At 72.9% G+C, this 87089-nt stretch carries 74 protein-coding genes, 1 pseudogene and 2 riboswitches (1 of these 77 cut by a window edge); of the genes and pseudogenes, 54 read left to right on the forward strand and 21 right to left on the reverse strand.

The genetic code is table 11. From position 1 onward, the window contains the following. The 4 genes from QSK26_RS35590 to alc form a co-directional block, all read left to right on the forward strand. Positions 1-581: the end of an 8-oxoguanine deaminase gene (locus tag QSK26_RS35590; protein WP_285779738.1), read on the forward strand. 781 nt of this gene lie to the left of the window's left edge; only the last 581 of its 1362 coding nucleotides appear in the window; its start codon lies beyond the left edge, outside the window; the stop codon is at positions 579-581. A 197-nt stretch (positions 582-778) separates the two neighbouring features. Beyond that, positions 779-2047, forward strand: coding sequence for a glycerate kinase (locus QSK26_RS35595; RefSeq protein ID WP_285779739.1), 1269 nt, complete (start codon positions 779-781; stop codon positions 2045-2047). A 15-nt stretch (positions 2048-2062) separates the two neighbouring features. Next, positions 2063-3358: an allantoinase AllB gene (allB, locus tag QSK26_RS35600; RefSeq protein ID WP_285779740.1), complete on the forward strand. Its 1296-nt coding sequence runs from the start codon at positions 2063-2065 to the stop codon at positions 3356-3358. Beyond that, positions 3355-4323 (forward strand): allantoicase, encoded by a 969-nt coding sequence (gene alc / locus QSK26_RS35605; RefSeq protein ID WP_285779741.1) that lies wholly within the window; start codon positions 3355-3357, stop codon positions 4321-4323. Before allB ends, alc begins: the two co-directional genes overlap by 4 nt. A gap of 76 nt (positions 4324-4399) precedes the next feature. Here alc and pknB read toward each other — a convergent pair whose 3' ends face one another. The 4 genes from pknB to QSK26_RS35625 form a co-directional block, all read right to left on the reverse strand. Continuing rightward, positions 4400-6355: a Stk1 family PASTA domain-containing Ser/Thr kinase gene (gene pknB / locus QSK26_RS35610; protein ID WP_285779742.1), complete on the reverse strand. Its 1956-nt coding sequence runs from the start codon at positions 6353-6355 to the stop codon at positions 4400-4402. 87 nt (positions 6356-6442) lie between these two features. Further along, positions 6443-7213, reverse strand: coding sequence for a thiazole synthase (locus QSK26_RS35615; protein ID WP_502888786.1), 771 nt, complete (start codon positions 7211-7213; stop codon positions 6443-6445). Beyond that, positions 7210-7413 carry a sulfur carrier protein ThiS gene (gene thiS / locus QSK26_RS35620; protein ID WP_502888787.1) on the reverse strand — a complete coding sequence of 68 codons (204 nt, stop codon included), beginning with the start codon at positions 7411-7413 and terminating at the stop codon, positions 7210-7212. Before thiS ends, QSK26_RS35615 begins: the two co-directional genes overlap by 4 nt. Beyond that, the gene (locus QSK26_RS35625) at positions 7410-8726 is read right to left on the reverse strand and encodes an FAD-dependent oxidoreductase (RefSeq protein ID WP_285779744.1); all 1317 of its coding nucleotides are present in this window, start codon (positions 8724-8726) and stop codon (positions 7410-7412) included. Before QSK26_RS35625 ends, thiS begins: the two co-directional genes overlap by 4 nt. Further along, positions 8718-8833: riboswitch (TPP riboswitch) on the reverse strand. Its footprint overlaps the gene before it by 9 nt. 129 nt (positions 8834-8962) lie before the next feature. On the opposite strand from QSK26_RS35625, the gene QSK26_RS35630 reads away from it, so the two are divergent. Genes QSK26_RS35630 through thiE form a run of 3 tightly spaced genes read left to right on the forward strand, consistent with a single transcriptional unit; the run spans position 8963 to position 11208 of the window. Further along, on the forward strand, positions 8963-10150 hold the full coding sequence (locus QSK26_RS35630; protein ID WP_285779745.1) for an NAD(P)/FAD-dependent oxidoreductase: 1188 nt from the start codon (positions 8963-8965) through the stop codon (positions 10148-10150). Between the two features lie 52 nt (positions 10151-10202). After that, positions 10203-10577, forward strand: a complete 375-nt coding sequence (locus QSK26_RS35635) for an Rv2175c family DNA-binding protein (RefSeq protein ID WP_285779746.1) — start codon at positions 10203-10205, stop codon at positions 10575-10577. Next, positions 10567-11208, forward strand: a complete 642-nt coding sequence (gene thiE / locus QSK26_RS35640) for a thiamine phosphate synthase (RefSeq protein ID WP_285779747.1) — start codon at positions 10567-10569, stop codon at positions 11206-11208. Before QSK26_RS35635 ends, thiE begins: the two co-directional genes overlap by 11 nt. Positions 11209-11295: 87 nt before the next feature. On the opposite strand, the gene QSK26_RS35645 is transcribed toward thiE, so the two are convergent. Continuing rightward, on the reverse strand, positions 11296-12363 hold the full coding sequence (locus QSK26_RS35645) for a polyprenyl synthetase family protein (RefSeq protein WP_285779748.1): 1068 nt from the start codon (positions 12361-12363) through the stop codon (positions 11296-11298). A gap of 188 nt (positions 12364-12551) precedes the next feature. On the opposite strand from QSK26_RS35645, the gene metF reads away from it, so the two are divergent. Beyond that, positions 12552-13472: a methylenetetrahydrofolate reductase [NAD(P)H] gene (metF, locus tag QSK26_RS35650; protein ID WP_285779749.1), complete on the forward strand. Its 921-nt coding sequence runs from the start codon at positions 12552-12554 to the stop codon at positions 13470-13472. A 37-nt stretch (positions 13473-13509) separates the two neighbouring features. Here the strand turns inward: metF and QSK26_RS35655 are convergent, their stop codons facing one another. Next, on the reverse strand, positions 13510-14097 hold the full coding sequence (locus QSK26_RS35655) for a GNAT family N-acetyltransferase (RefSeq protein WP_285779750.1): 588 nt from the start codon (positions 14095-14097) through the stop codon (positions 13510-13512). Between the two features lie 43 nt (positions 14098-14140). Beyond that, positions 14141-14617, reverse strand: a complete 477-nt coding sequence (locus tag QSK26_RS35660; RefSeq protein WP_285779751.1) for a YbaK/EbsC family protein — start codon at positions 14615-14617, stop codon at positions 14141-14143. A gap of 127 nt (positions 14618-14744) precedes the next feature. Between QSK26_RS35660 and QSK26_RS35665 the strand changes: the two genes are divergently transcribed. Next, positions 14745-15620, forward strand: coding sequence for a L,D-transpeptidase family protein (locus QSK26_RS35665; RefSeq protein WP_285779752.1), 876 nt, complete (start codon positions 14745-14747; stop codon positions 15618-15620). A 278-nt stretch (positions 15621-15898) separates the two neighbouring features. Next, positions 15899-16345 (forward strand): SAV_6107 family HEPN domain-containing protein, encoded by a 447-nt coding sequence (locus QSK26_RS35670; RefSeq protein WP_285779753.1) that lies wholly within the window; start codon positions 15899-15901, stop codon positions 16343-16345. A gap of 164 nt (positions 16346-16509) precedes the next feature. On the opposite strand, the gene QSK26_RS35675 is transcribed toward QSK26_RS35670, so the two are convergent. The 3 genes from QSK26_RS35675 to QSK26_RS35685 all read right to left on the reverse strand — a co-directional run bounded on the left by QSK26_RS35675 (position 16510) and on the right by QSK26_RS35685 (position 20119). Then, positions 16510-17574 carry a PP2C family protein-serine/threonine phosphatase gene (locus QSK26_RS35675; RefSeq protein WP_285779754.1) on the reverse strand — a complete coding sequence of 355 codons (1065 nt, stop codon included), beginning with the start codon at positions 17572-17574 and terminating at the stop codon, positions 16510-16512. Positions 17575-17932: 358 nt separating this feature from the next. Further along, on the reverse strand, positions 17933-18427 hold the full coding sequence (bldD, locus tag QSK26_RS35680; RefSeq protein ID WP_285779755.1) for a transcriptional regulator BldD: 495 nt from the start codon (positions 18425-18427) through the stop codon (positions 17933-17935). A 447-nt stretch (positions 18428-18874) separates the two neighbouring features. Beyond that, entirely contained in the window at positions 18875-20119 is a 1245-nt protein-coding gene (locus QSK26_RS35685; RefSeq protein ID WP_285779756.1) for an arginine deiminase, read from the reverse strand. A 174-nt stretch (positions 20120-20293) separates the two neighbouring features. Between QSK26_RS35685 and pyrR the strand changes: the two genes are divergently transcribed. The 18 genes from pyrR (at position 20294) to QSK26_RS35775 (ending at position 46278) form a co-directional block, all read left to right on the forward strand. Then, entirely contained in the window at positions 20294-20851 is a 558-nt protein-coding gene (gene pyrR / locus QSK26_RS35690) for a bifunctional pyr operon transcriptional regulator/uracil phosphoribosyltransferase PyrR (RefSeq protein WP_285779757.1), read from the forward strand. Beyond that, positions 20848-21765: an aspartate carbamoyltransferase catalytic subunit gene (locus tag QSK26_RS35695; protein WP_285779758.1), complete on the forward strand. Its 918-nt coding sequence runs from the start codon at positions 20848-20850 to the stop codon at positions 21763-21765. The genes pyrR and QSK26_RS35695 overlap by 4 nt, the downstream gene beginning before the upstream one ends. Continuing rightward, positions 21762-23063, forward strand: coding sequence for a dihydroorotase (locus QSK26_RS35700; RefSeq protein WP_285779759.1), 1302 nt, complete (start codon positions 21762-21764; stop codon positions 23061-23063). Before QSK26_RS35695 ends, QSK26_RS35700 begins: the two co-directional genes overlap by 4 nt. Beyond that, positions 23060-24196 carry a glutamine-hydrolyzing carbamoyl-phosphate synthase small subunit gene (carA, locus tag QSK26_RS35705; RefSeq protein WP_285779760.1) on the forward strand — a complete coding sequence of 379 codons (1137 nt, stop codon included), beginning with the start codon at positions 23060-23062 and terminating at the stop codon, positions 24194-24196. The genes QSK26_RS35700 and carA overlap by 4 nt, the downstream gene beginning before the upstream one ends. Then, positions 24189-27482 carry a carbamoyl-phosphate synthase large subunit gene (gene carB / locus QSK26_RS35710; RefSeq protein ID WP_285779761.1) on the forward strand — a complete coding sequence of 1098 codons (3294 nt, stop codon included), beginning with the start codon at positions 24189-24191 and terminating at the stop codon, positions 27480-27482. Before carA ends, carB begins: the two co-directional genes overlap by 8 nt. A gap of 19 nt (positions 27483-27501) precedes the next feature. Further along, positions 27502-28386, forward strand: coding sequence for a dihydroorotate dehydrogenase electron transfer subunit (locus QSK26_RS35715; protein ID WP_285779762.1), 885 nt, complete (start codon positions 27502-27504; stop codon positions 28384-28386). Beyond that, positions 28376-29377 (forward strand): dihydroorotate dehydrogenase, encoded by a 1002-nt coding sequence (locus QSK26_RS35720; RefSeq protein ID WP_285779763.1) that lies wholly within the window; start codon positions 28376-28378, stop codon positions 29375-29377. The genes QSK26_RS35715 and QSK26_RS35720 overlap by 11 nt, the downstream gene beginning before the upstream one ends. Continuing rightward, positions 29374-30075, forward strand: coding sequence for an orotidine-5'-phosphate decarboxylase (pyrF, locus tag QSK26_RS35725; RefSeq protein ID WP_285779764.1), 702 nt, complete (start codon positions 29374-29376; stop codon positions 30073-30075). The genes QSK26_RS35720 and pyrF overlap by 4 nt, the downstream gene beginning before the upstream one ends. 172 nt (positions 30076-30247) lie before the next feature. Further along, on the forward strand, positions 30248-30571 hold the full coding sequence (gene mihF / locus QSK26_RS35730) for an integration host factor, actinobacterial type (RefSeq protein WP_185048524.1): 324 nt from the start codon (positions 30248-30250) through the stop codon (positions 30569-30571). A 122-nt stretch (positions 30572-30693) separates the two neighbouring features. Further along, the gene (gmk, locus tag QSK26_RS35735) at positions 30694-31305 is read left to right on the forward strand and encodes a guanylate kinase (protein WP_285779765.1); all 612 of its coding nucleotides are present in this window, start codon (positions 30694-30696) and stop codon (positions 31303-31305) included. A gap of 23 nt (positions 31306-31328) precedes the next feature. Beyond that, positions 31329-31592: a DNA-directed RNA polymerase subunit omega gene (rpoZ, locus tag QSK26_RS35740; RefSeq protein WP_285779766.1), complete on the forward strand. Its 264-nt coding sequence runs from the start codon at positions 31329-31331 to the stop codon at positions 31590-31592. Between the two features lie 4 nt (positions 31593-31596). After that, positions 31597-32793: a bifunctional phosphopantothenoylcysteine decarboxylase/phosphopantothenate--cysteine ligase CoaBC gene (gene coaBC / locus QSK26_RS35745; RefSeq protein WP_285779809.1), complete on the forward strand. Its 1197-nt coding sequence runs from the start codon at positions 31597-31599 to the stop codon at positions 32791-32793. Between the two features lie 364 nt (positions 32794-33157). After that, positions 33158-34351, forward strand: coding sequence for a methionine adenosyltransferase (metK, locus tag QSK26_RS35750; protein ID WP_285779767.1), 1194 nt, complete (start codon positions 33158-33160; stop codon positions 34349-34351). 166 nt (positions 34352-34517) lie between these two features. After that, entirely contained in the window at positions 34518-36827 is a 2310-nt protein-coding gene (locus tag QSK26_RS35755) for an ATP-binding protein (protein ID WP_285779768.1), read from the forward strand. Positions 36828-37115: 288 nt separating this feature from the next. Beyond that, positions 37116-38987, forward strand: coding sequence for a LuxR C-terminal-related transcriptional regulator (locus QSK26_RS35760; RefSeq protein ID WP_285779769.1), 1872 nt, complete (start codon positions 37116-37118; stop codon positions 38985-38987). 977 nt (positions 38988-39964) lie between these two features. Then, positions 39965-43051: a primosomal protein N' gene (locus QSK26_RS35765; protein ID WP_285779810.1), complete on the forward strand. Its 3087-nt coding sequence runs from the start codon at positions 39965-39967 to the stop codon at positions 43049-43051. A gap of 81 nt (positions 43052-43132) precedes the next feature. Next, a complete protein-coding gene (locus tag QSK26_RS35770; protein ID WP_285779770.1) occupies positions 43133-44803 on the forward strand; it encodes a hypothetical protein in 1671 nt (556 codons plus the stop codon). Between the two features lie 38 nt (positions 44804-44841). Further along, positions 44842-46278, forward strand: coding sequence for a hypothetical protein (locus QSK26_RS35775; RefSeq protein WP_285779771.1), 1437 nt, complete (start codon positions 44842-44844; stop codon positions 46276-46278). Positions 46279-46330: 52 nt separating this feature from the next. On the opposite strand, the gene QSK26_RS35780 is transcribed toward QSK26_RS35775, so the two are convergent. Next, the gene (locus QSK26_RS35780; RefSeq protein ID WP_285779772.1) at positions 46331-49018 is read right to left on the reverse strand and encodes a serine/threonine-protein kinase; all 2688 of its coding nucleotides are present in this window, start codon (positions 49016-49018) and stop codon (positions 46331-46333) included. A 180-nt stretch (positions 49019-49198) separates the two neighbouring features. Here QSK26_RS35780 and def point away from each other — a divergent pair, with 180 nt between their 5' ends. The 3 genes from def to QSK26_RS35795 are packed head-to-tail and all read left to right on the forward strand — an operon-like array spanning position 49199 to position 52124. Then, positions 49199-49747, forward strand: coding sequence for a peptide deformylase (gene def / locus QSK26_RS35785; RefSeq protein WP_285779773.1), 549 nt, complete (start codon positions 49199-49201; stop codon positions 49745-49747). A gap of 18 nt (positions 49748-49765) precedes the next feature. Next, entirely contained in the window at positions 49766-50695 is a 930-nt protein-coding gene (gene fmt / locus QSK26_RS35790; RefSeq protein ID WP_285779774.1) for a methionyl-tRNA formyltransferase, read from the forward strand. Positions 50696-50729: 34 nt separating this feature from the next. Beyond that, entirely contained in the window at positions 50730-52124 is a 1395-nt protein-coding gene (locus QSK26_RS35795; RefSeq protein WP_285779775.1) for an RsmB/NOP family class I SAM-dependent RNA methyltransferase, read from the forward strand. Between the two features lie 123 nt (positions 52125-52247). On the opposite strand, the gene QSK26_RS35800 is transcribed toward QSK26_RS35795, so the two are convergent. Continuing rightward, positions 52248-52841 carry a chorismate mutase gene (locus QSK26_RS35800; RefSeq protein WP_285779776.1) on the reverse strand — a complete coding sequence of 198 codons (594 nt, stop codon included), beginning with the start codon at positions 52839-52841 and terminating at the stop codon, positions 52248-52250. A 674-nt stretch (positions 52842-53515) separates the two neighbouring features. Here QSK26_RS35800 and QSK26_RS35805 point away from each other — a divergent pair. Together QSK26_RS35805 and rpe are read left to right on the forward strand one after the other, a co-directional pair. After that, positions 53516-54679: a phosphatase PAP2 family protein gene (locus QSK26_RS35805; protein WP_285779777.1), complete on the forward strand. Its 1164-nt coding sequence runs from the start codon at positions 53516-53518 to the stop codon at positions 54677-54679. A gap of 284 nt (positions 54680-54963) precedes the next feature. Continuing rightward, positions 54964-55626, forward strand: a complete 663-nt coding sequence (rpe, locus tag QSK26_RS35810; protein ID WP_285779778.1) for a ribulose-phosphate 3-epimerase — start codon at positions 54964-54966, stop codon at positions 55624-55626. 167 nt (positions 55627-55793) lie between these two features. On the opposite strand, the gene QSK26_RS35815 is transcribed toward rpe, so the two are convergent. The 5 genes from QSK26_RS35815 to QSK26_RS35835 form a co-directional block, all read right to left on the reverse strand. Next, a complete protein-coding gene (locus QSK26_RS35815; protein WP_285779779.1) occupies positions 55794-56828 on the reverse strand; it encodes an ABC transporter ATP-binding protein in 1035 nt (344 codons plus the stop codon). Continuing rightward, positions 56825-57847 carry an ABC transporter ATP-binding protein gene (locus QSK26_RS35820; RefSeq protein WP_285779780.1) on the reverse strand — a complete coding sequence of 341 codons (1023 nt, stop codon included), beginning with the start codon at positions 57845-57847 and terminating at the stop codon, positions 56825-56827. Before QSK26_RS35820 ends, QSK26_RS35815 begins: the two co-directional genes overlap by 4 nt. Before the next feature lie 10 nt (positions 57848-57857). After that, positions 57858-58835, reverse strand: a complete 978-nt coding sequence (locus tag QSK26_RS35825) for an ABC transporter permease (protein WP_285779781.1) — start codon at positions 58833-58835, stop codon at positions 57858-57860. A 160-nt stretch (positions 58836-58995) separates the two neighbouring features. Beyond that, positions 58996-60783, reverse strand: coding sequence for an ABC transporter substrate-binding protein (locus QSK26_RS35830; protein ID WP_285779782.1), 1788 nt, complete (start codon positions 60781-60783; stop codon positions 58996-58998). Between the two features lie 11 nt (positions 60784-60794). Then, positions 60795-61802: an ABC transporter permease gene (locus QSK26_RS35835; protein WP_285779783.1), complete on the reverse strand. Its 1008-nt coding sequence runs from the start codon at positions 61800-61802 to the stop codon at positions 60795-60797. Between the two features lie 354 nt (positions 61803-62156). On the opposite strand from QSK26_RS35835, the gene QSK26_RS35840 reads away from it, so the two are divergent. From QSK26_RS35840 to QSK26_RS35880, 9 genes are all read left to right on the forward strand, one after another. After that, positions 62157-63005, forward strand: a complete 849-nt coding sequence (locus tag QSK26_RS35840) for an oxygenase MpaB family protein (protein WP_285779784.1) — start codon at positions 62157-62159, stop codon at positions 63003-63005. Positions 63006-63124: 119 nt separating this feature from the next. Continuing rightward, a riboswitch (FMN riboswitch) is annotated at positions 63125-63255 on the forward strand. Between the two features lie 176 nt (positions 63256-63431). Next, positions 63432-64040: a riboflavin synthase gene (locus tag QSK26_RS35845; RefSeq protein WP_285779785.1), complete on the forward strand. Its 609-nt coding sequence runs from the start codon at positions 63432-63434 to the stop codon at positions 64038-64040. A gap of 20 nt (positions 64041-64060) precedes the next feature. Beyond that, a complete protein-coding gene (locus tag QSK26_RS35850; protein WP_285779786.1) occupies positions 64061-65281 on the forward strand; it encodes a bifunctional 3,4-dihydroxy-2-butanone-4-phosphate synthase/GTP cyclohydrolase II in 1221 nt (406 codons plus the stop codon). Then, positions 65278-65745 (forward strand): 6,7-dimethyl-8-ribityllumazine synthase, encoded by a 468-nt coding sequence (ribH, locus tag QSK26_RS35855; protein ID WP_285779787.1) that lies wholly within the window; start codon positions 65278-65280, stop codon positions 65743-65745. The genes QSK26_RS35850 and ribH overlap by 4 nt, the downstream gene beginning before the upstream one ends. Positions 65746-65875: 130 nt before the next feature. Then, positions 65876-66331: a PH domain-containing protein gene (locus QSK26_RS35860; protein ID WP_285779788.1), complete on the forward strand. Its 456-nt coding sequence runs from the start codon at positions 65876-65878 to the stop codon at positions 66329-66331. A gap of 47 nt (positions 66332-66378) precedes the next feature. Then, the gene (locus tag QSK26_RS35865) at positions 66379-67287 is read left to right on the forward strand and encodes an AAA family ATPase (RefSeq protein ID WP_285779789.1); all 909 of its coding nucleotides are present in this window, start codon (positions 66379-66381) and stop codon (positions 67285-67287) included. Further along, complete coding sequence (locus QSK26_RS35870; RefSeq protein ID WP_285779790.1) at positions 67280-68482, forward strand: vWA domain-containing protein; 1203 nt, start codon at positions 67280-67282, stop codon at positions 68480-68482. The genes QSK26_RS35865 and QSK26_RS35870 overlap by 8 nt, the downstream gene beginning before the upstream one ends. Beyond that, the gene (locus tag QSK26_RS35875; RefSeq protein WP_285779791.1) at positions 68475-69572 is read left to right on the forward strand and encodes an XdhC family protein; all 1098 of its coding nucleotides are present in this window, start codon (positions 68475-68477) and stop codon (positions 69570-69572) included. Before QSK26_RS35870 ends, QSK26_RS35875 begins: the two co-directional genes overlap by 8 nt. A 55-nt stretch (positions 69573-69627) precedes the next feature. Beyond that, positions 69628-70218, forward strand: coding sequence for a nucleotidyltransferase family protein (locus QSK26_RS35880; RefSeq protein WP_285779792.1), 591 nt, complete (start codon positions 69628-69630; stop codon positions 70216-70218). A gap of 115 nt (positions 70219-70333) precedes the next feature. Here QSK26_RS35880 and QSK26_RS35885 read toward each other — a convergent pair whose 3' ends face one another. Beyond that, complete coding sequence (locus QSK26_RS35885) at positions 70334-71227, reverse strand: endonuclease/exonuclease/phosphatase family protein (RefSeq protein ID WP_285779793.1); 894 nt, start codon at positions 71225-71227, stop codon at positions 70334-70336. 162 nt (positions 71228-71389) lie between these two features. Here QSK26_RS35885 and QSK26_RS35890 point away from each other — a divergent pair, with 162 nt between their 5' ends. From QSK26_RS35890 to QSK26_RS35925, 8 genes are all read left to right on the forward strand, one after another. Further along, positions 71390-72430 (forward strand): LLM class F420-dependent oxidoreductase, encoded by a 1041-nt coding sequence (locus QSK26_RS35890; RefSeq protein WP_285779794.1) that lies wholly within the window; start codon positions 71390-71392, stop codon positions 72428-72430. Between the two features lie 126 nt (positions 72431-72556). Further along, positions 72557-73828, forward strand: coding sequence for an endonuclease/exonuclease/phosphatase family protein (locus QSK26_RS35895; protein WP_285779795.1), 1272 nt, complete (start codon positions 72557-72559; stop codon positions 73826-73828). Positions 73829-73902: 74 nt separating this feature from the next. Continuing rightward, positions 73903-74973 (forward strand): M24 family metallopeptidase, encoded by a 1071-nt coding sequence (locus QSK26_RS35900; protein WP_285779796.1) that lies wholly within the window; start codon positions 73903-73905, stop codon positions 74971-74973. Positions 74974-75008: 35 nt separating this feature from the next. Next, entirely contained in the window at positions 75009-75569 is a 561-nt protein-coding gene (gene efp, locus QSK26_RS35905; RefSeq protein ID WP_285779797.1) for an elongation factor P, read from the forward strand. Continuing rightward, complete coding sequence (gene nusB, locus QSK26_RS35910) at positions 75569-75979, forward strand: transcription antitermination factor NusB (protein ID WP_285779798.1); 411 nt, start codon at positions 75569-75571, stop codon at positions 75977-75979. Before efp ends, nusB begins: the two co-directional genes overlap by 1 nt. Positions 75980-76175: 196 nt before the next feature. Next, the gene (locus QSK26_RS35915; RefSeq protein ID WP_285779799.1) at positions 76176-76937 is read left to right on the forward strand and encodes a methyltransferase domain-containing protein; all 762 of its coding nucleotides are present in this window, start codon (positions 76176-76178) and stop codon (positions 76935-76937) included. 26 nt (positions 76938-76963) lie between these two features. Further along, complete coding sequence (gene dinB / locus QSK26_RS35920; RefSeq protein ID WP_285779800.1) at positions 76964-78202, forward strand: DNA polymerase IV; 1239 nt, start codon at positions 76964-76966, stop codon at positions 78200-78202. A 147-nt stretch (positions 78203-78349) separates the two neighbouring features. Then, entirely contained in the window at positions 78350-78751 is a 402-nt protein-coding gene (locus QSK26_RS35925) for an SCO2097 family morphological protein (protein ID WP_285779801.1), read from the forward strand. Positions 78752-78931: 180 nt separating this feature from the next. Here the strand turns inward: QSK26_RS35925 and QSK26_RS35930 are convergent, their stop codons facing one another. From QSK26_RS35930 to QSK26_RS35940, 3 genes are read right to left on the reverse strand one after another with little or no spacing between them, the layout of a single operon-like run. Next, positions 78932-81361, reverse strand: a complete 2430-nt coding sequence (locus QSK26_RS35930) for a transglutaminase TgpA family protein (protein WP_285779802.1) — start codon at positions 81359-81361, stop codon at positions 78932-78934. Further along, positions 81358-82641 carry a DUF58 domain-containing protein gene (locus tag QSK26_RS35935; protein ID WP_285779803.1) on the reverse strand — a complete coding sequence of 428 codons (1284 nt, stop codon included), beginning with the start codon at positions 82639-82641 and terminating at the stop codon, positions 81358-81360. Before QSK26_RS35935 ends, QSK26_RS35930 begins: the two co-directional genes overlap by 4 nt. Further along, positions 82638-83642 (reverse strand): AAA family ATPase, encoded by a 1005-nt coding sequence (locus QSK26_RS35940; RefSeq protein ID WP_285779804.1) that lies wholly within the window; start codon positions 83640-83642, stop codon positions 82638-82640. Before QSK26_RS35940 ends, QSK26_RS35935 begins: the two co-directional genes overlap by 4 nt. Before the next feature lie 442 nt (positions 83643-84084). Here QSK26_RS35940 and mraZ point away from each other — a divergent pair, with 442 nt between their 5' ends. From mraZ to QSK26_RS35960, 4 genes and pseudogenes are all read left to right on the forward strand, one after another. Next, entirely contained in the window at positions 84085-84516 is a 432-nt protein-coding gene (mraZ, locus tag QSK26_RS35945) for a division/cell wall cluster transcriptional repressor MraZ (protein ID WP_285779805.1), read from the forward strand. Positions 84517-84749: 233 nt separating this feature from the next. Next, positions 84750-85748 carry a 16S rRNA (cytosine(1402)-N(4))-methyltransferase RsmH gene (rsmH, locus tag QSK26_RS35950; protein ID WP_285779811.1) on the forward strand — a complete coding sequence of 333 codons (999 nt, stop codon included), beginning with the start codon at positions 84750-84752 and terminating at the stop codon, positions 85746-85748. Positions 85749-86526: 778 nt separating this feature from the next. After that, on the forward strand, positions 86527-86793 hold the full coding sequence (locus tag QSK26_RS35955) for a hypothetical protein (protein WP_285779806.1): 267 nt from the start codon (positions 86527-86529) through the stop codon (positions 86791-86793). Next, positions 86790-87089: pseudogene (locus QSK26_RS35960) on the forward strand (hypothetical protein); the annotation flags it as partial. The gene QSK26_RS35955 and the pseudogene QSK26_RS35960, both read left to right, overlap by 4 nt.

The following is an 87089-nucleotide window of genomic DNA, read 5'->3' on the forward strand; positions in this document are numbered from 1 at the left end:
GCGACGACGTGTGGCTGGCCCACTGCGTGCACCTGCACGACGAGGACATCGCCCGCTTCGCCGCCAGCCGTACCGGCACCGCCCACTGCCCCTCCTCCAACGCCCGGCTGGGCGCGGGCGTCGCCCGGGTGTCGGAACTGCACCGCGCGGGCGCGCCGGTCGGCCTCGGCGTGGACGGCGCGGCCTCCGCCGAGCTGACCCCGCTGGCCGGCGAGGTCAGGATGGCCATGCTCATGCAGCGCGCGCGGTACGGCCCGGCCGCGCTGACCGCCCGCGAGGCCCTCGCCATGGCGACCATCGGCGGCGCCGCCTGCCTGGGCCGCGAGGCCGAGATCGGCTCGCTGGAGGCCGGCAAGCTCGCCGACGTCGCGGTCTGGCGGCTCGACGGCTTCCACGCCGCGATCGACGACCCGGTCGTCGCCTTCGCCTACGGCCAGACGCCGCCGCTCGCCCTGCTGCTCACCGGCGGGAACACCGTGGTCGCCGGCGGCGAGCTGCGCACCGTCCCGCACGACACCGCCGCCCGCGCGGGCGCCGAGGCCCACCGCCGCCTGACGGCCCTCGCCGCCGATGACCTGTGACGCGATGCCCTGTGACGCGATGTCCTGTGACTCCCCGCTCTGTGACGAGCCTCGCGCCGGGTGAACCGGCGGGCGCGTGCCGGGTGGGCGGGGGGCGGATGTGATGATGGAGGACCGGTTCCGCGGGTGCCGGTACGCACGCCCGGCCGCGCCGGGTGGCGCCGTGCGCCCGCCCACTGTCCTCCAGGGAGCAGGATTTGTCTGAGACGTCGGGTCACATCATCATCGCCCCGGACAAGTTCAAGGGGTCGTTGAGCGCCTTGGAGGTGGCCGAACGGGTGGCCGCCGGGCTCGGCGCCGCCGTACGCACGATCCGCCTCCCGGTCGCCGACGGCGGCGACGGCACCGTGGACGCGGTGGTGGCCTGCGGGTTCTCCCGGGTCGAGGTGGAGGTCACCGGGCCGGTCGGGGAGCCGGTCAAGGCCGCGTACGCCTGGCACCCGGGGTGGGAGGGCCAGGACGCGCCGATCCCGACGGCGGTGGTGGAACTCGCCGAGGCGTCGGGGCTGCGCCGGCTCCCCGCCGCGCACTCCGCCACGGCCCCCGCCGCGCGGGACGCCGTCGCTCCCTCCCGCGAGGGCGCCGCCGCCCCCGCACACGAAGGAGTCGCGCTGGCCCCGCTCACCGCCACCAGCCGCGGCACCGGCGACCTCGTCGCGGACGCCGTACGGCGGGGCGCCAGGCGTGTCGTCCTCGGCCTCGGCGGCAGCGCGTGCACCGACGGCGGCACCGGCATGATGGCGGCCCTCGGCGTGCGGTTCCTCGACGCGGACGGCGTCGAACTGCCCCCGGGCGGCGGCGGCCTGAGCGCGCTCGCCACGATCGACACCTCCGGCCTGATCGACGTCACCGGCGTCGAGTTCGTCGTCGCGAGCGACGTCGACAACCCGCTGCTCGGCCCGCACGGCGCCGCCGCCGTCTACGGCCCGCAGAAGGGCGCCACCCCGCAGGACGTACGGGTCCTCGAAGCCGGCCTCGCCCGGCTGGCCGCGGTCGCCGCGCACACCCACGGCGTGCTGGGCGCCGCCGAGCACGACGGCGTGGTCCGCCAGATGGGCGTGGCCGGGCACCCGGGCGCGGGCGCCGCCGGCGGCGTCGGCTTCGCCGCGCTGGCCTTCCTCGCGGCCGAGGTGCGGCCCGGCATCGAGTATCTGCTCGACCTGCTCGGCTTCGCCGCCCACCTGCCCGGCGCGCGACTGGTGGTCACCGGAGAGGGCGCGCTGGACGAGCAGACCCTGCGCGGCAAGGCCCCCGCGGGCGTCGCCGCCGCGGCCGCCGCGGCCGGCGTCCCCGTGGTCGCCGTCTGCGGCCGGCGCGCACTCGGCGACGACGCGCTGCACGCCGCCGGCATCCGCGCCGCCTACGCCCTGACCGACCTCGAACCCGACCCCGCCCGCTGCATCGCCCAGGCGGGCCCCCTTCTCCAGCGGCTCGCCGCCGAGAAGCTCGCCGCCTGGCTCACCTGAGAACGAGGAGCGCCCATGACACCCGGTCCCGACCTCGTGCTGCGTTCCCGGCGGGCGGTGCTGCCCGGCGGCGAACGCCCGGCGGCGGTGGCCGTGCGCGACGGGAAGATCACCGAGGTGACCGGGTACGACGACCCGCCGGCCGGTGGGGAACGCGTGGAACTCGGCGACGTGGCGCTCCTCCCCGGCCTCGTGGACACGCACGTGCACGTCAACGAGCCCGGCAGGACCCACTGGGAGGGGTTCGCCACGGCGACCAGGGCCGCCGCCGCGGGCGGGATCACCACGCTCGTCGACATGCCGCTCAACTCGCTGCCGCCGACCGTGGACCCCGGCGCCCTGGCGGCCAAGCGGGCGGCGGCGGCCGGGCAGTGCCACGTCGACGTGGCCTTCTGGGGCGGCGCGGTGCCGGGCAACCTCGGCCGGCTCCGCGCGCTGCACGAGGCGGGGGTGCGCGGGTTCAAGTGCTTCCTCTCGCCCTCGGGGGTGCCGGAGTTCCCGCCGCTCGGCGGCGACGGGCTGCGCGCGGCGCTGGCCGAGGCGGCGGCCTTCGACGGCCTGGTGATCGTGCACGCCGAGGACCCCGCGCTGCTAGCCGAGCCGCTCGGCCCGACGTACCCCGAGTTCCTGGCCTCACGGCCGGGCGAGGCCGAGCGCCGCGCCGTCGAGACCGTCGTCGAGGCGGCGCGCGGCACCGGAGCCCGCGCGCACATCCTGCACGTGTCCGCCGCGTCCTGCCTGGAGCCGCTCGCCGCCGCCAGGAGGGACGGGGTGCGGATCACCGCGGAGACCTGCCCGCACTACCTCACCCTCACCGCCGAGGAGGTGCGCGGCCCGGAGTTCAAGTGCTGCCCGCCGATCAGGGAGGGCGGCAACCGGGACGCGCTGTGGCGGGGGCTGGCCGACGGCGTGCTGTCCTGCGTGGTCTCCGACCACTCCCCGTCCACCGCCGACCTCAAGGTCCCCGACTTCGCCGCGGCCTGGGGCGGCGTCTCCTCGCTGCAACTCGGCCTGCCCGCCGTGTGGACCGAGGCCGCCCGGCGCGGGCACGGCCTCGGCGACGTCGTGCGCTGGATGGCCGAGCGCCCGGCGGCGCTCGCCGGGCTCACCGGGAAGGGCGCCATCGCCCCCGGCAACGACGCCGACCTGGTCGCCTTCGACCCGGACGCGGAGTTCACCGTCCGCGCCGCCGACCTGCACCACCGCAACCCGATCACCCCCTATCACGGCCGCACGCTGACCGGCGTGGTCCACACCACCTGGCTGCGCGGTGAGGTCGCGGGGGACCGGCCCCTGGGAGCGCTCCTGTGACCGACTTCACCCGGCTGCCCGACCTGGCCCTGCGCTCGCACGGCGGCGCGGTCGTCGCGGCCAACGACGAGTCCTTCGCCGAGCGGGAGAACCTCATCCGCCCCGGCCGCCCCGAGTTCCGCCCGCACACCTTCGGCGCCAAGGGGCAGGTGTACGACGGCTGGGAGACCCGCCGCCGCCGCGAACCCGGCCACGACTGGGCGATCGTCCGGCTGGGCCTGCCGGGCGTCGTGCGCGGCGTCGTCGTGGACACCGCGTGGTTCAAGGGCAACTATCCGCCGCACGCCTCGGTGGAGGCGTGCGAGGCCGGCGGCCACCCCGGCCCCGCGGAGCTGCTGCGCGCCGGGTGGACGCCGATCGTGCCCAGGTCGCCGCTCAAGGGAGACGCCGAGCACGCCTTCGAGGTCCACGACGGACGCCGGTACACCCACGTACGGCTCAACATCTTCCCCGACGGCGGGGTGGCCAGGCTGCGCGTGCACGGCGAGGTGCTGCCCGACCTCACCCTCTGGGAGGGCCTGACCATCGACCTGGCCGCCCTGGAGAACGGCGCCCTGGTGACCGCGTGCTCCGACGAGTTCTACTCCTCGCCGAACAACGTCATCGCCCCCGGCCTCGCCCGCCACCAGGCGGAGGGCTGGGAGACCGCCAGGCGGCGCGACGGCGGCAACGACTGGCTGGTCGTACGCCTGGCCTGCCCCGGCGTCATCCGGGTGGCCGAGCTGGACACCGCCAACCTGATCTTCAACGCCCCCGCCGCGGCCACGCTGTCCGGGATCGACGCCCGCACGGCCTCGCCGCAGGACCCGGGCGCGTGGTTCGGGCTGCTGCCGCGCACCGCGCTCCGGCCCGACACCCGGCACCGCTTCCGCCTCGACGGCGAACGCCCGGTCACCCACGTGCGCCTGGACATCCACCCCGACGGCGGCCTGGCCCGGCTGCGCCTGCACGGCCTGCCGGACTGAACGCGGCCGGACCGAACGGGGCCGGACCGAACGGGGCCGGACCGAACGGGGCCGGACCGACGGCGGGCCGCCGCGGTCAGTGCCAGATCGTGATCTGCGTGCCGGGGGGAGCCTGGCTGGTGGGCGGCGGCTGCTGGCCCCTGACCCGCTCGCCGCCCCGGCCCATCAGCTTGCGGGTCTTCACCTGGAACCCGGCGTTCTGCAACTCCTGCTGCGCGTCCCTGACGTTCTTGAACATCACGTTGGGGACGACGTGGAAGGTGTCCTCGTTGGCGTTCTCACCGTTGTTCTGCCACGGCCAGTGCCACTCGCCGGGCGGCGGCGCGCACGCCGACAGGGTGAGGTTGACCACCGCGCCCTTGTCCACCTCGGCCTTGGCCTTGGGATCCTGCGCGATCACCGTGCACGGCTGGGCGTCGTCGGCCTGCTCGGTCACCTGCACGTTGAAGCCCTGCTCCTGGAGGAACGGCAGCGCCTGGTCGCGGGCCAGGCCCATCACGTCCGGCATCAGCAGACCGGCGCTCAGCACCAGGTCGACCTTGCTGCCCACCTTGACGTTGTCCCCCGCCGGCGGGCTCGTGCGCAGCACCAGCCCGCGCTGCACCGTGTTGTTGGCCACCCGGGTGACCTCGTCCACCTTCAGGCCGAGCTCACCGAGCCGCTCCTTGGCGCCGTTGTCGGTCAGGCCCTCCAGGTTGGGCACGGTGACCGTCTTAGGGCCGAGCGACGGGACGATCGTGAGCTTGGACCCGTACTCCACCTCGGAGCCGGAGGCCGGATCGGTGCGCAGCACGTTGTCCTTGGGCACCTTGTCGTCGTTGACGGCCTCGCCGATCACGACCACGAAGCCGCGCCCCTCGGCCTGCGCCTTGGCCACCGTGAGGTTCTTGCCGGCCAGCTCGGGGATCTTCTCGTACCGCGTCTGGGAGAAGAACCACGCGGTCACGCCCACGGCCACGGCCATCACCGCCGCCAGCGCCACCAGGAAGTGGACGGCCCGCGGCCCGCGCCGCCGGCGGCCGTGCCCGGGGGCGTCGCCGATCGGCGTGGCGATCGGGGTGCCGGTCGGACCGGCCGGCACCCCGGTGGGGACGTCGGCGCGCGGCTGGATGAGGGTGTGCCCCGGGGAGGGGAAGTCGTAGGCGGGCGGCACCGGGGAGACCGTGGTGGGCGGCATGCTGTCCCTGGGCAGCATCCGGTGCGCCTCCACGGCCGCGACCAGCAGCGCCGTCGCGTCGGCCGGCCGGGTGTCAGGCTCGCGCCCGGTGGCCGAGGCCACCAGCGTGTCCAGCAGCGGCGGCGACCCTGGCAGCAGCGACGAGGGCGCCGGCACCGTGTCGTGCACGTGCTTGTAGGCGATCGCCATCGGGCTCTGGCCCTCGTACGGCTGGCGCCCGGTGACCAGCTCGAACAGCATGACGCCCGCGGCGTAGACGTCGCTGCGGGCGTCGGCGCTGCCCGCGGTCACCTGCTCGGGCGACATGTAGCCGATCGTGCCGATCATGACCCCGGTACGGGTCTGGTTGCTCGCCTCCACGGCGCGGGCCAGCCCGAAGTCCACGACCTTGATCCGGCCGTCGTCGGCGATCAGCACGTTCTCAGGCTTCACGTCACGGTGCACCATGCCGGTCTGGTGGGCGGCGCCCAGCGCGGCGAGCACCGGGATCAGCGTCTCCAGCGCCTCGCGCGGGGCGAGCCTGCCCCGCTCGCGCAGAACGTCGCGCAACGTCCGGCCGGGGACGTACTCCATCGACAGATAGACGATGTCGCCGTCGGTGCCCTGGTCGAAGACCTGCACGACGTTGGGGTGAGAGAGGCTCGCCACCGACTTGGCCTCGCCGATGAACCGGCGCACGAAGGCCGGGTCCTCGGCGAGGGACTGGTGCATGATCTTCAGGGCGACCGTGCGGTCGAGCCGGATGTCAAGGGCGAGGTAAACCGTCGCCATGCCGCCCCTGGCTATCCGGGACTCGACGCGATAGCGCCCGTCGAGAAGTCGCCCGACGAGAGGGTCCGCAACCGTCGTGTCCACCCGCCTGATTTTAGGGGCGATTTGCCACCGACAAGGCCGACACGTCCTAACCGATGCCGACCCGTTCTCCTCGAAACGGTAAAGGAGCTACGGGGTAAGGGGCGAGGACGCCTCGGCGTACCGTCTGCGCGGGATGCGCCCGGCCTGTCTGGCCTGCCGTCCCGCCTCGACCGCCGACCGCATCGCCGCGGCCATCAGGTCCGGCCGCTGCGCCCGGGTCACGGCGCTGGCCAGCAGCACCGCGTCGCAGCCCAGCTCCATCGCCAGCGCGGCGTCGCTCGCCGTGCCGATGCCCGCGTCGAGGATCACCGGGACCTGGGCGGCCTCGACGATGAGCTCGATGTTGTGCGGGTTGCGGATGCCGAGGCCGGAGCCGATCGGGGCGCCCAGCGGCATCACGGCCGCGCACCCCGCCTGCTCCAGCCGCCTGGCCAGCGCCGGGTCGTCACCGATGTAGGGCAGCACGACGAACCCGTCGGCGACCAGCCGCTCGGCCGCGTCGAAGGTCTCGATCGGGTCGGGCAGCAGGGTGCGCTCGTCGGAGATCACCTCCAGCTTGACCCAGTCGGTCCCCAGCGCCTCCCTGGCCAGCCGCGCGGTCAGCACCGCCTCGCCCGCGGTGTAGCAGCCCGCGGTGTTCGGCAGCACCTGTATGTTCCGCGCCCGCAGCACGTCGAGCACCGACCCGCGCTGAGCCGGGTCGAGCCTGCGCATGGCGACCGTGGTCAGCTCGGTGCCGGACGCGGCGAGCGCCTGGTCCAGCACCTCCAGCGACGGGGCGCCGCCGGTCCCCATGATGAGCCGGGACGCGAACTTCTGACCCGCGATCACCAAGGCGTCTTCCGTCATCGTGCTCATCCTCCCTGAACCGCCGTCAGCACCTCGACCCGGTCGCGCTCGGTCAGCCGCGTGGAGTCCCACGAGCCCCGGGTCACGACCTCCTCGTTGACGGCCACCGCCACACCGGTGGTCGCCGTCGTCAGCCTCGCCACGGCCTGCGCCACGGTGGTCCCGTCGGGCAGGTCGTACGGCGTGCCGTTGATGATCACGTTCATCATGCGATGTCCTCGAAGCGAGTGGGGGAGCAGGCCGGGGGGATCTCCGGGCCGTCGCCGGCCAGCGTGCCCGCGACCAGCTCGGCGGTGAGCGGGGCGAGCAGCACGCCGCCCCGGTGGTGGCCGGTGGCCAGGTGCAGTCCGGGAAGCGCGGTGGGGCCGATCAGCGGCAGGTTGTCGGGGGTGCCCGGGCGCAGGCCCGCCACCACGTCGGCCACCTCCAGCTCGGTGACGCCGGGGACCAGCTCCCGCGCGTCGCGCAGCAGCTCCCACACCGCGCCCGCGGTGACCCGGTCGTCGAACCCGAGCTCCTCCTGCGTCGCGCCGACGACGAGCTCGCCGTCGCGGCGCGGCACCAGGTAGACCGACGACCCGTGCACGCTGCCCCGCACGCACCGGCCGAGCAACGGCTCGGCGGAGCGCAGCCGCATGATCTGGCCCTTGACCGGCCGCACCGGCGGCACGAGCTCGGGCGGCACCCCGGCCAGCACGCCGGCCCACGCCCCCAGGGCCACCACGACCCGCCGTGCCCGCACCACCCTCTCCGCAGTCCCGGGACCCGCCGGGAGGCCGCCAGCGTCGCCGTGAGGGCCGCCCAGGGCCGTTTCCGCCGCCGCCCACGGGTCTCCCGTACCGCCGGTCAGGCCGGCGGGGGTCCGCCGCAGCCCGGAGCCGGGTCCCGCGGAGGAGGACGGCGGCGCCAGCCGTACGCCGCGGACCTCGCCGCCGGTCACGTCGAGGCCGGTGACGCGCTCGCGCAGCAGCGGGACGCCGCGGGCGGCGAGCGCGGCGAGCAGGGCCGCGGTGACCCGGCGCGGGTCCACCCACGAGTCGCCGCCGGCGAGCAGGCCGCCGCGCACGGACGGCGCGAGCATCGGCTCCAGCCGGCGCGCCTCGCGGCCGGTGAGCCGCTCCACCGGAAGCCCCAGCTTGTCCATGAAGGCGGCCAGCTCGCCCAGCGCCGCCATGTCGTCGGCGCCGAAGGCCACGTCCAGGGTGCCCTCGCCGCGCAGGTCCACGTCCCGCCCGGCCGCCTCCTCCAGCTCGGCCGCGAACGCCGGCCACCTGGCCAGCGACGCGAGCCCCAGCCGCAGCAGCGGCTCCTCGGTGTAGGAGACCTCGCTCACCGGCGCGAGCATGCCGGCCGCCGCGTGCGAGGCGCCCGACCCCGGCGCCGGATCGGCGACGGCCACGTCCAGGCCGCGCAGCGAGGCCCGCCACGCGACGCTCAGCCCGATGATCCCGCCGCCCACGATGACGGCGTCGAATGCCCGGGCGCCCGGCCCCTCGGCCGGAACACCCTGCGAGATGCCCATTCCCGCGCTCCCTTCGCCGGCATGATCCGGATCAGGTCCTGGTACGGTCGAGGGCCGTGACAGCCCTCCTCTCAGCCCGGTTCGTCCGGACTCCCGTGCGTGTACGCCTTTAACCATAAGGGTCGCCGGAAGGGGCTTCGCACAGGGTTCCGCGCCCAATGTGCACATGAATTAGCGTGTTCGTTATGAAGACGCCATTGGCGCTCCCTTGTCCTGTCGACTTAGAGTCGTGAGATGTGAATCATGTCGTGGTGGTGGGAGCCGGCCTCGCCGGCGTGCGCAGCGTAGAGGCTCTTCGAGCCCACGGCTTCGACGGCGAGATCACCCTGGTGGGCGAGGAGCCGCATCGCCCCTATGACCGGCCACCCCTGTCCAAGGCGGTGCTGACCGGCGAGACCGACTCGACCTACGTCGACTCCGACCTCGACGCCATGGAGGTCCAGCGGCGCCTGGGCGTGGTGGCCAAGGGGCTGCGCGAGGGCGTCCTGGAGACCACCGAGGGCGAGATCCCGTACGACGGGCTGGTCATCGCCACCGGCGCCGCGCCGGTGAGGCTGCGCGGCGACGGCAGGCAGCACGTGCTGCGCACCATCGACGACGCCCTGGAGCTGCGCGGGAGACTCGTGCCCGGCGCCCACGTCGCCGTGGTCGGCGCAGGCTGGATCGGCGCGGAGGTCGCCACCGCCGCGCGCAAGGCGGGCTGCGAGGTGACGGTCGTCGAGGCCGACGAGACCCCGCTCGGCATGGCCCTCGGCCACGCCATCGGCGCCTACACCGTTCCCTGGTACGAACAGGCCGGCGTCCGCCTCCTGCTGTCCAGGCTGGTCGCCTCCGTCGACCAGGGCGGCCTGACGCTCGCCGACGGCGACTTCGTCGAGGCCGACGTCGTCGTCACCGGCGTCGGCGTGCGCCCCGCCGTCGGCTGGCTGGCCGGCTCCGGCGTCCGGCTCGACAACGGCGTCGTCACCGACGAGCACCTGCGCACCTCGATGCCCGGCGTCGTCGCGGTGGGCGACTGCGCCGCCTGGTGGTCGCGCAGGTACGGCAGGCGGCTGCGGGTCGAGCACTGGGACACCGCGCTCGGCGCCCCCGACGTCGCCGCCGCCACCCTCCTCGGCGAGGACGCGGTCTACGACCCGGTGCCCTACTTCTGGTCCGAGCAGTTCGGGCGCATGGTGCAGTACGCCGGGTACCACACCGGCTACCACGCGGGAGCGCGCTGCGTGCTGCGCGGCGACCCCACCGGTGACAAACGGTGGTCGGCCTGCTGGCTCACCGGCGACGACCGGCTCACCGCCATCCTCACCGTCGACTGGCCGCGTGACCTGGTGCAGGGGCGGCGAATGGTCGAGCGCGGTCAAAGGCTCGATGTGGAACGTCTGAAGGACCCTGCGATAACGTTGCGCGACAGTTCGGCGGCCTGATCCGGGCCTTGAGGGTGTTTGGTGAGTGGCCAGGCGTGGTAGTGGTGGATTCGTGACGCTTTCTGTTGCACAGATCGACCGGCAGACCGACGAGCTCGTGGGCGAGTGGCTCACATTGTCGGAGGTGGCCCGCAGACTCGGCATGAGCACCGGGCGGGCCAAGCAGCTGCTGAAGGACCGCAGACTCATCGGGGTTCGCCGCGAGGGCGGGGAGCCGCAGGTGCCCGCCGCCTTCCTCGGCGCGGACGACGTGCTCAAGGGGCTTCCCGGCACGCTGACCGTGCTCGGCGACGCCGGATACGACGACGCCGAGGCGTTGCGCTGGCTGTTCACGCCGGACGACTCGCTGCCCGGCGCGCCGGTCCACGCGATCGCCGCGGGCCGGCACACCGAGGTCAAGCGCCGGGCGCAGGCCCTTGCGTTCTGACCGCCTGGAAGACGCCCGGCTCTACCTCTGCACCGACGGCCGCCGCGACCGCGGAGACCTGCCCGAGTTCCTCGACGCCGTGCTCGCGGGCGGCGTGGACATCGTGCAGCTCCGGGAGAAGGGGCTGGAGGCGAGCGAGGAGATCGCCCTGCTTGAGGTGTTCCGGGCGGCCTGCGACCGGCACGGCGCCCTCCTGGCCGTCAACGACCGGGCCGACGTGGCCTACGCCGCCGGGCCGGACGTGCTGCACCTCGGCCAGGACGACCTGCCGGTGCCGGTGGCCCGCGCCATCCTCGGTCCCGACGTGCTCATCGGCCGCTCCACGCACTCCGCCCAGGAGGCGACGGCGGCGGCCGGCGAGGACGGCGTCGACTACTTCTGCTGCGGCCCCGTCTGGCCCACGCCGACCAAGCCGGGCCGCCACGCGCCCGGCCCCGAGCTGCTGAAGCACGCGGCGGCCCTGGACACCGACCGGCCGTGGTTCGGTATCGGCGGCATCGACCTCGCCAACCTCGACGAGGTCCTGTCCTACGGCGTGCGCCGCGTCGTCGTGGTCCGGGCCATCACCGACGCGCCCGACCCGCACGCGGCCGCCGCCGAGTTCGCCCGGCGCCTCGCCGCGGCCGGCTGACCGCAGCCGGTCGACCGGAGCCGGTTGACCGCGGCCGGTTGACCGCGGCCGCCGCCGCTCGCGGCGGCGGGGTCAGGCGTGGCGGGGTCAGGTGCGGCGGGTGGTGGCGGCGACGGCGAGGGTGGTCAGAGCGGTGCGGGCCTCGGGGATGACCGGGGCCCGGTCCAGGGCGGCGAGGGCGTCCTCCAGGTAGCGCTTGATCAGCTCCTCGCAGGCGGTCAGGGCGCCGCTCTCCTCGATGATCGCGCGCAGCCGGGCCACTCCGGCGGCGTCGAGCGCCGGGTCGCCGAGCAGCTCCCGCACCACGCCGGCCTGGGCGGGCGTGGCGGCGGCGAGGGTGCGGGCGATCAGCATGGTGCGCTTGCCCTCGCGCAGGTCGTCCCCGGCGGGCTTGCCGGTCTCCGCGGGATCGCCGAAGACGCCGAGCACGTCGTCGCGGAGCTGGAAGGCGATCCCGACCGACTGCCCGTAGTCCACGCACAGCGGATCCGCCCACGGCGCCTCGCCCTGGCCGGCCAGGCTGAGACCGAGGCGCAGCGGCTGCTCGACGGAGTACTTGCCGCTCTTGTAGAGCGCGACCCGCAGCGCGCTGTCGAAGGTGTTCTCCCCGTGGGCCTGTTCGAGCAGGTCGAGGTACTGGCCGCACATGAGCTCGGCGCGCATGTGGTCGTGCAGCGGCTGGGCGGCGGCCAGCGCCCCGGCGGGCAGCCCGCAGGTCCGCCACATCTCCCCGGACCACAGCAGCAGCAGGTTCCCGAGCAGGATCGCCGCGCCCTCGCCGAACTGGCCCGCGGAACCGTGCCACCCCGCCCGCTCGTGCAGCGCCTGGAACCGGCGGTGCGCCGCGGGCATGCCCCGGCGCAGGTCGCTCTTGTCCATCACGTCGTCGTGCACCAGGGCGCTGGCCTGGAGCAGCTCCAGCGACGCCGCCGCGGTGAACACCGCCGGGTCGTCCCCGCCGCCGGCCGCCCGCCAGCCCCAGTAGCAGAACGCCGGCCGCAGCCGCTTCCCGCCGGCCAGCAGCTCCTCGGCGGCCTCGATCAGCGCCACCAGGTCGGGGTCGCTCCGGAGCGGCAGTTGCCGGTCCAGGAAGGCGCGTAGGGCGAGGTCCACCTCGGCGCGCAGGACGTCCATGGGCGTGGCGGCGGCGGTCATCGGATCTCCCGGAGCGTGGCGGTCCCCGCCGTCGGGGCGGGGACGGGTGCGAGTTCCCCTCCCACGGGAGAGGAGCACGTCAAGTACTGAGGTTAACGGGGGCAAGGTCGGCAAGGTCCGGTCATGCCGGCGTCCAAGAGCAAAATGACGCTTAGCGTTTCTCCCCGGCTGCCCGTACGCTTTCAGACATGGCTTTGGGTCGTCCGTCCGTCCTCCCCGACCGGGTCCCCACCATTCGCGAGTTGCTCGCGGCCGGTGGGCGATCATTCTCCTTCGAGTTCTTCCCGCCCAAGACGGAGGCGGGAGAGCGGCAGCTCTGGCGCGCGATCCGGGAGCTGGAGGCGCTGCGCCCCACGTTCGTCTCGGTGACGTACGGCGCGGGCGGCGGCTCCAGGGACCGCACGGTCGACATCGTCGAGCGGGTCGCCCACCAGACCACGCTGACCCCGGTGGCCCACTTCACCGCGGTCGACCACTCCATCCGCGAGCTGCGCCACCTGGTCGGCAGGTTCGCCGGCGCCGGCGTGCGCAACATCCTCGCCGTGCGCGGAGACCCGCCCGGCGACCCGACGGGGGAGTGGGTCAGGCACCCCGAGGGCGTGCTCTACGCCGAGGAGCTCGTCCGGCTGATCAAGCAGTCGGGCGACTTCTGCGTGGGTGTGGCCGCCTTCCCCTACAAGCATCCGCGGTCGCCGTCGGTGGAGTCGGACACCGACCACTTCGTACGCAAGTGCCGTTCCGGCGCCGACTACGCGATCACCCAGATGTTCTTCCAGGCGGACGACTATCTGCGGCTGCGGGACCGGGTGGCGGCCAAGGGGTGTGACACGCCGATCATCCCCGGCATCATGCCGGTGACGCAGATGAGCACGATCGCCCGCTCCGAGCAGCTGTCCGGCGCGCCGTTCCCCGCGGAGGTGGCCGAGCGCTTCGAGGCCGTCAAGGACGACCCGGCGGCGGTGCGGGAGCTCGGCATCGAGCACGCGGCGGACCTGTGCCGGCGGCTGCTCGACGAGGGCGCGCCCGGCATCCACTTCATCACCTTCAACAAGTCCAGCGCGACCCGTGAGGTCTTCATGCGCCTCCAGCCGGTCACGGCCGACGCCTGAGGCCCGGAGCCGCCGAGGGGCGGCGCGGCGGGCGGGGTCAGCCCTGCCTGTCCGCCCGCAGCCCCTGCGGCGGCACCCGCCTGACCAGGGGCAGCGGGGCGCCCGCGATCGCGTAGCGCTCGTAGCCGCCGGGGAAGACATACTGCGTCAGCAGGTCGGTGAAACCCAGGCTGTGGTAGAGGTGGCGGGCCGCGGTGGGCTGGTCGTGGGTGGACAGCACGGCGGTGCGCTCGGGCCGGCCCTCGGTCAGGGCGTGCAGCATGGCCCGCCCGACGCCCCTGCCCTGATGGTCGGGGTGCACGTGCACCTCGGCCACCTCCAGCACGTCGCCCATCCACACCCGGGCCGCCGCCTCGCCGCCCTGCAGCGCCAGGGACCGGTAGACGACGTCGTGCCACCACTGGCCGGGCGCGCCGTGGAACCCGTAGGCGAAGCCGGCCAGCCTACCGCCCGCCTGCTCGGCGAGCACGCAGCTGAACGCGGGGTAGCTCGCGTGGTTGCGCATGATGGCCGCGCGCCCCGGCACCTGGTCGGCCGGCGGCCGCATGGCGGCGGTGTAGACGTCGAGCGCCGCGTCCAGGACGGCACTGAACTCGGCCGGTCCGATGCGGCGCAATCCGATCACGCGAAGCACACTAGCAGGGCGTTCCCCGCCGGACGGCGCTGCCTCACGCCACCTCGGCGGGCACGCCGCCGGTGATCCGCACCAGCTCGTCGAAGGTCGTCGGGAACACCGTGTGCGGGTGCCCGCCCGCCGCCCAGACCACCTCGTGCTTGGCGAGCCAGGTGTCGACGAGGGTGCGCACCGGGGCGGGATGCCCGACCGGGGCGACGCCGCCGATCGGCTGCCCGGTGGCCGCGCGGACGAACTCCGGGGTCGCCCGCCTGACCTTCGTCGCGCCCGCCGTCCCCGCGACGAGCACGGTGTCCACCCGGTGCGCGCCGCTGGTGAGCACGAGGAGCGGCTCGCCGTCGGCGTCGAAGATCAGGCTGTTCGCGATGGCGCCCACCTCGCAGCCGAGCTGGGCCGCCGCCGCGGCCGCGGTGGGGGCGGACTCGGGCAGCACGACGATCTCGCCCGCGGCTCCGAGGGAGCGCAGTGCCGCCGCGACGTTGACGGCGTTCTGAGGCAACTTTTCTGGCACTCCGACACTCTAAACAAGTTGACCCTTTGCGGCGATTGATTACAGATCGGTGACCCCTATGGGCGGTATGTGATCAGTGCGCTATGGTCCCTTGCTCCGATCTTGAGGTGAAAGGGGTGGATGTGACATGAGGATGGGGCGGCACCTCGGACTCGCCGCGATCGCGTCGGCGGCGGCCGTACTGCTCTCCTCCGGCGCCGCGCAGGCCCAGGCGCGCGCCTTACCCGCGGCCCTGACGGCCCCGGCTCCGGCGACCGCGGTTTCGGCGCTTCCGGCCTCGGCGGCGTCGGTTTCGGTGGCGTCGGTTTCGGTGGCGTCAGGCGCCGGTGTGCGCCGGGCTCCGGAGGCGCCGCCGTTCGCGGCGCCGGACAGGACGCTGCGGACCGGGGCGAGCGGGACGGCCGTCAAGCGGCTCCAGGCCCGCCTGAAGGAGCTGGGCTACCACCCGGGCTCCGTGGACGGCAGGTACGGCGGCGCGACACTGGCGGCCGTGTGGGCCTTCCAGAAGGTGAACGGCGTCAAGCCCACCGGCACGGTGTCCGGACGGACCTGGCGGGCCCTGGAGGAGCCGCGGGCGCCCAGGGTGCTGGTGCCCAAGGGCAGGCCGGACCGCGTCGAGGTGGACCTGACCAAGCAGATCATGGTGCTCTACTCCGCCGGCGAGGCGCGGCTGATCAGCCACATCTCCTCGGGGAGCGGCGTCCCCTACTGCGAGACCGCCACGTGGGAGGGCAGGACGCAGCGGTTCTGCGGCGACGCCCGCACCCCGACGGGCAACTACAAGACGACCTGGCGCAGGGACGGCTGGCACGTCTCCTATCTCGGGCGGCTGTACAACCCGATCTTCTTCAACGGCGGGATCGCCTTCCACGGCGCGCTCTCCGTGCCGCTCGCCCCCGCCTCGCACGGCTGCGTGCGGCTGCCGATGCACATCGCCGAGATGCTGCCGGACCTGCTCGGCACCGGCGTGCCCGTGCACGTCAGAGGGAAATTCGCGCGCTGAGGCGGTGCCGGCGGGCCTGGATCGAACCTGTGTTCGGTGATTGCTTGACAGTGCGGTCGATCGAATTTATGTTCGATGGTGGAACGGGACTCGCGGTCCGTTCCAGGGCGGTGGGCGCGCGTCCTCGTCGTCGGCGGAGACGAGTGGGCGCCGCCCGGCCGGGCGGGGAGAGGGGAAGCTCCTCGTCCGGCCGCCCGGAAAGATTGTCGGTGGCTTCTGCGAAGGTGGATCTCACCGGCGGTTTCGCCGGGGCCGCCACGAGCGAGGGAGGCTGCAGCATGACCCCAGGGCTCAGCGATCTGAGCGGACCACGACTATCGCCCGCCGCGCGGGCACACCTGGCCGAGGCGCGCGACCACCTGACCCAGGCGGCCGCGGCACGCACCCCGGCCACGCGTTACGTCTCGGCGCACATGGCGGCCCTGCGCGCCGCCGCCGCGGTCCTCGCCGCGCGTCCCCGCCCGATGGACGGCAGGAGGCGGCGGCTGCGCAGCGCGTGGGAGCTGCTTCCCGAGGCGGAGCCGCGCCTCGCCGAGTGGGCGGCCTACTTCGCGGTCAGCGCCGCCAAGCGCGCGGCGGCGGAGGCGGGCATGGTGCGCGCGGTCGGCGTGCGCGACGCCGAGGAGCTGATGGCCGAGGCGGAGACCTTCGTGGCCACCGTGGAGTCCATCCTCGGCGTCCCCGGCCAGCCCGGCCTCCCGGTCACGGTCCCGATGGCCGGCTGACCCTCCCGCCCGCCGCTTCAGGCGACGGGCTCCACAGTGACCGAGATCACGCCGATCGGGGTCACGGCGGCCACGGTCCTGGTGGCCGAGGTCACGGCGATCGGGGTCAGGGTGGCCGGGGGCACGCCGATCCGGGGTTACGGCGGCGGTTACGGCGGCCGGGGTCACAGGGCCTCGGGGAGACTGCCCGCGGGTTCCAGGGCGGGGGCCTCCGCGCGGCGGAGCAGCAGCATGGCCGCGTCGTCGCTGAGCGGCTTGCCCGAGTGCCGCAGCAGGTCGGCGCGCAGGGCGTCGAGGGCGGCCTGCGGGTCGGGGCCCGACAGCAGGTGCACCCGGTCGATCAGCGGGTAGAACGCGCCGCCGTGGTCGCGGCATTCGACGATGCCGTCGGTGTAGAAGAGGATCTGGTCCCCGGCGGTGAAACGCACCACCTGCGCCTTCGGCATCTCCGGCTTCAGCCAGGTGAGCCCGAGGGGCGGCGCCTCCTGCAGCGGGTCGGCGAACTCCGTGGTCCCGTCGCCGCGCAGCACCAGCGGCGCCGGATGGCCGCAGTTGAGGATCGCGATCTGCTCCTCGCCGACGACCTCGGCCAGGATCGCGGTGACGAACTGCTCGCCGGTGAGCCTGCGGGCCAGCGCGGTCTCCAGCCGCGCCGCCACCCGCTCCAGCACCGGCTCGTCATAGGCCGCCTCGCGGAACGCGCCGAGCACGATGGCCGCCGTCTCGACCGCCTCCAGCCCCTTGCCCTGGACGTCGCCGACGATGATCCGGACGCCGCCCCCGGGATGGGTCACCACCTCGTACAGGTCGCCGCCGATGCGCGCCTCCGCGACCGCGGAGGTGTAGGAGACGGCGACGCCGAGGCCGGGGCCGGCCCTGCGCGGAACCGGCCGCAGCAGCACCCGCTGGGCCGCCTCGGCGACCGAGCGCACGTCGGCGAGCTGCCGCTCGTGCCGCATCCTGGCCGCGCTGGCGACGAGACTGGCCAGGGTCACGCCCGCGATGGCGCCGAGCGCCACCTGGAGGCGGAACTGCCCGGTGTCGTTGTAGACGCCGAGCGACAGGCACAGGGCCGTGGCGACGACGCCGACCAGCCCGGTGCGGCGCACGTCGCAGGCCACGCTGGCGAAGGCGGGACCGAGGGCCAGCAGCGGGAGCAGGCCGACGCCCTTACCCGCCCGCCAGTCGCCGATCGCCACCAGGGCCATCACGGCGAAGGGCAGGAGCACGAGCAGAGACCGCGCTGTGGTGCGCTTGGCGCGATGCGCGGCCTGACCGGGGCCACGACGGCCGTTCCCCTGTGCCCGACTGGATGCCCTCGCCATACCCACCGATTCTCTTGTCGCCCCACGTTTAGTCGTTATTACCACATGCGGAGTGGGCGGCAGCAGGTCTGTTACCGAGGGTTTATGTCGGTTCACGCGTCCTGGGGCGCCGAGGCGGCGGCGAACCCGGGACGCGTCGTTCCTCTGGTCTCCCGCCCGGGAGCCCTCGGTGCCCGTGCGGGGACGCACGGTGCACCGGGGGCCTGCGGCGGGGTGTCATGAGGTCCCGGCGGGCGGCGGGCCGGGACGGCCGGTCACAAGGTCAGAAGGACTCGACGGCCCGGCGGGCCTCGGCGTCGAGCACACCCCAGTTGATGAGCTCTTCGGTCAGCTCGCTGGGCGACTTGTCATAGATCACCGCCAGGGAGCGCAGGTCCTCCTGGCGGATCGACAACACCTTGCCGTTGTAGTCGCCACGCTGGCTCTGGATGGTGGCGGCGTAGCGGGCGAGCGCGCCGGCCTTCTCCTTCGGCAACTGGGCAAGACGCTCAAGGTCGATCACGAGCTTCGGTGTCGGGCCGAGCGGGCTCGGGGCCGCGCCTCCGGGCAGCAACTCCGAGACCGGTACACCGTAGAAGTCGGCGAGCTCGGCGAGCTTCTGCACGGTGACGGCGCGGTCACCCCGCTCATACGACCCCACGACCACGGCCTTCCAGCGGCCGCGCGACTTCTCCTCGACTCCATGCAGGGACAGCCCCTGCTGGGTGCGAATGGCGCGGAGTCTTCCACCCAGCGACTTGGCATACTCAGACGGCATCCTGTGGCCCCCCGGCTCTCTATGTGCTGCTCTCACTAAATTGTGCTCCCTCGCGGCATATGCGCTGACCACCGGGGGTGGGCGCCTGGGGTCGGCACCATCGGTGACCATGCGCCGGGATTACCCCAGAACGCCACGAGGACTGGTTACGCACAGTGACGGTAAAGCTGTGGACGCCGAAGGTCAAGCTGATTGGAAAAAAGATGCCGAATCCGGTCCGGTCGAGTACGCCTCAATAGTCCCTCATGTCCCCTCCGGAACCATGGCTTCGGCAAAATCCGCCGGTGGGATCCGGAGAAGTTCGGCAGAGACCGCCCGCGGACGGTCTCGCTGATGCCGGACCGTAATGGGTGTGCGCCCGGGGCGTGACGAGACCGGGGCTGGACCGTGACGTACCGAGCGGCACCGCCGGACGCGCTAAGATGATCACGTTCGCCCGGGACGCGGTCAGGCGCCGTCGCGTTCCAGCGGGCAGCTCATGCAGCGCGGGCCGCCCCGGCCCCTGCCCAGCTCGCTGCCGCGGATCGTGATCACCTCGACGCCGCGGGCGCTGAGATGGTCGTTGGTGGTGGTGTTGCGCTCGTAGGCCACGACCACGCCGGGGGCCAGGGCCAGTACGTTGCAGCCGTCGTCCCACTGCTCGCGCTCGGCGGCGTGCGAGCTCTGGTCGGGGGTGAGCACCTCGATGTCGTCCAGGCCGATCGCCCGCCCGATGGCCCGGTGCATGTCCTCCGGGGCGTGGTCGGTGACCTTGAGCTCCTTGTCGTTGTCGCCCGGCTCGATCGTGTGGCCCGACAGCATGCCCAGCCCGGCGTACTTGGTGAACCGGCCGACGTCCACCATCGTCATGACCGTGTCCAGGTGCATGAAGGCGCGGGCCTTCGGCATGTTCAGGGCGACGATCCGGTCCACCGAGCCGGCCCGGAACAGGTTGCGCGCGATCAGCTCGACCGCCTGCGGCCGGGTCCGCTCGCTCAGCCCGATCAGGACCGCGCGCGGCCCGATCACCAGCACGTCGCCGCCCTCCAGCGTGGCCGGGCCGAGCGCGCTGCCCGGGCTCCAGACGTGGAAGCCGCCCTCGGCCGGGGCGTCGTAGCCGGCGGCGAACAGCGGGTGCCAGCGGTAGATCGCCTCCATGTTGACGGTCTCGTTCTTGCGCGCCTTCTTGCGCATGGAGTTGATCGCGACCCCGTCGCGGATCCAGCAGGAGTTGTCCCGGGTGAACACGTGGTTGGGCAGCGGCTGGAGGATGAAGTCGTCCGGGGCCAGGCTGTGGAAGGCGATGCTCTTGGGGGCCCGGCCGCGCTCGGCGATCTCCCGCTTGGTGATCCCGCCGGTCAGGTGGGCGCCCAGGACGGCCGAGCTCATCGCGTCGAGCGTGTTGCGGATCGCGTCGGTCGCCAGCGGGCCGAACCACCGCTCGTCCACGATCCTGTCCAGGATGTGCTTGCGCGCCTCGGGGATGTCGAGCGTCTCGCGCAGCAGGTCGCCGAACTCGTGCACCGTGACGCCCCGGGCGCGCAGCAGCCGCTGCCACTCCTCGTGCTCCTCGATCGCCCGCTGCACCCACAGCACGTCGTCGAAGAGCAGGCTGTCCTTGTTGGTGGGCGTCAGCCGCCGCAGCGCCAGGTCGGGCTTGTGCACCAGCACCTGGTGCAGCCGGCCGACCTCTGAGTCCACATGGAATGTCATTTACCCCCCTATGGGCGAAATCTGACAGTTCCCCGGCTGGTCAGCGGCCAAACGCCGCGAGCATCGCGCGAGGTCGGGGGGCTCCCGGCCGTCTGACAGGCCCCTGGTACTGTGAAGTCACCCAGACACCCTTTAAGACCCGTCCAGTGAGGCGGGAAAGGCGGTGATTTTTTCATGTCTGATGCCCGAAACGCCGTGCGCGCGGTCCTCGAAGGCCCCGACATCAACCGGGCGCTGACCCGCATCGCGCACGAGATCATCGAGCGTACCAAGGGAGCGGGCAACATCGTGCTGCTCGGCATCCCCACCCGCGGCGCGACCCTGGCGGTGCGGCTCGGCGAGCGCATCGCGCAGTTCGAGGGGGTCAAGGTCCCCGTCGGCTCGCTCGACATCACCATGTACCGCGACGACCTGCGGCTGCGGCCCGCGCGCCCGCTCGGCCGCACCGAACTGCCCGCCGACGGCGTCGACGACAGGACCGTCGTCCTGGTGGACGACGTGCTCTTCTCCGGCCGCACGGTGCGCGCCGCGCTCGACGCGCTGAACGACGTCGGCCGGCCCAAGGCGGTCCAGCTCGCCACACTCGTCGACCGCGGCCACCGCGAGCTGCCCATCCGCGCAGACTACGTGGGCAAGAACCTGCCGACCGCCAAGAGCGAGCAGGTCAAGGTCTTCCTGGAGGAGATCGACGGGCGCGAGGCGGTCGTGCTCATCAAGGGAGAAGAGAAGTGAAGCGCCACCTGATCTCGGCGGGCGATCTCACCAGGCAGGACGCGCTGCTGATCCTGGACACCGCGGACGAGCTGGCCAGGGTGTCGGACCGGTCGATCAAGAAGCTGCCGACCCTGCGCGGCCGTACGGTGGTCAACCTGTTCTTCGAGGACTCCACCCGGACCAGGATCTCGTTCGAGGCGGCGGCCAAGCGGCTGTCCGCGGACGTGATCAACTTCTCGGCCAAGGGGTCCAGCGTCTCCAAGGGGGAGAGCCTCAAGGACACCGCGCTCACCCTGCAGGCGATGGGCGCCGACGCGGTGGTCATCAGGCACAGCGCCTCAGGGGCGCCGCACCGCCTGGCCACCTGGGTGGACGGCAGCGTCGTCAACGCCGGGGACGGCACCCACGAGCACCCCACCCAGGCCCTGCTCGACGCCTTCACCATGCGCAGGCGCCTCGGCGCGCTGGACGGCCGCAGGATCACCATCGTCGGCGACGTGCTGCACAGCCGGGTCGCCCGCTCCAACGTCCTGCTGCTGAACACCCTGGGCGCGCAGGTCACCCTGGTCGCGCCGCCGACCCTGCTGCCCGTCACGGTGGACTCCTGGCCGTGCGAGGTCTCCTACGACCTCGACGCCGTGCTGCCCAAGTCCGACGTGATCATGATGCTGCGGGTGCAGACCGAGCGGATGAACGCCTCCTACTTCCCCAGCGCCAGGGAGTACAGCCGCCGCTACGGCCTGGACCGCGACCGGCTGGCCAAGATGGCCGACGACGCGATCGTCATGCACCCGGGGCCGATGAACCGCGGCGTGGAGATCGCCGCGGAGGTCGCCGACTCCGCCCGCTCCACGATCGTGGAGCAGGTCGCCAACGGCGTCACCATTCGCATGGCCGTCCTTTATCTGCTTCTCGGGGGAGAGACCCAGTGACCGACTTCATCGTCAGGAACGCCCGGATCCTCGGCGGCGAGCCCGCCGACATCGCGATCAGCGGCGGCCTGATAGCCGAGGTGGGCCGCGGCCTGACCGCCGGCGGCGCTTCGGAGTTCGACGCCGACGGGCTGGTCGCGCTGCCCGGCCTGGTGGACCTGCACACCCACCTGCGCGAGCCGGGCAGGGAGGACGCCGAGACCGTCGCCTCGGGCACCCGCGCCGCCGCGCTCGGCGGGTTCACCGCGGTGCACGCCATGGCCAACACCTCCCCGGTCGCCGACACCGCGGGCGTGGTCGAGCAGGTCTGGCGGCTGGGCCAGGAGGCCGGGCACTGCGAGGTGCGCCCGGTCGGCGCGGTCACCGCGGGTCTGAACGGCGAGCGCCTGGCCGAGCTGGGCGCGATGGCCGACTCGGCCGCCGGGGTCCGGGTCTTCTCCGACGACGGCAAGTGCGTCTCCGACGCGGTGGTCATGCGCAGGGCGCTGGAGTACGTGAAGGCGTTCGACGGGGTGATCGCCCAGCACGCGCAGGAGCCCCGGCTCACCGAGGGCGCGCAGATGAACGAGGGCGCGGTCTCCGGTCGTCTCGGCCTGGTCGGCTGGCCCGCGGTCGCCGAGGAGGCGATCATCGCCCGCGACTGCCTGCTCGCCGCGCACGTCGGCTCCCGGCTGCACATCTGCCACGTCTCCACGGCCGGCTCGGTCGAGATCCTGCGCTGGGCGAAGTCCAAGGGCTGGAACATCACCGCCGAGGTCACGCCGCACCACCTGCTGCTCACCGACGACCTCGTGGAGGACTCGCCGGTCGGCTCCTACAACCCGATCTACAAGGTGAACCCGCCGCTGCGCACCCGCGAGGACGTGGAGGCGCTGCGCGCCGCGCTGGCCGACGGCACGATCGACTGCGTCGCCACCGACCACGCCCCGCACCCGGTGGAGGACAAGGAGACCGAGTGGGGCGCCGCCGCCATGGGCATGATCGGCCTGGAGACGGCGCTCGCGGTGGTGCACGAGGCCATGGTGGAGACCGGCCTGCTCGACTGGGCGGGCGTCGCCGACCGGATGTCCTACCGCCCGGCCAGGATCGGCCGGGTGCGCGGCCAGGGCCTGCCGCCGACCGCCGGGTCGCCGGCCAACCTGACTTTCTACGACCCCTCCGTCCGTGACGAGGTCGATCCCGGAGGATTCGCCTCCAAGAGCCGCAACACCCCCTACGAGGGCCGAACCCTGCCCGGCCGCGTGGTGGCGACGTTCCTGCGTGGCAGGCCGACCGTCCTGGAAGGGAAACTCGCGTGACCACAGACGTCACCACAGGAAGGGCCGTCCTCGTCCTGGAGGACGGGCGCGCCTTCCACGGCGTGCCGTACGGCGCGCGCGGCGAGACCTTCGGCGAGATGGTCTTCAACACCGGTATGACCGGCTACCAGGAGACCCTCACCGATCCCTCCTACCACCGCCAGATCGTGGCGATGACGGCCCCGCACATCGGCAACACCGGGGTCAACGACGAGGACCCGGAGTCCGCCAGGGTCTGGGTCGCCGGCTACGTCGTGCGCGAGCCGTCCCGGGTGTCCTCCAACTGGCGGGCCACCACGAGTCTCGCCGACTACCTCGCCGCCCAGGGCGTCGTGGGCATCGCCATGCCCGGCACCCGGGCGCTCACCCGGCACCTGCGCGAGCGCGGCGCGATGCGCGCGGGGATCTTCTCCGGCGACGCGCTCGCGTCCGAGGAGGAGCTGCTGGAGCGGGTGCGCCGCTCGCCCGGCATGGTCGGCGCCGACCTGTCGGCCGAGGTGTCCACCCCCGAGCCCTACGTCGTGCCGGCCAAGGGGGAGCGGCGGTTCACCGTGGCCGCCGTGGACCTCGGCATCAAGGCCATGACGCCGCAGCGGCTGTCCGAGCGCGGCTGCGAGGTGCACGTGCTGCCCGCGTGGTCGACCGCCGAGGAGATCCTCGCGCTCGGCCCCGACGGCGTGTTCTTCTCCAACGGCCCCGGCGACCCGGCCACCGCCGACCTCCCGGTGAAGGCGCTGCAGGGGGTGCTCGCCGCCGGCAAGCCGTTCTTCGGCATCTGCTTCGGCAACCAGATCCTCGGCCGCGCGCTCGGCCTCGGCACCTACAAGCTGCGCTACGGCCACCGCGGGGTCAACCAGCCGGTCCAGGATCGCCGGACCGGCAAGGTGGACATCTCGGCGCACAACCACGGCTTCGCCGTACAGGCACCGGTGGACGGCCCCTTCGACACGCCGTACGGCAGGGCGGAGGTCAGCCACGTCAACCTCAACGACGACTGCGTGGAGGGCCTGCGGCTGCTGGACTACCCCGGCTTCAGCGTGCAATACCACCCCGAGGCGGCGGCCGGGCCGCACGACGCGGCCGGGCTCTTCGACGAGTTCTGCGCACTGATGGAAGGACAAAAGGGTGCCTAAGCGCACGGACATCCAATCGATCATGGTGATCGGCTCAGGGCCGATCGTGATCGGGCAGGCGTGCGAGTTCGACTACTCCGGCACCCAGGCCTGCCGCGTGCTGCGCGCCGAGGGCTTCCGCGTGATCCTCGTCAACAGCAACCCGGCGACGATCATGACCGACCCCGAGTTCGCGGACGCGACGTACGTCGAGCCGATCACCCCGGACATCGTCGAGAAGATCATCGCCAAGGAGCGGCCGGACGCGCTGCTGCCCACCCTGGGCGGGCAGACCGCGCTCAACACCGCCATCGCGCTGCACGAGGCGGGCGTGCTGGAGCGGTACGACGTCGAGCTGATCGGCGCCGACGTCGACGCCATCCAGGCGGGCGAGAACCGCGAGCGGTTCAAGGAGATCGTCGCCAAGACCGCCGCCGAGCACGGCCTGTCCGCCGAGTCGGCCAGGAGCTTCGTCTGCCACACCATGGACGAGTGCCTGCGGGCCGCGGGGGAGCTCGGCTACCCGCTGGTGGTGCGGCCGTCCTTCACCATGGGCGGGGTCGGCTCCGGTTTCGCGCACGACGAGGAGGGGCTGCGCCGCATCGCCGGCGCCGGGCTGGACGCCTCGCCGACCACCGAGGTGCTCCTGGAGGAGTCCATCCTCGGCTGGAAGGAGTACGAGCTGGAGGTCATGCGGGACCGGGCGGACAACGTCGTCATCGTGTGCTCCATCGAGAACCTCGACCCGATGGGCGTGCACACCGGCGACAGCATCACCGTCGCCCCGGCCATGACCCTCACCGACCGCGAGTACCAGAACATGCGCGACGTCGCCATCGCGGTCATCCGCGAGGTGGGCGTGGACACCGGCGGCTGCAACATCCAGTTCGCCGTCGAGCCGGACACCGGCCGCATGATCGTGATCGAGATGAACCCCCGGGTGTCGCGCTCCTCCGCGCTCGCCTCCAAGGCCACCGGCTTCCCGATCGCGAAGATCGCGGCCAAGCTCGCCGTCGGCTACACCCTGGACGAGATCCCCAACGACATCACCCGGGAGACCCCGGCGTCCTTCGAGCCCACCCTCGACTACGTCGTGGTCAAGGTGCCGCGCTTCGCCTTCGAGAAGTTCGCCGGGGCCGACCAGACCCTCACCACCCACATGAAGTCGGTGGGCGAGGCGATGGCCATCGGCAGGTCCTTCCCCGAGGCGCTGCAGAAGGCGCTGCGCTCGCTGGAGAAGAAGGGGTCCTCCTTCTCCTGGTCCGGCGAGCCGGGCGAGCTGCCCGAGCTGCTGGCCGCCGCGGCCACCCCGCACGACGGCCGCCTGAACACCGTCATGCGGGCGATCCGCGCCGGGGCGGGGGCCCGCGAGCTGTTCGACGCGACCGCGATCGACCCGTGGTTCCTCGACCAGCTCCTCCTCCTGGACGAGGCGGCCCGCGAGCTGCGCGACGCGCCCGACCTGACCGCCGAGGCCCTCGTGTCGGCCAAGCGGCTGGGCTTCAGCGACGTGCAGATCGGCGAGCTGCGCGGGATGGACGAGGCCAGGGTGCGCGACCTGCGGCACGCGCTCGGCGTGCGCCCGGTCTACAACACCGTCGACACCTGCGCCGCCGAGTTCGCCGCCAGGACGCCCTACCTCTACTCCACCTACGACGAGGAGACCGAGGTCCCGCCCGGCGAGCGGTCCAAGGTGATCATCCTGGGCAGCGGCCCCAACCGGATCGGCCAGGGCATCGAGTTCGACTACGCCTGCGTGCACGCCTCCTTCGAGCTGTCGGCGGCGGGCTACGAGACCGTCATGGTCAACTGCAACCCCGAGACGGTCTCCACCGACTACGACACCTCCGACCGGCTCTACTTCGAACCGCTCACCCTGGAGGACGTGCTGGAGGTCGTGCACGCCGAGCAGCAGAGCGGGCCGGTGGCCGGGGTGATCGTGCAGCTCGGCGGGCAGACCCCGCTCGGGCTCGCCCAGGCGCTGAAGGACGCCGGGGTGCCGGTGGTCGGCACCAGCCCGGAGTCCATCCACCTCGCGGAGGAGCGCGGCGCGTTCGGCCAGGTGCTGGCCGAGGCCGGGCTGCCCGCGCCCAGGCACGGCGTCGCGGTGACCGTCGAGGAGGCCCTGGAGATCGCCGCCGAGATCGGTTACCCGGTCCTGGTCCGGCCGTCCTACGTGCTGGGCGGCGCGGGCATGGCGATCGTCTACGACGACGAGACGCTGACCACCTACATGTCCAGGGCGGGCGCGGCCAGCGACCACCCGGTGCTGGTGGACAAGTTCCTCGACGAGGCGATCGAGATCGACGTGGACGCGCTGTTCGACGGCGAGGAGCTCTACCTCGGCGGCGTCATGGAGCACATCGAGGAGGCCGGCATCCACTCCGGCGACTCGGCGTGCGCGCTGCCGCCGATCACGCTGGGCTCGGCCGACATCAAGCGGATCAGGGCGGCCACCGAGGCGATCGCCCGGGGCGTGGGCGTGCGCGGGCTGCTCAACGTGCAGTACGCGATGTCCGCGGGCGTGCTCTACGTGCTGGAGGCGAACCCGCGGGCCAGCCGTACCGTGCCGTTCGTGTCCAAGGCCACGGCGGTGCCGCTGGCCAAGGCGGCGGCGCGGCTGATGATGGGCGCGACCGTCGCCGGGCTGCGCGCCGAGGGCATGCTGCCCGCGCACGGGGACGGCGGCACGCTGCCGCTGGACGCCCCGATCGCGGTCAAGGAGGCGGTGCTGCCCTTCAACCGGTTCCGCGGCGTGGACACCGTGCTGGGGCCGGAGATGCGCTCCACCGGCGAGGTGATGGGCATCGACGAGGTGTTCGGCACCGCCTTCGCCAAGTCCCAGGCGGCCGCGTACGGCTCGCTGCCCACCAAGGGCCGGGCGTTCGTCTCGGTGGCCAACCGGGACAAGCGGGCGATGATCTTCCCGGTGAAGGCGCTGGCCGATCTGGGCTTCGAGATCCTCGCCACCGAGGGCACGGCCGAGGTGCTGCGTCGCAACGGCGTCCGTGCCAAGATCGTGCGCAGGCTGAGCGAGGGGGCCGGGCCGGACGGTGAGCCGACAATCGTCCGGCGCATCCTCGACGGAGAGGTGGATCTCATCGTGAACACGCCGTTCGGCAGCCCGGGGCAGTCGGGCCCGCGGCTGGACGGCTACGAGATCCGCACCGCCGCCGTGCTGCGCGGCATCCCCTGCGTCACGACCGTCCAGGGACTCGCCGCGGCCGTCCAGGGCGTACAGGCCATTGTCCGGGGCGATGTGGGCGTACGGTCCCTTCAGGAGCACGCACGAGCGCTCAGGGGCTGACGACGCCTCGACGGAGGTGATGGAGACGCCTGTTACTCCGGTACAGGTGACGGGCACGGTGCTGACGACGCGCCGGGTCGAGGCTTACCATGCGCTGACCGTGGTGGCCCCCGGGATCGCCGAGCGGTTCCGGCCGGGCCACTTCGTGGCGGTCGCCGTGGGCGGGCCGCAGACGTCGATGCTCACCCGCCGTGCCTTCTCCGTCCACGACGTCAAGCCCGACTACGGCGGCACGGTGGAGTTCGTCTTCACCGTGCGCGGGCCGGGCACCTCCTGGCTGGCCGGGCGCAGGGCCCGCGACACGCTGGACCTCGTGGGGCCGCTCGGGCGGCCCTTCCCGCTGCCCCGCGACCCGGTCAGCTGCCTGCTGGTCGGCGGCGAGTACGGCTCGGCCACGCTGTTCGGGCTCGCCGACGCGTTGCAGCAGCGCGACTGCCGGGTGGACTTCCTGCTCGGCGGCGCGTCCGAGGACCGCGTCTTCGGCGCGCTGAGGGCCCGCAGGATGGGCGTGACGACCACGCTGACCACCGAGGACGGCTCGCTCGGCCTGCGCGGCACGGTGACGGACGCGCTGCCCGGCGTGATCACCGACACCCGGGCCGACGTGGTCTACGCCTGCGGTCCGATGGACATGCTGCGCGGGGTGACCGCGGTGTCCGTCGAGTTCGACATCCCGGTCCAGGTGGCCGTGGAGGAGGCGATGGCGTGCGGGTTCGGCATGTGCATGACGTGCGTGCTGCCGGTGATCGGGGACGACGGCGTGACCAGGATGGTGCGGGCCTGCGTGGAGGGCCCGGTGTTCCGCGGTGAGCGGGTGAGGTTCGACGACGTGGGGACGATCCCGTTCGACGCGCTGGGCGCGCCCGGGGCGCCGGGGCACAGTGGAGCCCGACATGTCAGTTGATATGCGGACATATCTGGCACATGTGGAGCTGATCAACCCCATCACCACGGCCGCCGGCTGTGCCTCCTCCGGCAAGGAGCTCGCGCAGTTCTTCGACCTCAACCGGATCGGCGCGCTGGCCACCCACTCGATCACGATGGCGCCCCGCGCCGGGCGGCCCACCCCGCGGGTCGCCGAGACGCCCTCGGGCATGCTCAACGCGATCGGCCTCCAGGGGCCGGGCATCGAAGCCTTCCTCGAACGCGACCTGCCCTGGCTCTCCCAGCGCAGCGTGCGCACGATCGTGTCCATCGCCGGCGGCACCGTCAACGAGTACGGCACGCTGGCCCGCAGGCTCGCCGACGCGCCCGGCGTCACCGCCGTCGAGGTCAACCTGGCCTGCCCCAACATCGAGGACCGCGGCCGGGTCTTCGCCCGCGACGGCGCCGCCTCCGCCGAGGTGATCTCCTCGGTGCGCGCGCTCATGCGGTACGACGTCCCGGTGGTGGCCAAGCTCTCACCGGACGTCGCCGACATCGTCGCCATCGCCCGCGCGTGCGTGGACGGCGGCGCCGACGCGCTGTCCATGATCAACACCCCCCTGGGGATGAGCATCGACACCGAGACGCTCCGCCCCTCGCTCGCCGCGGTCACCGGCGGCCTGTCCGGCCCCGCCGTGCGCCCGCTGGCCGTCCGCTGCGTGTGGCAGGTGCACGCCGCGCTGCCCGGTGTGCCCATCATCGGCGTGGGCGGCGTGCTGACCGGCAGGGACGCCTTCGAGCTCGTCCTGGCGGGCGCCTGCGCCGTCGGTGTGGGCACGGCGCTGTTCCACGACCCCTATGCCTGCCTGCGCGTCCTGCGGGAGCTTGAGGAGCTTCTGCAGGCGCGCGGGTTCCAGCGCCTCGCCGACGCCGTCGGCCTGGCGCACCGCCCGCCGGGCAGCGTGTCCCGGCACCGTACGGACCCCGCGCCCGGACAGGGCGCGTCGAACATGGAAGAGAGCCCCCTTTGACGCCCGCACCCATCGCCGTCGCCCTGGACGCGCCCGACCTGGAGACCGCGGCCCGCTGGGCGGCCCTGGTGACCCCGCACGTCAGCACCGTCAAGGTGGGCCTGGAGCTCTATCTGCGCTATGGGCCCGACGTGATCGCCTCGGTCCGGGGCGCGAGCGGCGTGCAGGTCTTCCTGGACCTGAAACTGCACGACATCCCCAACACCGTGGCCGGCGCCGCCAAGGCCGTCGGCCGGCTGCGCCCGGCACTCCTCACCGTGCACGCCGCCGGCGGCGCCGCGATGATCCGCGCGGCGGCCGAAGCCGCGCCGAACACCCGCATCGCCGCCGTCACGGTCCTGACGTCGCTGTCGGAGGCCGATCTGGTCAAGGTCGGCCTGACGGGACCCGCGCACGACGCCGTGCGCAGGCTGGCCGTCCTGGCGGTCGGCGCGGGCGCGCGCGCCCTGGTGTGCTCGCCCCGCGAGGTGGCCGCGGTGCGTGCCGAGGTCGGCTCGGAGATCACTCTGATCACTCCCGGCGTTCGTCCGGCCGGAGCCGACAGTCAGGATCAGGCGCGGGTCGCCACTCCGGAACAGGCCCTCGCCGACGGCGCGGACCTCCTCGTGATCGGCAGGCCCATCACCGCCTCCGCCGATCCCGGGGCCGCTGCGGCAACCATAGCGGCAGCGCTGCGCAGAAAGATCGCCACCCCCTGAAAGGGCGGTGGTGAGGGCGTTTTGCTCTACAGAGGGCCATTCCATCATCACGGAGAGTGATGAAGTAGATTTTGTGAGCAGAGAAACGGCACTTGACGTTGCTCAAAGGTCAATGACCAGCTAGTTTCCCTTCCCGTCCGAGTACATCGACAGAAATTCGAGGTGACCCGGCGTGGCTCTTCCTCCCCTGACCCCCGAGCAGCGCGCCGCAGCCCTGGAAAAGGCTGCCAAGGCCCGTCGTGAGCGTGCCGAGGTCAAGAACCGGCTCAAGCACGGCGCGGTTTCTCTGGCTGAGGTGCTGAAGGATGGTCAGACCGACGACGTCATCGGCAAGATGAAGGTGTCGGCGCTGTTGGAGTCGCTCCCTGGCGTGGGCAAGGTCCGTGCCAAGCAGCTGATGGAGCGGCTCGGTATCGCCGAGTCCCGCCGCGTGCGGGGTCTTGGCGCCAACCAGCGAGCTTCGCTGGAGCGCGAGTTCGGCGGTGCCGAGAGCTGATCTCGGCATCGTCAGGCGGATTCATCGGGGGGTATGGAGTGACCGCTACATCCTGGCCCGGCAAGGCTCGGGCCCGAGAGGCGGCCGAGCCCGGCAGGCCGGGTACGCGTGACGGTGGCTCCATGCCTTCTTCAGAAACGCCGTCCGCGGATATCTCGGCGGGATCCGACATCCCGCCGGAGAGATCCGGGCGACGCCTGACGGTCCTTTCCGGTCCGTCCGGCGTCGGCAAGTCCACGGTCGTCGCCGAGCTCCGGCGGGCACATCCGCAGGTGTGGCTGTCGGTCTCGGTGACCACCAGGCGCCCGCGTCCCGGCGAGACGCACGGCGTCGAGTACTTCTTCGCCGACGACGCGGAGTTCGACCGCCTCATCGCGGCGGGCGAGCTGCTGGAGTGGGCGGAGTTCGCCGGCAACCGGTACGGCACGCCGCGCGGCCCCGTGGTCGAGCGTCTGGCGGCGGGCGTCCCCACGCTGCTGGAGATCGACCTTCAGGGCGCCAGGCAGGTGCGCGAGACCATGCCGGACGCGCTGCTCGTCTTCCTCGCGCCTCCCACCTGGGAGGAGCTGGAGAGCCGGCTGCGCGGCCGGGGCACCGAGCCGGAGGACGTGATCGCCCGCAGGCTGGAGGCCGGCCTGGTCGAGATGGCCGCGGAGAAAGAGTTCGATCTCACTCTCGTCAACACGTCTGTCCAGGAAGTATGCCGGCGGCTGATAGCCTTGCTGAGCGCATAGTCGATTCGACGAGAGGTCACAACGTGGCAGCCACTGCCCCTGTTGCCGAAGGCATCACCAATCCGCCGATCGACCAGCTCCTCGAAGTGGTCGACAGCAAATACAGTCTTGTGATCATGGGCGCCAAGCGGGCGCGCCAGATCAACGCCTACTACTCGCAGCTCGGCGAGGGTCTGCTGGAGTACGTCGGTCCCCTGGTGGAGACCCACGCCCAGGAGAAGCCGCTGTCCATCGCGCTGCGCGAGGTCAGCGAGGGCCTCCTCACCTCCGAGCCCATCGAAGGCTAGTCCGCTGCCCCGCAACGTCGTTCTCGGGGTCTGCGGGGGCATCGCCGCCTACAAGGCCTGCGAGCTGCTCCGCCTGTTCACCGAATCGGGGCACGACGTCAGGGTGGTGCCGACCCGCGAGGCCCTGCGCTTCGTCGGGGAGCCGACCTGGGCCGCGCTGTCGGGCAACCCCGTCACCGCCGAGGTGTGGGAGAGCGTCCACGAGGTGCCGCACGTGCGGATCGGCCAGCGGGCCGACCTCGTCGTGGTGGCGCCCGCGACCGCCGACGTGCTCGCCAAGGCCGCCCACGGCATCGCCGGCGACCTGCTGACCAACACGCTGCTCACCGCGCGGTGCCCGGTCGTGTTCGCCCCCGCGATGCACACCGAGATGTGGGAGCACCCGGCGACCAGGGCCAACGTGGCGACGCTGCGCGAGCGCGGGGCGCTGGTCATCGACCCTGCCGTCGGCCGGCTGACCGGCGCCGACTCCGGCCGGGGCCGGCTGCCCGACCCGCCGGAGATCTTCGAGTTCTGCCGCCGGGTGCTGGCGGGCCGCCCGTCCGACCTGGCCGGGCGGCACGTGCTCGTCTCCGCGGGCGGCACCCGCGAGGCCATCGACCCGGTGCGCTTCATCGGCAACCGCTCCTCGGGCCTGCAGGGCTACGCCCTGGCCCGCACGGCGCTCGCCCGCGGCGCGCAGGTCACCCTGATCGCCGCCAACGTGGCGCTGCCCGACCCGGCGGGCGCCAAGGTCGTCCGGGTGGAGTCGGCGCGGCAGCTCAGGGAGGCCGTCGTCGAGGCGGCCGGCCAGGCCGACGCGGTGGTGATGGCCGCCGCGGTGGCCGACTTCCGTCCCGCGTCCCGCAGCGACTCCAAGATCAAGAAGTCCGGTGCCGAGCCCGACCCCATCCACCTGGTGCAGAATCCCGACATCCTCGCCGAGCTGGGCGAGCGCCGCCGGGAGGAGGGCGCGGGACCGGTGATCGTCGGCTTCGCCGCGGAGACCGACGACGTGCTGGAGAACGGCCGCGCCAAGCTGGAGCGCAAGGGCTGCGACCTGCTCGTGGTCAACCAGGTCGGCGACGGCCTCGCCTTCGGCACCCCGGACAACGCCGCCGTCGTGCTCGTCGCGGGAGGTGACCCGGTCGAGATCGCCAGAGGTCCCAAGGAGGACCTCGCCGACGTCGTCTGGGACCTGGTCGCGGCCCGCCTGCCGTAGGGCCTTGCCCGGACGGCCCGGATTCTGGTAGCCGGCGTTCTGTCGGCCGGCGCGGGTTCGGCGGTCTCCGCTCGAGCCCGGGTCGAGCGGGGCTCGACTCCTTCTCGCGGCGCACTCGTGCCCGGTTCGCCTTCCGGCCCGGCCCGCCGGGCGGCGCGGACGCGTCGTCGCAGGTCGGTGGGCTGATGGCGGGCCGTCGCGGCGCCGCCGTACGCGGGCGGGGCGGTCCTGGGCGCGCCACACCGTTTCGGGACGATTTCGCGGCGCGACCTCGGGTGGGGTTAGACTTCGGCGCAGCGCTCTTGGTGTGCTCGCACGCCTGAGCACCCAGCCGTCAGCAGCCGCTGCATGAGGAGCCACTGAGTTGTCCCGTCGCCTGTTCACCTCCGAGTCGGTCACCGAAGGCCACCCGGACAAGATCGCCGACCAGATCAGTGACGCGATTCTCGACACCATGCTCAAGGACGACCCCAAGAGCCGGGTCGCCGTCGAGACGTTGATCACCACCGGCCAGGTTCACGTCGCGGGAGAGGTGACGACGGAGACCTACGTCGATATCCCCGGCGTCATCCGCGAGAAGATCCTCGAAATCGGCTACGACGCCTCGCACAAGGGGTTCGACGGAGCCTCCTGCGGTGTGTCGGTGTCCATCGGCGCCCAGTCGCCGGACATCGCCCAGGGCGTCGACGACGCCTATGAGAACCGCGAGGGCGAGGGCGCCGACGAGTTCGACCGCCAGGGCGCCGGCGACCAGGGCCTCATGTTCGGCTACGCCTGCCGGGAGACGCCCGAGCTGATGCCGTTGCCGATCATGCTGGCGCACCGCCTGGCCCGCCGCCTGTCCGAGGTCCGCAAGAGCGGCACCGTGCCCTACCTGCGGCCGGACGGCAAGACCCAGGTCACCATCGAGTACGACGGTGACACCCCGGTGCGGCTGGACACGGTGGTCGTCTCGACGCAGCACGCGGCCGAGATCGACCTCAAGGAGATGCTCGCGCCGGACATCAAGGAGCACGTGGTCGACCCGGTGCTCGCCGGCCTGGAGATCGGCAGCGAGGGCTACCGCCTCCTGGTGAACCCGACCGGCCGCTTCGAGATCGGCGGCCCGATGGGCGACGCCGGCCTCACCGGCCGCAAGATCATCATCGACACCTACGGCGGCATGGCCCGCCACGGCGGCGGCGCCTTCTCCGGCAAGGACCCGTCCAAGGTCGACCGCTCCGCCGCCTACGCGATGCGCTGGGTCGCCAAGAACGTCGTGGCCGCCGGCCTCGCCGACCGCTGCGAGGTCCAGGTCGCCTACGCGATCGGCAAGGCCCAGCCGGTCGGCCTGTTCGTGGAGTGCTTCGGCACCGAGAAGCTGGCCGTGGAGAAGATCCAGGCGTCCGTGCTGGAGGTCTTCGACCTGCGTCCGGCCGCGATCATCCGCGACCTCGACCTGCTGCGCCCGATCTACTCGCAGACCGCCGCCTACGGGCACTTCGGCCGCGAGGAGCCCAACTTCTCCTGGGAGCGCGTCGACCGGGCCGAGGCGCTGCGCGCCGCCGCCGGCGTCTGACGTCACCCCCGCACACGGCCCGCCCTCCCGCTGATTTGGGAGAAGCGGGCCGTGCGTGTGTCCGAGCCATGCGCGTTCCGGCGGGAACCGAGCGTGTCTGGACATCCGGGGCCTGGTCCCCCGAAGATTGTGGTTTGCCAATCTTGGGGGAGTGGGTGACTCGCGCATGGTGTCGAGAGGGCAGAAGGATCTGCCCCCCGATCTGACCACCTTCGTCGGGCGGCGCAGGGAGATCGCCGACGTCCGCAGGACGCTCCAGCGTTCCCGTCTCGTGACGGTGACCGGGATCCCCGGGGTGGGCAAGACGCGAGTCGCGCTCAAGGCGGCGGAGAGCATGCGCCGGGCGTTCACCGACGGCGTCCTCTTCGTCGAGCTGTCCAGCCTGTCCGACCCCGACCGGCTGGCCCAGGTGCTCGCCCGCGCGCTTGAGCTCCCCGACCAGGTGGCCGAGCCCGGCGGCGAGGGCCTGGCGGAATACCTCGCGGACAAGCAACTCCTGCTCGTGCTCGACACCTGCGAGCACCTGGTGGAGGCGTGCTCCCGGCTGGTGCGCACCCTCCTCGCCGCCGCGCCCGGCCTGCGCGTGCTGGCCACCAGCCGGCAGCCCCTCGGCGCGCCGGGCGAGCACAGCCTCGTCATCCGCCCGATGGCGGTGCCGGCCGCCGCCGAGACCGGCTCGGTCGCCGCGCTCGCCCAGTGCGAGTCGGTCGCCCTGCTCCTCGACCGGGTCACCGCCGTGGACCCGCACTTCGTGCTGGCGGAGGAGAACGCGCCCGCCGTCGCCGAGCTGTGCCGCCGCCTGGACGGCATCCCGCTCGCCCTCGAACTCGCCGCGGTGCGGGCCGGGACGCTGCCGGTCGAGCGCATCCTCCAGCTCATGGACGAGCTGTTCTGGCTCGGCGACGAGGTCGACGACACTCCCGACTCCCGGCATCGCACCATGCAGGCCGCCATCGCGTGGAGCTACGAGCTGTGCACGGAGGAGGAGCGCCTGCTGTGGACCAGGCTGTCGATCTTCCCCGGCAGGTTCGACCTGGGCGCCGCCGAGGCCGTCTGCGCCGACGACGAGCTGCCCGCCGGACGGGTCTACCCGGCGATCGACGGCCTGGTCGGCAAGTCTATCCTGGTCTGCCTCAAGCAGCCGGGCCGGACGATCTACCGGATGCTCGACAGCATCAGGGAGTTCGGCGCGGCCAGGATGCCGGGCGTCGAGGCTCGCAGGGTGCTGCGCGCCCGGCACCGGGACCACTACGCCGCGCTCGCCGAGGAGTCCGCGGTGGTGCCGCCCGGCGGCGACCAGGCCGAGCAGTGGACCCGGGTGCGCGGCGACTGGCCCAACATCCGGGCCGCCCTGGAGTTCTGCGCCGCCGACCCCGCCGAGGCCGGCCGGGGCGCCCGGATGGTGCTCACGCTCACCTACCTGTGGATCGCCTGCGGCATGGCCCGCGAGGGCCGGCACTACATGGAGTGGTTCGTCCGGGTCAGCAGGCCGGATCCGGACGCCCGCGCCGGGCTGCTGCTGTTGCTGGCCTACGTGCTGATCGGCCAGGGCGACCTGCGTGCCGCGGGTGAGGTGCTCGACGAGTGCGAGGAGCTCCTCCCGGCGCTGGACGATCCGCTGAGCCGTACCCACCTGGTGAAGCTCAGGGGGACGCTCGCCTGCGGCGCGGGCGACCTGGCCGGCGCGGAGAGGTACCTCAGCGAGGCCATCGAGCTGCTCGGCGGCGACCGGGTCGACATCACGCTGCTGTCCGCCCGGGTCGAGCTCGGCATCACCCGGCTGTGGCTGGGCCGGGTCGACGAGGCCGCGCGGGTGCTGGAGGCGTGCAAGCGGGTGTGCGTGGCGAACGGCCAGTCGTGGGCGCGCTCGTGGGCGGACATGGGGCTCAGCCTGGTCCTGCGGGCCAGGGGGGACCTGCCGGGGGCGCTCGCCCTGGCCAGGGAGGCGCTCGGCCGCCAGCGCCGCCTGCACGACGTGATCGGCGTCTCGCTGTGCCTGGAGCTCGTCGCCTGGCTGGCGGTCGGCCAGGAGGACCCCATGTGGGTGGCCCGGCTGCTCAACGCCTCGCACGGCCAGTGGCGGCAGGTGCGCCAGCCGCTGTACGGCTCGCCGAACTTCCTGGCCGAGCACGCCCGGTGCGAGGAACGGCTGCGCCGCCAGTTGTCCCGCGCCGACTACGAGGACGCCGCGGCCGAGGGCAGCGCGATGTCGATGGAGGAGGCGGTGGACTACGCGCTGGGCGCGCCCCGGCCCGGCCGTCCCGCCGCGCCCAGGGAGCGGTCCGCGCCGCTCACCCCGCGCGAGGAGGAGGTCGCCGACCTGGTCGCCGCGGGCCTCACCAACAAGGAGATCGCCCAGCGTCTCGTGGTGGGCCGCAGGACCGTCGACACCCACGTCGAGCACATCCTCGCCAAGCTCGACTTCTCCGCCCGCAGCCAGATCGCCGCCTGGGCCATCCGCCACCGCTCCGCCTGAGGCCCCACCCCGCCCGGCTATCCGGAGTGCGGGGCGGAAAGGGGAGGACGGGGCCGAAGGCGATAGGAAGGCCGGAATGGGGAAGGCAGGGGCGGAGGGCGGGACCGGGGCGGGAAAGGGAAGGCGGATCAGGAAGCGGAAGGACGGCACGGAAGGCGGAGGGCGAGGCGTTTTCGCCTGATTCACCACGTTCGGCGTGTTACCCTCCGCGACGTGTCCGTATGGCGTACGCTCGACCGCGCGCTCCCCGGTTCGCCCGCACCGGGCTCGGCCGCACGGAGGTGGACCATGACGGACCGCAGATCAGGCAACCTCGCCGCCGAGATGACCAGTTTCGTGGGTCGTGCCGACGAGGTGACGCGCGGGGTGGGACTTCTGGGCGAAGGCCGGTTGCTCACGGTGACCGGCCCGGCCGGTTCGGGCAAGAGCCGCGTCGCCCTCCGCGTCGCCGAGGGCCTCAAGAGACGTTGCCCCGAGGGCCTGTGGCACGTCGAGCTCTCCGGCCTCCGCCCCGCCCCGCGCCCGCCCCGGGACGGCGCTCCCGGGGACGCCCCGGACGCCCTGGACGCCCTGGACGCCCCGGACGCCCTGGGCGGCGCGGGGGACGCGCGGGCCGGTGCCGGAGGAACCGGCGGGCCGAGGAGCACGACACCGGACGACGGCCCCCACGTCACATCCTTAGACGGTGGCCACCACGTCACATCCTTGGACGGCGGCCACCACGTCACATCCTTGGACGGCGGCCATGACGTCACAGCTTCGGGCGGCGGCCACCACGTCGCACCCTTGGACGGCGGCCATGACGTCACAGCTTCGGGCGGCGGCCACGGCAGCACACCGCCCTACGGCGGTCAGGGTTTCGCGGCGGTGGGTGGTGGTCAGGGTTTCGCAGCGCCGGACGGTGGTCAGGGTTGGGCAGCGGCGGATGGCGGTCAGGGTTTCGCGGCGGTGGGCGGTGGTGAGGGGTCCGCGGCGGCGGGTGGTGGTGAGGGTTTCGAGGCGGGCGGTGGCCGGAAGGGTGAGCGGGCCGGCGGGGTCGTGGGGGTGGACGAGGTCGCCCGGGTGGTGGCCGGGGCGCTCGGGCTGGGCGGGGAGGCGTGCTCCGCGGACGGGCTGGCGCGGGCGCTCAGCGGGCATCGCGCGCTGATCGTGCTGGACACCTGTGACCATCTCGTCAAGGAGGTCGCCGCGCTGGCCGCGGCGCTGCTGGAGGGCGCGCCCCGGCTGCGGCTGCTCGCCACCGGCAGGCGCCCGCTCGGCGTCGCCCGCGAAGAGGTGCTCCGCCTGGCCCCGCTGCCGCTCACGGACGCGGCCCGCCCCGACCCCGGCAGCCCGTCCATGGCGCTGTTCGCGGACCGGGCGGTCGCCGTCGATCCCGAGTTCCGGCTCACCCCGGCGTCGGCGTCGGAGGTGGCGCAGATCTGCCGCCATCTGGACGGCCTGCCGCTGGCGATCGAGTTCGCCGCCGAGCGGATGCGGTCGCTGTCCACCGGCGAACTGCTGCACCGGCTGCGCGAGAGCCGGCCGGGGGAGCGGTTCGACCTGCTCGCCGGGGCCGGCGAGGCCGTACTGCCCCGGCACCGCGACCTGCGTTCCGCGGTGGCGTGGAGCCACGAGCTGTGCGACGACGGGCAGCGGGCGATGTGGCGGGCGCTGTCCGGCGTACGCGGCGCCTTCGACCTGGAGACGGCCAGGGAGGTCTTCGCCGCCGGGGATCCCGGGGCGGGGACGCGTCCCGGGGTGCCGGACGCCCTGCTCGCCGACCTCGTCGCCCGGTCCGTGGTGGTCGGGGAGCCGGCGCCCGGGGGATGCCGTTACCGGCTGCTGGAGCCGTACCGCTGGTTCGGGCTGGAACTGCGCGGGGACGCCGGAGACGAGGCCGACCGGTGGATGCCGGTGGAAAGCCCCTCCCCGGGCCGGGCGGCCGGCGGCGGCGCGCGGATCGGGCTGCCGGTGACCGATGCGCTGAGCGCCCGGGAACTCCAGATCGCCGAACTGATCGCGGAAGGTCTGTCCAATCCGCAGATCGCCGCACATCTGCAGATCGCCAAGCGTACGGTGGACGCACACGTACGCAACATCTTGGCGAAAGGCGGGCTCGCTTCCCGTACGCAGGTCGCCGCTTGGTTCGCCGAGCGCGATCAATGGGTTGACGTATAGGTATTTTCCCGGATGCGGGATGGCCACAGGTGGCAGAACACTACTGGTGGCCAGTGGGTGACGAGATGTGCCGACGTGTTTCCGCAGCGCTCAGGCGCCGACATGGGAGGGGTCCCCCCGCCGCCTGAGGACACATGGTGGATCGCTCCATCTGGGGCGTGACCCACTGGCCAGGACCCTCCCCGCACCGGGCGTCCGCGAACCCGGCAGGCCGGCCGATCTGGTAGGACAGGTCCGTGACCGAGCCGACCGCCCATCAGACGCCCCAGACAACACTCCTGGCACCCGGCGACGTCCACCGCCCCCACCCCGCCCCGGCCACCCACCCTGCCCCGGCCACCCGCCGGCACCCCACCCCCTCCGCGCGGCCTGCCACCGCCTCCGCGCGGCCTGCCACCGCCTCCTCGCGCCGCGGCAGGACCTCGGGCGGCTCCGCCGAGGACACGGCCGGGGGAGACCCGCCCCAGGGGCCTATGACCACGGACATCTCCGCCTGTGGTCCGACTGCTCCCGGTCCGGTTGCTTCCGGTCTGGTTGCTCCGGGTTCGGCTGCTTCCGGCTCGGCTGCTTCCAGTCCGGCTGTTTCCGGCTCGGCGTCCCAGAGCGGTGTGCCCGAGAGGGATGCGGCTGAAGGCGGTGACCCTGGGAGGGCTGTGGCCGAAGGCGGCGTGTCTAAGGGGCCGGTGGCTAGGGAAGGCGTGTCGAGGGGGGCCGCTGCCCGGAGCGGCGCGTCCGGTGGCTCCGCCGGGCCTGGGGGCACCCCCAGGGGGCCGGTGGCCAAGCGTGGGGAGGCCAGAGGCGCCGGGGAAGGAGGCGGAGTGTCCAGGGGCTCTTTGGGGCGTGGGAATGTGCCCGGGGGATCCGTGTCTGGGGGGTCCGTGTCCGGGGGATCCGTGCACGGTAAGTCCCTGTCCGGTGGGTCTGTGTCCGGTGGGTTCGTGGCCAAGGGCGGGGTGGGCGGCGGGCGGGGGAAGGAGATGCCGGAGGCGGCCGGGCGGCTGCCGGTGGCGCGGGTGGCGGTGGACAATCCGCTGCCGCATCTCGACCGGCTCTTCGACTACCTGGTACCGGCCGCGATGGACGAGACGGCCGTGCCGGGGTGCCGGGTGCGGGTGAGGTTCGCGGGCAAGTTGCTTGACGGGTTCCTGATCGAGCGGGCCGAGCACAGCGAGCACGCGGGCCGGCTGACCCCGCTGGAGCGCGTGGTGTCGCCCGAGCCGGTGCTCACCCCCGAGATCGCGGGTCTCGCCCGCGCGGTCGCCGACCACTACGCCGGCACCCTCGCCGACGTCCTCCGCCTCGCCGTACCCCCTCGCCACGCCCGCGCCGAAGCCACCACCCCACCGCCCACTCCCACCACCCCGCCGCCCACCGACGAGGCCGCAGAGGCCGCAGAAGCCCTGGAAGCCCCGGAAACGGCAAAGGCCCCGGAAGTCACGGAAGCGCCGAAAACCCCGGGAGCCCCGGGAGCCACGGAAGGCCCTGAAGGTTCGAAAGGTTCGGAAGGTCCGAGCGTCCCGCGGGCTCCAGAAGTCCCGGAAGCTTCGGAGGTTCCGCAACCTCCGGAGGCTCTTCAGGCCCCGGAGGCTCCCGAAGCGGCGCGGCCCGGTGTACCCGCTCCTGTGCCCGGCGCGGAAATTGTCTTGCTTCGGACGTCCGACGCGGCGGAGACGGCGGAAGCGGTGGAAGCGGCGTCCACGGTATCCGGGACGGCGGCCGAGGCCGACAGCGCGGGCGTTCCAGCTTCCGGGGTGTCCGGCGGGACGGGGGGCACTTCGGAGGTCTCCGGGGAGACCGGGGGCACCTCCATGGCATCGGGCGAGGCGAAGGGCACCTCCGTGGCAACCGGCGGGACGAAGGGCGGTTCCGGGGTCTCCGCCGGGACGGGGGGCACTTCCGAGGTTTCCGGCGAGACGAAGGGCACCTCCGTGGCATCCGGCGGGACGAAAGGCGGTTCCGGGGTCTCTGGCGGGAGCGGGAGTGTGTCCGGGGGGATCGGGGGCGTCGGTGCTGGGGGAGGTGCTTGGGGCGGGTATCCGATGGGGGAGTCGTTTCTGGGGGCGTTGGCTGAGGGGCGGGCGCCGCGAGCCGTGTGGGGGGCGTTGCCGGGGGCCGGGGAGGACGGGCCTGGGTGGGCGCGGGCGGTGGCGGAGGCGGTCGCGGCCACGCTGGACGGCGGGCGGGGGGCCGTCGTCGTGGTGCCGGACGGGAAGGACGTCGCGCTCGTGGACGCGGCGCTGCTGGCCGTACTCGGGGAGGGCAGGCACGTGGCGCTGACCGCCGACCTCGGGCCCGCCGAGCGGTACCGCCGGTGGCTGCGGGCGCTGCGCGGGCACGTCGGCGCCGTGGTGGGCACCCGGGCGGCGATGTTCGCGCCGGTGCGTGACCTGGGGCTGGCGGTGATCTGGGACGACGGCGACGACCTGCACGCCGAACGGCTCGCGCCCTACCCGCATGCCCGCGAGGTGCTGTCGCTGCGCGCCTACCGGGCGGGCGCGGGCCTGCTGATCGGCGGGTACGCGCGGACGTCCGAGGCGGCGCGGCTGGTGCACGCGGGCTGGGCGCGCCCGCTGGCCGGGTCCCGCGAGGCGGTACGGGCGCGGGCGCCGAGGGTCCGCCCGGCGGGCGACGACGCCGAGCTCGCCAGGGACGCGGCGGCCCGCCAGGCGCGGCTGCCCAGCCTGGCGTGGCGGGCGCTGCGGCATGGCCTGGAGACGGGACCGGTCCTGGTCCAGGTGCCGCGCAGGGGCTACCTGCCGGTGCTGGCCTGCCAGAACTGCCGCGCCCCCGCCCGCTGCCTCCAGGCCCCGTCGGCCGCCCGGCCCAGGCAGGACGCGGCCCCAGGGCGCGCGGCCGGAGGGCGTGGTGCGGCGGCCGGGAGCGGTGTCCAGGGGGTGCTGGGCGTACAGGGGGTGCTGGGCGAGGTGGCCGGGCCGGGCGGCCAAGGGACGCTGGGCGCGGCGGCCGGGTCCGGCGCGCAGGGGCAGCCCGGCGCGTCCCATGGGCCGGGCGCCTCCCACGGCCCGGGCGTGCATGGACCGGGCGTGCATGGGCCGAGCGCCTATGGACCGGGCGCACATGGACCGGGCGGTCAAGGACCGGGCGCGCATGGACCGGGCGGTCAAGGACCGGGCGCGCATGGACCGGGCGCTCACGGGCCGGGTGCTCACGGACAGGGCATGCACGGGCCGGGCGCGCATGGGGCGCAGGATGCGGGGCCAGGGCTGGGGCCGGGGCAGGGGATGCCGGTGGTGGGAGGAGAGCGGTGTGGGGGGCCGTTGGCGCTCAGGAGTGGGCACGCGGCGCCGTACTGCCGGTGGTGTGGCCGGATCGCCGGTGTGTGGCGGTGCCCGCGTTGCGGGTCGGCGCGGATGCGGGCGCAGGTGGTGGGGGCCAGGCGGACCGCCGAGGAGCTGGGGAGGGCCTTCCCCTCCGTCCCCGTGCGCACGTCGGGGCGGGACGGCGTCATCGCCAGGGTCGGTCCTGGGCGCGCCCTCGTGGTGGCGACGCCGGGGGCCGAGCCGGTGGCCGAGGGCGGTTACGCGGCGGCCGTGCTGCTGGACGGCTGGGCGCTGCTGGGCCGTCCCGACCTGCGCGCGGGCGAGGAGGCGCTGCGCCGGTGGATGAACGCCGCCGCGCTGCTGCGCCCCGGCGCCGAGCTCGTCGTGCTCGCCGACTCCGCGGTGCCCGCCGTACAGGCCCTGCTGCGCTGGGATCCGGCGACCCATGCCGACCGGGAACTGTCCGAGCGGATAGAACTGGCTTTCCCGCCGGCTGTACGGCTGGCGACCCTGACGGGTACGCCGGCGGCGGTCAGGGAGATGCTCGCGGAGGCCAAGTTGCCGCCGGGCGCGCAGGTACTCGGGCCGGTCCCGGTGGACGCGCCCCGGGGGGAGCCGGAACAGGCCGGGGCGGAAAGTGCCAGGGAGCGGGCACTGGTCCGGGTCGCGCGGGCCGAGGGGGCGGCGCTCGCGGCGGCGCTCAAGGGGGCGAGCGGGGTGCGTTCGGCGCGCAAGGCGGCGGATGTCGTTCGGGTGTGTCTGGATCCCGGGGAAGGCATCTAATACGCCCCAGATTGGCGGTTTGGCCCCAATAGCCGTTTTCCCCGATTCGCCGCGCCCACAGTAAGCCGTTAGTTTCTCCCTGTGTCGATCGAATGGGTGAATCGAGCCATCGACGATCTGCGTGCTTGGGGGCGTGCGCACGGCGTCGACGTCGATGTTGACGAGGTCCGGCTGCTGTGCGACTACGCCAGCGACTATCTGGGGGTGGAGCAGCTCGGCGACTTCGAGTCGGGCACGTTCGAGGAACTGCTGCTGTCGATCTACCCCCGCAAGGTCATCGCGCCCCCCGAGAGCGCGCCGGAGACGCTGGCCGCGGCCCGCACGCTGGTCGACTTCTTACAGTCCTCCCAGGCGGTCGCAGGCCGGTCGGCCGTCCGGATGCGCGCGACCCTCGACCGGATCGAGCCGGAGATGCCGGCCGCGCTGGCCGACACGTCCCGGTACGGCATGGCCAAGAGCATCTTCAGCGCCATCGGCCCCGAGTCCCTGGAGAACCCCGAGACGCTGAGCCCGGCCCCGGCCGAGCCCGCCGTGGAGCTGTGCGACTGCCCGGGCTGCTCGCCGCTGCCCGCCGTACGGCTGGCGCCGCGCCCGCGGCTCGCCGGCGCGGCCCGCGCGGTGCCGATCCTGCGGGACGCCCACCGGCTCGCCGAGTGGATGCTGACCGGTGGGCGCACCCCCACCGTGAAGGGCCTGCTGAGGGTCAGGGACGCCACGGCCGCCACGGGCGCGCTGGGTGTCACCGGGGCGGCCTTCCTGTGGGACCTCGCCGCCTACACCGGCGTCGTGGACGTGGCGGGCACGACGATCGCCGCCGGGGAGGACTTCGGCCCCCTCGACGAGCGGGGCGACGACGACGTGCTCGGCCTGTGGTCGGCGGCGGTCGAGTTCATGGTGGAGAAGGAGAGCAACGGCGGGGTCACCGGCCTCGCCGCCCTCGACGAGGAGCTCTACGGCCTGTGCGACATGCTCTACCGGGCGCAGGTGCCGGTCGCGGCCCGGGTCGTGGCCGACTACCTCGCGGAGACCGGCCTCGGCGAGGAGGACCTAGACCTCGACGCCGCCGTGGCCCGGCTGGACTACTGCGGGCTCGTCGAGCGGATGGACGGCGACCTGCTCGGCCTGACCCCGCTCGCCGTGTGGGGCCTGCGCGAGCTTTACGCGGGCCTGGGGATGGAGGCGCCGGAGGCGTCCGACATCGCGCTCGCGGGCGGCCGTGAGCTGATCGAGGCGCTGCTGGCCGGGGTGCCGACCGAGCTGGCCGAGGAGGACATCGTCCGCTGGCTCGCCCGCAGGCCGCCCGAGGACGCCGCCGCCGAGCTGCTCGGCGCGGCCGGCGGGGCGCCCGCCGTGGCCCGCGGCATCGCCGTGACGATCGTGGACCGGCTGGGCCCGGAGGCCGAGCCCGCCGTGCGCGCCCACCTCGCCGACCCGGAGCTGCGCCCGCACGTCATCCACTGGCTGTCCGCGCGCGGCTTCGCGGCCCCGCCGCTCAGCCAGGCCGAGGTGCTGTGGGTGAGCGTCGACATGCTCGCCCTGGCGATCTCGGCCGCCGACGAGGACCCCGAGGCGTTCGCCGAGAACATGGCCGCCTCCGGCCCGTCCGCACACATGATCGAGGAGATGTGGCGGGTCGACCACCCCGACGTCGTCGACGTCCTTGACCTGCTGGGCAGATCCCTGCCCGACGGCACCGTCGCCAAGGCGGCGCGCAAGGCGGCCTTCAAAGCGCGGTCGCGTTCGATCGGATGACGTACTCAGCCGTGACCGCTGTGCAGTAAGTTTCGTGAGTGGCAAACAGCGGGAACATGGGAAACGTCTACGATCTCGGTGAGCTACGCCGGCTCGTCGACGACTTGGGGGCGGTGCCCCCGCAGGATCGCGCGGAGATCCTCTCAGGACTCACCGCGGGCGCGGAGGGCTGCGACTGTCCCGACTGCGGGACAGAGACGCTGACCTTCCCGCCGGTCGCGCTCGCCGGCGAGACCGACCTCGCCGCCGCCGTGCCGTCGGTGCCGCTCGTCCGCGACGCGCGCAGGCTCGCGGAGTGGACCGGCACCCGGGAGGTCACGCAGGAGCGCCTGCTGCCCGTCGAGGAGGCCCGCGCCGCCGTCGCCGCGCTGGGCCTGCCCGTCTCCGCCGAACGGCTCGCCGCCGCGCGGAGCGCGAGCGAGCTGCCCGTGCTGCACCTGCTGTGGGTCGTCGCGGTCAACACCGGCCTGCTGCGCATCACCGGCACGGCCGCCTCGCCCGGCCCGCTCAGCCACGCCGAGCCGTCCTCCCCCCGGGAGGCCATGGAGTTCTGGGACGGCGTGGTGATGGACGTCCTCGACCGCGCGGACGAGGGCCTCACCGGCTCCCGCGTCGTCGACGACCACCTGGCCGAGATGCTCGCCACGATGTACTCGGTGAGCGCCGGCATCGCCGAGACCACGCTGGCCAAGGGCATCATGCAGTCGCACGAGGTGGCCTGCGAGGCGCCCGCCGAGGAGATGCTGCGGCTGTCCGCCGAGCTGCCCGGCGAGCTGGCCGAGGCCCTCGACCTGTTGGCCTACTGCGGCCTCATCGAGGGCGTGGCGGCGGGCCGGCCCAGGCTGACCCCGCTCGGCCTGTGGGCGGTGCGGCAGGACCTGCTCCGCGAGGGCCACGACGCGCCCACGGTGGACGAGGTCGCCGTCTTCGCCGACCTGTCCGCCCGCGACCTGGTGACGGCGATCCTCACCGGCGCGGCCGCGCCGAGCGCCGTCTCCGTCTGGCTGGAGCGCCGCGCGCCCGCCGCCGCGGCCCGCGAGCTGATCGAGGTCGGCCGCGCGGGCACGCCCGGCCAGCGCGCCACGGTGAGCACGATCATGGAAGAGCTCGGCCCGGAGGCCGAGGAGCCGGTCCGTCAGGCGCTCGGCGAGCCCGCGATGTGGCGCTACGCCGCGTCCTGGCTGCACGTGCGCGACCTTCCGGCGCCCGCGCTCAGCGCGGGCGACAGCACCTGGGTGGCGGTCGACACGCTCGCCTCCCTGCTGTTCACGGTGGAGGGCCCGGAGGAGCTGACCGGCTTCGACCTGTTCACCCCGCAGGACGAGCTGGCCCGCCTGGTCGAGGAGATGCCCTCCGTCGACCACCCGGACAAGATCGCCGTGCTGGAGATGCTCGCCGCCAACCACGCCGACCGGTCCATCGCCAAGGCCGCCCGCAAGGCCGCGATGCGCGCCCGCTCCGGCGCCATCGGCTGACCCGCGCATCCCGGCCGCCCGGCCCGGTACGGCGGGCCGGGCGGCGCGGAGGTCAGCCGGGCTCGCCCGGAGTCCCCTCCTCGACGACCGGCGGCCCCTCCGAGGGCTCGTCCGGCACGTCGGGGTTGTCCGGCTCGTCCTCCGGCTCCTCGGAGGGCTCGTCGGGGTTGTCCTCCGGCTCCTCGGACGGCGGCGGCGACGGGCAGACGATCGTGGTCGTGGCGGAGTCGCGCCCGCCGTACGAGGTGGACACGGTGCCGGTGATCCTGAGCTTGGCCGCCTCGCCGCAGTCGGCCGTGGAGAACGGGTTGGCGAAGCTCACGGAGTAGGACGTCCGGTCCGGGCCGACGCCGATCGTCTGCGTGCTCGTCCGCCTGCCGCCCGCCGAGCTCGTGATGACGGCCCGGACGACGACCCTGCCCGGCCGGGGGGCGGTGACCTTGACCGTGGCGTAGAGCCTGCCGTCCCAGCCGGCCCTGATGCCGGTGACCTCCGGCCGGCAGGGCTCGCCCTTCACGGTCTCGGTGTCCTCGGCGGTCGCCGTGGTGGCGCCGGTCGCGGTGACCGTCACCCGGCGCTCCTGGACCTGGTCGCACGGCACCGTGGGGAAGCTCGCGCGCAGCGGGATCGGGTGACGGGTGGCGCCCACGCGCGTCAGCCGTACCGGCGGGAGCGGGTCGCGGCCGGTCACCGCGTAGGTGACCGTCACGGCGACCGGGCCTCTGCCGTCGGTGGAGACCACCGCGCGTCCGCGGCCGTCCGACCATGCGGCGATTTTCACGGACTCGACCGCGGGCGGCGGGCACTCCTCGCCGGAGACCGTCCGGCTCCGGGTGACCGGCTCGCCCGCGGGAGAGGTGGTCACCTCCATCGTCCGCGTCACCTCTTCGCCGCAGGGCACCTCGCCGAAGGCCGGCGTGTGGGCGAACCGCCGCTCGCCGGTGAACGTCTCCCGCTCGGTCGCCACCGTCCTGCCGTCCTGCTCGTACGTCGTCGTCACGGCGACCGGCCGCGGGGACCTGGACCGGACCGTGAACGCGCCCCGCTCGCCGTCGAACGACGCCCCGGACACCGTGGGCGGCGGGCACGCCTTCCCCTTGACCGTCGCCACCCGGCCGGTCTGCCCGGCGCCGGGCGCGGCCGGCGTGGTGCGGACGGTCACCCGGCGGGTCGTCATGCCGTCGCACGGCGGATCCGCGAAGCCGGTGACGTCCACCCGGGTGCGGTAGGAGGTCTTGCCGGACAGCCGGTGCGTCTGGGGGGCGGCCTGGCGGCCCGACGGGTTCTCCGCGGCCATCACGGTCAGCGTGACCGGGCGTTTCGTGGTGGTACGGGTGATGATCACGGCTTCCCGGCCGTTGAAGGAGTCGACGGTGAGCCCGGTCACCGCGACCGGCGGCGTACCCGGGCCCCGGGGGGAGGGCGGCGGTGGCGGCGGCGGGGGTGGTGGGGGCGGCGGCACCACGGCACCTCCGCCACCGCCGCCGCCCCCGCCTGAGCCGCCCGCGCCGCCGTCCGGGCCCCCACCCGAACCGCCTGAGCCACCGCCCGCCCCGCCGTCCGGGCCGCCGCCTTCACCGCCCGCCCCGCCGCCGGGGTTGCCCGCCGACGTCAGGCCGTCCGGTCCGGTGGACTCGTCCGGGGTGAACACCGACTCGGGCGCGCTGTCCGCCGCGTCCAGGATTTCGGTCTGGGTCACCCCGAACGCCAGCACGGCCAGAACCACGGCGACCCCGGCCGCCTTGAGCCCCGGACCGCGCAGCACCTTGGACCGGGCCGCCCCGGACAGCGTCCTGCTGAAGGCGACCTTGACCATCTCGGGCGACGACGTGCGCCGGCGCGGCAGCAGGAACGCCAGCAGCGCCACCTGCCGGGCCAGCCCGATCCGCCCGCGCGTCTCCCAGTCGGCCCCGTATGCCTGGGCCGCCACGGTCTCCAGCTCCCCGGCGAAGGCGAGCACGTCGGACGGCCGCTGCGAGGGGTCCTTGGCCATGCCCTTGGCCAGCAGCGTCCTGAGCGGCTCCGGCACCCGTTCCACCGGGATCGGCCGGGTGCGGTGCTGGTAGTAGTAGGCGATGTCGTTCTGCGCGGCGTAGGGCCGTTCGCCGGTCACGCACTCGTAGAACACGCAGGTGGCGGCGTAGATATCGGCGGTGGGCGAGGCGTGCGCCGGCTCCCACGCCTCCGGGGCCAGGTAGGGGGCGGTGCCGATGGGCCGGTCGTCCGGCGTGCCGGTGCGCGCCGCGATGCCGAAGTCGATCAGCTTGGTGTGCCCGTCGGTCTCGACCAGCACGTTCTCAGGCTTGTAGTCGCGGTGCACGATGCCCCGGGCGTGCGCGAGCGACAGGCCGAGCAGCGACCCCTTGAGCACGGCCAGCGCCGCCTCGGGAGCGGTCGGCCCGTGCCGGGAGAGCATCTGGCGCAGCGAGATCCCCTCGACGGCCTCCATCACGATCGCCGCGCCCTCGGGACCCTCGTGGAAGTGGTGCAGCCGGGCGATGTGCCGGCTGTTCAGCCCGGCGAGGATCCCGGCCTCCGCACGGAACGCCTGGAGGAAGCCCGGCTTGCCGCGCAGCCGGGCATCGAGGTACTTCACCGCGAACGTCTCGCCCGTCTCGACGTGCACGGCGAGGGCGACCCTCCCCTGACCGCCGGCACCCAGGGTCCTGAGCTCGCGATAACCAGGTAACTCCCAGCTCATATCGCGCCCCTCCAGCACTGTCGCGTTGAGCGATGCCATGGTGGCTCTTCGCATCGAGGATGCGCCCGCGCACTGATCGAACACCAGTGGGCCGACATTACGGATCCGATACGGGCGCGCCCGCGTGACGCACACCCCGGGCGCACGTGCGCGGGCAGCGCGTCGGGCGGCCGTAGACTGGGACGATCCTCGACCGCGTGATGTGAACGGAGTGGCCCGTTGGCGATTCAGCCGATCCGCCTGTTCGGCGACCCGGTGCTGCGCACACCGGCCGACCCGGTGGTTGACTTCGACAAGGAGCTGCGCAAGCTCGTCAAGGACCTCACGGACACGATGATGGACGCCCCGGGCGCCGGGCTCGCCGCCCCGCAGATCGGGGTCGGGCTGCGCGTGTTCACCTACTACGTCGACGACCAGGTCGGCCACCTGGTCAACCCCGACCTCGACCTGTCGGACGAGCTCGACGAGGAGGGCGAGGAGGGCTGCCTGTCCTTCCCCGGCCTGTCCTTCCCCACCCCGCGGGCGATCCGCGCGGTGGCCAAGGGCTTCGACATGCACGGCGAGCCGGTCGTCCTCGCGGGCACCGACCTGATGGCCCGCTGCTTCCAGCACGAGACCGACCACCTCGACGGGGTGCTGTTCATCGACCGGATGGACGCGGCGCAGCGCAAGCTCGCCATGAAGGCCGTGCGCGAAGCCGAGTGGAGCGGCCTGTCCGCGCCGGTGGTCAAGGCGTCGCCGCACACCACCTTCGGGAAGGCCCTGTAGGAAAGGTCTGTCAGAACCGTGCGCCTGGTCTTCGCAGGAACCCCGGAAACAGCGCTGCCCGCGCTGCGCGCCCTGCTGGGCTCGCCCCGGCACGAGGTGGCCGCCGTCGTCACCCGGCCCGACGCCCAGTCGGGGCGGGGGCGCAGACTGCATCCCAGCCCGGTGGCCGAGGTGGCCGAGGAGGCGGGGGTGGAGGTGCTGCGGCCGGAGAAGGCGGGCGATCCGGAGTTCCTGGACCGGCTGCGCGCCATCGCCCCCGACTGCTGCCCCGTCGTCGCCTACGGCGCGCTGCTGCCGCAGGCGGCCCTCGACATCCCCCGCTTCGGCTGGGTCAATCTGCACTTCTCGCTGCTGCCCGCCTGGCGGGGCGCCGCCCCCGTGCAGCACGCGGTGCTCAACGGTGACGAGATCACCGGCGCCAGCACCTTCCAGATCGTCAAGGCGCTCGACGCCGGGCCGGTCTACGGCGTGCTGACCGAGGAGGTCCGCCCCGACGACACCAGCGGCGAGCTGCTCGCCCGGCTGGCGGTCTCCGGCGCCGAGCTGCTCGCGGCCACCGTCGACGGCATCGAGGACGGCACCCTGACCGCCCGCCCGCAGCCCGCCGAGGGCGTGAGCGTCGCCCCAAAGATCAACGTGGAGGACGCGCGGGTCGACTGGAAGGCGCCCGCCTTCCGCGTCGACCGCCTCGTCCGGGCCTGCACGCCCGCCCCGGGCGCGTGGACCGAGTTCCGCGGCCAGCGGGTCAAGCTCGGCCCGGTACGGCCGGCGCCGGACGCGGCGGACCTGCCCCCCGGCCACATCGCCGCCTCGAAGAACACCGTGCTGGTCGGCACCGCCACCCACCCGGTGGCGCTCGGCGACGTCCAGCCCCAGGGCAAGCGCCTGATGAGCGCGGGCGAGTGGGCCCGCGGCGCGCGCATCACGAGCGGAGACGTGGTCACATGACCGGCCTCCGCCGAACCGACCGAAGGCTTGGGGAATGACGCAACAGGGAAACCGGGGCCGCGGCGCGGGCCGTCCCCGTCCGCGCCGCCCGGTGCGCGACGAGGCGCGTAACACCGCCTACGACGTGCTGCGCGCGGTGGACGAGCGCGACGCCTACGCCAACCTGCTGCTGCCGCACCTGATCAGGGAGCGGCGGCTCGCCGGGCGTGACGCCGGGCTGGCCACCGAGCTCGCCTACGGCACGCTGCGCGGCCTGGGCACCTACGACGAGATCATCGCCGCGTGCAGCGACCGCCCGCCGGAGGACCTCGACCCGCCGCTGCTCGACGCCGTCAGGATCGGCGTCCACCAGCTCCTCAAGACCCGCGTCCCGCCGCACGCCGCGGTCGGCACCACCGTCGACCTGGTACGGCTGCGCATCGGCATCGGCCCCTCCCGCTATGCGAACGCCGTGCTGCGCCGGGTCTCCACCCGCTCGCTCGCCGACTGGCTGCCGATCGTCGCGCCCGACCCGGAGAAGGACCTCGTCGGCAACCTCGCGGTCGCGCACAGCCATCCGCGCTGGATCGTCTCCGCGCTGCTCGACGCGCTCGGCGGCGACGCCGAGGAGACGGCCCGGCTGCTCGACGCCGACAACGAGCGCCCGCGGGTCACACTGGTCGCCCGTCCCGGCCGGTCCACCGTCGAGGAGCTCATTGAGGCAGGCGGGGAGCCCGCCTCCTACTCGCCCTACGCCGCCTACCTGCCGGAGGGCGATCCCGCCTCCGTCGAAGCGGTCGCACAGACCCGCGCCGCCGTGCAGGACGAGGCGAGCCAGATGGTGGCGCTCGCCCTGACCAGGGCGCCGCTCGACGGCCCCGACGCGCGGTGGCTCGACATGTGCGCCGGGCCCGGCGGCAAGGCCGGCCTGCTCGACGCGATCGCCGGCGAGCGCGGAGCCCGCCTGCTCGCCGCCGACCTGCAGTTCCACCGCGCCCGGCTGGTCCGGCGCACGGTCGGCGACGCCGGCGTCATCACCGCCGACGGCATCTCGCCCGCCTGGCGGCCGGGGACCTTCGACCGGGTGATGCTCGACGCCCCCTGCACAGGACTCGGCGCCCTGCGCCGCCGCCCCGAGGCCCGCTGGCGGCGCGACCCCGCCAGCGTCCCCGAACTCGCCGCCCTCCAGTCCCGCCTGCTCGACTCCGCGATCGACTCCGTACGACCGGGCGGCGTCGTCGCCTACGTGACGTGCTCCCCGCACCTGGACGAGACCGGCGCGGTCGTCGCCGCCACCCTCGCCCGCCGCGACGACGTCACCCCACTGGACGCCCGCGCCCTCCTCCCCGAAGCCACCGGCCTCGGGGACGGCCCCCACGCTCAGTTCTGGCCCCACCGCCACCACACCGACGCAATGTTCCTCGCCCTCCTGAGACGCCTCCCGTCCTGAGTCACCCCCCTCCTGACAGGGGGCCTCTCCTGACAGGGCGCGTCGCCTGACAGGGCGCGCCGCCTGTGTGGATCGCGGGCGACATCGTCCTCCGGCGACGGGTCGTTCACGTGTTGTGGTGACTCACGTGTTGTGGTGGTTCGCGTGCGCGGTTCCGTGATGCTGATCGGGCGTCGTCGTTGTGAGGGGGCCGGGGGTGCACAGCGAGCGGACGGCGCGGGTGAGGGCTCGGGTGTGCAAGGGGTCCAGGTGGCGTGACCGGGCGGTTCGCCGTACCGCTACGGCTAGGGCCGACGGGCAGGACGGGGCGGCGCGGGTGCCCGCCGAGCGGGCGATGAGCCGTACGAGGTCCTCGTTGACGCGGTCGATCTCCTGCCGGGCACCCGCGAGGTCGGGAGCGTGGGCGGGAGCCTGCCGGGGGTGCGCCCGCCAGTGCCGGTGCAGCGCCCGCTGCACGGTCTTGTGCGCCTCGATCTGATCCCGGAGGACGCGTACGACCGCCTCCGGATCGGCGCCGCTCCGGGCGGCCAGCGCGCGAACCGACGCCAGCACCTCACGCTCACGCCCGGGATCGTCGATCGGCCCACCCGACTCCCACTTGGCCGCCGCCACCACCCGCGCCGTCGCGAGCCGATCCGCCGACAACCCGGCCAACGCCCGCAGCAGCCCACCCCCCGCAGCGGCCACCGTCACGGGGACCACCACAGGATCGGTCACCAAGCGGATCACCGCAGGGCCGGTCGTTGTCTGGGCGGTCACCGCAGGGCGGGTCGTCGTCGCGGGGGTCACCGTTGAGCCGGCCGCCGTCGTGCGGGGCGCCGCGGGGGTTGTGGAAGGGAGGCCGAACGCGATCACGACGGCGAGCGCGGGAGTCGCCAGCAGGCCGAAACGGGAGCTTTCTGCGGAGCCTGCGGCGGGGTTCGGAGCACGGGAGAGGGATGGGGGCCGTGGCATCGGTGCGTCTCCTTCAGTGGTTCGCACGAGGCTTGGCGGACAGCGGACAGCGGACAGCGGACAGCGGACAGCGGGATGGGGGACGGGGGCGGGGACGGTGGAACGGGGGACTGCCGATGCTGGTGACGGAACGGTGGGTGGCGGCTCGGAATGCGGATGGCAGGTGCTGCTGGGCTTGGGGGTGACGGACCGGGGCGGGGGCGTGGGGGCCTGATGCGGTCGGGGCGATGTGGGCGGATGGTGGTGTCACCAGGTGTACCCGCTTCATCGCTTGTGGTGACGGAGGGGATGGCTTGGGTTTCTGGGGGACAGTGGGTGGCTGAGGGGTAGCGGGGGTGTGGACGTGGGGTGGCTTTGGGGTGGCTTGGGGGTTGCCGGGGGGCGGATAGCGTGGGGGTGGGAGCGAATGATGGGGTTAGTGGGCCGAAGGGGTGTCTGTGGGGTTCGCCGACCTGCTGGAGGGGTTGCACCGTGCCGAGATCGGGCCGATCGTCGGTCTGCAGCAGGCGCTGGAACTGATCGGGCCGCTGCTGTGGCTCGCGTCGGTGCTCGGCGGGGACGGGGTCGTCCTTGTCATGCTGGCGACCGTCTACTGGTGTGTGAGTCCCCGGGCCGGGATCCGGGTGACCCTGGCCGTGCTCGTCTCGGCCGGTGTCAACGCCGTGGCCAAACTGGTCTTTCATGCCCCGCGTCCGGCGTGGGTGGACGCCCGGGTGCGTCCCATGTCCGCCGAGGGGTCTTTCGGGCTGCCCTCGGGCCACGCGCAGACCGCCGTCGTGGCCACCGGCGTCGCCCTGACCGGCACACCTAGCCCACGGCAGGAGCGTGCAGGGACGTCGCCCGGGTCGCAGGAGTCCGTGGGGACGCTGCCCGGGCCGCGGGAGTCGGCGGGGGCACTGCCTGGGGCGCGGGAGTCCGAGGGGACGCGGTCCCGGGGGCGGGGGGTCGCGGCTGGGCCGTTTCGGGGGCGGGGGGTCGCGGGGGCGGGGTGGTGGTGGGCGGCTGTGGTGGCCGTGGTCCTGGTGAGCGTTTCGCGGGTGTACCTGGGGGTGCACTTCTTCTCCGACGTCGTCGGAGGGCTGGTGCTGGGGCTGCTCGTCCTGGGGCTGTACGTGGCGCTGGCCGGGCGGCTCACGGCGTGGTGGCACCGCCGGGCGCTCGCGCTCCAGGTGCTGCTGGCCGCGGTCCCTGCTGGTGCGATGCTGGGCGCCGGCGGGCTGGCGCTGTTGCTCGACGAGGGCTGGACCCTGCCCGCGTCCTGGCGGGCCGGGGGTGCCGCCCATCCGGACAGCATGGAACGCGTGGCCGGCCTGTCCGGTGCGCTGTTCGGCGCGCTGGCCGGGGCGTCGGTCATGAGACGGCTGGGCTGGTTCTCCGCCGCGGGGACTGTCCCGGCGCGGGTGCTGCGCTGGCTGCTCGGCGTGGTCATCGCGGTGGCCATCTGGCAGGTCGCCGCCGTCGCCGGAGGCTCGGTGGCGGGCGTCACGCTGCGGTACGCGCTGGTGGCGGGCTGGGTCGTACTGGGCGCGCCGCTGCTCTTCCTCCGCCTCGGCCTCGCCTCGCGACAGGACGCGCCCGCCACCGACGGCCACCCAAGCTGAAAGACGCCGCCGCCACCGGCGACCGCGCGAATCGTGAAGGACACCGGCGACCGCGCGTGGTCGTGAAGGACACCGGCGGCCACGCGTGGTCGTGAAGGACACCGGCGGCCACGCGAGGCCGTGAGAGACGCCGCGGGAAACGGTGGGAGGGAGTGCCGGGAAGGTGGGAGGGAGACCATTGGGAACGGTGGGGGGAGTGCCGGGAAGGTGGGCAGGTTAAAGAACGGGTGAGGGGGGTGTACCTGGCGGGGACAGGGGATGGCGGGGAACTAGAATCTGCGCATATGGCCGTACAGATCTCGCCCAGCATCCTGTCCGCCGACTTCGCCCGGCTCGCCGAGGAGGCGGCGGTGGTGCACAATGCCGACTGGTTGCACGTGGACGTCATGGACAACCACTTCGTCCCCAACCTGACCCTCGGGCTGCCGGTCGTGGAGGCGCTGCTCAAGGCCACCTCCACGCCCGTCGACTGCCACCTCATGATCGAGGACCCGGACCGGTGGGCGCCCGCCTACGCGGAGGCGGGGGCCGGCAGTGTGACCGTGCACGCGGAGGCCGCCAAGGCACCGGTGCGCACGTTGCGGCAGATCCGGGCGGCGGGCGCGCGGGCCGGGTTCGCGTTGAACCCCGCCACCGCGGTCGAGCCCTACGAGGACCTGCTCGGTGAGATCGACATGCTGCTGCTGATGACCGTCGAGCCGGGCTTCGGCGGGCAGCGGTTCCTCGACGTGGTGCTGCCGAAGGTGCGCAGGGCGCGTTCGCTGATCGCCGCGCACGGCGGGCAGGTGTGGTTGCAGGTGGACGGCGGGGTCTCGGCGGAGACGATCGAGCGCTGCGCCGAGGCCGGGGCCGACGTGTTCGTCGCGGGCAGCGCGGTCTACGGCGCGGACGACCCGGCCGCCGCCGTACAGAACCTGCGCGACCTCGCCGAGCGCGCCGCGCGCTGACCGGCCGGGGAAGTCCGCGAGCCCGGCCCCGAGGGTTTCCCGGGTCCGGGCTCGCCGCGTCCGGGGTCAGTGCGGGAGGGCGGGGGCGTCGGGTCCGGGGTCAGTGCGGGAGGGCGGGGATGCCGGGCCCGGGAAGTGCTGGACGGCAGGGGGTGCCGGGGCCGGGGTCAGTGCTGGAGGGCGGGGTCGAGGATGACGTTGCCGCCGTGTGAGGTGGGGTCCTCGGGGAAGTGGCAGGCGGTCAGGTGGCCGTCCCGGTTGCCCTGGAGGCGTACCAGCGGGGGCTCCTCCGTCGCGCACCTGTCCTGCGCCTTCCAGCACCGGGTGCGGAAGCGGCAGCCCGACGGCGGGTCGATCGGCGAGGGCACGTCGCCGGCCAGCCGGATCCGCTCGCGCGGCTCGGCCGTCACGTCGGCCTCGGGCACCGCGGACAGCAGCGCGTGCGTGTACGGGTGCCGGGGACGCTCGTAGAGGGAGTCCCGGTCCGCCACCTCGACGATCTTGCCGAGGTACATCACGGCGACCCGCTGCGAGAAGTGCCGCACGATGGCCAGGTCGTGCGCGATGAACAGGAACGCGATGCCGAGATCCCGTTGCAGCGCCTGGAGCAGGTTCACCACCTGGGCCTGGATGGAGACGTCCAGCGCGGACACCGGCTCGTCGGCGATGATCAGCTTGGGTTCCAGGGCGAGCGCGCGGGCGATGCCGATGCGCTGCCGCTGACCGCCGGAGAACTCGTGCGGGAAGCGGTTGTAGTGCTCGGGGTTGAGCCCGACGATCTCCAGCAGCTCGCGCACCCGGGCGTTCCTGCCGCCGGGCGGCGCGATGCCGTTGACCTCCATCGGCCCGCGGATGATGCCGCCCACCGTCTGGCGGGGGTTGAGCGACGAGTAGGGATCCTGGAAGATCATCTGGATCTCGGGCCGGATGGGCTTGAGTTCCCGGCGCGAGGAGTGCGCGATGTCCCTGCCCCGGTAGCGGACCGTGCCCGCCGTCGGTTCGAGCAGCCGGGCGGCCAGCCGTCCGGTGGTGGACTTGCCGCAGCCGGACTCGCCGACCAGCCCGACGCTCTCACCCGCGTGCACGGTCAGGTCCACGCCGTCCACGGCGTGCACCTGCGCGACCTGGCGCTTGACGATCAGGCCGCCCATGATGGGGAAGTGCTTGGTCAGCCCTGACATCTCCAGCAGGGGCTCGCTCATAGGTGTTCCTTGATCTGCTCGATGAAGATGTCCTGCTTCTGGGCCGGGGTCAGGTAGCAGGCGTCGCCGTGGCCGCGGTGCGGGGAGAGTTCGGGGCGTTCGCCGCGGCACATGTCGGGGCCGGCCAGCGCCTGGAAGTCGCAGCGCGGGTGGAACGGGCAGCCCGGCGGGACGTTGATCAGGCTGGGCGGGGTGCCGCGCACCGGGACGAGCGGCACGTCGACCGGCGCGTGCAGCCGCGGCATGGAGGACAGCAGCCCCCAGGTGTAGGGGTGGCGCGGGCTGCCGAGCACCTCGCGCACCGTGCCGCGCTCCACCGCCCGGCCGGCGTACATCACCAGCACCTCGTGGGCGGCGCCGGCCACCACGCCGAGGTCGTGCGTGATCAGGATGATCGCGGTGCCGAACTGCTGCTGGAGGTCCTTGAGCAGGTCGATGATCTGCGCCTGGACGGTCACGTCGAGCGCGGTGGTCGGCTCGTCGGCGATGAGCAGGTCCGGGTCGCAGACCAGGGCCATCGCGATCATCACGCGCTGCCGCATGCCGCCGGAGAACTGGTGCGGGTAGTCGTCCACCCGGGTCTGCGCGTGCGGGATGCCGACCCTGCGCAGCATCTCCACCGCGCGGTCCCGCGCCTCCTTGCGGCTCGCTCCGGTGTGCTTGCGGAACGTCTCACCGATCTGGCGGCCCACCGAGTGGTACGGCGAGAGCGAGGTGAGCGGATCCTGGAAGATCATCGCGACCTTGTTGCCCCTGAGCCGCTCCAACTGGGACTTGGGCGCCCGGACGAGTTCGTCCCCGTCGAGGGTGATCTCCCCGGTGATCCGGCTGTGCGCGGGATTGTGCAGGCCGAGGATGGCGAGGTTGGTCACCGACTTGCCGGATCCGGACTCGCCCACGATGCCGAGCGTGGTCCCCTTCTCCACGTCGAAGGAGAGCCCGTCCACCGCGTGGACGACACCGTCCTCGGTGTGGAAGTCGACGGTCAGATCGCGGACCGACAGGAACGGGGTGGTCAACGGAAGGCTCCTAGTTCAGCCGCACGCGCGGGTCGATGAAGGCGTAGACGGCGTCGACGACGATGTTGAACAGCACGATGGCGGTGGCGGAGACGAGCACGACGCCGAGCAGCATCGGCAGGTCCTGGTTCTCCACGGCCTTGATGGACAGCTCGCCGATGCCGTGCAGGCTGAAGGTCTGCTCGGTGATGATCGCGCCGCCGAGCAGCACGCCGAGGTCCACGCCGAAGATCGTCACGATGGGCCCCATCGAGCCGCGCCAGGCGAAGCGCAGGAAGACGGTCCGGGTGGACATGCCCTTGGCGCGCGCGGTGCGCACGTAGTCCTCGCTGAGCTGCTCGACCATGGACGACCGGGTCATCCTGGTGTAGTTGGCGGTGAAGATGATCGACAACACCAGCCAGGGGAGCAGGAGGCCACTGGCCCACGCCACCGGATTAGCGGTGAAGTCGTGATATGTCGGTCGTTGGAGGATCTGGGTCTGATCGACCAGAATCCAGGTGGCCAGCACGCCGACGAAGTAGATCTGCATCGACGCGCCGAGCAGCGACGCCGAACTCGCGATCTTGTCCAGCGCCCGGCCCTGCCGCGCCGCGGCCACCATGCCCGCGCCGACGCCGAAGAACAGGAACACGACCGCCGCCCCGATCGTCAGCGACAGCGTCGTCGGGAAGCGGTCGACGATCGCGTTGAAGATCGGCTCCTGGTTGACGAACGAGTAGCCCAGGCAGGGGGCGTCGCAGTGCCCGTAGGTGAAGTCGCGCCCGGTGAAGATGGCGGTCAGCCAGTGCCAGTACTGCAGGAAGACCGGCTCGTCGATGCCCATGTTGTGACGGACGATCTCAAGGCTCTCCGGCGTGCAGAGCTTGCCGCACGCGAGCCTGGCCGGGTCACGGGGGATCGCGAAGAACAAGAAGAACGTGACGGCGCTGATGATCAGCAAGATCACCACGGCGCCGAGGATCCTGCGGATCAGGAAGCGGTACATGGGCTCTCCGGTGGGCCGTGGCGGGCGGGTCTCGCGACCGGCCCGCCACGGCGGGTTTCACTGGGTGACGCGGGTGTCCTGCGGGGGGCGGTCACGGGTGGCGCGCGCCTCCGCGTGGCGGACGGTCACCGCGCGGTACGGATGTCCGCGGGCGGAACGGTCACTGCTTGACGTAGACGTCCGTCGGAGACTGCTCGCCCGTCACGATGTCGAACTTCACCCCGCCCAGACCGGAGCCGTACAGGCCGAAGTAGGTCTGGTAGGCCTCGGGCACGATCGGGGCCTGCTCCATGATCTGCCTGTCCACGGCGGCCCACGCCTTGCCCGCCTCGACCGGGTCGGTGATCGCGGCGGCCTTGTCGATGGCGTCGTTGATCTCCGGCACGTTCAGGTGCGAGTAGTTCGGCGCCTGGTCGGCGATCTGCCGGCCGTCGTAGGTCGGCGCGAGCGCGGTGTAGCCGGTGGGCCAGTCGGCCGCCCAGCCGCCCCAGTACAGGTCGTACGGGTTGTCCACGTGACCGATCGCGTCGTAGTACGTGGTGGAGTTGAGCGGCTTGGTGACCACCTTGAAGCCGGCCTTCTCCAGGCCCGTCTTGATCGCGACGGCGACCTTCTCCTGGACCGGGGTCTGGTTGTAGGCGTAGACGATCGTCGGGTTCGGCTGGCCCGCCTCGGTGAGCAGCTGCTTGGCCGCCTCCGGGTCGCCCTGCGGCTTGGCGAGCTTGCCGTACAGGTCGAAGGGCTCGTAGCCGAGGACGGTCGGGCTCATGATCGTGGTGGCGTACTTGCCGTAGCCGATCTCGCCGCCCTGCAGCTGGCGCTCCTGCTGCATCGGGAACGCCTTGATGATCGCCTGGCGGACCTTGACGTCCTTGATCCGGCTGGTGTTGATGTTGAAGAAGGTGGTGAACGGGGTGAGGCCCCGGACCGTCCGCTTCATCAGCTCGGGATCGTTCACGACCTGCTGGAGCCGCTCGGGCGCCACCGGGTTGTGGAAGGTCATGGTGTTCTTGTCGGTGCCGTTGTCGGCGATGAACCGGTCCGTCGACTGGAGCGACTGGACACCGAACTCCATGTGCCACTTGTCCGGGTAGGCGTTCCGGATCGGGTCCGTCGCCGGGTCCCAGAACTCGTTCCGCTCCAGGTCCAGCGACTTGTCCGTGACGTGGCTCACGATCTTGTACGGACCGGAGGAGTACGGCATCTTGTCGTACTTCTCCTTCGTGTCGTGCTTCTCCGGCACGATGCCGAAGCCGGTCATGGCCACGGTGAAGTTGAAGTCGGTGTGCGCCGAGTTCAGGTGGAACACGATGGTCTTGTCGTCCACCGCCTCGATCGTGTCCAGATGCTTGCCCTCGTACGGGCCGGTGTACTTCTCACCCTCGGGCAGCAGCCACTGCTCGGCGTAGGGCGGGCCCTCCGGCGTGAACGACGCGAAGAGCCGCTCGAAGGAGTGCTTGACGTCGGCCGAGGTGATCGCCGAGCCGTCCTGCCACTTGATGCCGTCCTTGAGGACGAACTTCCAGGTCTTGCCGTTGTCGTCGGTGCTGCCCGGGTCGGTGGCGAGGTCGCCGACGAGCTTGAGGGAGCCGTCGGGGGCCGTCTTGAACTCGGTGAGCTGACGGGTGAACAGCTTGGAGGCGCTGGAGTTGTAGTTCAGGTAGACCCGGGCCGGGTCGAGGTGGGAGAAGTCGTCCCGGTCGATCATGTTGACCGTGCCGCCCTTGGTGGCTCCCGGCTCCGGGGCGGCGGGGCCGGTGGAGTCCTGCGCGGTACCCACCGTGATCTTGCTGACCGCCTGCGTGTCCTGGGTCGGGGTGGGTGCCGCGGCCCCGGAGGGAGCGGCTGCGCCGCCCCCGCCGCCACCCGACGCGCAGGCGGAGAGCGCCAGCGCGCCCGCCGCGAAGAGCGCGACGGTTGCCGCGGCCCGCTTCCTCGGAGATGTCATGACTTCCTTCCTTATCTACGGGTCTTGGGATCGAGCGCGTCCCGGACCGAATCCCCGAGCAGGTTGAAGGCGAGCACGAAGATCACCATCGCCACTCCCGGGAAGATGAGAAACGTGATGTCGTCGCGGTAGACCTCGGCACCGCGCTGGATCATCCGCCCCCAGTCGGGGGTGGGCTCGACGATGCCGACACCGAGGAAGGACAGTCCCGCCTCGGCCGTGACGAACGCGGGGAGCAGCAGCGTCGACTGGATGATGATCGGCGTCCAGAGGTTCGGCAGCAGCTCCTTGAAGACGATCCGCGCCGGCGACGCGCCGCTCACCCGGGCGGCCTCCACGAACTCCCGCTCCCGCAGCGAGAGCACCTGCCCGCGCAGCAGGCGGGCGATCGTGGCCCACCCGAACAGGGTGAGCACGGTGATCAGCGAGACCGCGCGCAGCCAGGTGGGGGTCTCCTCCTCGGGGGAGACGAAGAGCGACTCCACCACGGGCATGAACGCGATGAAGAACAGCGTGGAGGGGAACGACAGCAGGATGTCGATGATCCGGCCGATCAGGTAGTCGGTCTTCCCGCCCGCGTAGCCCGCCGTGATGCCCACGACGACGCCGATCAACGCGGTCAGCAGGGTGGCGGCCGCCGCGATCAGCAGCGAGGTCCTGATGCCGTAGACGAGCATCATGAACACGTCGCGGCCGAGACCGGGTTCCAGGCCGAACCAGAACTGGTCGCTGATGCCGCCGTTCGGCAGGATCGGATACCCGAAATCGTTGAGCAGGCCCGGCGTCTCCTGGCCGTACTGCGTGTACGGATCGTTTCCGTAGGCCGCCGAGATGAGCGGGGCGAAGATCCCGACGAGAAAGAACAGGATGACGACGACGGCGGAGATCACGCCGACGCGGTCACGCCGGAATCTGAGCCACATCAACCGCCCGGGCGAACGCCCGACGGTCTCGGGCGTATGCGCCTTCTGGTCCGCGCCGGGGTCCACCGAGGTGTCGGACGCGGCTGGTACAGGCATGGTCATCGTATAGAGGGCCCCCAAGAACGGCGCCGGGTGTTTCGGCTCCCGGCCAGGAGGAACCTTTGCAAAACCTGTTGACCTAATTCAATCCCCTGAACCATGATTTTTTTGGATCAGGTGTTTGTTGTGGAAAGTAGACCAGGTTGTGCCTCTCGTTCCATTGACCTGGTAGGGGGGTCCTGTGGTGGAATATAACCACCCTCAAGAATTGAATTTCACGGTTTTGTGACACGGTCATGACACGCCCCGGACATTGATCTGGAATTATGCGCCGCCGCCTTTTGGGCCCCTGTGTGCGCGGGGCCGGCCGGGGTAGCCTCTCGCCTGAACGGGTCTTGAGCGGAGGCGGCGATGGACCAGGACACAGGCCGGGGCGTGCACGAGCGCGAGCCTGACCACGGGCTGTTCGGGCCGGGGTCGGTCACCTGGCGGGTGATGGGGGAGCCGATCCTCCTCGTGGGCGGCTTCCGCGCGCTGCTCATGCAGGGGCTGCACCCCAGGGCGATGCGCGGCGTGATCCAGAACTCCGCGCTCATGGACGCCGGAGAGGCGTGGGCGCGTTTCTCCCGCACCACCGAGTTCGTCCGGGTGCGCACCTACGGCACGAGCGCCGAGGTGGCCAGGGCGGGGGAGCGGGTCAGGCGGATCCACGCCGCGCTCACCGCGTACGACCCCGACACCGGTGAGCGCTACCGCCTCGACGACCCCGACGCGCTGCGGTGGGTGCACGTCGGCGAGGTGGACTCCTACCTGTCGGTGGCCCGGCGCGCGGGCGTGCGCCTCACCGGCGCGGAGGCCGACAGGTTCGTCGCCGAGTGGCGGGCCGCGGCCGGGGTCGTCGGGCTGGACCCGGCGAGCGTCCCCGGCTCGGTCGCGGAGATGCGCGACTACATCGAGGCCCGGCGGCCCGATCTCTACTTCGTGCCCGAGGCGGTCCACCCGGTGCGCCTCGCGGTCAACCCGCCGCTGCCGCTCCAACTCACGCCGCTGCGCCCGGTCTTCCCGCTGATCATGGGACTCGCGTTCGCCTCGCTGCCCCGCTGGGCGCGCAGGATGTACGGCGTGCCGGCCACCCCGATCGACGACCTGTGGGCGAGCGCCACGCTGAAGACCTTCCACCGCGGCCTCGCCCTGCTGCCCGCGCGGCTCAGGTACTCGCCCGACGCGCGCAGGGCCAGACGCCTCATGGCCGCCTCGTGACCGCCCCATGACCTCCTCCCGGCCCCTCTGAGGGCCGTCCGGGGGTCGCCTGTACAAGGGCGGGCGGGACAGGCCGGTCGCGCGCGGCCCGGGACGGCGTGGCAGACTGGCAGCAGAGCAAGCGTGCTCCGGGGTCGGTGAAATTCCGAACCGGCGGTGAAAGTCCGCGACCCGGCCGAATCCATCGGCCGGTTGATCCGGTGAAATTCCGGGACCGACGGTGAGAGTCCGGATGGGAGGCAGCACGCGGGCGGCAGGCGTCTCACGGCGTCGGCCGTGGGCGGGCGCACCTAGTGCGCCCGTTCTGTGCGACCCCCGGGGCCCGCCATGGCTGAAGCGAAGGCCGGCGGCGAGCGGGAGGCCCGGGTGACGTCCATCTGTGCGCGCGCTCCTCGCACGGCCGTGAGCCGGGAGGAGTGAACGGGCATGTTCACCGGCATCATCGAGGAGCTGGGGCAGGTGGCCGCGGTCGAGCCGCGGCGTGACGCGGCGCGGGTCTCGATCCGCGGCAAGACCGTCACCTCGGACGCGCGGCACGGCGACTCGATCGCCGTCAACGGCGTCTGCCTGACGGTGGTGGACGTCCAGGGCGACGTGTTCTCCGCGGACGTGATGAAGGAGACCCTGGACCGCAGCGCCCTGGGCGCGCTCGCCGAGGGCGCCAGGGTCAACCTGGAGCGAGCGGTGCGCGCCGGCCAGCGGCTCGGCGGGCACATCGTGCAGGGACACGTGGACGGCACCGGGACGCTGCTGAGCAGGACGCCCGCCGAGCACTGGCACGTGGTGCGGATCTCGCTGCCCCCCGCCCTGAACCGCTACGTGGTGGAGAAGGGGTCGATCGCGGTCGACGGGGTGAGCCTGACCGTCACGGAGGTCGACGAGGAGGGCTTCGCCCTCGGCCTGATCCCCGTGACGCTGGAGCTCACCACCCTGGGCTGGAAGCGGCCGGGCGACCCGGTGAACCTCGAAGTAGACGTGATCGCGAAATATGTGGAGAAGCTGGTCGGTTCGCGTAGCGGAGAGGGCAGACCGTGAGACGGGCCGAGGAGACGGGCATGACCGACATCAAGCTGGACCCGATCGAGCGGGCGATCGCCGACATGCGCGAGGGCCGGGCCGTCGTCGTGGTGGACGACGAGAACCGGGAGAACGAGGGCGACATCATCTTCGCCGGGTCCAAGGCGACCCCGGAGCTCGTGGCCTTCACCATCCGGCACGGCAGCGGCGTCATCTGCGTGCCGATGCGCGGTGAGGACCTCGACCGGCTCGGCCTGCCGCTGATGGTGTCGGAGAACCGCGAGCGGATGCGCACCGCGTACACCGTCAGCGTGGACGCCAGGGACGGGGTGACCACCGGCATCTCCGCGGCCGACCGGGCGAGGACGATCCGCATGCTGAGCGACTCCGCCACCGAGGCGTTCGAGCTGGTCCGGCCGGGTCACATCTTCCCCCTGCGCTACCGGGAGGGCGGCGTGCTGGCCAGGCGCGGGCACACCGAGGCCGCGATCGACCTCGCCGTGCTGGCCGGGCTCGGCCCGACCGGCGTGCTGTGCGAGGTGGTCAACGACGACGGCACGATGAAGCGGCTGCCCGACCTGCGCGCCTTCGCCGACGAGCACGATCTCGCCCTGGTGTCCATCGAGCAGCTCGTGGACTACCGCCGCCGCACCGAGCGCATCGTGACCAGGGTCGCCGAGACCAGGATCCCCAACCGGCACGGCATGTGGCGCGCGTACGGCTACGCCAGCGCGCTGGACGGCGGCGAGCACCTGGCTCTCGTCTACGGCGACCTGGAGGACGGCGAGAACATCCTGGTGCGGGCCCATTCGGAGTGCCTGACCGGCGACGTGCTCGGCTCGCTGCGCTGCGACTGCGGCATTCAGCTCGACAACGCCATGGCCTCGATCGCCGCCGAGGGCCGCGGGGTGATCGTCTACCTGCGCGGCCACGAGGGCCGCGGCATCGGCCTGCTGGCCAAGCTCAAGGCGTACGGCCTGCAGGACAACGGCAGCGACACCGTGGACGCCAACCTGGAGCTGGGCCTGCCGGTGGACGCCAGGGAGTTCTCCAACGCGGGGCAGATCCTCGGCGACCTCGGCGTGAAGTCGATCAGGCTGCTCACCAACAACCCCGCCAAGCTGCGCGGCATGGACGGCTACGGCATCAAGGTGCTCGGCCGCGAGCCGATGCCCGCCGCGGTCAACCCCTACAACACGCGTTACCTCGCCGCCAAGCGGGACCGGCTCGGCCACGACATCCCCCAGGACATCCGATGAGCGGTTCCGGGCGGCCGGCCGCCTCCGCCGTGGCGGCGGCCGGTCTGAGCGTGGGCGTCGTCGCGGCCAGGTGGCACGAGGAGATCACCGACCTGATGGTGAACCGCGCCGTGGCGGCGGCGCGGGACAGCGGCGCCGAGGTCACCGTCGTGCGGGTGGCGGGCTCGCTGGAGATCCCGGTGGTCGCCCAGGCGCTCGCCCGCGGCCACGACGCCGTGGTCGCGCTGGGCGCGGTGATCCGCGGCGAGACGGCGCACTTCGACTACGTGTGCGACTCGGTGACCGCCGGGCTCACCCGCGTCTCGCTGGACACCGGTACGCCGATCGGCAACGGCGTCCTCACCTGCGAGACGCTGGACCAGGCCCTGGAGCGCTCGGGCCGCCCCGGGGCCAAGGAGGACAAGGGCTACGAGGCCACCGTCGCCGCGCTGGAGACCGCCCTCGTCCTGCGCGACCTGCGCTGACCGGGACGGCCCGACACGCGTGCGCGGCGGGACGGAGGACCGGGCGGGGTGTGCGGTAGGTTGCGTTCGTCCACGCCGATCCAAGATCGATCGGCGGCCTCGCGACCACGGAACGACATTGAGAGACCCGATGCCTGAGACCGTCCCCCCGCCGTCCCTCCCCGTCACCTGGCGGCCGCACAGGGGCAGGATCGTCGCGTACGGCTTCGCGGCGGTCCTGGTGGCGGGATCGCTGGTCTTCGCGGTGGTGCTGCCGGAGCCGTTCAGCCTGGCCGACCGGGTGGCGATGGTCGGCCTGGGCGGCCTGATCGCCGGGGTGCTGCACATGCTCGGCCGGTCCAGGGTCGAGGCGGACGAGCAGGGCATCACGCTGGTCAACGCGCTGCGCGTGCACCGGTACAGCTGGCCGGAGGTGCTCGACGTCACGCTGGCCGAGGGCGAGCCGTTCGCGAAGATCGACTTCGCGGACGGCGCCACGATCGGCGCGATGGGCATCCAGGGCTCGGAGAAGGCCCGCGCCCACCACCAGGCCGCCGAACTCGCCGCCCTCATCCGCGAGCGCGGCGAGGCCGGCGAACCCGCCTGACCGGCGCGGGCGGGCGGATCCGCCGTTCCTGCGCGTAGCCTGGGGGTGTGCTACCCAGGACGGTCGAAAACGCAGATTTCGCTGGGATCGACTCGCCTTCCCGGCTTGTCGAGGTGCTCCGCGAGCAGGCGTATCTCGCGGACGAGGGGCTGGCCACGGCCTGCTTCCTCGCGCTCCGCATGGGACGCCCGCTGTTCCTCGAAGGGGAGGCGGGCGTGGGCAAGACGGAGCTGGCCAAGACGCTCGCCGCGGTCCTCGGCGCGCCGCTGATCCGGCTCCAGTGCTACGAGGGTCTGGACGCCTCCCAGGCGCTCTACGACTGGGACTTCGCCCGCCAGCTCCTCCACCTCAAGGCCGCCGAGGCCGCCGGGATCACCGACGCGGCCAGGCTGGAGGGCGAGCTCTACGACCGGCGGTTCCTCATCGCCCGCCCGCTGCTGGCGGCCCTGGAGACCCAGCCGAGCGTGCTGCTGGTGGACGAGATCGACCGGGGCGACGACGAGTTCGAGGCGTTCCTGCTGGAGATCCTCTCCGACTACACGATCTCCGTGCCCGAGCTGGGCACGATCCGCGCCGACCGCCCGCCGGTGGTGATCCTGACCTCCAACCGGACCCGCGAGGTGCACGACGCGCTGAAGCGACGCTGCATCTACCACTGGCTGGAGCATCCCTCCTTCGAGCGGGAGGTGGCGATCCTGACGCGCCGGGTGCCCGGCTGCGCCGAGGACCTGGCCGCGCAGGTGGCCACCGCCGCCGGGCGGCTGCGCGCGGCCGACCTGGTCAAACCGCCGGGCATCGCGGAGACGCTCGACTGGGCCGAGGCGCTGCTCACGCTGGGCGCCCGCGACCTCGACCCCAGCCTCGCCGCGGCGACCCTGGGCGCGGTGCTCAAACACCGCGAAGACCAGGTCGTGGCGCTCAAGGACGGCCTCCTCGCCCACGGACGCCGTGGCTGAGGCGGACAGGACCGGGGCGGACATGGCCGAGGTGGACAGGACCGGGGCGGACGGGGCCAGGGCAGATGGGGCCAGGGCAGATGGGGCCGGGGCAGACGGGGCCGGGGCGGATGTCGTGGCGACGATGACGGGCTTCGCGCACACGCTGCGCGCGGCCGGGGTCGCCGCCGACCACGAGCGGACGCAGAACCTGCTGCGCGCGCTGGCCGTCGTCGGCGTGACCGAGCCGGCCGCCGTCTACTGGGCGGGCCGGGCCACGCTCTGCGCCTCGCCCGACGACATCGCCAGGTACGACCGCTGCTTCGCCGCCTACTTCGGCGGGACGCGCGCCACCCGGAGCCGTTCTCCCGCCCCCGCCGTGACGATCACCCGGCACACGGTCGCGCTGGACGGCGGGCGGTCCGGCGCGCGGCGCGAGGAGGAAGAGGAGACCCTCGCCGCCGTCGCGAGCGGGGCCGAGGTGCTCCGCCACCGCGACGTGGCCGTGCTCGGCCCGGCCGAGCGCGCCGAGATCAACCGGATGATCGCCCTGCTCGCCCGCGGGCGCGAGCAGCGGGCCTCCCGCCGGTTCACCCCCTCCCACCGGGGACGGCTGGACGAGCGGCGCACGATCCGGGAGGCGCTGCGCCGGGGTGGCGAGGTGTCCCGGCTGCGGCGCAGGACGCACCGGACCCGCCCGCGCCGGGTCGTCCTCCTCATCGACGTCAGCGGCTCGATGACGCCCTACGCCGACACGCTGCTGCGGTTCGCGCACACCCTGGTCAGGTCCCAGCCGCGGGCCACCGAGGCGTTCAGCGTCGGCACCCGGCTCACCAGGCTGACCGCCGAGCTGCGCCACCGCGACCCCGCCAGGGCCATGAACGCCGTCTCCCAGGCGATCCCCGACTGGAGCGGCGGCACCAGACTGGGGGAGGAGCTGAAGGCGTTCCTCGCCCGGCACGAGGCCCGGGGGGCCGTCGTGGTCATCGCCTCGGACGGCTGGGAGCGGGGGGACGCGGCCCTGCTCGCCGCCCAGATGGCCCGGTTGTCCCGGCTGGCGCACCGGGTGGTCTGGGTCAACCCGCACAAGGGCCACGAGGGCTACCAGCCGCTCACGGCGGGGATGCGGGCGGCGCTGCCGTACATCGACGACTTCGTGGCCGGGCACAGCCTGGCCGCGTTCGAGGACCTGGCGGAGAGGCTGGCACATGCGTGACGTTCTTTCGCAGATCATGCGGTGGTGGACGGCCGGGGAGGAGTTCGGGCTGGCCACCGTGGTGGGCACCTTCCGCAGCGCGCCGCGTCCGCCGGGGGCGGCGATGGCCGTGTCCGGCGACGAGGCCGTGGGCAGCGTCTCGGGCGGCTGCGTCGAGGGCGCGGTCTACGAGCTGGCCAAGGAGGTGACCGGCAGCGGGCGCACAGTGCTCCAGCGGTACGGCGTGAGCGACGACGACGCCTACAGCGTGGGCCTGACCTGCGGCGGGATCATCGACATCATGGTCGAGCGGGTGTCCAGGGAGACCTTCCCCGAACTGGGCGCGATCGCCGCCTCCGTCGCCGCGCGGGAGCCGGTCGCGGTCGCCACCGTCATGTCCGGCCCCGGCACGGTGGGCGCGCGCCGCGTCATCTGGCCCGAGCGGTCCTCGGGCTCGCTCGGCCCGCGCCGCCTCGACGACGCCGTGGACGACGACGTGCGCGGCATGCTGGCCCAGGGCCTGACCGGGGTGCGCAGGTACGGCGCCGAGGGCGAGCGCAGGCTGGACGACCTGGCGGTGTTCGTGCAGTCCTTCGCCCCGCCGCCGCGGATGCTGGTCTTCGGCGCGATCGACTTCGCCGCTGCGGTCGCGAGGCTCGGCAAGTTCCTCGGCTACCACGTCGTGGTGTGCGACGCCCGGCCGGTCTTCGCGACCGCCAAACGCTTCCCCGAGGCCGACGAGGTGGTGGTGAAGTGGCCGCACGACTACCTGACCTCGGTGCCGGTGGACGAGCGTACGGTGATCACCGTGCTCACCCACGACCCGAAGTTCGACGTGCCGCTGCTGGAGGTGGCGCTGCGCACCTCCGCCGGGTACGTCGGCGCGATGGGCTCCCGGCGCACCCACGAGGACCGGCTCGCCCGGCTGCGCGAGGCCGGCCTCACCGAGGAGGAGCTGGCCAGGCTCCGCTCGCCGATCGGCCTCGACCTCGGCGCGCGGACCCCCGAGGAGACCGCGGTGGCCATCGCCGCCGAGCTGATCCAGCTCCGCTGGGGCGGCTCGGGACGCCCGCTGACCGACACCGAGGGCCGCATCCACGGCGAGTACTGATCCGGATGCGGGCGAACGCCCGGTTCGGGAGCCGGGGGCGGTGGACACTGGGGCGATGAACGATTCGAGTGCGGCGGCGGGACTCCTCCTCGCCGCCGGTGCGGGCTCCCGCCTCGGCAGGCCGAAGGCGCTGGTCGAGCTCGCCGGGGAGACACTGGTGGACCGGGGTGTCCGGGTGCTGCGCGAGGGCGGCTGCCATCCCGTGGTCGTGGTGCTCGGCGCGGCCATCGCGCAGATCCGCGGGGCCGTCGTCGTGCACAACCCGCACTGGCGGACCGGGATGGGGTCCTCGCTGCGGGCCGGCCTGTCCGCCCTGCCGCCCGGGGCCGGGCACGTCGTCGTCACGCTGGTGGACCAGCCGAGGGTCGGGGCCGAGACGGTGCGCCGGCTGATCGCCGCCGCCGGCGAGGGCGCCTCCGTGGCGGTGGCCACGTACGGCGGGGCGCCGCGCAACCCGGTGCTCCTGGCCCGCGAGCACTTCGAGGCGGTGGCCGCGCTGGCCGAGGGCGACATGGGCGCGCGGGCCTTCCTGCGCGCGCACCCCGAGCTGGTCACCCGGGTGCCGTGCGACGACATCGGCGACCCCGCCGACATCGACACCCCCGAGGACCTCGCCGCCTTCATCGCCGAACCCGGCCAGAGCTGAGCCCCCGCCCACCCGCGTTCACCTGCGGCCCCTCGCCTGTGACCCCTCGTCTGCGGCCCCTCGTCTGCGGCCCCTCGTCTGCGGCCCCTCGTCTGCGGCCCCTCACGCGGGCGGGCTACAGGCGCAGGCCCGCGAAGGCGGCGCGGTGGTCGCTGCCCGGGGCCGGGGCCACGCCCGCCCGGGTGGCGACCAGGCCGCGGTAGAGGATGTGGTCCGGCCGGGTGATCGGGAAGCCGGCCGGCCAGGTGAAGCCGAAGCCGGTGCCCGCCTCCTGCTGCGCGTCCGACAGCGGGGGCACCAGGCCGTTGCGCTGACGGTCGGTGGTGGCCGTGTTGAGGTCGCCGAGGAGCAGCAGGTGCTTGCTGTCGTCGTCCTCGATCAGCTTGCGCGCCGCGGCGAGCGTGTGGTCCCGGTCGCCGGTCTCGCCCGGCCTGGCCGAGGCCAGGTGCATCACGTAGACCGTCACCCGGCCCTTGGGCGTCCGCACCACCGCGCGCAGCGCCCTGGTCCAGCCGAGCCCCACGTCCACCCGGCGGGCCCCGACGATCGGGAAGCGGCTCCACAGGCCCACGGTGGCGACGGTGAAGTGGTGCGGGAAGCGCGAGCGGAGCAGGCCGGAGACCCGGTCCCTGGTCGGGCCGGTCATCTCCTGGAGCGCGATCAGGTCGCGGTCCTTGACGAGGCCGCGCAGCGTCTCCTCCGGGTCGTCGTTGGCGGCGTCCACGTTCAGGGTGAGCACCGACAGGTCGCTCGGCCCGCCCGGCGGCGTACGGAAGAACGCCGGGGCGAACATGAACGCCCACACCAGCGCGGGCACCAGGGTCGCCGCGACCGGCGGCCAGGAGCGGGTGAGGCAGGCGACGCCCAGCAGGACCGGCACGGCGGCTCCGAACCAGGGCAGCACGCTCTCCACGACGGGGGTGACACCGCCCAGGTCGGGCAGCAGCCGATGCGCCCCGAGCAGCAGCGCGACCAGACCCGACGCCACCATGACCACCCGTGAAAGCACCCTGCTCCCCCCGACGGATCTCCGAACTGCGAACAGTAGGGCCCCCGGTGGCCGAAGCCAAAGCCGACACACGCGGGTCCGGTTCCCGGGGCCCGGCCGGGACGCTACCCTGAGCAGTTGACCGAACATGATTCTGTGCTGCCGTCTCGGGAGGATCGCCCTATGCGCGTTGGTATGGCTCTCAACTACTCGGGAGGCTTCAAGGAGACGGTGGCCGCGCTCGCCGACTACGAGAAGGCCGGGCTCGACACCGTGTTCGTCGCCGAGGCATACAGCTTCGACGCGGTCAGCCAGATGGGGTTCATCGCCGCCAGGACCGAGCGGATGCGCATCGCGTCGGGCATCCTGCCGATCTACTCCCGGACCCCGGCGCTGCTGGCGATGACCGCGGCCGGCATGGACTACGTCTCCGACGGCAGGTTCGTGCTCGGCATCGGCGCCTCGGGGCCGCAGGTGATCGAGGGCTTCCACGGCGTGCCGTACCACGCGCCGCTGGGCCGTACCCGCGAGGTGATCGAGATCTGCCGGCAGGTGTGGCGGCGCGAGCGGCTGGCCTACGAGGGCAGGTACTACACGCTGCCGCTGCCGCCGGAGCAGGGCACCGGGCTCGGCAAGCCGCTCAAGCTGATCAACCACCCGGTGCGCACCAGGATCCCGATCGTCGTGGCCGCCATCGGCCCGAAGAACGTCGAGCTGACCGCCGAGCTGGCCGAGGGCTGGGAGCCGATCTTCTACATGCCGGAGAAGGCGGCCGGCGTGTGGGGCGCCTCGCTGGCCGCGGGCAGGGCGCGGCGCGACCCCGGACTGGGCGACCTGGAGGTGATCGCGCAGGCGACCCTCGCGATCGGCGACGACGTCTCCGGGCTGATCGAGCTGGGCCGCCCGCTGGCCGCGCTGTACATCGGCGGCATGGGCGCCAAGGGCAGGAACTTCTACAACGACCTCGCCCGCAGGTACGGCTTCGAGAAGGAGGCCGAGCAGATCCAGGACCTCTACCTGGAGGGCAAGAAGGACGAGGCCGCCGCGCTGGTGCCCCACGAGCTGCTGGAGAAGATGTCGCTGATCGGCCCGGAGGGCTTCGTCCGGGACCGGCTCCAGGCGATGCGCGAGTCCGGCGTCACCACGATCAACGTCGCCCCGGTGGCCGCCACCCACGGGGAGCGGGTCCGGCTCATCGAGAAGGTGCGCGAGCTCGCCGGCTGATCAAGCCGTTCACACGTTCCTTGCCCCCGCTTCACCGATGGGTGTGAGGATTCCGCCGTACCCACCGGCGGTTCGGGGCGTGTGATCCCGCCGGTCCCCGACCCCGCCCGACTCCGGGAGCACATCGTGAGACTCCGCCGCGTCCTCGTCCTCGCCGCCGTCGCCGCGGCGCTCGTCCCCGCCACCGCGGGGACGTCCGCCGCCTCGGCGACCACGCCGCACGACCGCCACGACCGCCACGACCGGCGTGAGCCGGTGCGGTTCGCCACGTTCAACGCCTCGCTCAACCGTTCGGCCGAAGGGCGGCTGGTCGCCGACCTGTCGAACCGGGACAACGCCCAGGCCAGGGTGATCGCCGAGATCGTGCAGCGGGCCGCGCCCGACGTCCTGCTCGTCAACGAGTTCGACTACGACGCGGCGGGCCGGGCCGCCCGGCTCTTCCAGGACAACTATCTGTCCGTCGGGCAGAACGGCGCCAGGCCGATCAGCTACCGCTACCGGTACACCGCCCCGAGCAACACGGGCCTGCCCTCCGGCTTCGACCTCAACAACGACGGCAGGGTGGCGGCCACCCCCGGCACGCCCGGCTACGGGGACGACTCCCTGGGCTTCGGCGAGTTCCCCGGCCAGTACGGCATGGTCGTCTACTCGAAGTACCCGATCGGCGACGTGCGCACCTTCCAGCGGTTCCGGTGGAAGGACATGCCGGGCGCGGCGCTGCCGGACGACCCGGCGACGCCCGCCCCCGCCGACTGGTACACCCCCGAGGAGCTCGACGTCGTGCGGCTGTCCTCCAAGAGCCACTGGGACGTGCCCGTCCGGGTCGGCGGGGACGGCCGTGGGGACGACGTGCACTTCCTGGTGAGCCACCCCACCCCGCCCACCTTCGACGGCGCGGAGGACCGCAACGGGCGGCGCAACCACGACGAGATCCGGTTCTGGGCCGACTACGTGTCCCCGGCGCGCGGCGGGTACATCCGCGACGACCGCGGGCGGCGCGGCGGCCTGCGGCCCGGCGCGCAGTTCGTCGTCGCCGGCGACCTGAACGCCGACCCCGCCGACGGCGACAGCTACGACGGCGCCGTCCACCAGCTCCTGCGCAGCCCGCGGATCGACGCCCGCTCCGCCCCCGCGAGCGACGGCGCCCCGGAGGCGGCCGCCCTCCAGGCGGGCGCGAACGCCGCGCACCGGGGCGACCCGCGGTACGACACCGCCGACTTCGCCGACACCGCCCCCGGCAACCTGCGGGCCGACTACGTGCTGCCCTCCAAGGGGCTCGGCGTGCGCGGCGGCGGCGTCTTCTGGCCCCGCCAGGCCGACCCGCTGTCCCGGCTCACCGGCGTCTACCCCTTCCCGAGCTCCGACCACCGCCTGGTCTGGCTGGACATCCGCCCCTGACGCCGGGCGCCGCGGGGGAGTCCGGGACGGGGCTCCTCCCGGTGCGGCGGGCGCGGGGGCCGTACAGTCGGGGCATGACCGTTGACCACGCCGCCCGCCGGGCCCGCCTGGCCGCGGCCCTCCCCGAGCTCTCCGCGGACGCCGTCCTGGTGACCAAACCGGTGAACGTCCGCTACCTGACCGGGCTGGCCAGCTCCAACGCCGCGCTGCTGGTGCGCGTGGGGGAGGCGGGCGCCGTGCTCGCCACCGACGTGCGCTACATCGAGACGGCCCGGCGGATCTGCCCGGACGTGGAGATCGTCCAGGAACGCGACGTCGCCGGTGCGCTGGCCGGCCGGGCCGCGGGGGCGCGCCTGGCCGTCGAGGCGCACCACATGCCGGTGGCGGAGTTCCACCGGCTCGGCGACGCCCGCGGCGCGACCCTCGTCCCGGTCTCCGCGCCGGTGGAGCGGCTGAGGGTGGTCAAGGACGAGGCGGAGATCGACCTGCTCAGGACCGCCTGCGCCATCACCGACCAGGCGTTCGCCGACGTGCTGCCGGTGATCAGGCCGGGCGTCACCGAGCGCGAGATCGCCCGCGCGCTGGAGACCCGGATGGCCGAGCTGGGCGCGGACAAGCCCGCGTTCGACTCGATCGTGGCCGCGGGACCCAACGGCGCCGTGCCGCACCACTCGCCGGGCGACCGCCCCGTCCGGCGCGGCGACCTGGTCACCATGGACTTCGGCGCGCTCAGCGCCGGCTACCACGCCGACATGACCAGGACCGTCGCGGTGGGCGAGCCGGCCGGCTGGCAGCGCGACCTCTACGACCTGGTCAGGGAAGCCCAGCGGGCCGGGCGGCACGCCCTGCGGCGTGGCGCGAGCGCGCACGACGTGGACGCCGCGGCGCGGGAGGTCATCGCCGCGGCGGGGCACGCCGGGGACTTCGGGCACGGGCTGGGACACGGCGTCGGCCTGGAGATCCACGAGGATCCGTTCCTGGGGCCGGACAAGCCGGGTAGGATAGAGGATCGAGTTCCGATCACCGTTGAGCCCGGGGTCTACCTTCCGGGCAAGGGTGGGGTCCGCATCGAGGACACGCTCGTGGCGCGTGACGATCGACCGGAGCTCCTCACCAAGACGACCAAGGAGCTGCTGGTCCTGTAGGGCAGGGGCGGCAGCCGTACGCAGGAGAAGAGCGAGTGGCGACGACCAACGACCTCAAGAACGGCATGGTGCTGAAGCTCGATGGCGGTGAGCTCTGGTCCGTCGTGGAGTTCCAGCACGTCAAGCCCGGCAAGGGCGGCGCGTTCGTCCGTACCAAGCTGAAGAACATCCTGTCGGGCAAGGTCGTGGACAAGACCTTCAACGCCGGCGTCAAGGTCGACGTGGCCAACGTCGACAAGCGCGAGATGCAGTTCTCCTACCTCGACGGCGAAGAGTTCGTCTTCATGGACACCGAGACCTACGACATGGTCAACGTGTCCCGCGGCACGGTCGGCAGCGCCGCCGGCTACCTGCTGGAGAACGCGCTGGCCACCATCGCCTTCAACGAGGGCAGCCCGCTCTACGTCGACCTGCCCGCCGCGGTCGAGCTCACCGTCTCGCACACCGAGCCCGGCCTGCAGGGCGACCGCTCCACCGGCGGCACCAAGCCCGCCACCCTGGAGACCGGCGCCGAGATCAAGGTCCCGCTGTTCATCACCACCGGCGAGAAGGTCAAGGTGGACACCCGCACCGGCGACTACCTCGGCCGAGCCTGATGTCGTCTAGGGGAAAGGCGCGCCGCAGGGCGCTGGACATCCTCTTCGAATCCGAACTGCGCGGCGAGGACCCGATGAAGGTCCTCGCCGAGCGGTTCGAAAGGGCCGATCCTCCCGTCAACGAGTACACCTCCACCGTCGTCGAAGGCGTCTGCCGGCACCGGGCGCGCATCGACGACCTCATCTCCACCTACGCCGAGGGCTGGACCCTCGACCGGATGCCCGCCGTCGACCGTAACGTGCTGCGCGGCGGCACCTACGAGCTGCTGTGGGCGCCCGACGTCCCCGAGGGCGTGGTCATCAGCGAGTGGGTGCACCTGGCGGCCGAGCTGTCCACCGACGAGTCCCCGCAGTTCGTCAACGGCCTCCTGGCCCGGTTCAAGCAGCTGAAGCCCAGCCTCACGCTCTGACCGGCCGCCGCCGGTCGTCGCCGGTCGCCCTCCGCGTGCCGTCCGTGTGCCGCCGGGGTGCCGTCCGGTCCGCCGGCTGCGCGGGCGCCCGGAGCGGACGCCTGGACGGGCACCCGGGCGGGCTCGGACGCCCCGGGGACGATCCGGCGTAGGCTGGGCGCGTCGAAGCGTCGAAGCGTCGAATGGAGGCTGAAAGTTGCGTACCGATGGCATCACGCGGCAGGCGGCGATCCCGGGGGTGCGCACCGCCGTGGTCTGGGACGCGCTGGGCGTGGTCCTGGCCGAGCTGGTCTCCGCCACCGGGCGCGCCCGCCTCGACATCGTCGACGCGGGCGGCGGCACCGGCGGCTTCGCCGTCCCGCTCGCGGAGCTCGGGCACGGGGTGACCGTTGTCGACCCCAGCCCCGACTCGCTCGCCGCGCTCGAACGCAGGGCCGCCGAGGCCGGCGTGAGCGTGCGCGGCCTGCAGGGCGACGCCGCCGACCTCGGCGAGCTGCTCCCCGAGGCCGCCGCCGACCTGGTGCTCTGCCACAGCGTGCTGGAATACGTCGAAGACCCGGTCAGCGCGCTGGCCGCGGCCGGTCGCCTGCTGCGGCCCGGCGGCGCGATCAGCGTCCTGGCCGCCAACCCGGTCGCCACCGCGATCCACCGTTCCGTCGCCGGGCGGTTCGACGAGGCCAGGCAGGTGCTCGGCGACCCCGCCGGCCGCTGGGGCGACCGCGACCCCACGCCGCGCCGGTTCGACGCCGGGGCGCTGGCCGGGCTGCTCGCATCGACCGGTTTCACCCCGGGGGAGGCGCTCGGCGTGCGGGTCTTCGCCGACCTGGTGCCCAGCCGTCTGCTCGACGGCGAGCCGGGGGCCGCCGAGGCGCTGGTGGCGCTGGAGCAGGCCGTCGCCTCCCATCCCGTGCTGCGCGACATCGCCACCCAGCTTCACGTGCTGGGACGTAGGATGTAGAACGCGTGTTCGCCTAGGATGGTGACGTGTCGAGAAAGCAGCAGGTCCCCAAGGTGGCCTCGGCGCTGGGCGCCGACGACACCGGCTGCCCGATCCTGCACGTCGACATGGACGCCTTCTATGCCAGCGTCGAGCTGATCGAGCGGCCGGAGCTTGTGGGCACCCCGGTGATCATCGGTGTGCCCGGCCTGCGGGGCGTGGTGCTGAGCGCGACCTACGAGGCCAGGCGCTTCGGCGTCCACTCGGCCATGCCGATGACCAGGGCCATGCGGCTGTGCCCGCGGGCGACCGTGATCCCGCCCAGCCACGGCAAGTACGCGGAGGTCTCCCGCGGGGTGATGGAGATCTTCCACGCGATCACTCCGCAGGTGGAGCCGATCGCCTCCGACGAGGCGTTCCTCGACGTCGGCGGGGCCCGGCGCAGGCTGGGGCGGCCGGCCGCGATCGGCGAGGCGATCCGCGCCCAGGTGGCCGAGCGTTACGGCATCACCTGCTCGGTCGGGGTGGCGGGCAGCAAGTTCGTCGCCAAGCTCGCCTCCCGCCAGTGCAAGCCGAACGGCCTTCTGGTCGTTCCGGCCGACGGAGTGGTGCAATTCCTCCACCCGCTCCCCGTCGGCGCCCTGTGGGGCGTTGGGGACCGTACGGAGCAGGCTCTGGTCCGGCTGGGCATCAGGACCGTCGGAGATCTGGCCAGGGTCCCCGTCGCCACCCTCCAGCGCGAGCTGGGCCAGGCCGCCGGCACGCACCTCGCCGCCCTCGCCTGGGGCCGCGACGAGCGCGCGGTGACACCGCACGTGCCGGACAAGAGCATCGGCGCGGAGGAGACCTTCCCCGCCGACGTGGACGACCCCGAGGCCATCAGGCGCGAGCTGCTGCGGCTGTCGGAGCGGGTCGCCGCCAGGCTGCGCGCGGGCGGGCACGTCGGCCGCACGGTCAGCGTGAAGCTCCGCCGTTCCGACTTCTCCACGATCACCCGTTCCCGCACGCTTCGCGAGCCCACCGACGTCGCCCAGGAGATCTACGTCACCGCCTGTGACCTCTTCGCCGCGGCGGGTCTCGACCGGGTCCGGCTGCGCCTCGTCGGAGTCAGGGTGGAAAATCTGAGAGGTGCCGACACGTCCGCGCGGCAGCTTACCCTGGGAGAGCGGGAGACAGGCTGGAGAGAGGTGGAGCGCGCTATGGACAAGGCGGTTCGGAGATTCGGCCCGGATGCGGTCCGCCCGGCATCGCTCGTTCGCCCCAAGTTTGATGGAATAGACGTATGACGTCGCCTTCGGTTTGGTCTGCGTTGGACGTTTTCTTTCGCCCGCGTCTACAGCCTCGTATTCTGGGGATAACCGACCGCGAGGTTCGGACACCCCGTGTCGTCCGTTGCCGTCTTCCCCGTCCTGGGGCCGTCCTTGGGAGGCGCCATGCCGCTCTCTGAGCACGAGCAGCGCTTGCTCGACCAGATCGAGCAGGCCCTCTACGCCGAGGATCCGAAGTGGGCCAACACCGTCCGGATCCGTGATCCGCGCAACCATTACAAGCGCCGCCTGGTGAAGGCCTCCATCGGCTTCGTCGCGGGCATCGTCCTGTTGATGGTCGGCGTGGTGATCAACGTCATCCTGCTCGGCGTCGGCGGCTTCGTGGTCATGCTCGCCGCGTGTCTGTGGGGTCTGTCCAGTTGGAAACGCATGAACGGGTTCGGTGACGGGTCCGCCGCCGCCGCTGCCCCCGGGGCCGCGGGCAGGGCCGAGCGCCGCAGCGGCCCACGGCAGACGTTCATGCAGCGGATGGAGGAGCGCTGGCGCCGTCGGCACGACGAGCGCTGAGCGACCCCCACCGCACCTGACCGGAAGGGCACGGGTGTGATCCCGGTGATCGCGCCCGCCCGGTTCACGGCACGGACGCCTGTGGCGACCCTGGGCACACGACACACCTGACGCGCATCGTGCGGCCGTCCCCTCCAAGGGGGCGGCCGCACGATCGGTGTCCGGGGATGTCCCCGGCGTTCAGGCCCTGCGTTCCGGCCGGCGCACCCGGAGGTTCTCCAGCCGGTCGAACCCGTCGAGGATCCGTCCGCCCAGTCCCCGGATCCGCCGCAGCGTGGAGGGCGGCATCAGCGCCACCCTGATCCGCCGGCCGCGGGAGACAGTCGCCGCGAGGGCCCGCCGCAGGACGCGGAGGTCCTGGGCCAGCGGGCCGGTCTCACCCGGAGTCCGGGCGAAGAGCACCCGCTCGGTCACCACGGCGAGCCGGGAGATGGCCGCCGTCGCCTCGGGGTCGAAGCCGTGCTGCGTGGACAGCCTGCGGGCCAGCGCCCTGGACGTCTCACTCGGCTGCCGTTCCATGCCGTAGTCGTACAGCGCGTCGTCGAGTTCCGCGACGACGGCCGAGACCATTCCGGCCGGGGTGACCGGCCCGTCCCGGTCGGCGACGGACCCGGCCATGGCCACGGCCGTCCCCCGGGCCGCCCGAGGCGCCGGACGCCCGGCGGCCTGGAGCCGCCGGTGCCGCATGATCCTGCGGGCGGCGGCCGGGATGAGCAGCACGACCAGCACCGCCAGGCCGGCCGCGAACCAGACGCCGAGCGACGTGCCCTCCTCCTCCGCGGTCACCGACGGCACGAGCGTTCCCTCGCGGTCGAGCTGCCTGGGGTTGCGCGGAGCGGCCGACTCGCCTGCGGCTCCGCCCGCCTCCGGGCTGGAGGTGGCCGACGGGGTGTCGTCCTGCGTGCCGGTGTCACTCGTCTCCGGGGCGGGCCGGGTGTAGTCCGGCTGCCGCGCGGTCCCCTGGCCGAGGCTGCCCGACGGGGTGGGCTCGAACGCCAGCCAGCCGATCCCCTCGAAGTAGAGCTCGGGCCAGGCGTGCATGTCGTGCGTGCCGACCTGCCACACGTTGCCGCCGGTGTTGGTGCCGCTGGTGTAGCCGACCGCCACCCGCGCGGGGATGCCCAGGATGCGGGCCATCACCGCCATGGAGGCGGCGAACTGCTCGCAGTAGCCCGTCTTGCTGTAGATCAGGAAGTCCACCAGCGCGGAGTTGCCGTTGCCCGCGGTCTGCAGGCTGTAGGCGAAGTCGCCGTCGGTGGTGAACCACTCCTGGAGCCGGACCGCCTTGTCGTACGGCGTCCGCTGCCCCGCGGTGACCCCGTCGGCGAGGTCCCTGATCTCCTGCGGCAGGTCGCGGGGGAGACGCAGGTAGCGGTCGGCGATCTCCGCGCTCGGCGGTCCCGCCCGTTCCAGCGCGCTCCTGGTCGGCATGGGCTCCTCCAGCCGCACCCGGTAGTTCAGGCCGCCGGCCTGGTCGCGGGTGGAGAACACCATCAGCGAGTCCTGGTCCGCCCGCCAGTCGCCCTCCGCCTCGACGTTGCGCGGCGGGTAGGGCAGCGGCAGGAACTGCATGTTGTTCACGGAGTCACTGATACTGATCTCCAGGTCGGCGGCCCTGGTCTGGATGGGCGCGGTGGCGCCGGGGGGCGCGGGCAGCGCGCCGTTGTCCACCCGGTTCTCGGCCATGCCGGTGGGCGCGGTCATCGTCCACTGCTCGCCGGTGAACAGGTCCAGCGACCACAGCCGCAGGTAACGCGGCACGTTGTCGGAGCTGGTGTAGGTGAGGACGGTGGCGTTCTGCGGCAACTGGAGCTGCCCCTGCAGGCCCACGATGGGGTTGGGGATGCTGATGGTGTTGCCGCCGCCGATGCCGGTGCCGCCCACGCCGAACCCGAAGAGCGGGTTGGGCGCCAGCGTCGGCACCAGTGCGGGCAGCAGGATCGCCAGCGCGATGGCGGTCACCCCGACCCGCTTGCCGGACAGGCGCAGCGGCGTGGTGCCGGGAACGCCGGCGGCGGTCCTGCGCCGGACCAGCACGGCCCTGCCCCAGTGCCCGATCCGCTCGTGCCCGTCGGCGACGAGCAGCCACGAGTACCCGGCGGCGCCCAGGATGAACGCGGGCCACGCGATCGGCTCGGTGACGATCTCGGCCGGCACGATGAACAGGGTGAGCAGGGGGAGTCCGGCGAGCGCCGCCCTGCGCGTCCGTACGGCGAGCAGGTCGACGAGCACCCCGATGAGACCGATCCCGCCCGCGGTGAGCAGCATGATCCCGGGAGCGGCGGGCACCGGCGCGGCGAACCGCTGGATGTCCGCGAACCCGTCGGCCACGCTGGTCGCCAGCACCAGGACCGACTCGCGGGTGGGGAACAGCCCGGCCCACGCCTCGCCGGAGGCGAACACCGCGGTCAGGTAGATCCACAGGCCGGCGATCTGCACCGGCGGCACCAGCCAGCCGGGCACGGTGTAACGGGAGGCGAGCACCCCGATGAGCGTGATCACCAGCAGCGCGCCCAGCCCGGTCCACCACCAGGTGAGCCCCTGGAAGAGCGGGTAGAGCGTCGAGGCGACGGCGGCGGTGGCCACGCCCGACGCGATCGGGAGCCTCATGCCGCGCCTCCTCCCACGCCGAGCGAGGTGGACAGGTCGCCGGGCACCCGCCCGGCGTGCTGCACGGCGTCCTGCCAGACGGCCGCGGGCGAGGTGGCCGCGGGCAGCCGGACGACCCGCCACCCGGCGGCGGCGAGCACGGTCCTGGTCTGCTGGAACTGCTCGCCCTCGGCCAGCTCCGGCCGGTCCCAGGCGACCGTGTCCAGCAGCACCGCGATGCCGGTCATGTTCCCGCGCCGCACCCGGGCGAGCGTCCTGGCCTCCTCCGGGTCGACCGCGCCCAGCACGGCGACGATCAGCCCGTCGCCGCCGCCCTGGCGCAGCGCGGCCACGCCGAAGTCCAGCGTGCGGGTCTGGCTCTGCCGTACCACGGCCAGAGTGTCGAGGAGGGAGATGCCGGCCCCGCCGTCGGCGAGGTGCTCGGCGCCCTGGTCGGTGACCAGTCGCAGGCCGAGGCCGTCGCCGGCGAGGTGCACCCCGATCGAGGCGGCCGTGGAGACCGCGACCTCGAAGGAGGAACGCGGGCCCTCGCCCCGGTGCGCGTGCCTGCGGGTGTCCAGCAGCAGCGCGCCGCGGCTCTGCCACTGCTGCTCCTCGCGGCGCACCATCAGCTCACCGCGCCGGGCGGTCGAGCGCCAGTGCACCCGCCGCAGGTCGTCGCCGTGCCGGTACTCGCGCGGCGCCACGTCGTCGTCGCCGGCCGCCGCCACGCTCCTGGTACGGCTCTCGCCGCCGCCGGTCCACTCGCCGGACACCCGCAGCGCCGGCAGCGCCACCACCTGCGGGGTCACCACCAGCGTGTCGCTGATCGTGAAACTCCTGGCCAGCTCGACCAGGCCGAACGGGTCGGTGATCCGCACGGTCAGCGGCCCGATGGGGAATCTGCCGCGCAGGTCGGAGCGGACCTTGTAGTCCACCTCCCGGACGCCCTGCGCCTCGACCCGGTCCAGCACGAACCGCGGCCTGGCGCCGAGCGCGTAGGGCACCGTGTCCTCGATGAGGAGCAGTCCGGTCGGCAGGCGCGTCACGTTCTCCAGGCGGAGGGTGACGGTCGCCTCGCCGCCGGCCTCGACTCGGGGCGGGTCGAGGCGGCGGGCGCAGCTCAGCCGGTAACGGGTGCGGGCCACCACCATGGCGGCCAGCAGCGGCAGCGCGACGACCAGCACCCCGATCCGCAGCAGGTCGTGCTCGCCGAGCAGGAAGGCGCACAGCAGAGCCGCGACCCCCGAGGCGAGGAAGGACCGGCCGCGGTTGGTCAGCGCCCCGAGCCCGGTCCTCACCGTCCCGATCCCGCTCCGCCGCGGCCGGCCTCGGGCCGCGCGTCGGGAACCGGTACCCGGCGCAGCAGGTCGGCCACCACCTGCTCGGGGTGACGGCGCTGTCCCTGGGCCTCGATGCTCGGCAGCAGCCGGTGGGCCAGCACCGGCACGGCCAGCTCCTGCAGGTCGTCGGGGATGACGTAGTCCCGGCCCTCCATCGCGGCGTGCGCGCGGGCGGCGCGGACGAGCTGGAGGGTGGACCTGGGGGAGGCGCCGAGCCGCAGGTCGGGCGTCTGGCGGGTGGCGGTCACCAGGTCGACGGCGTAACGCTTGATGGGCTGGGAGACGTAGACCGCCCGCACCGCGTCGATCAGCGCCTTGATCTCCGCGGTCGTCGCCACCGGCTCCAGCTTGTCCAGCGGGGAGGCCGCGCCGTGCACGTCGAGCATTTCGAGTTCGGCGGCCGGCTTGGGGTAGCCCATGGCGATCCGCGCGGTGAACCGGTCGCGCTGCGCCTCGGGCAGGGGATAGGTGCCCTCCATCTCGATCGGGTTCTGGGTGGCGATGACCATGAAGGGCGTGTCCAGCGCGTAGGTGGTGCCGTCCACGGTGACCTGGTGCTCCTCCATGCACTCCAGCAGCGCGGACTGCGTCTTCGGCGAGGCCCGGTTGATCTCGTCGCCGACCACGATGTTCGCGAACACCGGGCCGGGCTTGAACTCGAACTCCCTGGTCTGCTGGTTGTAGGCGCTCACTCCGGTGATGTCGCTGGGCAGCAGGTCGGGGGTGAACTGCACGCGGCGGACGGGACAGTCGATGGAGCGCGCCAGTGCCTTGGCCAACATGGTCTTGCCGACCCCGGGCACGTCCTCGATGAGGAGGTGGCCTTCCGCCAGCAGGACGGTCATCGTGAGACGGACGACGTCGGTCTTGCCCTCGATCACTGATTCGATCGCCTGGCGGATCCTGTGCGCTGTGGTGACGAGATCCTCGAGCTGTCCGACGTCATGGCTTACTGCCACCAGGCCTCCATGAGGGTGCGACTCTCGCCTCGCGGTACACGCGTTTGGCGGGTTCCTTGCAATGCCTTTTCCATTGTCCGTACCGACACTACGATGCCGCAGGTTCCGGGGCGACTTTTGGCAACATTCCGGGTGAACAGCCACAGTGTTCGTAAGCCGCTTACCAATCGCATAGGCGGCATTCCGCCGACGGCCGTGGGCGCTTGGCCGCCGTCCCCGTACGGCACCGCCCGGCCGCCCGCCGACACGCCCGCGCACCCGCCGGGGCCGCTCGCTCCCCCCACTCCCGCCCCACCGCTCTGACCTGCGGAAACGTCGCGAGAATGGCGATCGGGACCGAGATGAATCAGTTGACGGTGGGGAGAAGTGGAGTATGGTGGTGCGCAGTGGAGGGCAGGGGCTTGAGCGCTGAGCGCTCCACAAGGCACGGGAGGTGGGGCCGGTGTTCCTCGGCACCCATCAGCCGCGCCTCGATGACAAGGGACGGCTGTTCCTGCCGGCGAAGTACCGTGAGGAGCTGGCGGAGGGTCTGGTGATCACCAAAGGCCAGGAGCGCTGCCTCTACGTTTTTCCCGTAGAGGAGTTCCAGCGCATAACCGAGGCTCTGCGCACGGCGCCGGTGACCGCCAAGGCGGTTCGCGACTACAGCCGCGTCTTCTTCGCCAGTGCGTCCGACGAGACTCCTGACAAACAGGGGCGCATCACGGTTCCTCAGCCACTGCGGATCTACGCCGGGCTTGAGCGTGACTGCGTCGTCATCGGCGCGAACACCCGGCTGGAGATCTGGGACGCGAAGTCCTGGGACACCTATCTGGCCGACCAAGAGCAGGCGTTCGCCGATCTGTCGGAGGAGGTGCTGCCAGGGATCCTGTGAAGTGGTGAACACGGTCGTGTCGTCGGTGAAAGACGTCGTTCGGCGAGGTCTCCACCCGCACCCACTCGCCCCCAGCTGATGCACCTTCCCCGGTGTCAGGTGGCGGGCAACGAAGAGACGGTTGCGGTTGGGGACCTGGCCGCGCGGCCCGGGTGGGGACCTGAGAAGGTATGCCGGCGATCGATCGGCGATCCGTGCGTTCCGCGAGCAGCGGTGTGAGGGGGGTTTCAGTCATGCGTGAGAACGGCGTCGAAGACGAGCGTTCCGGTGCTGAGCGTGGGGGCCACGTGCCCGTCATGCTCGGCCGGGTGCTCGACGTCCTCGCGCCCGCGCTGAGCCGCCCCGGCCCCGTGGTGGTGGATGCCAACCTGGGTCTCGGCGGGCACGCCGAGGCGCTGCTCGCGGCCCACCCTTCCCTTCATCTGATCGGCATCGATCGCGACCCCACCGCGATCGAGCGGTCGACCGTACGGCTGGCGCCGTTCGCGGACCGGATCACGCTGGTCCGCGCGGTGTCCGACGAGCTGCCCGACGTGCTCCGGCGCGCGGGCCGGCCGCGGATCGACGGCGCCCTGTTCGACCTGGGCGTCTCCTCGCCCCAGCTCGACGAGGCGGAGCGGGGTTTCGCCTACTCCTACGACGCGCCTCTGGACATGCGGATGGACCCGGAGCAGGAGCTCACCGCCGAGCGTGTGGTGAACACCTACTCGGCCGCCGAGCTCATTCGCATCCTTCGCCTTTACGGTGAAGAGAGGTTCGCACCGCGTGTCGCGCGCCTAATCATCCAGGAACGGGCTAAGGAACCCCTAACGTCTACAAAGCGGCTCGCTGATCTGGTCACGTCGGCGATCCCTGCCGCTACCCGACGTACCGGAGGAAATCCGGCGAAAAGGACTTTTCAGGCGTTGCGTATCGAGGTGAACGGAGAGCTGACGGCGCTGGAGTACGCGCTGCCCGCCGCTCTCGACGCGCTGAACCTGGGCGGGCGGGTGGTCGTGCTCGCCTACCACTCCCTGGAGGATCGGCTGACCAAGCAGATCCTCGCCGCGCGAACCAAGGACACGGGGCCGCCGGGACTGCCCGTGGCGATGCCCGAGCACCAGCCGAGGTTCCGCCTTGTGACGAGGGGAGCCGAGCTCCCCGGCGAAGAAGAGGTGGCCGGCAACCCGCGGGCGGCCTCAGCCCGGATGCGGGCTGCAGAGAGGATTCGTGAGCCAATTGACGAGGACTGAGCGAGAGGCAGGACGAGGCGCACCCGTTCGCGGGGCGGCGAGGACGGGCAGGACGGCACGCACGCCGAACGGCGGCGCGTCCCGCGCCGTGCCGCGCCGCGGCATGCCCGAGGACGCGCCCAACGGCCGCGCCCGCGTGGCGGACGGCGGCACGCCTCAGGCGCGCACCCCACGCGCGGCTCCGGAGCAGGGCACGCCTTCCGCGCGCTCCACTTCGGCGCGCTCGGCGACTCCGGCCCGCGGCACGGCGTCACGTGGCGCGAGTCCCGCCGGTCCCACGGCAGGCTCCTCGGCACGCTCCGCCTCCGCTCCGGCTCGCGGCACCGCCGCGCGCGCCACGTCCACTCGGCGTGGCACGGATCCGGACGCCTCGTCGCGGGCTTCCGCCTCCACGCGCGGCGGCCGTGCGGGCACTCCCGCGCGTCCTCCGAACCCGGCCAAGGCTCCGGGGTCGGCGGGCACGGGATCCGCCAGGTCTTCCGCGCGTCCCGAGAGTCCCGTCGCCAAGGTGTCGCAGCACGCCGCGGCCACCACCAGGACCCCCGTAAACCCCACGGCACCGCCGAAGCGCGATGACCAGAAACGCGATGTCAGGCCACCTGTGCGCCAGGACGATCCGGCCGAGACTCCGGTCGGCCGGCCGGGCAAGATGCCGGGGAAGACAAGGGTACGGCAATCGAGTACCCCACAACGCCACGTTCGCGGGACGGGCGGGCGTTCCAAGGCGCCGAGGGCTCCGTTCGTGCTGCTCGTGGTGGGTTTGCTCTGTGGCGGATTGATGAGCCTGCTGTTGCTGAACACCGTGCTCAACCAGGACTCCTTCGAGGCCGACCGGCTGCGCGACGAGAACAAGCGGATCCAGCTCCAGCAGGACCAGGTCAGGCAGCTGAACTCGGAGAACGACACCCCGGCGGCGATCGCCGAGGGCGCCGAGGCGCTGAACCAGCGCAGGGACTGGGACTCCGTCAACCGGATCCCGTCCGAGGGCCGCGCGACCGGCGCGGGCGATGCCGTACGAGGTGGAGCGGAGGACCGGGACAGGTGAGAGACAGCGGCGGCCGGGGAGCAGGACCCGGCCGCGGCGGATCCGGCGCCGGAGGCCCCCAGGGCCCCGGCGCCGGTCGTCGTATCCCCAGCGGACCGCGCCGCCCCGCCCGTCCGGGCCCCGGCGACCAGCCCCCCCGCGGGACCGCCCGCCCGGCGCAGGGCGACGCGCCGCGCAGGACCGGCCGCGACGCGGCCGAGGACGAGCGGGCGCGGCGCCGCCCGGCCGGGCCCGAGGAGGACGAGGCGGGCGCCCGCCGGCCGGCGGGGGAGGAGGCGCGTTCGCGCCGCCCGGTG

This window comes from Microtetraspora sp. NBRC 13810 (genome assembly GCF_030268685.1).
Classification (GTDB): domain Bacteria; phylum Actinomycetota; class Actinomycetes; order Streptosporangiales; family Streptosporangiaceae; genus BSRQ01.

What these genes read in the sequence shown, in the direction of transcription:
- QSK26_RS35625 (WP_285779744.1), bottom strand. Translation starts at nt 8,726, where the DNA reads ATGGGCATCTCGCAGGGTGTTCCGGCCGAGGGGCCGGGCGCCCGGGCA.
- QSK26_RS35755 (WP_285779768.1), top strand. Translation starts at nt 34,518, where the DNA reads ATGGTGTCGAGAGGGCAGAAGGATCTGCCCCCCGATCTGACCACCTTC.
- QSK26_RS35930 (WP_285779802.1), bottom strand. Translation starts at nt 81,361, where the DNA reads ATGAGGCTCCCGATCGCGTCGGGCGTGGCCACCGCCGCCGTCGCCTCG.
- thiS (WP_502888787.1), bottom strand. Translation starts at nt 7,413, where the DNA reads ATGATGAACGTGATCATCAACGGCACGCCGTACGACCTGCCCGACGGG.
- nusB (WP_285779798.1), top strand. Translation starts at nt 75,569, where the DNA reads ATGTCGTCTAGGGGAAAGGCGCGCCGCAGGGCGCTGGACATCCTCTTC.
- QSK26_RS35875 (WP_285779791.1), top strand. Translation starts at nt 68,475, where the DNA reads ATGCGTGACGTTCTTTCGCAGATCATGCGGTGGTGGACGGCCGGGGAG.
- QSK26_RS35880 (WP_285779792.1), top strand. Translation starts at nt 69,628, where the DNA reads ATGAACGATTCGAGTGCGGCGGCGGGACTCCTCCTCGCCGCCGGTGCG.
- QSK26_RS35850 (WP_285779786.1), top strand. Translation starts at nt 64,061, where the DNA reads ATGACCGACATCAAGCTGGACCCGATCGAGCGGGCGATCGCCGACATG.
- ribH (WP_285779787.1), top strand. Translation starts at nt 65,278, where the DNA reads ATGAGCGGTTCCGGGCGGCCGGCCGCCTCCGCCGTGGCGGCGGCCGGT.
- QSK26_RS35890 (WP_285779794.1), top strand. Translation starts at nt 71,390, where the DNA reads ATGCGCGTTGGTATGGCTCTCAACTACTCGGGAGGCTTCAAGGAGACG.
- QSK26_RS35685 (WP_285779756.1), bottom strand. Translation starts at nt 20,119, where the DNA reads ATGACATTCCATGTGGACTCAGAGGTCGGCCGGCTGCACCAGGTGCTG.
- bldD (WP_285779755.1), bottom strand. Translation starts at nt 18,427, where the DNA reads ATGCCGTCTGAGTATGCCAAGTCGCTGGGTGGAAGACTCCGCGCCATT.
- rsmH (WP_285779811.1), top strand. Translation starts at nt 84,750, where the DNA reads ATGCGTGAGAACGGCGTCGAAGACGAGCGTTCCGGTGCTGAGCGTGGG.
- QSK26_RS35645 (WP_285779748.1), bottom strand. Translation starts at nt 12,363, where the DNA reads ATGACCGCCGCCGCCACGCCCATGGACGTCCTGCGCGCCGAGGTGGAC.
- QSK26_RS35765 (WP_285779810.1), top strand. Translation starts at nt 39,965, where the DNA reads ATGCCGGAGGCGGCCGGGCGGCTGCCGGTGGCGCGGGTGGCGGTGGAC.
- QSK26_RS35615 (WP_502888786.1), bottom strand. Translation starts at nt 7,213, where the DNA reads ATGAGCACGATGACGGAAGACGCCTTGGTGATCGCGGGTCAGAAGTTC.
- QSK26_RS35835 (WP_285779783.1), bottom strand. Translation starts at nt 61,802, where the DNA reads ATGCCTGTACCAGCCGCGTCCGACACCTCGGTGGACCCCGGCGCGGAC.
- metF (WP_285779749.1), top strand. Translation starts at nt 12,552, where the DNA reads ATGGCTTTGGGTCGTCCGTCCGTCCTCCCCGACCGGGTCCCCACCATT.
- QSK26_RS35670 (WP_285779753.1), top strand. Translation starts at nt 15,899, where the DNA reads ATGACCCCAGGGCTCAGCGATCTGAGCGGACCACGACTATCGCCCGCC.
- QSK26_RS35720 (WP_285779763.1), top strand. Translation starts at nt 28,376, where the DNA reads ATGTCAGTTGATATGCGGACATATCTGGCACATGTGGAGCTGATCAAC.
- QSK26_RS35715 (WP_285779762.1), top strand. Translation starts at nt 27,502, where the DNA reads ATGGAGACGCCTGTTACTCCGGTACAGGTGACGGGCACGGTGCTGACG.
- QSK26_RS35845 (WP_285779785.1), top strand. Translation starts at nt 63,432, where the DNA reads ATGTTCACCGGCATCATCGAGGAGCTGGGGCAGGTGGCCGCGGTCGAG.
- pyrR (WP_285779757.1), top strand. Translation starts at nt 20,294, where the DNA reads ATGTCTGATGCCCGAAACGCCGTGCGCGCGGTCCTCGAAGGCCCCGAC.
- QSK26_RS35815 (WP_285779779.1), bottom strand. Translation starts at nt 56,828, where the DNA reads ATGAGCGAGCCCCTGCTGGAGATGTCAGGGCTGACCAAGCACTTCCCC.
- rpe (WP_285779778.1), top strand. Translation starts at nt 54,964, where the DNA reads ATGGCCGTACAGATCTCGCCCAGCATCCTGTCCGCCGACTTCGCCCGG.
- allB (WP_285779740.1), top strand. Translation starts at nt 2,063, where the DNA reads ATGACACCCGGTCCCGACCTCGTGCTGCGTTCCCGGCGGGCGGTGCTG.
- QSK26_RS35900 (WP_285779796.1), top strand. Translation starts at nt 73,903, where the DNA reads ATGACCGTTGACCACGCCGCCCGCCGGGCCCGCCTGGCCGCGGCCCTC.
- QSK26_RS35780 (WP_285779772.1), bottom strand. Translation starts at nt 49,018, where the DNA reads ATGGCATCGCTCAACGCGACAGTGCTGGAGGGGCGCGATATGAGCTGG.
- QSK26_RS35665 (WP_285779752.1), top strand. Translation starts at nt 14,745, where the DNA reads ATGAGGATGGGGCGGCACCTCGGACTCGCCGCGATCGCGTCGGCGGCG.
- QSK26_RS35795 (WP_285779775.1), top strand. Translation starts at nt 50,730, where the DNA reads ATGACGCAACAGGGAAACCGGGGCCGCGGCGCGGGCCGTCCCCGTCCG.
- QSK26_RS35925 (WP_285779801.1), top strand. Translation starts at nt 78,350, where the DNA reads ATGCCGCTCTCTGAGCACGAGCAGCGCTTGCTCGACCAGATCGAGCAG.
- QSK26_RS35830 (WP_285779782.1), bottom strand. Translation starts at nt 60,783, where the DNA reads ATGACATCTCCGAGGAAGCGGGCCGCGGCAACCGTCGCGCTCTTCGCG.
- QSK26_RS35860 (WP_285779788.1), top strand. Translation starts at nt 65,876, where the DNA reads ATGCCTGAGACCGTCCCCCCGCCGTCCCTCCCCGTCACCTGGCGGCCG.
- QSK26_RS35760 (WP_285779769.1), top strand. Translation starts at nt 37,116, where the DNA reads ATGACGGACCGCAGATCAGGCAACCTCGCCGCCGAGATGACCAGTTTC.
- QSK26_RS35840 (WP_285779784.1), top strand. Translation starts at nt 62,157, where the DNA reads ATGGACCAGGACACAGGCCGGGGCGTGCACGAGCGCGAGCCTGACCAC.
- gmk (WP_285779765.1), top strand. Translation starts at nt 30,694, where the DNA reads ATGCCTTCTTCAGAAACGCCGTCCGCGGATATCTCGGCGGGATCCGAC.
- QSK26_RS35955 (WP_285779806.1), top strand. Translation starts at nt 86,527, where the DNA reads ATGAGCCTGCTGTTGCTGAACACCGTGCTCAACCAGGACTCCTTCGAG.
- QSK26_RS35825 (WP_285779781.1), bottom strand. Translation starts at nt 58,835, where the DNA reads ATGTACCGCTTCCTGATCCGCAGGATCCTCGGCGCCGTGGTGATCTTG.